This window comes from Mycoplasma bradburyae, assembly GCF_024338845.1.
Classification (GTDB): Bacteria; Bacillota_I; Bacilli_A; order Mycoplasmatales; family Mycoplasmoidaceae; genus Mycoplasmoides; species Mycoplasmoides bradburyae.
The window spans coordinates 865,070-980,412 of record NZ_CP101414.1 but is presented as its reverse complement, the minus strand read 5'-3'; the positions used below and the strand labels follow the sequence as shown (position 1 = coordinate 980,412).

The following is a 115,343-nucleotide window of genomic DNA, read 5'->3' as shown; positions in this document are numbered from 1 at the left end:
TATTCTTAATAATCTTCTTATATTTTCTTATATCTTTTCGTATAGTTTTAGTTAATAAATTTAATTACAAAACATATCAAGAAAATAATTAAGCTGTTTTATTTCGTTTTTAAAAACCTTTTAAAGGGCTGTAGCAATAGTATTATTTAATTATTTTGAGCTAGATTAGCTAAATGTTATCTTTTACTATTCAATTTTGTTTTTTAAAGTCATAGTTAATAATGTTTTAGGATTTATTTCTATAAATAGCTTTATTTTTAAGAGCTTATGTTTAAGTTTGTTTCGAGATAAGGTTATTTGTAATATTCAATAAAACTAATGATAATTTAGCATTATTTAATAATATTGTTTTAGTATTGTGACATTTCTATATTGTTCACTATATTTTAATAAATGTAATATTGTTTTAATATTGTCTATATTGAGCTTATATTTTGAGATTCTTAAATAATATTTAAATAATATTGTGCTACGTATATCAGTTTTAATATTGAATACATTATCCTGTTTTTGCTCTAATAATAGCTAATATCCGGTTTTTTATTACAATATTAAATTAATATTATAAATATATTATTATACACTAGCTTTAAGTGATCTTATTCTTTAATCAATAGTAAATCATTGGTCATTACTATTATCAGTCGCAATACATTTATATACGCCGTATATCGCTATATTTTAAGATTACCTATTAATGATTAATATTTATTACCTATAAATAACAATATTATTTTAATATTATTTAAATATTCCGTTCATATAAACCGTTTAATATTAATAAAATATCTATTTAGTATTTATTATTCGTATTCAATACTTAAATAATATTATGTTGTTTTAGGTCTTTTATAAACTATATCCATATTTAAGAATATTAATAATATTATTTAAATAATAAGCTTTAAATACTTACTAAACACTTAAAATAAAAACAATATTAAATTAATATTATTTGTTTATATTTACTTTTATATCTTGTCTATTGAGTATATTTTTATAATATTGTTTTAATATTACTTTTAATTCTATTGTTGATATTGATTATTATTCGTCTATTATCAGCTATTAATAAATAAACAATATTTTTTTAATATTATCAAAATATCATTGTTTATTGACTACCAAACAAAACTAATAAGAAAAATACAATAATATTATTTTCATATTATTTTAATAAGACTAATATGTCTTAATATTAATCTTATTGATAAAGTTATTTAATAAACTATAAAAATAGTCGGGAATATTAATAATATTAATATAATATTGTTTTAGTATATCTCTTTTTTAACCGCTATACACATAATATTGATTTATAATAGCTACTTCAATTAATACTTTTCTTTTTATTTTTTAGTATTAAAATAATATTGTTTATAAATAAAGGGTTTTATAATAATATTTTTATAATATTATTGATATATAAAGGATTATTAAAATAATATTATGAACAATATTTTAATAATATTATTGTAGTATCGATACTTATTAATAATTTAATTGGACGACAATATTTTAATAATATTACTTTAATATTAAGACTTATTGTTAATTTTTAGAGAACAATATTTTTATAATATTGTTGTAATATTAAGGATTATTGGTTAATTTATTCATAATATTCTTATAATATTGTTTGAATATTGTGAATGCTATTGATAATTACTTAACGCTTTATTGCCGTAATACTTTAATAATATTGTTACCTTCGTATTATTCTTTATCCCATTAATAGATAAGCTCTTGTGTTTATCTTATAAAAATAACAATAGCCTTTTAATATTGTTATTTATCATATATTTATTGATATATTTCTGTATTATTTTTTTTAATATAGTTTTTTATAAAAAATGTTTTACTGTTTGTAATAGTCTTTTCTAATATTTTTCTAAAAAATTACGGTTAAAATAACAATATTTTTTTAATATTAAAAAACTATTATTAATAGTAATATTGTTATAATATTAAGCCTGTTTAACTAAAAAAACTATGCTTTATGCAAGTTTAATGACATAGGGTTAGATGGATTCATTCTGGCTTAGTGTTTGATCTGTAAGAAGTGTGTTTTGGTGCTTTTAGGTAATAAAAACACCTTATAAAGTACCTAATTCACTTATTTTTTATTCAAAAACATTGATTTTAAAGGGTTTTAGGTGTGGAAAACTGCTGTTTTTAGTGTTTTTATTAAAAATTTAAAAAATGTCTGTTATAATTTTTAAGCTAACTATATTACATAGTAATATAGTTAAAAGTTATTAGATTTTACTTATATATAATACTTGAATTTTTCAAAAAAAGCTAGTATAATTACATTAAAATATTTATATTTTAATGTAGCTAAAATAAGCAGAAAAAATAGTCGATTATCCACAGACTTATCCACAATTCGCAAAGCTAATAATAAAAATTTAAAAAGTAAAATATAAGAAATGAAATTCTTTACAAACAAAAATTCTTTTTTAGAGGCAATTAAGTTTTCAAGTAACTTTGCTTCAGACAACAACCTAGATCTTGTTTTAAAAAACTTGCTTATTAAAGTTAATAGCAAGGGTTGTAAGATTTACTCAAGTAATGGTCAGGTATCTTCTATCTACAAAATTGAGGATGACATTGATGTTGAAGAGGAAGGTGAATTTATTATCAATGCCAAAAAGTTATCTACCGTTATTCAATCGATTACTTCAGATACTGTAACTTTTGCTAAGCTAGATAATCAGTTAATTATCAAGTACGCTAAAACACAAACCTCATTAAGTCTAGAAGAGGATGTATCTTATCCGGACATTGAAATAGATGATTCTAAATTTAGCGTTATCGATATTGACAGTTTCTTATTCGCTAAGAGTATCAAGAAGGTGATGCACTCAACATCTATCCAAACCAACAAGAACTCAATAAGCGCAGCTATTAACTTCCAAAAAGATCCTGAAGATATGAATATATGAATTACAGGATCTGACACAATCAAACTATCTTCTTGTTATTACGAAGTTGGTAATACGGCTGATGCCCAAGAAACTAAATTCAATTTTTCAATTAACGCATCATCTCTTTCTTACGTGGCTTCATTCTTGAAAGAAAAAGATGAACTACTGTTGAAAATAAATAGCAAGAGTGATAAGGTTGTATTAACTAATGGCAGATTCGTTTTATACTTAAGAATTCAAAACGAACCATACCCTGAATTCAAGAGAATCTTAAATTCTGGTGAAACTTGCTGTAGCTTTGTTGTGGATAAAGATCTTATTAGTAACGAACTTCATTCATTAACTGGGGTATTATCTTTATCAGATCAAGGTAAGAATAACGTTGAAGCAAATTTCGAAATCACTAAAAACGTTTTAAAGATATCAACTAAGTCTTTAGATATTGCTTCATATAATTCAGAAATCGATATTAATCAGTTTCAAGGTGAAAGCATCGATATAAACATCAACCCTTTCTTCTTGAACGACCACATCAAATCATTTGAATCTAAAGATATAGTTTTTGAACTATTCTTACAACCTGCTATATCTGCTCATATACTTAAAGTTTATGAAAAAAATAATGAACAATTTAAACTTAAGTTTATACAGGTTTTAGCCCCTTCATCAACAAATTAAAATATGACATTATACGAATTGTTAGAAGTCAGCGAAAACGCAACATTAAGTGAGATAAAATCCTCTTACAAAAGATTAGCAAAAAAATACCATCCTGATATCAACAAAGACGGGCATGATAAATTTGTTCAAATAAACAATGCATACTCTATTCTTTCAGACGCTGAACAACGTGAAAAATACGACTTGATGTTAGAAAACGAAAATTCTAAGACTTTTGAATTTTCATCTGACGGTATTACTTACGAATATTCGGGTGCTGAAATATGACACGAGAATTTCACTAAAAATATTAGCTTAACTCAGCAATGAGATTTCAATCCTTCAAACTTTTATTACGAAGAGTATCAAAAATACAATAAGTTTGACAACATTTCGATTGACGGATTAGGTGCATTTTTAGATTACGATATATCTTGTTCTTTCTTTGAACTAGATAATAGCTTTAGTATTCCTAATAATCTTGTTACGAGATTGATGAATCGCCAAGATGTTATTAAGTACAACGTTACTAAAAACGAATTGATCGATTATCTAAAACATCGCTATGACTTCAGTTCATGATTAATCTTGAAAAAATACTTCAACATTGAAGCGATCATCGAAGTAACTCAAGATGAAATTAATAACCAACGTACTGTTAATATCCCGATCAAAATTAAAGTTATTAATAGAAACCGAAGTTATGAAATTTGACATGAAGAACTTAGAAACTATGCTTTCTTAGTTCCACCTAACACTAAGACAGGTGACGTATCAGAATTCTTTGGAAAAGGTAACGTTGCACTTGGATGACAAGGTGACTTAATTGTTCACTTCAAAGTTGTGCCTAGAGTTGAAAAACGATTAAAGATTTTCTCGAGTATTTTAAACAACGAAAAAACCAGTTTATGATTCTTAGTGCCTAGTGAAAATAACAAAAATCCTAACACCAAAATCTTTAATTACAAAACCTACCAGTTCAATAGTTAAGTTTGCCATATGGTATAATATAGCATATTATGAAAGGGTCTGGATTTAGGTAAAATTCACCTTTTTTATAATTTAAAAAATGGATAACTTTACTCACAAAATATAGATTACTTTTAATGATGATTTTCAATTAAAAGTAATATTCTTTTATTTTATGTGTAATATTTATGTGTTTTAGCTAGGAGATAGCAAAAAGTGAGCGACATAAAAAAAGACGAATATAGCTCTGAGAATATTACGATCCTTGAAGGATTAGAAGCTGTTCGAAAAAGACCTGGTATGTACATTGGTTCTACAGACCAGAAAGGTCTGCATCATATGATTTGAGAAATCATTGACAATGCTGTTGATGAAATGATGGCAGGCTTTGGTACAACCGTTAAACTTACATTGAAGGATAACTACTTAGTAGAAGTAGAAGATGATGGTCGTGGTATTCCGATCGACATTCACGAAAAGACAAGAAAATCTACAGTAGAAACCGTTTTAACAATTCTGCATGCCGGTGGTAAGTTTAATAGTGATTCTTACTCAATGTCAGGTGGTCTTCATGGGGTAGGTGCTTCTGTAGTTAATGCTTTAAGCTCTTCATTCAAAGTTTGAGTAAACCGTGAAAATAAAATTCATTTTATGGAATTTAAGGATGGTGGAATTCCATTAGATTCACTTAAAGAAATTGGTTCAGATGATAAAAAACAAGGAACAAGAATTCAGTTTGTTCCTGATTTTAGCGTTATGGAACAATTCGAATTTGATGAAGTTGTAATATCTGACAGAATGCAACAATTAGCATTCTTAAATAAAGGTATTAAATTCATCTTTAATGATGAAAGATCAGATAAGAAAAATAACCAAGAATGATTATATGAAGGTGGAATCAAACAATACGTTGAGTATTTAAATGCATCTAAAGAACCAATTATTCCTCAAATCATTTATGGAGAGCAAAAAACTAAGGTTACTTTACCTAAAAGAAATTTAGAAGTAACAATGTTATTAGAAGTAGCTTTTCAATACACAAATGGTTATTTCAATTCAACATATTCGTTCTGTAACAATATTCACACAAACCAAGGCGGCACCCACGAAGAAGGGTTTAGAAACGCTCTTTATAAAATTATTAATCGTTACGCTTTAGAAAAGAAATTTATCAAGGAAACTGATGGTAAGATTTCAAAAGAAGATATTGTCGAAGGTTTAACAGCAATTATCTCGATAAAACACTCAGAGCCGCAATACCAAGGTCAAACTAAAGATCGTTTAGGAAACACTGAAGTAAGAGAATTTACTAATACAGTAGTTTCCGAATTATTAGAAAGATTCTTTTTAGAAAATCCAGAAGAAGCATCAATAATAACATCTAAAGCAGTTTCGGCAATGTTTTCAAGAAAACGTTCAGAAGCAGCCTTAGAATCAGCTCGTAAATCTCCTTTTGAATCAGCTTCTTTACCAGGTAAGTTAGCTGACTGTACAACAAAGGATATGGAAATATCTGAACTATACATAGTCGAAGGGGATTCGGCTGGTGGTTCAGCTAAATCTGGTCGTGATCGTTTTTACCAAGCAATCTTACCACTTAGAGGTAAGGTTCTAAATGTTGAAAAAGCGAACCACGAAAAGATCTTTAAAAACGAAGAAATTAGAACATTAATTACAGCAATCGGTGCTGGTGTAAATCCCGAGTTTTCTCTTGAAAAAATTCGTTATAACAAAATCATCATAATGACCGATGCAGATGTCGATGGCGCTCACATTCGTATCTTGTTGTTAACATTCTTCTTCAGACACATGTATCCTTTAATTGAAAAAGGACACGTATATATCGCGCAACCTCCGTTGTACCGTATTAGTCAAGGTAAGAATAATAAATACATTTATTCGGACGCACAATTAGATCAATGAAAGAAAGAAAACCCGAATGCTCGTTATGAATTACAACGTTATAAAGGGCTTGGGGAAATGGATGATATTCAATTGTGAGAAACAACCATGGATCCTGAAAGAAGAACTTTATTAAAAGTTTCTATTAATGACGCTGCTAACGCTGATAAAACATTCTCATTACTTATGGGTGATGAAGTTTCGCCACGTCGTGATTTCATCGAGAAGAATGCTAAATTAGTTAAGAATATTGATTTTTAGAATTACTTAGGTTTAATCAATGAATCATAACGACAAAAATAATATAAAACAACTGTTAGATAAAACAGTAGTAAAAGAAGCATCAATAACCAAAGAACTTGAAACATCATTCATGGAATATGCCATGTCTGTTATTGTTTCCAGAGCTTTACCAGATTCTCGTGACGGATTAAAACCAGTTCACCGTAGAGTTTTATATGGGGCATACACTTCAGGTTTAACTCACGATAAACCGTATAGAAAATCAGCTCAAATCGTAGGGCATGTTATGGGGAAATATCACCCTCATGGTGACAGCGCTATTTATGAAACAATGGTTCGTATGGCGCAACCATTCTCATTGCGTTATATGCTAATTGACGGGCACGGTAACTTTGGTTCGATCGATGGTGATAGCGCAGCGGCTATGAGATATACTGAAGCTAGATTATCAAAAATATCAGCTGAAATGTTACGTAACATTGATAAGGAAACAGTTGATTTTGTTGATAACTATGACGCTTCAGAACAAGAACCGACAGTTTTACCTTCATTATTTCCGAACTTATTAGCTAACGGTTCAAGTGGGATTGCTGTAGGGATGGCAACTAACATTCCGCCTCACAACTTAAGTGAATTAATTGGTGGGATTAAGTATTTATTAACGAATGAAGATGCAACTATTGAAGATCTTAAACAATTTGTTAAAGGACCAGATTTTCCAACAGCTGCTGAAATCTTAGGTGAAGCTGGAATTAATGAATACTTCAATACCGGTAGAGGTTCTGTTTCAGTTCGTGCTAAATCAGAAATAGAAGAATTATCAAATAATAAAAACAACATTATTATTACAGAAATTCCTTATATGGTTAATAAGGCAAATCTTATTAACAAGATTGCTGATTTAGTTAAAACTGAACAAATCCAAGGAATTGCAGATTTACGTGATGAATCTAACCGTGATGGTATTCGCATTGTTATTGAAACAAAACGTGATGTTATACCAGAAGTTTTATTAAATCAACTTTACAAATCTACACAATTACAAACAAACTTTTCGGTTGCAATGCTTGCTTTAGTTAATAACCAACCTAAGGTTCTTAATTTAAAAGAAGCATTACAAATTTACATTGATCATCAATTCGAAATTTTACTAAGAAAAACAAGTTACGAATTGAAAAAAGCGCAAGCTTCAGCTCATATTGTAGAAGGTTTAGTGATTGCTACTAACAATATTGACGATGTTATAGAAATTATTAAAAATGCTAAAGATAATGAAGATGCTAAGACAACTTTAATATCTAAGTATGAACTAAGTGAGTTACAAGCTAAAGCTATTCTTGATATGCGTTTAAGAAGTCTAAGTGGTCTTGAACGTGAAAACTTACAAAAAGAATTAGAGAAGTTACGAGAATTAATTAAAAATCTTGAAGAAATCTTACAAAGTAAAGAAAGAAGAATTCAGATTATTATTGAACAATTAGATGAAATTGATAACAAATTTGGTGACGAAAGAAGAACCAAGATTTGTTATGGTTTAAATTCAACTATTGACAATGAACAACTAATTCCGGTTGAAACTGTAGTTATTACTAGATCATCTAAAGGTTATCTAAAAAGAATACCGATAAGTGCTTATAAACTACAGCACCGTGGTGGTGTTGGTGTTAAAGGTATGAACACTTACGAGGACGATGACGTTGAATCATTAATCGTATGTTCAACTCACTCAGATTTATTATTCTTTACGAATTATGGTAAGGTTTATCGTATCAGAGCACATCAAGTTCCAGTAGGTTCTAGAACTTCTAAAGGAATTCCTGCGATTAACTTAATTAGCATTGAAAAAGATGAAAAACTAATGTCATTATTATCAACTAATGATTATGATAGTGGTTATTTCTTCTTCTCAACTAAAAAAGGTACAGTTAAAAGAGTTCAAGCTTCAGAATTCTCACGTATTCAAAATAACGGGAAGATTGCTATCACTTTAACTGAAAATGATAGCTTATTTAAAGTAATTAAAACTTCAGGTGATGAAGAAATTTATTTAGGTGTTTCATCAGGATTATTAGTAAGATTTAAAGAAGATACTGTTAGATCAATGGGTCGAGCTGCTCAAGGTGTGATCGGGGTTAAATTCAAAGATCCTAAAGATGAAGTTATTGGTTTATCGTCATCTAATCAAGGTAATTTATTGCTTGCAGTTTGTGAAAACGGTGTTGGTAAGATGACTGATCGCCAAGAATACCGTATGACTAACAGAGGTTCAAAAGGTGTTATTACAATAAAAGTAACTCCTAAGACTGGTAATATAATCAATACACAATTAGTAAATGGTAATGAAGAATTATTAATGATCTCATCAACAGGTAAGATTGTAAGAGTTCCATTAGCAGAAGTTTCAGAACAAGGAAGAAACACTTCAGGCGTTAAATTAATTTCATTGAATGAAAAAGAAACTCTTCAATCTGTAGCAATCTTTGATGTTGAAGAAGATGAATCGCAAACACCAACTTCTAATCCATCTCAACAAGAAGAAAACAATTCATTAGATAACACTGAATCATCAAATACTAATGAAGAAAACAACGAACAAAACGATGGTTCTAATGAAGAATAAAAAAATTACAAAATAATAATTAGGTATTAAACATTATGCTAGACAAAAATCTCTTAAAAACTAACTCAAAGGAGATTAGAGAACAGCTTAAAAGCAGATCTTTTAATTTAGATTGATACGACGAATTCTTGCGTTTAGAAAAACAATTAAGTACATTACTTAAATCAATCGAAAAGATCAACGAACAAAAGAATTTAAACGCAAAAAAAGTAGCTACTGCAGAATCAGATTCTGAAAGAAAAAAACTAATTCAAGAAGGCGCAAACCTACGTGTTGAATTAGAAAAGAATGAAGCTAAATATAATGAAGTAAAAGAACAATTTGATTATATTTACGAAAGAATACCGAATTTACCAACTGATGATGTTCCGATTGGTAAAGATGAAAATGAAAATAAGGAAGTATATAAATCAAAAAAACCAACTGTTTTTGATTTCAAACCCTTAGCTCACTATGAGATAGCTACTAAATTAGATATTATCTCACTAGATATAGCTGCTAAAATCACAGGATCTCGTTTTTCAATCTACAAAAAAGATGGCGCTAGATTAATGCGTGCAATTCAACAATTTTGTTTAGATGTTAATTCGGATAAATACGAAGAATACCTACCACCTGTAATTGTTAATAAAGATTCTTATTACGGCTCAGGACAATTCCCTAAATTTGTTGAAGACGTTTTTGAGTTAAAAGGTACTAATTATTATTTAGCATCAACAGCAGAAGTTCAATTAGTAAATCTTCACAGAAATGAAATTCTTAATGAAGCTGATTTACCTAAATATTACACTGCTTCTACTGCTTGTTTCAGATCTGAAGCTGGGAGTGCTGGTAAAGATACTAAAGGTTTGATTCGTCAACACCAATTCTATAAAACTGAATTAGTAAAAATAGTTCATCCTTCTAGCTCTAAACAAGAACATGAAGAAATGGCTCGTGATGCTGAAAAGATTTTAGAACTATTAGAATTACCTTATAGAAGAATTGTTTTATGTACTGGTGACATGGGTTTTAGCGCTGTTAAAACATATGATTTAGAGGTATGAATTCCTTCTGAAAATAAATATCGTGAAATCTCTTCTATATCTAATTGTGGTGATTTCCAAGCTCGTAGAGCTAATATTAAATTCAAAGATTCGATATCTAAAAAGAACCGTTATGTACACACGCTTAATGCTAGCGCATTAGCTCATGATCGCTTATTTGTTGCTATTGTTGAAAACTATCAACAAAAAGACGGGTCAATTAAGATTCCAAAAGCTTTATTAAAATATTTTGATAATAGAGAATATATAAAATAAAAAAAGATATAGTAAATAGATAGACATGAAAAACAAAGGGGTATTTATTGTTATTGAGGGAGTTGACGGCTCTGGTAAGAGTTCTTTTATAAAAAGAATGTCTGAAGAGTATTCTTCAATAGATTCTCAACCAATAATCTATTCACGTGAACCTGGAGGGTGTGAAGCATCTGAACCAATTCGTGAATTGATTATGAATCTATCAAATTCCGATCCATTAACAGAAGCGTTATTATTTAGTGCTTCTAGAAATGAACATATTAAAAAGAAAATTATCCCTGCACTTAACGAAAATAAGATCGTTATTTGCGATCGTTTTGTAATGTCATCTTGAATCTATCAAGGTCAAATAAAAGGTGCAGGTTATGAAAAAGTTAAAGAAATCAATAAAATTGTTGTTGATGGATTAGAACCTGATCTAACCCTAATATTTGATGTTGAACCTGAAATAGCATCTAAAAGAATATCTCAACGTAGCACAATGAATCACTTAGATACATATACGCAAGAACGAGTTCATAAAGTAAGAAATGCTTATTTAGATATTTACAAAAATAACCATAATATTAAAGTAATTAATGCTTCACTTGATTTAGATCAAGTTTATCAACAAGCTTTAAATATAATTACTTCTTTTGTTAAAAATCATGGATCTAACTAACAAATATACACCAGTTCTTTTATATGAAAATAAAGGGTGCTATTTAGAAAAATATCTACAACAATATTTGATTAATATTATTTGTTTAGAAGAAAATAAACCATGTAAAAAATGTAAATGATGTTTAAAAATCATTAATAATGGATACTATGATTTAATCAAGGTCTATCCTAAAAATAACATTATTAAAAAACAGGATGTTATAAATATCCAGAATAAATTTAGTGATACTGCTCTAGAAAATAGAGGATTAAAAATTTATATCATTAACCAAATAGAAAAAGCAAACAAAGAATCATTAAATTCTTTGCTTAAGTTTCTAGAAGAACCAAAAGACAATACCATAGGGATTTTAACTACCAGAAAGCCATACGGTATCTTAGATACAATTGTTAGTAGATGTGTTAGGTATTCAACAAAAACTTATAACGAAAAAGTTCAATTTAAAAATAACTATAAACCTAAAGAACTAAAAATTATCAAATCAATTTTTTATAGTTATGATGATATTTTAGAATATGAATCTTTTAAAGATATTTATAAATTACTTGATTTAATAAATTTATTAGATATCAAAAACAAGAATTTTGATCATATAATGAAGATCAGAAATTTGTTCGAAAAATTGGATTATTACGAAATTAGTTTGATATTAAATTATTTAATATTTACCGGTGATTTTAATAAAAAAAATAAATTAATACCAATTTTAGATAACTTAAATTTAAATCTTTCTAAGAACGCAATTTTGTTAAGCATTCTTGATTAAATAGTGATGAAAAAATACGAGACAATATATGCATTAGCGACAGCACCATATAATAGCGCGATTCAAGTTATAAGAGTTTCAGGCCCTGATACATATGAAGTTATTAATAAGATTACAAACAAAGAAATAACCAAAGAAGGTTATAAAATTCAACATGCCAAGATTATAGATAGTAATCAAATTATTGATGATGTCTTATTAATGAAGTTTGTAGCTCCTAAAAGTTTTACAGGAGAAGATTCTATTGAAATAAATTGTCATGGTGGTATTTTTGTTGTTAACAAAATAATGGGATTGTTAAATAAACATGGATTGCACCTAGCTCAAAAAGGAGAATTTTCTAAAAGAAGTTATCTTAATAAAAAGATAGATCTAAATCAGGCAACAGCAATTCATGATTTAATTTTTTCTAAAAATTCATTAAGCCATTCAGCAAGTATTAATGCTTTAAGTGGATCATTTTCTAAAGATATAAAAAGTATTCAATTAGAGATTTTTAAATTAATAGGTTTAGTAGAAATAGCTATTGATTATCCTGAGTACGAAGATGAGAAAAAAGAATTAATTGAAGAATTTAGAAATTTAGAAAATATACGGCAAAAACTAACAAGAATAGTTAATAAATCTATTAATTTAAGAAAAAATTCTGAAGGTATAAATGTAGCGATAGTAGGCGAACCAAATGCAGGAAAATCTTCATTATTAAACGCTTTTTTAAAAGAACAAAAATCAATAGTAACAAATATCCCGGGTACAACCAGGGATGTAGTTGAAGGACAAATAATCTTAAACAATCAATTGATAATAAATCTTATTGATACAGCAGGAATCAGAAAAAGTAACGATAAAATAGAACAAATAGGAATAACTAAGAGTTATGAAATGATTGATAAATCTGATTTTGTGATTTATGTTTTGGATTTAAAAGATTATGAAAAGTACAACAAAACAGATATTTATAAGTATTTAATTAAAAACAAAAAAGAATTTGTTCTTGTTGGTAATAAGGTAGATCAATTTGATCCTACCCAATACACTGGTGAAGTAAAAATAAAAATAAGTGCTAAAAATGATGAAATAAGCGATTTAACCGATTATTTACAAGAAAAATGCTTAGCAATTTTTAATGATGAAAACAAACAGGACAGTATGTTTCAACAAGAATGACAAATTAATTTACTGCAAACAGCACTTTACAATATTAATTTAATATTAGAAGATAAAAATCAGTTTCACGATATTGTGATTCAACACTTAAATGAAGCTAATAACGCATTATTAAAAGTATTATCTGAATACGAAGATTACAATTTGATTGATGAAATATTTAAAAACTTTTGTCTAGGTAAATAATCATGAAATATAAATCATACGACACACACTGTCATGTAAACTCACCAGAATTATTCGATAAATCAGATAAATTAATAAAAGATTTTGATAATGAACACATTTATATCAATGTTGTTGGTACTTGCTTAGAGGATAGTGTATTAGCTGATCAAATAGCTAAGAAATATCCTAATTGTTCTGCTTGTTTAGCTATTCATCCTAATGATGTTCAAAAACACGACATTAATGTCGTTAAAATGAAGTTCGAAGAACTGCTATCAAATCCTAACAACAAAATTGTAGCTATAGGTGAATGTGGTTTAGATTTTTATTACACAGACGAATACAAAGAGTTGCAATACGAATTCTTGGATATGCATTTAGAATTAGCTAATAAATATAAAAAACCATTAATGCTTCACATTAGAAATGCTCATCAAGAAATTGTTGATTATTTAAACGCTAAACAAGTATTAGTTCCTATCATTTTTCATTGCTTTTCTCAAGATTTAAAAACATTTAACTTAATCGAAAATTTATTGAAAAATATAAAGAAATATTACTCAATCCCAGGTATTGTTACATTCAAAAACGCAAAGGCTTTGCAAGAAGTAATCCCGTTAATTAAAAATGATGAATTATTGGTAGAAACCGATGCTCCTTATTTAACACCTCATCCTTTCAGAGGTAAAGAAAATAATTCATTGTATTTAAAATACACAATTGAAAAGATTGCAGAATTAAAAAATATGAGTTTTGAACAAGTTCAACAACTCATATTTAATAACGCTTTTAATTTATTTAAACCTAATATGCATTAGGCATTTTTCTTTTTTCAACCATATTAACCATCGGTTTAGGGCGATATCCTGATCCATTATTTTGGTTGTTGTAATAACCTCTTTGATCATTACTGTGATATTGATCATTTGAGTAATTATTATATCGCTGATTTTGCGTATTTTTATTATTTTTGTTATTTCTTGCTCCACCAGAATTATTAGTTCTTAAGTTATTATAATCAGGATTAACATTACCAGTCAGGGATTTTACCGAATTTCTTGCTTGGTTTTCTTGATTTTGATTAGGGTCATAAATCACTAAAGCATTTTGTGTTTTTTGCGATAGTTTATAAACTCTTACTTGATCAATTTCAGCTGTTTTATTAAGTTTTTTAAATTCTTCGCGTATATCATTAAGAATATCACTGGTTCTGATATTTTGAGCTTTTATTTCCAGATACTTTTTCTTAGGGTTATTTTTAACAATATATTTTTCTTCAATCTGATTAATAAAAATAATTTCAGCTCGCAAAACTGATCATATTAATAAGTTAAGATAAGGTTCTTTCAATCTTTTATTTAGTGCGATAAAAATGAAAAAGAATCATCAAGCATATTGAATTACATTAAATAATCTTTTAAGATCCTTATCATTTTCTATGTTAAGTCTTTTAGCTTTAATGTATTCCTTATTAATTTTACTTAAGTTTATGATTGAAAAAATGTAATTAATAATAATCACACTTCCAAATAAAATTGAAGCACTAATCCCGATCCAAAAAACAGGTGAGTGCAAACCGATATTAGGTGTATCGTCAGGTTTTCTTAAAAGTCAAGGGAAAGAAACGAAAATCGAAAATAATATCAAACAAATGAGATTAAAAATAAAATCAAATGCAGAATATTTTCGTTGGTACTCCCAAGTTTTTCAAGCACTAAAATCAAAACTGCAAGCAAACATATCATATATATTTTAATATTCTTATCATTAATTGAATCAATAAAACTTAAACAGAAAATATTTAAATTAAAGATTTAAAAATATAATTAATTAATAAAAAACAGGTTTTAATTTTGAGTTTTACAGTAAGAAATATATACGAAAAGTTCGAAGTTTTATTAAAATTATTAGATGGTGAAAAAAATCTAGATCGAACAATATCCAAACCAGGGTTATCACGAGCAACATTTGAATTAGTTGATCTATTTGAATCAGATCATATTAATAATGTAATTGTTTTTGGGAATCGAGAATTCAAATACTTATCTTCTTTAACGGTTGATGAAAGAAGAAAAAGGGTTACAAAAATTCTTGAACTAAAACCTCCAATGGTAATATTAACTAAATCATTCTTGGATTCTAGTTTTTTAACAGAATGTAATATTGAACAACAAATCCCCATTCTAGCTTCTGATATGTTTTCAACTGAAATCAGCATCTCAATCGGGCTTTATATATCAGAGCAACTGGCTAAATTCAAAACATACCATGGCGTATTAATTGAAGTATATGGTGAAGGTGTTTTAATAACTGGTGAATCTGGGATAGGTAAATCTGAGGTAGCTATGGAAATGATTCGCAAGAATTGTTTGTTTATAGCTGACGATGCTGTGGATATCGCTAGAATTGGTGATCATTTAATTGGTAAACCCACTGATGTTAATCGTCAATTTATTGAGGTTAGAGGTATCGGTATTCTTAATGTGACCAAAATGTATGGAATTGAAAAAATTAAACCATCAGCAAATATTTCGGTTATCATAGAATTAATTAATATAAAAAACGACCAAAACTTTAATTTTGAACGAATCGGTCAAAAAACCCATTATAAAGTTATTGAAAATATTAAAATTCCTCATTATGTTTTGCCGATTAGTTCTGGTAGAAAAATTAGCGAATTAGTCGAAAGTGCTGTAATCGATTTAAAACTTAAAAGAGATTGACAATACAATTCTGGTGATGATTTCGTAGCTAGATTTGATGAAATTATGCGAGGTAAAAAATAATTAACTAATATGTATACACCTTCTGCAAACCACACGGTTAGTGATAGTTTTGGAGTAGCATTTTCAATAGGATCTTTTGATGTAAGATACTATGGTATTTTGTATGCTACAGGGATATTAGTGGCTATAATTGCTGGAATCTTAAGACTTAAATATAAATACAAAGTTGATGATAATCCTTATTTTTATTATGTATTTATCGGGATTATTTCGATTGTATTTGGTGCTAGAATATGATCTTTTGTTATAGGTGATTCTAAGTTTGGTGTTACGCCGTTTTTTGCTATCCACCAAGGAGGGCTAGCCATTCAAGGTGGAGTTATATTTACTTTAACTACGGGTATTATCTTCTTCTTCCTTGTCTTAAGAAAACCTAAATATTACACAAAAAAATGCTATTTAGTTTATGAAAATCATAATTTGATAACCAAAACTTTTTATAAGCAAACTAGTATGTGAGTGTATGCTGATGCGATTATTCCTACAATATTGCTAGGTCAAGCAATTGGTCGATGAGGTAATTTTTTTAATCATGAAGTTTATGGACTAGGTCTAACAGCTGAAGAAGCGCTAAGTAAATGAGGTTTCTTAAAAGTGTTAATGCCTGGTGTTTTTGATCACATGTTCATTACTGAAAATGGAGTAACGCTTTTTAGAATTCCGATTTTTTTAATCGAATCTTTTTGTAACGTAATTGCCTTTGTAGTAATAGTATACTTACTTGATTTTGTTAAGAACCTTAGAACTGGTGGAAGATGTATGTTGTACTTCTTTTCTACAGGTATCGTTAGATTAATTATTGAAACCCAAAGAGATAGCAACTTTAAATTTGCAACATCAATTGTAACTTCAGCTTTATTTTTAGCTGGTGGTATCTTAGGATTCATCTTAACCCAATGAGTATTCCCTAGATTTAGAAACAAGAAAAATTATTTTTATGTTTTTAACAATATTAAGATTTTCTTGATGTCTATCAAGTTATATCAAACATCTAAAACTAAAGGTTTAACTAGAGAAGAAATAAGACATAAACTAGAACCATCTAAATCAATATATAACAAGAACTTCTCAGAGATGTTCTTCTATGGTGATGATTACGATTTAATTATTAAAAAAGACTAATTATGTTTATAAAACTAGATGGAACGCAATTATCTCTTAAATTAAAAAATAAGTTAGCTACACAAGTGGCTAACAACAAAATTAAGTTACTAATAATTGTTAGTGACCCATCAGATGCATCAAAAATCTATGTTCGCAATAAAGTTAAATACTGTGAATCATTAAACATTCAAACAGAAGTATATGATTTATCAGATATTAACGATACAGATTTTTTCATTATTAAAATGGATGAAAAAATCAAACAATACTCACCTAATGGTGTTCTAGTTCAATTACCAATTAAACAAACACTTAACACTGATAAGATTATTGATAGTATTCCAATCCATTTAGATGTTGATGCTTTTTTATATAAAAAGTTTAATGATTTACAAAAAACTAAAGTTATTCCATGCGTATTAAATGCAGTGCTTGAATTGTTTGAAGAATATAACTTAAGTTTTATTGATAAAAAAATATTATTGGTTGGTAATGGTATTACTTCAAACCAACCAATAATTGATTATTTTAATGAACACAACATTAGTTTTGATTTGGTTACTAAAGAGAATAGTCATGAGTTAGTAAGCAAAACAAAAACAGCTGATATCGTAATATCTGCTGTCGGTAAAGCTAAGCTTTTAAAAGACTATGAATTTAAAAAAGGCTTAATATTTATTGATATTGGTATTGATAAATATTTTGATCTAAAACAAAACAAGCAGATCGTTTGTGGTGATTTTGATTATGAAAAAATCAAGCGAGTGGCCTCATATGGGACTCCAGTTCCTGGTGGCATCGGACCTTTAACGATATATTCGTTAGTTAAAAATTTAATTAATTTATTTCTAATCCAACAGCTTAATAATTAGCTTTTTTATTAAAATTATATAGATTATATGTCTAAAATTAGAACAAGATACGCACCATCTCCAACAGGTTATTTCCACATTGGTGGTGCTAGAACAGCGCTATTTAATTATTTATTCGCCAAACATAACAATGGTGAATTTATCGTACGTATCGAAGATACGGATGTTGAACGTAATGTAGAAGGTGGTGCTGAGAATCAACTTTATAACTTAAAGTGATTAAATATATTTGCAGATGAATCGATTTGAAACCCAACTGAAAATGGTCCTTATCGTCAATCTGAAAAATTTGATGTTTATAAAAAATATGCTTATCAGCTTCTAGAAGAAAATAAAGCTTATCGCTGTTTTTGTACATCTGAAGAATTGCAAAAAAGCCGTGAAGCATTATTAAGTCAACAAAAGACACCGATTTATTCTAGAAAATGCCTAAATCTTACATCTGATGAGATTCAAAAAAAAATAGATGCTAATATTCCATTTACAATTAGATTAAGATTACAAGACAATAAAGAATACTCATGATCAGATTTGATTCGAGGGGATTTAATCTTTAACACTAGCTCAATGAGCGATCCTGTTATTCTTAAATCAAACGGAATATCAACATATAACTTTGCGGTTGTAATCGATGATCATGATATGAAAATATCTCATATCTTAAGAGGTGAAGAACATATATCAAATACACCTTACCAGTTAGCGATTAAAGAAGCTTTAGGGTTTAAAGATGAATTCGTATATGGTCACTTATCGATTATTGTTGATGAAACTGGTAAAAAGTTATCTAAAAGAAATTTAGGTGTTGAACAGTTTATTGAAGGTTTTAGAGAAAAAGGTTATTTATCTGAAGCTTTGGTTAATTTTATTGCTTTATTAGGATGATCGCATCCAGACAATATTGAGATCCTAAATTTACCTAGTTTGATTAAAGCGTTTACAATTAAAAACCTAAGTGCTGCTCCTTCTTTCTTTGATATTAAAAAACTAAATTGAATATCTTCTGAATACATTAAAACAATGGATGAAGTAATGTATTTAGCTTTTATCAAACCATATGTTGACCTTAATGAATATGAAGAGATTAAAAACCGCGTAACAGAAATCTCTTTAATGTTTAAAAATCAATTGAAATATGGTCGTGAAATTAATGATTTAATTAAAGAAAACTTTGTTCCATGCGTTTCATTTGATAACCTAGACAAAGATGATTTAGAATTCTTAAAATCTAATAAAAATTTCAAAGCGTTATTTTTAACATTCAAAGAAAAATACGAAGCATTAGAAACAATCAATGAAGATACAATTAAAGAAATTATTAGTTGGTTATCTAAACAAACTAAATTACAGGATGTTGAATTAGAAAAACCACTAGGTGGCAAAAATCTTTATATGCCAATTAGAATTGTTATATCTAATAAAAAACACGGACCTGAATTGAATAAAATTATAGCTTTATATGACAAGAATAAAGTTATAGAAAATCTTGATCGTGCGATCGAATATTTAAGTGATGGAAAATAAAGCTAACCGTTCATTCTTTATCAAGGATCCTATTCATAGTGAAATCATTTTTAAAAATGAAACAGCTTGAATGCACCGTTTGATAAAAACAAGCGAATTCTTAAGATTAAAAAGATTGCAACAACTAGGGTTGTCTAGCAATCTTTTCCCTGGCGCTTCTCATACAAGATATTCTCATTGTCTTGGCGTTTATGAACTTATTAGAAGAATGATGAATAATCCGACATTCAAGAAAGTAAGTGATTATGACAAACAGACATTGATGTGTGCGGGGTTATTACATGACTTAGGTCACGGACCTCATTCACATGGTTTTGAATTTTATATGAATAACTGTATTGACGATGGTCAAGAACGTTTTAACCATGAAGTGATGACTGCTAAACAAATCTTAAATAAGCACGGAGAAATCTATCATATTCTTAAGGAGAATGATATAGTTCCAGAAGATGTTGCTGGTCTAATCGATAAGAAAAATCCGATGTTAAAAAAACGACCAATGTGAATGCAACAATTGATTTCATCAGAATTAGATGCAGATCGAATTGATTATCTTAAAAGAGACTCATATTACACTGGCGCTACTTATGGAACAATCGACTCAAAACTCTTAGACCGATGAATTGTTTTTGATCCTAAATCTAAACAAGTTGGTTATGAAAAGAAAGCTATAACCACAATTGAAAGTTTGTTAATCGGACGTTATCACATGTATAAGTCTGTTTATAACAATCACAAGAGTGTTGCTTTAGAAAGAACAATTGCTTTATCACTTAAAAGAATGATTGACCTTATAAAAGAAGGTAAATTTGATTTTTTAGGTTTTGATATCATGGAGCAACTGTTTGATGCGTTGTTAATTAACAACGACATTAACAAAGTTGATCTTAATCAATATAAATATTTAACAGATGATTATTTCAACTCATTCTTGTTCCAACAATGATCAAAAACTCAAGACCATATTCTTAAGAGTTTATTAAAGAATTACTTTGTTGAAAATCGTTTTATTATTTGATCATTTGATGACCAATTAAGACGAGAAGAATTCTATAACAAGCTTAAACAAATTATTGATGATAATCAATACTTTGTAGTTAAAGAAAGTTATAAAGACAAAACTTTTTATTCAAGAACCACCAATTCTTTAGGAATTAATATTTTCGAACAAAATTCTAAAAAATTCCATCCAATTACTGATTATTCAAAAGTATTAAACATTAATTTCCCTGAAGTATTCAATCACCTAATTATTTTTGATTATGATCAAGCTAATAAAAAAACAAGAATTTTTAGGCAAATCGAAAACCAATACAACAAATTAACACAGTAAGCTTTGTATCGTGTTTATTTATTGACTTGATTAGGTTTTATATTTATAATAGTATTTATTACAAGATTTATAGTTATTTAATGAGCTTTTCTAATTTTCTTTAATAACCAATGTTAAGTTCTAAAAAGAGAAAGATCATTAAATTAGTATCGTTATCAGCTAGTTCTTTAGTAATTGCTGCAACTGGTACTATCGGTATTGTTTATAGCCAAAAAATTAGTAACAGTGATGGCAATTTAATTAAAAGACAAAACAAAGTCGCTTTAGATGGTGGTGGTCAAGCGCAAGATTTGTATAATTCAAATCGTGATAATAATTTACCAACTAAAGCTAAACCGGTTGATAATAGACCTGTGGCTCCAACACCAGAAAAACCAAAACCTAAACCAGAGCCCAAGCCTGAACCTCAACCTGAACCCCAACCACTACCTCAACCAGAAGACCCTCTATTAATCATTCCGGACGATACGCCGATTCCAGACGACCCGAATGACAATTTTGCTGCTACAACTGATATCAAATACGTTACTTACGACAAAATCGACTATAAATTAGATCCAGATACTCCTAAACAAATTAATGATCCTTCTAAAGTTATAGAACTATCAGAAGCTGATGCGAAAAAAGTATATGAATCAAGCAAAGCTCTAGTTTCAGGTGCTTTAAGCGCTCTGAGAGCTAAAGATAAAGAAGCGTTTAGAAACGCTATTAAATTTAATGATAAAGAAAAGTTTGACAAGTGATGAGATAGATTAATGCAACCGCCAGTTAACGAATGAAGACTGAGTGGTTATGATGATTTACTTACATCACTATCTGGAATATCAGATGAATTCATTCGTTCTGAAGCCAAAGCTAACAGAGTTCCGATGATTAGTGTTTGATATAACAACACAACAGTTACTTTTGGTTACCCATCTCCAGCTGATAACCCTTATATTAAATATCAATTAGATGTTAGAAAACATCGTGTTTTAGGTAGTGATACTTATTTTGGAACTGGTAGTCCTGCTGACATTTTATCTGGTAATTTCGAAGGATGATCTAAATACGATACTACTAACGAATTTATTAAAGATAATAAATACGGAATTACTCGTGATGATGGTATTAAAGTAAGACATTATATCCCTAAAAATAAGGAAAGTGATTATTACAAAAACAAGAAAGAATACAATGTTTTTGTATTAGATGTTGATAATACATCTGGTTATCAAAAATTTATTGACTTTGTTAATAAAGCAGCTACCACAACCCCTGAAATAGGTGTTGTACTTGAAAATGTTGGTAAGAGCAATACAAATAGAAATGTATATGACATTATTAAAGCCTTACCTAGCAATTTAACTTCATTAACTGTATTCTTTGAAAATGCTAATACAACTTCATTATTAGCATTAGAAGATCGTAATCTAAGAGAACTTAATATTTATACAACCGGTCAAGTTAATACTTCATTGTGAGCTATCAACCCTTTAGCAATAAGAAAAACTAACTTTATTCCATCATTATTAGATTACAATGTTGGTGGATATCCAGCTGGTTCTAAAGTTGCTTCTACACCAATAATTGAAGGTCTAAAATTTGATAGAAACGATGATCATAAGCGTGTTCAAGAAGGTTTAGATATTGCTAAAGCTAGAAGAAGTGAAAGAATTTTCCAAGGTAAGTTCCAAGGTGAAGGTGCTAAGCCTGTTGCTTGAGACTTTTCTGATGCTCCAATTATAAGAACTCTAGAAAACCTAGATGTTCATGATGCAGAGCTTCGTGAAATTAAATTATCACCATTATTACTTGATTCAGATGACAAAGGTAATACTTATGTTACTTACAATTTATCTGAATTTAATCATTCTCAATTTGATAGAGCGTTAAGATACGTATCAGCTAGCCCTGATCGTTATGTTTATTTTGGTAGAGGAACAGAATTATCTCCTCCTAAAGCATTAGTTCTAAAAGGTAATGCAACTCAACTGGAAGAAGGTAGCACAATTGATTTAACCAACTTCATTAAGTACGGAATGAATGCTAATTCATTTAAACAAGTTTATACATCATCTAACACGATAGCTAGAAAAATTAGACAAGCTTCAAGCTCTTGAAGAAGAGCTCCACAAGTAATTGTTGTATCTGAAGAAAAACTAGCTAAGTTCCAACCAAAAATCTTCCATAAGGATCCTAATTTAAATCCAATTGGAGAACCTATAAAGAAACAATAATCAAAAATAATGTTATAATAAAGTCTAATAAGATTTTATTTATAAGATTGTTAAAATCTTTTACAGATTTATAGTTATTTAATGAGATTTTTCTTTTAAAAGAGATACTTATGTTAAATTCTAAAAAGCGAAAAATCATTAAATTAGCAGCTCTTAGTGCAACTTCTTTGGTTGTAGGTGCAGGTAGCACATTAGGAATAATTTATAATTCAAGCAAAGCAGAATCAAGAACTAATTTAGTTAAAAGAAGCAACGAAATTAAATTAGATAATGACACAGCAGGTACAAGTGATTCATATAATTCGAATCGCGATTTTAATTTAGAAAAAAAGCCTAAAAAACCAGATAATAAACCTGTTGCAGATAAACCATTACCTAAAGAACCTGAACCTCAACCTCAACCTGAACCTCAACCAGAGCCTCAACCAGATCCAGAGCCAGAAGTTCCTAGTAATTTGGCCGATGATACACCAATTGAATATGTAACTTATGATCATGAAGATTATGGTCTTGATAAAGAAGCTCCTATGCAACCTAACGACCCTTCAAAAGCAGTTTTAAGTGACGAAGAAGCCAGAGTTGTATATGCAAAAAGTCGTGAATCTGTAAATAAAATTAAAAATGCACTTGAAAATGCTGTAAGAAGTGGCAATAGTGTTGAAGCTAGAGAAACCCTTCGTAAAGAAACTGGTTATGATGGCAATAAAGACTTCTTTGATGCTATTTGAGATAAATTATTCATAAGAACATATAAAAGAAATGGTCAAGATGTTCGTTATATTGATCTTTTATTAGAATCTTTAAATTCATATAATAACGATAGTTTTATAATGTCTGAAGCGAAGGCTAATAGACAAATTAAATTCTATGTTAACCTTGATGGGTCAGCTAACTTTGCTTTTGGTTATAGAAAAGAAGATGATAACCCGTATATTCGTTACTACAGAAAAGTAAATGAACATCGTGTATTGGGTAATAATGACCCTAATAAATGAGGTATTCAAAACTCTAGAGATATTCTATCGGGTCATTTTGATGGTTGAAAGATGACAGATGCTACTTCAACTTTTGTAAACAACAAAGAGTATGGCATTAACAATGATGACGGTATTGAAGTAAGACACTATACACCTGAAAATAGAGACAATGATTACTTCAAAAACAAACAAGATCTTAATGTGTTTGTTTTAGATGTAGATAACTCTAAAGGTTATGATAAGTTTATGAATTTCCTTAAAAAAGTTAAGGAAAAAGAACCCAACAAGAAAATTGGTGTTGTTCTTAAAAATGTTGGTAAGAAAAATACAACTAGAGATGTTTATGACATTATTAAATCATTACCAGATAATGTTGAAACATTAACTGTATTCCTTGAAGGTGCTGATACAACTTCATTATTAGGGCTAGAAGGCAGACACTTACGAGAATTAAATCTGTTTACAACTGGTACAGTTAATACTGATCTTTGAGGAATTAATCCTTTAGCGATTAAAAACATTAACTTTATCCCATCTACTATAGCTTATAACGTTGGTGGATTTAATCCATATGAAAAGGGTGCTACAATTGCTTCTACGCCAATCTTTAGTACCTTAAAATTTGATCGTAATGACGATTATAAACGTGTCCAAGAAGGCTTAGATATCGCTAAAAACAGAAGAAGTGAAAGAATCTTCCAAGGTAATCATCAAGGAGAAGGGGCTAAACCGGTATTTTGAGACTTTGCTGATGCTCCTATTATTAGAAATCTTAAAAACTTAAATGTTCATGATGCTGAATTGAGAAAGGTAAGATTATCTGGTCAATTAATCGATTCGGATGAGAAAGGTAATACTTATGTAACTTATAATTTAGATGAGTTTAACCATTCTCAATGAACTGCTGCAATGCAATACAAACCTGAGTATGAAAAGAAATACATTAGTTTTGGACGCGGAACTGAAATTCAACAACCACAAACATTAATTCTTAAGGGTGATGAAAGCACTCTTCAGAAAAAAGGGTTAGAAGATTTATTAACCTTTGTTAAATATGCTTCTAATAGTTATGCATTCAAAAAAGCTATTGTTACTTCTAAATTTTTAGCTCAACAAATAACAGATGCTGTTAGATCACAGCGAAATGATATCCAAGTTACTGTAGCAAAACCAGAACAATTAGAAAAATTCAAAATCAAAAAATTCGAAATAGATAAATCTTTAAACGCTATAGGTAAACCATTAAATAAAGTTGCAACTAACTAGTTATTAAAAATCAAAGATAGATATTAGGTATATAGTAAGCTGCCTTCAATTCCTTAATAAAATCGTAATGTTAAATTCCAAAAAACGTAAACTAATTAAACTAGCAGCTATTAGTTCAACTGCTGTAATAATCAGTGCTAGTAGTACTTTAGGAATAGTTTATTCAACTAGCAAAGTTGAATCTAAATCTAATCTTATTAAAAGAAGTAACGAAATTGATTTAACAAGCGATGCCACTGGAACAGATGATTCATACAATTCGAATCGTGATTTTAATTTAGAGAAAAAACCTGAAAAACCTGACAACAGACCAGTATCAGATAAACCTTTACCTAAGGATACGCCTCCTGAAGAAGAAACCAATAACAGTTTTGGTGAGTTAGCGGATGATACTCCGATTAATTTTGTAACTTATGACAAACAAGATTATGGACTTGATGAAAACACTCCCAAACAACCTAATGATCCTAATAAACAAGTAATTAGTGACGCAGAAGCTAAAATATTAGCAGATAAAGCTAGAACTACTCTAGCATCAGCTAAAAAAGCTGTACTAGATGCTATTAAAAACGGAAATTCAACTGCTGCTCGAGACGCTTTCTACACTGCTTCTGGATTTAGTGGAAACAAAGATTTTTTTGATATTCGTTGAGATAAGTTGTTTAGAGAATACACAAATAATGGTCAAAAAAGACGTTATATAGATGATCTATTAGATCAGATTAACGCTTTTAGTGATGAAGCGTCTATTGAATCTGAATCAAAAGCCAATAGAATTTGAAAAATTCAATTTAATACAGAAGGTATTAATCTTTCAGGTGGATATAGAAATGAAGATGATAACCCATCTATTCGCTATTATAAAGAAGTTAATAAATATCGAGTTCTAGGTAATCCTAATAAGTGAGCAACTGATAATTCTAGAGACATTTTATCTGGTCATTTCGATGGATGAGATATGACTATCGATACCCAAAAATACATAAACGATAAAGAATATGGAATCAATGAGAATGATGGCATCGAAGTAAGACACTATACTCCATCAAACAAAATGGACGATTATTACAAAAACAAAGATGATTTAAGTGTTTTTGTTTTAGATGTTGATAATAATGGCGGGTATGATAAGTTTATAAACTTTATTAAGAAAGTTTATGAGAAAAATCCTAATAAAAAGATTGGGGTTATTCTTAAGAATGTCGGTAAAGTTCATACCACAAGAAATGTTTATGACATTATTAAATCTTTACCTAATAATGTTGAAACCTTAACAGTTTTCTTAGATGGTGCTGATACTACTTCGTTGTTAGCATTAGAGGGTCGTCATTTAAGAGAACTTAATATTTATACAACTGGTCAGGTTAATACCGATCTTTGAGGTATTAATCCTTTAGCGATTAAAAATATTAATTTTATTCCTTCGTTATTAGCATATAATGTAGGTAACATTAATAAGTTTGAAAAAGGAACTACAATTGCTTCTACACCTATTTTTACCACTCTAAAATTCGATCGTAATGACGATTATAAACGTGTTCAAGAAGGAATTGATATCGCTAAAAACAGAAGAAGCGAAAGAATTTTCCAAGGTAATTTCCAAGGAGACGGTGCTAAACCGATTTTCTGGGATTTTGCAGATGATCCAATTATAAGAAATCTTAAAAACTTAAATGTACATGATGCTGAATTAAGATTTGTTAGATTATCTGGTGAATTCGTAGAATCGGATAACCGTGGAAATACTTATGTTGTATATAATCTAGATGAGTTTAATCATTCGCAGTGAAATGCTGCTATGCAATATAAACCAGAGTATGAAAAAAAATACATCAGCTTTGGTCGTGGAACAGAAATCAAACAACCTAAAACATTAATTCTTAAAGGTGATGAAAGTACTCTTGAGAAAAAAAGTTTAGAAGATTTAGAAGCATTTGTTAAGTATGCATCAAATAGTAAAGCTTTTACTCAAGCTTATACTACATCTAAATTTATTGCTCAAAAAATCCGTGAAGCAGTTTGATCTCAGCTAAACGATATTGATGTTAAAGTTGTTAGTAAGGAAAAACTTGAAAAGTTCCAAATTAAGAAATTTAACATTGATAAAACATTAAATCCAATAGGACAACCTTTAAAAAAATAAATATATATAATAAAAAAAATTAGTTTCTTTTAAAAAGAAAACAAAGATTTATAGTTTTAATGAGCTTTTATTTTATTAAAGAAATAAGTAATAATGTTACATTCCAAAAAAAGAAAGATCATTAAATTAATAGGGCTTAGCTCTTCTAGTTTGGTATTAGGTGCTAGCGCAACAATTGGAATAGTTTTATCTACACATAATGTTGAATCAAAATCAGATTTGCTTAAAAGAAATGGTGAAGTAAAACTGGAAAATGAATCAGAAGGAACTAGCGATTTGCATAATTCAAATCGCGATTTCAACCTGAAAAAAACGCCAAAAAAACCAGAAAAACCTGACAACAGACCTGTGTTAGAAAATCCTAAACCAGAAGAAATGGTACCGCCAGAACCTCAAGATGATCAAGGTAATGAATTAGCTGAAGATACACCGATTAAATATATTGAATTTAATGATAATGAAGATTATCAATTAGACGAAAAAACGCCAAAACAACCGAATGATCCTAGCGTAGCAACAGTATCTGAAGAAAGAGCTAGAGAAATCTTTGTTACAACAAAAAAGAAATTAAACGACACCAAAGAAGTAGTACTAAGAGCTGTTGCTAAAGGTGGGAATACTACTGCAAACAGAGATGCATTATTTAATGTTTTAGGTTATCATAACAAAGATTTGTTTGATTCTTGATGAGAACGTTTATTTGAAGATCCAGCGCCAGGAAGACAACGTGGGATTGATGATTTATTAACATCAATTAATGTTACAAGCGATTCATTTATAATGAGCGAAGCTAAAGCTAATAGACGTTGAGAACTTTTAGTAGGTGCTGGTAATACCACAATAACATTTAGTTATGAACATGAAGAAGATAACCCTGTAAAAAACTACATGAAAAAGGTTAATGGTTATCGGGTTTTGGGTAATCCTAATAAATGAGCTGTTGATAATCCTGATGAAATTTTAAGTGGTGATTTTGCTGGTTGAAACAAGAGTTTGGCAACTGATGAATATATCACTGGTAACTATGGATTCAATGCTGATGATGGTATTGAAGTAAGAAGATATACACCAAAAGATAAGAATGATGCTTACTATAAAGATAAAGAAGATCTAGATGTATTTGTTTTAGATGTTGATAAAACTTCTGGTTACAATAAATTTATTAATGTTCTTAAAAATGTTGCCGAAAGAAAACCTAACAAGGGTATTGGAGTTGTGTTAAGAAATGTTGGTAAAACTCATACAACTAGAAATGTTTATAACATTATCAAGGCTTTACCAAATACAGTGCAAACCCTTACAGTATTTTTAGAAGGCGCTAATACAACATCTCTCTTAGCATTAGAGGGTCGTCATTTAAGAGAACTAAATATTTATACGACTGGTCAAGCAATTACTAATCAGTGAGGTATTAATCCTTTAGCGATTAAAAACATTAACTTTATTCCGTCACTATTAGGTTATAATGTCGGGGGATTTAATCCTTATCCGCCTGGTGCTACAGTAGCTTCAACACCAATCTTTACGACCTTAAAATTTGATCGAAATGATGATTATGCCAGAGTTCAAGAGGGTTTAAAAATAGCTAAGGATCGTAGAAGTGAAAGAATTTTCCAAGGTGATTTCCAAGGTGATGGCGCTAAGCCAATCTTCTGGGATTTTGCTGACGCTCCAATTATTAGAAATCTTAAAAACTTAAATGTTTATGATGCTGAATTAAGATATGTAAGATTATCAGCGGATTTAATAGATACTGATCCTAAGAGTGGTAGTACTTATGTGACATATGATTTAGATGAATTTAATCATTCACAATGAAGGGCTGCTATTAGATACCGTCCAGAAAATTACAAACGCTATATTAGTTTTGGTCGTGGAACAGAAGTTCAACAACCTAAAGCATTAATTCTTAGAGGTTCAGAAAAAACTCTTGAAAAAGAAGGTTTAGAAGAACTATTAGCGTTTGTTAAATACGCATCTAATAGCAACGCATTTAAAGAGGCTTATGTTTCATCTAATTATATAGCGAGAAGAATTAAAGAAGCGGTTGAATCACAAATGAATGAAATCAGCGTTAAAGTAAAAACTGTTGAAGAATTAAGTAAATTCAAGATCAAAACATTTAAAGTTGATAACACTCTTAATGCTATTGGTGATCCTTTAAATAGTCCTACAAATAATAATTAGGAGTATAATATTATTTAATAATAGATATTAATTAAGAATTAATACAAAAGATTTATAGTTATTTAATGAGCTTTTATTTAAGAAAGCAACAAATATGTTAAATTCTAAGAAAAGAAAGATCATTAAATTAATTGCTCTAAGTGCAACTTCTTTAGTTATAGGAGCAGGTTCTACTCTAGGAGTGGTTTATTCATCGAGTAAATCGGATACTCAATCTAATTTAATAAAAAGAAGTAATGAAGTTAAATTAGATAATAATTCAACATCTACAAGCGATTCATATAATTCGAATCGCGATTTTAATTTAGTTGATAAACCTAAAAAACCTGAAATTAAAGATATTGTTGAAACACCTAAAGATCCTGAACCACAACCTGAACCTAATAAGCAACCTTCAGAATCAGAAGATGAATCTAGCGAGTTAGCTCCTGATACGGCTATTAATTATGTGACTTATGAAAAAGAAGCATACAATTTAGATAAAAATACCCCAGCTCAGCCAAATGATCCTAGCAAACAAGTCTTATCAGATGAACAAGCTAAAGCTTTGTTTACTGAAACTAAGAAAAAATTAGATGCAGCTAAAAATATAATAACGAAAGTTGCAGCTAATGGTAACGATCCAAAAGCTAGAGACGAATTTTATAAAATAATCGGATATCACAACAAAGAATTGTATGATTCTTGATGAGATAAATTGTTCAATCCACCAACTTCACCTGGTAGAGCTCGTGGTATTGATGATTTATTAATATCTATTAATACTACAAGTGATAGCTTTATTATGTCTGAAGCTAAAGCTAATAGACAATGAGAAGTTCAGCCTGGTTATGGAAACACAACCATTACTTTTGGTTACAAAAACGAGGATGATAACCCAGTAATTAATTACTATAAAAAAGTAAGTTCTTATCGAGTTTTAGGTAACCCTAATAAGTGAGCTCTTGATAATTCTGATCAAATTTTATCAGGTGAATTTGATGGTTGAACTAAAACAGATGCCACTTCAGAATATACAAATGGAAAATACGGAATAAATAATGACGATGGTATCGAAGTAAGACACTATACACCAACAAATAAGAGCGATCCTTATTATAAGGATAAAAAAGATCTTAATGTATTTGTTTTAGATGTTGATAACACTTCAGGTTATGAAAAATTCATTAACTTTATTAAGAAGGTTTATGACGATGATCATAATAAACAAATTGGAGTAGTTCTTAAAAATGTTGGTAAGAAAAATACAACAAGAAATGTTTATGATATCATTGAAGCTTTGCCGCCAAATGTTGCTACTTTAACAGTATTTTTAGAAGGTGCTAATACCACTTCATTACTAGCACTTGAAAACCGTAATTTAAGAGAACTTAACATTTACACAACAGGCACAGTTAATACTGATCTTTGAGGTATTAACCCATTAGCTCTTAAACATATTAATTTTTTACCTTCTTTAATAGCATATAATGTTGGTGGGTTCAATCCTTATCCAAAAGGAACAACAATAGCATCTACACCAATCTTTACAACTTTAAAATTCGACCGCAACGATGATTACAAGAGAGTTCAGGAAGGTTTAGATATTGCTAAAGCAAGAAGAAGTGAAAGAATTTTCCAAGGTAATTTCCAAGGTGATGGAGCTAAACCGGTATTCTGAGATTTCGCTGACGCACCAATTATTAGAAACCTTAAAAATTTAAATGTTCATGATGCTGAATTAAGATATGTAAGATTATCAGCAGATTTAATTCAATCTGATAAAAATGGTAATACTTATGTAACTTATGATTTAGATGAGTTCAATCATTCGCAATGGACAGCTGCTATGCAATATCGTCCTAGTTATGCTAAACGTTACATTAGTTTTGGGCGTGGAACAGAAATTCAACAACCTAAAAACTTAATCTTAAGAGGATCACAAAATACGCTAGAACGCGAAGGGTTACAAGACTTATTATCATTTATTAAATACACAACTAACAGTGGAGCATTTAAAAATGTTTATGTTTCATCAGGATATTTAGCTAATCAAATAAAAGCAGCGGCCGCTTCAGAAAATAACGACATTAATGTTTATGTTAAACCGCTTGATTATCTAAATAAACAAGAAAAGAAAGTATTTAATATTGATCCTACCTTAAACGCTATTGGTGAGAAAAAAGATAGTTCAACACTATCTAAAAACTAAATAAGAAATCAATGTGTTGTTTTATAATTGAAAATATTTTATATAATGGTTTGTCTTTATTAATATAATGCTAAGTTCTAAAAAAAGAAAGTTAATAAAACTGGTTACTTTAGGTTGTTCTTCGCTAGTAATAGCTAGTACAGCTACTTTGAGTATTGTTTTTACGAGTAATATCAATAATTCTACGAGCAAACTTATTGAAAGAAGCAATAAAGTCGATTTAAAAAATAATGTTGCAGATGATAATCAATATAATGCTAATAGAGACTTTAATACATCAGAAAAACCTAAGCCAGTTGATAATAGACCAGCGCCAATTGACACTACTAAAAAGAATAAAGAACCAGATAAAAAATCGGATAATCCAACACAACCAGTTCCAGACGATACACCTGAACCCGTAACCTACACTCCTACAGAGTATAATCTAGATAAAACAACTCCAGAAATACCTTATGATCCTAGTACTCCAACAGCATCAGGTGATAAGGTTGGTATGATTATTGCTGAATCAAAGAAAATAGTAAATGTTGTAAGAAGCATTATTTCTAAAGGTTTAGCAGCTAATACTAAAGAAAATAAAGAAGCTTTTAAGAAAGCTGTTGGTTATACCAATAATCCAGACTTTTTTGATTCTTATTGAAATAACTTATTTGTTGAACGTAATGAACCAGGTAGAACGAAATATGGATTTCAAGACTTGCAGATATCTTTAAGCACGGTAACTGATGCCGAAATTGAAAGAGAAGCAAAAGCAAATAGAACACTTGAAATCATGGTGCCTAATGTTTCTGTAACTTATGGTTACAAAAATATAGATGAAAACCCATATGTGTCCTTTTATAAGAAATCTAATGCTAAGAGATTATTAGGACAACCAAATAGAACATGAAATGATAGTCCTGATGATATCTTAAAAGGCGATTTTGATGGTTGAACTAAAACTGATATAACGTATCAGTTCATTGATAGTGAAGATTATAATCTTCGCAGAGGTGATGGTATTGAAGTAAGACACTACGAACCAACTAACTATAATGATCCATATTATAAGAACAAAGAACCCGTTAACTTGTTTATTTTAGATGTTGATAACGATAAAGGTTATGACAAGTTTATAGAATTCTTGAAAAAGGCGGCTAAAACAACAAAATCTGTTGGTGTCGAACTTAGAAATATAGGTAAGACAAATACTAATAGAAATGTATACAAAATAATTAAGTCATTACCTGAAAACGTAAAATTATTAAGAGTATTTATTGAAAACTTTAATACAAGTTCATTAATTGCTTTAGAAGATCGTAAACTTGATGAGTTAAACATTTATACAACTAATGTTGTTAATAGTGACTTATGAGGCATTAATCCATTAGCTCTTAAACACATCAATTTTATTCCTTCATTAAATTCATATAACGTAGGTGGATTCCAGCCATACCCTCCAGGGGCTACAGTTGCTTCAACGCCAATTTTTGCGGCTCTTAAATTCGATCGAAATGATGATTATGCTAGAGTTCAAGAAGGAATTGATATTGCGTTTAATAGAAGAAGCGAAAGAATCTTTAATGGGCAATTCCAAGGTAAAGGAGCTAAACCAGTTGTATGAGACTTTTCTGATGCGCCTATTATACGTTCTTTCAGAGGTCTAGATTTAAAAGATGCAACTTTAAAAACGGTAAGATTATCAAGAGACTTGATAACTAAAGATCATACCGGCGAACACCTTGTATACAACTTATCTGAATTCAACCATTCGCAATGAGCTAGAGCAATGTCATTTACTCCGAGTGGCGGAAATACAATTAGTTTTGGTAGAGGTCCTGATGCTAGCCAACCTGATGATTTAATTTTATTAGGTAAAGCTTCTGATATTTCTAGTGGTTGATCTGATCTTCAAGCATTCTTAAGATACGCTATTGAAGGTGGCTCGTTCTCTAAAGCTATCTATGTAACTGATGAAAGTTTAGTATCGCGTATTAGTTCTATATCAGGTGGTGTGCCTGTTCAATATGTAACTCCAGAAATTGCTAAAACTTATCAACCTAAAATCTTTAAAGTTGATAACAAACTAAACGCAGTTGGTGATCCATTAAATCCTAATGATGTTAATATGCATAATAACACAAATGATGATGAAGATGATGAATAAAAATAAAACACCAGTTAAGTAATAAAACCTTAACTGGTGTTTTTTATTATCTAGTTAATTAAACTTAATTATTTTTCAAGTTGGTTTTGTCAGAACTTGTTAAATGCATCGTTTAAAGCTTGGGTTTTGCAACTTAAAGAAGAAGGTTTTTCTTTATTTTCTTCTAAATACTGTCCTAATCAGAATAAATATCTTTCCTTAAATTCTAATCAAGCATCAGGATCATTTTCAACTAAACTCATGCGGTGTTTAATCTCATTTAGATTTTTTACCTTTGTTCAAACTTCATTAACTTTAGTTCGGTGTTTTTTTAATACATAAAAATTTTTACCATCGAATTTATAAATATTAAATTCGATAAAAAATTTGGTTTCAGGAGTATTTTTATTAAATAAATTTATTATACAAAAGCCTGTGCTTGTGCTTTTTATAACAACATCTTTATTAGCAAATTCTTGATTAATTACCTCTTGAATATCTTTTTTAATAATATCTTTTAATTCGTTGTTAGCTCTACCTTTTAAGGCTGTAGCTGGTCTTGTTAGTTCTAAGATAAAATCAAAACCAAAAGGATAACCTTCTTTTTCGCAAGCAAGTTTTTCTTTTGTTTCAGCTAAACTATGCAATCTAGTATCAATTAAATGTTTTGCTAAAGTTGCTTGAATTAGTTTAGTTAATTTATTAGCAACTTCAAAACAACTATCTATCAATTTTTTATCAGATATATATTTAAACATAATTAAAGACTATAATAAACAAACAATCCATAATTCTTATAATAATAATATTAGATTATATTAATATGTCATTACTTTTTTAAAAAGTAAGTACTATTCAAATAAAGATAAGATATCTTTAACATTCAATCAACTTAAGCTATTATCAGTTTCTTGAATTAATTTAGAAGCTAATTCTTTCTTTCGTTCCTGAATAGCTACAATTCTTTCTTCAATAGTATCAGCAGCGATTATACGATAAACCTGAACATGGTTTTTTTGACCAATTCTATGGGCACGGTCGGTTGCTTGATTTTGTAAAGCTAAATTTCATCATAAATCATAATGAATAACAATCTCAGCTCCAGTTAAGTTTAAACCGACACCACCAGCTTTAAGCGAAGCAATAAAGACTGCAGGTTCTTTCAAGTTATTAAATTCATTTACGTATTCCAAACGAACCTCTTTAGGAGTTTCACCTGTAAGAATAAAGTATTTAATTCCTTTTTCTTCAAGATCTTTTTTAAATAGATCAATAACACCTAAATACTGACTGAAAAGCAATACTTTTTTATTGCTTTTCATAGCGTTATTAATGATATCAATAGCAGCAGTAAATTTAACGTTTTCACCGTTAAATTTTGAATCTATTAATTTAGGAGAACAACAAATTTGTCTAAGTTCATTTAATAACTTAGCCAACATGATTCCAAGACCTTTTTTTGATTTATCTTTTGATTGAATAATCTTTAAAATTTCGTCTTTAACTTCTTTTTCTCTTTCTCTATAGAAAGCAACATGATCTAATGATAAAGCAACTAATAAATCGCTTTGAGTTTTAGGAGGCAAATCTTTAAGAACTTTTTCTTTAGTTCTTCTTAAAATAAATGGAGATATCTTTTTCTTTAAACGTTGAATAGCTTCTTCATTCATTTTTTCGTCACGTTCAATAGAACTAGTATAGTTGAAATTAAAATCAGATATCGAACCAAAGAAACCAGGTAAAACGAAGTCAAAGATTGACCATAATTCTGATAAGCGGTTTTCAATAACTGTACCAGTTAAGGCTACTTTATGAGCAGCTTTAAGACTTTTAATTTCTTTAGATAGAATTGATGAAGCATTTTTAATACTTTGAGCCTCATCTAGTACGATGTAAGCGTAGTCTTTTTTAGCATGAAGTAACTTATCTCTTCTAAATGCTGCGTATGTGGTAATCTCAACAACATGGCTTCTAGAAGATATTACTGCTTTACGACTATCAACATTCCCTTTGATAGCAGCTACTTTTAAATCAGGTGCAAACTTTTTAAATTCACTTGCCCAGTTAAGTAATAATGATGAAGGTGCTACTATTAAACTTTGTTTTATTTCTTGAGGATGTTCTTTGTAATATTGCGCAATAACTGAAATTGTTTGGATTGTTTTACCTAACCCCATGTCATCTGCCATGATAGCTCCAAATCCGAACTTTTGCATGGTTCTTAATCACTTATTACCTTCTTTTTGATATGGTCATAAGAGTCTATCAAACGGAGCATCAATTTTTAATTCATTTTTAAATGAATTATTAAATAATGCGTCAATTAACTCTACAATTTCATCTACTGCAATCTTTTTAAAATGATTGTTATAGTTTTTAAAAGCGTTGTAAAGATCTAATAAACGATATCGGTTAAATATTAAAGTTTTAGAATTAACTTTTTTAATTCCATAAAAATCAAATTTAGATCAGAATTCTAAGAATTCTTGATTATCAGGATCTTTTAAATAATAAAAACCATTGCTAGTTATGAATACTTCTTTAGATAATAAATGATATGAAACGATTTCTTTAATGAAATCAAAATCATAGCCAAAATCATCTAAAGTGATTTTAATTAAATCGTTATGTGTTTCGATTTTTTTAAAGTTTTTAATATTAAATTTAAGTTTTAGCTCTTTTGTATAAGCATCTAACAATTTAATATGAAATTGTTCATTACCAATAAAACTATCAGCCAGTTGTTTTAATTCTTCTAAATCTTTAACATCTAATAGATTCTTTTTTAGTTTAGAAGATAATTTTTTGTTTATTACTTTTTTAAAGAAAAAATCATAAGTATTTTCTTCATATAAATGCAATCTTTGGTTTCTAAGAGTTTCTTTATTATCGTAATAAACGATATTATTTTCATTAGAACGCTTATAATTAAAGATAAGGTTACTAATAACACATGATTTAGAATCGTCAAAACCGATTACTAAACCAGCCTTAGGTAAATAATCAATTAATTTGATAACTTTTTTAGAATCATCAATATAAATATCTTCAAACCCTAACTTACTTAAGTAAATATAGAGATCAAGAAACTCCTTTGATGTAATTGATACTTTATTTAACACTTCATGGTTAATCTGATTTTGATTTAATATCTCATTAAAAGGGTTTACGAATAAACGATTATCTTTAGATAAGTAATGACTTAAATATGGAACTCATTTTTTATCAACAAATGTTTCGATATTAAATTTATAAACATCCCCTTTATCAGTTATTAATACTATTCTGTTAGGATTCTTCTTAGAAGAAACTATAAAACTACATTCATTAAAACATGAATTAATTTCATTTATTAAATCTTCGCTTAATTCCTCTTGTTGGTATGATTGATCGTATTGATCTAAAAAATCTTTAAAATTTTTTACATCATTAAGTGCGTACAATCCAGGATTGCTTATTTTAAAATCGCTATGAAGATAAGATCCTTCTCTTAAAAATGTTTCGTCATTAACATTATTAGTATTACATAAATATACTAAGTATCAGAACATATATAAATCCTGATACTTGAATGAATTGCTATCTATACTAATTTTTAATAATTTTGCCGGTGTTTTCGCATTTTCGTAACAAACGTAAAAGCTGATTTCTTCACCATTCATTCAATTTTGTTTTAATAAGAAATAGTTTTCATTAACCAATTTAAATTTGTATTCATCAACATTTAAAAAGATCGATAACTTAGTAGTATTAAATGATTTCTTAATAGATTCAATACTAAACGAAATGGAGTCCTTAACTTTAAGCTTGGTTTCGCGTATTTTGTTGCTATTAGATAATATATCTTGTTTTTTACTTTCTTTTTGCTGTTTATCGCTAATTTTTTTTAATTTGATGTAAGCACTATAAATTGTTGCCGCTATATAACGACAATATTTTAATCGTGACTTGCAATCGCAGGTAATATCTAGAAGCTTTTCATTAACACCGTCAACAGTTACTTTTGTATTAACTTCTTTTTGTTCATCGCGAATTATAGCACTTAGTAGCAATAATCGATTTTCTTGATGATAAGTTAATTTAACTGTTTTACGGTTTACTAGATTTTTACCACGAACAAGCTCACTATCTTGAAAGTAATATTCGAGGATTTTATTTATCATTCAATCACAAAATTGAAAAAATAGTAATATTTAATATTATAAAACAAGAATTATTATAGATGGTAGATAAAACAAATATTATTATCTAGAAATAATAATGAAATTTAACCATAAGGATAACAAATGACTAAGAAAATATATTTAGCAGGTGGCTGTTTTTGAGGTGTTCAAGAGTACTTTAGAAGAACCAAAAGAATAATTAAATCAACAGTAGGTTATGCTAATTGCAAACCAGAGTTTAAAAATCCAACTTACAAAGAAGTGTGTAGCGGTCTTACTGGAGCTGTAGAAACTGTAGAAATCATCTATGATGATCAAATTATCAACTTAGAAGAAATAATTGATCTATTTTTAAAAGTTGTTGACCCAACGACTTTAAATTACCAAGCAAACGACAAAGGGACTCAGTATCGCAGTGGGTTTTATTTTGTAGATGAAGCAGACGAAACAATTATTAAATCTAAATTAGCTCAAGCTCAAGGAAGATATTCTAAACCTATAGTTACCGAAGTTTTGAAGTTGCAAAATTATTTTGTAGCAGAAGAATATCACCAAGATTATTTAGTTAAAAATCCTAGTGGTTATTGTCATATTAAGTTTGATTAGTTAACTTACATAGCAATAGATCATTTTATTGTGTTAAAATATTTAAAGGTGCAGATGTAGTTCAATGGTAGAACGAGACCTTGCCAAGGTTTAGACGCGAGTTCGATTCTCGTCATCTGCTCCATTAATAATTTAACGAAGATAATAAAATCGACCAATCATTATAATAACCTATAGTGATTTCATAATGATCCAAATTTCTAATACCTCAGATAGCGTATAATGAGGTATTAGTTTTTTTTATAACCATCAACTTGTGCTAGTAAAAACTAACTATGTTGATGGTTTTTTATTTGTTTTGGATAAATTTATTTAAATTAATTAAAATAAATGTTATATATAATAATATTTTTATAAAATATTATTATATATAAGCAATATATTGATTAATATAAAAAATTATAAGTTTTAGTGATTTAGTGATGTTTAAGATAAGTCATAAATTTAAATAATTGGCACAGTAAAAACAGTCTTAAAAATCAATTCTATAAAAGAATGTAATTAGGTTATAAAAATTTGTAATAGCAAAAATCTACATTTTATTGGTGACAGGTCATTTAATGAAATATAAGTTTTGATAATAACTATTTTGATAAGTTTTAGTTTTATCATCAAACTAATTGACAAGGATTGAAACATCAGTTAAAAACTTATTAATTTAAAATTAATCGTTATTTTTAAATAAAAATAGTTTATTAGATATATAAGTTGATTATGAATAATAGTGAAAAAGATAAAATATATTCAGCAATTCAGGATTTAGTTAAAAAACTGAATAAATGAGAACATGAGTACTATGTGTTATCTAATCCTTCTGTTTCTGACGAAGTTTATGACAACGCATACAAGACTTTAAAAGAATACGAAAGTAAGTATCCTGAATTTATATTAAGTTATTCTCCGACCCAGAGAATAGGTTCATCAATCAGCAATAAATTCACTAAAGTTAAACATGATTATCTAATGCTTTCACTAAATAACTGCTTTAATTTTGATGAGTTAATAAATTTTAATGACAACATTGCTAAGATTAGTAAAAGTGAAAAAAATTCATATGTTTTAGAACCTAAAATAGATGGTTTATCTATTTCGTTAATTTATGAAAATGGTTTATTGATAGATGCTTTAACTAGAGGTGATGGTGTGATTGGTGAAAGTGTTTTTTCGAATATTAAAACTATTAAAACGATTCCTCTAAAAATTGATACCGATATCAAAAAACTTGTTATTCGCGGTGAAGTTTATGTTTCAAATAAAGATTTTGAAGAAATAAACTCATCAAGAGATGAAGATAAGAAATTCGCTAATTCTAGAAATTATGCTTCTGGAAGTTTAAGAAATATCGATGTTACTGAAGTTGCTAAACGAAAACTTAACGCATTTTTTTATTACATTCCTAACTCTTATGAAGTTGGTTTTAAAACTCAATACGAGGTAATTGAAAAATTAAAAAAATGAGGCTTTAATGTAGCCAAAGAAATTAAATTATTTAACGACATAAAAGATGTTTATGAAAGTATTAAAGATCTTGAAAAAAATAAAAATAATTTAGATTACAGAATTGATGGAGCTGTTATAAAATACAACAACTTCGAAGATTATGAAAAAATTGGTTATACTTCGAAATTTCCTAAATGAGCAATTGCTTATAAATTTACTCCAACACAAGTTGAAACTAAATTAAAAAACATTATCTTAAATGTAGGAAGAACTGGTAAGTTAACTTTTGTTGCTGAACTTGAGCCTGTAGAGTTAGAAGGCTCAATTATTACATATGCAACCTTACATAATATTGAGTACATTAATGAGCTAGATATTAGAGTTAACGATTATGTTTATTTAATAAAAGCTGCCGAAATTATTCCGAAAGTAATTGGAGTTAATTTCGATAAAAGAAAAGATAATTGTGTCAAATTTGAATATGACTTCAAATGTCCTAGTTGTAAATCTGATTTAGCTAAAAAAGAAGAAGAAGTCGACTGATATTGTATTAATGATGAATGTAGTCAAAAACAACTTCAATACCTAATTTATTATTGTTCTAAACCAATAATGAATATTGAAGGTTTAAGTGAAAGTACATTAGAAGTTTTTTTTAACACTAAAGTTAACGATGTTATTAAAGAATGTAATGAATTGATAGCTAATCAAAATGTAAACGAAGATGTTCAGCCATTTGAATTACTTGAAAACGATAATCAAACATTTATTTCAAATATCTTGGATATTTATAAACTAGAAAAATATAAAGAAATTATTATTAAGCCTTGACTTAAAAAAGGATTTAAAAAATCAGGAATCAAACATAACTTTAGATTTCAAGAGAAATCATTCGACAAATTAATTAATAACATTAATGAGTCTAAAAATAGAGAACTTTATCGTTTGTTAGCTGCTTTAAATATTAAATTTATCGGCGTTGCTACTGCTAAATCAATTGCTAGCGCATATAATGATATAGATAAGTTAAGAAATCTAACTGTGGAAGATTATACTAGATTGGCTGATATAAGTAATATTACTGCGAATTCGATACATAGCTTTTTTTCATCTGATAAAAACTTAGAATTAATTGAAAAATTAAAAGAACTGAATATTAATACAAAAGATGAAATCAACAATGAATTAGTGGATGAATCATCAATTTATTTTGGTAAAAAAATTGTCATAACTGGTTCATTTAGCATTTCTAGAAATGAAATAATTAAAAAATTATCTCTAAAATATAAAATTAAATTTGTAAATAATGTCTCTAAAAATGTTGATTATCTGTTAGCTGGCAATAAGCCTACTGCTAAAAAAATTAACGAAGCTAAAGAATTAAATATACCAATAATACAAGAAGAGATTTGGAACTAAAAAACCGTGAAATTATACGATACCCTAACTAGAACAAATATAAATATTGAAGATGAAGAAATTAATATCTATGTTTGCGGACCAACTGTTTATGATCACATTCACATGGGTAATTTAAGACCAATAGTTACCTTTGATGTATTAAGAAGATTATTAGAACATTCAAACAAGAAAGTTAATTTTGTTCATAATATTACAGATATAGATGACAAGATTGTTGCTCAAGCAACTAAACTTTGCTTAGCTGAAAATGATGTCGCTAAACAATATACAATAGCTTATCTAGATATACTTAATGAACTAGATATCAAAATGCCTAAAATTGTTAAAGTAACTGAACAAATGGATGGCATTATTGATTATGTTAAACGTATTTATGAAACCGGATACGCTTACAAAATAGAGAATGATGTATATCTAAATACATCTAAGATTAATAATTACGGAATTTTATCTAAACGTAAATTAGATGAACAGATTGCTGGTCACAGAATTAAAAGTGATGAAAATAAATTAAGTCCTAATGACTTTGTGTTGTGAAAGAAAACAACTACAGGTATTGTATGAAAATCAGAATTTGGCGATGGTCGCCCTGGTTGACACACTGAATGTTCTTACATAATTGATAAAGAATTCCAACAAAAAGGATTTATTATTCATGGTGGTGGTATTGATTTGTTATTTCCTCACCACGAAAATGAAAACGCGCAAAACATTGCGTTATATAATCGTAATTTAGCTAATTGTTGAGTGCATGTAGGACACCTTTTAATTGAAAATGAAAAGATGTCTAAATCACTTAATAACTTTATCTATGTTAAGCATTTAATTGAATCGTTTAATTATCGTGCAATACGATGAGTTTTTTATAATTCATCATACACTCTTCCGCTTAATTTTGATGGCAATGTAATTAAATCTGCTCAAAAAGACATTGAGAAAATAGTTAATTGTATTAATCGTTTCAGAACATATTTAATTGCTAATAACCAAAACATTCCAAGTACTTCATTAACTTGTGATAGTTTTAAAGAATCGCTATTAGATAACCTTAATTTTGCTAACGCGACAAAAACTATTTGAGAGCATGTTAAGACGATAAATGAAGCTATAGCTCACAAAAAGATTGAAGAAAATATCTGAGCTTATCAAAAATTAATGTGATGTTTAGAAATCTACGGAATAGTTCCAGAAATGCTTCATAATGATCATATTAATGAACAAATTCGTAACTGAGCTGAATTGTTAGCTAATAAGGATTATGAAAATGCTGACATCATAAGAAACAAATTGATGAATAAAAAAGTTTTATAAAATGAAAGATCAATTTAAGCCCCAAAATAAAAATAATTCCAAAAAAGAAAGATTATGCTTATTCGGTTTCAATGCCGTTTATGAAGGTTTAATTAACAACTTAAAAATCAAAAAAGTATTTTTACACAAACAAGAAAACGAAATTATCAAGTTATTGAAACAAAGGAATATTGAATACGAGTTGCATTCTTTAAAATGATTTGATAATCAATATAGAGATTCATTAAATCATCAGGGTTTTGTTGCTGAAATTGATGCTAATTCTTTAACGATATCATTTAATGAATTTTGCGAACGCATTAAAGAACAACAAGAAGGAATTATTGTTGTTTTAGATCAAATACAAGACCCAGGTAACTTTGGTGGAATATTGCGAACATGTTTAGCAGCTAATGTATCTGGCGTGATTTTTAAAAAAGATAATCAAGCCAGAATTAATAACACTGTAATAAAAACATCGCTTGGTGCTTGTTTTTATCTTAATTTAATTGAAGTTGCAAACCTTTCATATGCCATAAAAGACCTTCAAGAAAAATATGGATATTGATCTTATGTTTCGAATTTAAGCAGTGAGGCTGCTGACTATAACCAAGAATATGCTAAAAAATCTATATTAATTGTAGGTAATGAACAAAAAGGTGTGTCTAACCAACTAATTAAGAATTCGGATTACCAAATTAAGATTCCAATGTATACAGACAAGATTCAATCCTTGAATGTGTCTGTGGCTACAGGTATAATGCTATTTAATATGAAACAAAAATTGCAATAATTTTGTTTAACATCTCAGTTATTCTTTGTATTAAAATAACATTCAAAATAAATAGAAATTTATATAAATACAATAATTCAAGCTTTCGATTATCACTAAATTGATTAAATCATTAGCGCCATTAAATAAAATCTTATGTCAGATACAAATAAAAAAGAAAAAACAAATAATAAACAATCTTTATTGAATAAGAAAACAAATATTAATATTATTGTTATCTTTTTTGTTTTAGCTGCTGTTTTTATTTTTTTAGGGGCTTTAGGATTTAGTATTGTTGGTAGATCATTAAGACAGGTTTCTAATAACAACGAAATAGAACTAACATCAACTGGTGTTGGGTTACTAGCAATGGGAATAATTGGTGTAATCTTTGGTTTAGTTTTCTTAATAAGTGGAATCTGTATGTGTATAATGAACTATTTAGTAAAAGTTAATTTACTTAAAGAGTTACAGTTAGAAATCATAAGAGAAACAAAGAAAGTCGAAGAACAAAAATTACTTACTTCGTCTGAAAGTGATGAACATAATGAATTAAAACAAGAAGAAATTAAGAAAAAAGAAGTTGATTCTGAAATAAATGAAACTCAGCCACAAGTTAAAGAAGAAATTATTCCGCCAAAAATCAATTATCAACCTAATATCAAATTAATACCAAACCAAGTTAATGTACCGGCTAATAATATAAATCGTCAGATTTTTAATCAAAATATTGTTGCTAACAATAATTTAGTAGTTAATTCGAATTTTAATCCGCAATTAAACATTAATAATAATCAACAATTAAGACTACCTAACAGATTTCAACAAAAACCAGTACATGGATTCGTTAATAACCAGCAAAATCTGATGGTTCGAAATCAAAACCCATTAATGAATATAAATCCAATGAATCAGCCTAATATGTCATTGAATAATAAGAGTAAATTCCCTGTTCAAATTAATTCTAACCAAGTTAATTTAAGAAGCCCTCAAGTTCAGAATGCTCAAAATAATTTTCAAAATAAAAATAGAAATATTCAGACTCTTTATAAAAATTAAATTATAATTTCAATATCATTCGTTAAACAATTTGCTAGAAAATTTGTAGATAATAACAAAATTTAGCTAAATTAAAGTAATATATATAGGTAGGTTATCTCGTTATGAAAAAATTATCAAAAGGAAAAATAGCTGTAATTACGACTACAGCTTTAGCAGTAGCAACAACTGCTATTATTACACCAGTTGTTTTTGCTAGTAAAAACAATGGAACCGACTCTAAACAAAGTTCACAAAACGCAACTAAAGAAAATAAGAACGATTCTAATTCTTCTATAAATGGATCGGACTCTTCTAGTGATAGTTCAGTTAAGAATAATGATCTATCATTCTTACCATTCTTAGATGAAGAAAATGCAAAAGATTCTAAAAACGTTATTATTGTAGGTGATGAAACTTCTGTTCCATCTTCAAATGGAAGAACAAGTGCAGATGAATCTGCTCCAATTAATGGAAACCAACCTATTAACCCTGTAGGTTCAATTAATACTTCAATGCCCAACATAAAAGATAAAGAGGTTAGCGGTAATATCGATAAAACGAATCTAGCTGCTATAATAGGATCAACTGTTGGCGCAGTATTAGGAGCTTCTGTTGCTGGTATTTCAGTTCTTGCTTATAACTGAAAGAATTCATCTAATAGAGCAACAGTTCCAACTGCTATAGATTTACAAACTAGACCTAACGAAGTTGAATTATCATCAATTCCGTTAGATTCTCCTTCATCAAACAAGTCATTATTAGCTCAAGGAAGACAACTTAAAGATTTAGTAATTGATTTCAAAAAAGAAAATACGCAACGTAATTATTTATTACCTTCTGATTGATTCGCTTCAATGAACAATGGGTTTAATACTGGTATTATAAACCCTGATTTTGGTGATTTCGTTAAATTTTTAAATGAAAACCCAGAACAAAAAGATAATAAATTAGCTTTCTTTAATTACTTAGATAAGAATGATAATGCAGTTAAGCATTTTCAATCTAACCTAAAATCTACTAATGAATTAATAGAAGAAGCATTTAGCTTTTTAGATGATGAAAGTGTTAATTCAACTGATAGTTCGCCAAGAAATTCTGTTAAATTACCTAATCTAAGTGCTGTGCCTAATGAAGAAAATAACGTTGGAATTAGAGCTGCTAAAGATGTTAGAAAATCAACAGATGATCCATTAACTGCTTTAGGTGCTTCGTACGAACAATACCTTTCTCAAAAAATTGATAATCCTAACAAACCAGTTGTTTTAACAAGTTCTAATGATCTTGAAGATTCGGCTAACAAATTAGTTGAAAGTTACGCAAAATATTCGGCTAAATCTAAAAACGGTACATTGGATAGCACTTCTTCTGATGAGTTAATTAATAACTACTATAAATTTGTAAGTACTGCTAAAGATAAAAGGGCTGATAACAATGATGTTGCTTTACCTAAATTATCAGCAAATTTAGACTTAGATAAAGTTTATGATGAATTAAAAGGTAATACATTAATTAGTGGTGCTAATAAAATCGATAAGATAAGCGATAAAATTGGAAAAGCATTAATTTGAGAAGATCCAGTATTAAGTACGCCAAATAAAGGTTCATTTGAAAACCTAAACATTTTAAATAAATTTGTTAATGGAGATGATGAAATTGAACCTGCTCCTTACGCTAAAGTTCCAAGAGATAGACAAGGTAGACCAGTTATATCAAAACCGTTCAATCAAGTTGCTGGAACCTTCGTAAAGAACAATCCTGAAGCATTAGAAAGAGGATATATATACATTACAACAACTAGAGGTAATAACCAGACCTTTAAGCGAGAAGCTCGTTCATTCTTTATTCCTGAAGTTTTATTAGATAAAAAGAATAAAGCTTACTTTGAAAATTCATTAAAACTTATTTGAAATGATCCTACAGCTAAAGATAATCCGTATATCTTTATTCAAAAATTTGATCAAATCAAAAAAGAAAATCCTAATAGACACATAATTCCTCATTACAATATAAAGAACGAAGGTGATTTAACTTACGCTACTTTATCATTCGAAAATACTTTTGAAGATAGAGAAATTCGTGATCAACTAAAACGCAGTTTATCTGCTAATGATGTAGATAAAGTTATATATAGTTCAATTAGATTTGATTCTAATGGTGTGAATTCTAGAGTTTTAAATACTCAAAAAACTACAGTTCAATCTGCTTCAAGATCACTTTCAAAAATAAGTTCTGATTCTGAAAGAAGAAACCAAGAATTAAGTTCTCCTATTATTGTAAATGCGATGAATGAAAATAGTAAAATTGATTCAAAAAGAGGAAGAACAATTGTTGAAGATTTTTCTAAATTAAATAGTAAGACTATTAAAACCAAAAAACCATTAAAAATTAAAGGTTTATTTTCTTCTAATAGTTCATCTAATAAAAATACAATTAAAGTAGGAATTCTAAATTCAATTAGAAAACGAGTTTCAAACTTCTTTAGCTCAACTGCGGACTTCTTCAGAACTAAATTCGCATTCTTGCGTAGATAATAACTAGTTATTAATGAAAAGAAGAACCTATTGTTCTTGGTTCTTCTTTTTCTATTTATTTAAATAAATGAATTAATAAATTTTATTTTATATAATCATTTATCAAGAAAAAATAATAATTAGTTTTAAAATAAGATTAAGATTAATTTTTGTTAAAGAAAGATATCGATTATGTCAAAAAAAGTACCTCTTAAAAAAACGATTCTTTTATCATCATTAGGTGTTGTTACAGCTGCTACTGCTGTAGCGATTCCGGTTTCATTAACGGCTGCTAATTTAAATCGCGTTATTCAACCTATTCAAAATCAGTCAGCTGATTCTTCTAAACCAACCAATCCTAACAATAGACCGTCTCGCGGCAATACGCAATACGGACCAATAAATGGCGGAAGATATACTGATTCTTCTAAATATGCAACTGGTTCAGAAGGTTATGATGACACAGGTGCATACGAAGGCGATGACGGAATAAGTAATCAAAACTTCCATCCAGAAGAAGGTATGGATTCAAATGGAGCTATCAACTCTCCAGGGGTTTCTGTTCCAGGACTAGTTCCACATGAAGGAATAACTACTGATAATAATGGAAACTTATCAGAAAACTTAAATGTAGGTGCTGCTGCAGGAGGAGTGATTGGTGGAATTGCTGCAGTTGGTGCTATTGGAGCTGGTATTGGTTTATTATTAAACACTTATAAATCTTCTAAAGATGTTACTCCTAAACCAACTTCTACAGTTAAAAAGAGTACAGTGTTAAGAGACTTTAATTTAACTAAATCTAATATTGATGATTTAGCTGATGCATCTCTTGAAAAGTTTGACTTAATCGAAATTAAAGATAAAGACGGAAAGAGAGGAGCTTTTTGAGCGCCTAAATCTTGATTTGATAACGATAGAAAAAATTCTGGCATTGTAGGTGGGGATTATGTTAGTAATCCAGAATTCCGTTCGTTCTTAAAATACATTAACCAAAACCCTAATGAAATGGGTAACCCAAGTGCTATTATTAACTATTTAGCTAAACAAAACTCTGGTGAGATTAGTTTCGATGATGTTTCTGTAAGTTCGAATAGTAATGTTACATCACCAAGCGCATTCAAGAGATCTAACTCAACAAGTTCTAGTTCAACTGATTCATGAGAAAGTTATGATTTAGATAAATTATTTAACGAATCTGATTCAACAGTTGCTAAACCAAGCCAGAGCGACAAAGATTCTGCTAAGAGATTCTTATCTAGATCTAATTCAACAGCTAGCACAAGCTCTACATCAAGTTCTTCAAGTGAATACTCAATTTTCTCTAAAGGCGGAATTGCTAGATCTTATTCAATTAGCGATATTGAAGAAGAATTAACTAAAACTAGCAACATAAAACCTTCAAGAGGTCAAACTAGCAACTTAAGCTTCTTGACAGTATTATCTGATGGTTTCCGTGGTAAACGTTTAGAAAAACGCATTGTTCCTAGAGATAATTTAGGAAGACCATTAATTTCTCAACCAGTTGATGTAGTTGCTAAAAAATTAACAAGAGAGGGTAAGAATGTATTTGAACAAGGATTCTACTTAGCTCAAGTTACTTATAATGGTGTAAATAATGAAAGAAAAGTATCACCAGTATTCTTGCCAGTTGAATCATTAAGTGAAGCTAACAAATATGAAACTGCTGCTTCATTAAAATCACTATTCTCATCTAGAAGTAACTCAACTGACCCATCAGTTTATGCAGCTGCTTTATTAACCGAAAATCTTTATCAATCAGGTTCATCTGTATACGCAATTCCTAAAGTTGATCTTTATGGTAGTGTTAGCGATTACCAATCAGTTTATGACAGTTCTAAAAACTCAATTATTTTAGTTACTGATGATAATAAAGAAAAACAAGAAACTGATTACTCAATTTACGCAAGAATTGATAAAACAAGAAAACCAGCTGTTGCTTCAGATGCTACTATTAATGAAGTTAATGAAATGAAGAAGAGACAACAAGCTCTAAAAGAATTAGCTGAAGTTCCTCCTCCGTTACCCGAAAGAAATTACGACACAATTAAATCAACTTCATCAACTGAAAAAGGTTACAGTGTTAATCTTAATGATACTCAAGCTTCAAGATTTGGTTCATCTATCTTAAGTAGATTAAATAGATGAGGATCACAAATTAAGAGTGTATTCACTAAAAAACCTAAAGATGATAGTATTCAATTCCCTTGATACAGATCACACTTTGGAATGTGAGATGAAACTGAATTGAATAAAGTGCCTGCAAATAATAATGTACTTCGTCCTACTAAAATTAAAAATCGTTTAACTTCTTGAAGTTCATCAATTAGAAGTAAATTCTCAGGTTTCTTTACAAAAATTTAAAAACTAAATTTTAATTGATATGAAAAAATCTAAATTGTTCAAAAAACAATTAGCAATAGGGTTATTTATATTACCTTCATTCATTTTATCGTCTTGTAATAATGTAATAAGACCTATTGTAAGACAGTCATCTGAACTAGAAAAAACTGCTCCAAGTTTTGCTAGCTCTTCTGAAGAATATAAAGGTGAAAAAGTTAACAAGGAAAGCTATTATTCTCTTTTATCTTCAAATGATTTAGTTGAAAATTATCAGTCATATACAGATCCAAAAACTAAGAGTTTATACGATAATGTATTTGCAAAAAACTTTTATGAACCATCAGCTCTTAAAGAAGGGTTTGTAGGATTTGATCAAAATGTCTATGCTAAAAAAGAACAAGCACAAGATTCTTTATATCGAGAAGATAATGTTTTGTTTTATGACGGATCTTTGTTTAGTTCTCAAGCTGATTTAACTGCTTATATTGAAACTAAAAAGGATTTATTATCTGAAGAAGCAGGTAAAATTGTTGTTCTACGAAATAGCGATAATACTAATTCAGAACCAATTAATGTTGACGAATTAAGAAAAAATAGTCAAACAGAACGTTTAAAACTATTTAATTACATTACTAAGAATTCTAAACTGCAGGTTGAAATTAATAAAGGTGATACAACAACTACTATCAATGTAGATCCTTCATTAAATTTAAGTGATACAGTTCAACAAATCAAAAGCAATGTTCCTGCAAAAGATATTCCAGTTCATTACCAAAGAATAAGTGCTAATAACAATGCATCACAATATTTTGTAGATACTTCTGAAGATGATAACTATGATTTTTATGGTCCGTTATTATTCCAAGGTAATGCTGATATTAACACGATAACAAATCCAGCTAATTGAACAAAGACTAGTACTTTACCAATTGGTTTATATCGTTCTATTTCATCTGATATAGTTACATCAGGATTTGACTTCTTATTAGGCGAAATTAGCATTGGTGATGAAAAGGAAATTAAAGTATTAAATAGAAACCTTGAAACTAAAGATTTTATTTTTTATTTCCCTTATAGCGAACAAGAATTAAGAACAGCACAGTATTCTAATAATTTAAAACTTAATTTAGCTTGAGCAGATTTCATTTATCAACTAAAAATTCAACAACCTGAAGTTTATAAAGGTTTATTAGATACTGTAGCTAAATTTAATAAAGCTAAGCGTTTTAGTTCATTCTATAAAATCCCCATCTTATATTCTTACCTATTAGATAGTTTAATTGCTAATAAAGCAAAAGAACAAATTATTTTCTTATTAAAAGATTTCTTTATTAAGTTATCAGATAAAATTGATAGCACATTACAACTAATTAATAGTTATGCTAAACCAAGCGGTTTCGATATTCTTGCTAATAAAGATTTAAACGGAAACTCATTCTCATTTAAAGTTTATTTTGGTATTGGCAACAACGACTTTGATGTATCAGCTAGTCTTGAAAATCTATTGCCAAACTTATATGATCAATTTTCGAATTTAACTATCTTTATGACAATGCTAATGTTGTCTAACATAGTTGCTGCAACACCAGGTGCGATTTTAAATGAACAAGGTTTAATAGATACAATCAAAGGGATAAATCTATTTGGTGATAAACAAATTCAAGAAATTGAAACTAAAATTAAAAACAGTTGACCAACTCTTTCAGCTATTTGATGATTATTATCAGCTCAAAACCTAACTCAAGCATTATTCGTAGCTGGATTTAGTCCAAGTTCATTAATGCAAAATAATCTTGATGAAAATACATTAAGAATTATTAATGGTTTCCAAGATGCTTTTAGCTTAAAATGAATTCGTAACCAATTTTTACAAACTAGTGCTATTGAAACTATTAAAAACGAAATTCCATTAGTTTTAAGAGATGTTCCAACCCAAAGACCAAAAGTAAGAGAACTATTTGCTGATATCCCTAAGAATGTTTTAGAATACTTACAAGGTATTAATGTTGATTTTGGAACAGTTATTTACATTCGTAATTTATACAGAAAAATAAAAGAAGTTCAAAAAACTGATCTTAAAAAAGCTGAAGAATATTTATCTCAAGTAAGTACTTTTGTAAAATCTTTATCAAGTGATCACTATGTTGATTTGTATCTAACTTACATGCAACAGTTTCCTTCTGTAATTAATAACAAACCAGAAGCTAGATCTGCAAGTTTATCACTAAGATCATCAACTAGATTAGTAGAAGATGACTCAGAACAACCCTCAACTAGTAATACTAATGAAAACGCTAATAAAGTTGTTATTAATAATTCAGAAACATTTTCAACTTCTAAGAAAGCAGGATCTCCTGCAATTCTTCAAAATCCAAAAGAAGTTAATGTTAATGAATTAAGTGCTCTTGAAAAATTACAAAAAGATCAGAAAAAATTACAAACAGTTTTTGTAATTAGTTCAGTACTTGAAGGTTTTGCAACAATTTTAAGTTCTGCTGTAACAGTTAATACTTTAATAAATAGTCCAAGTGTATTAAACCGTACTAAGGATTTAGTTATTGCTGGATTACAAACAGCTGCTTCAACTATTTCTGTTTCTTTATCTTTAGCTGGTGAATTTACTTCATTTATTAAAAAAGGTACTGCAATAGTTGGTGCTTTATCTCCTGTTTTCTATGGATTAACAGTGGCTATGCACATTGCTGTTTTATTGGTAAATGTTTTCTTTCCAACAGAAGAAGAATACTACTACGTGTTCCAAATTGGTCAAGTTCAATATGTATGGACTGGTGGTTATAAGAAAACTTGATTATTAGGTTTAAAAACTTTAAAAGAAAGAACTATTAAAGATATTAAGTTAATTAAGCCGATTCAAATCACAAGACCGCAAAACGCATCGTTCTTATACTACAATCAAAAACAATATTCACCAACTGATATTGATAAGATAAAAGATCTGCAAATTACTGAATGGTTAGAAAATAAAAACCTATATGCTATGGATAAAGCTTATATAAATAATGTTAATAAGATTTATTCATTACACAAACCTACAAGAGGTTCAAGTGTTGCTGGTGTTTATGCTTCAAGTAATTTAATTGATCTTTACCAAAACTTATTAGCGACATTACTATCTAATTCATTAATTACTATTCCTCACACTGTATCAACTTCTTTAAATGGTAGCTATATTTCAAATAAAAACAATTTATCAGCAGTTGTTGTAAGAGATGAATTAAACAAAGCTCAAAATTGAACACTAGTTCAAGTTCCAAGTAATGAAGCTGGTGGTTATTTATATCAACCTAGTAAGAACATTAAAATCACTGAAATCGTTAGCTATGATCCTGAAACTAAAATTGGTGTAGCTAAAGGAATTGGTAAATTTGGTTTAAATTCAACAGAATTTATTTTCTATAACAACAATGATGCTTCAGCAAGTCACGATACATTAAAAGCTAAATTTAACGAATTGCTAAAAGCTAGAAAAACTGTTTATTTAGATTCTGTAGGTTCTAGAACAAAATTAATTTATCGTTCAGAATTGTTCAGTGTATTTGATCAAAAACTTAAAAAAACTATCTTCTTCTTATCATTAAGAGATGCTCATAACTACATCGACCAATGAATGTAAGATAAAAAGTATATGCTATATACTTTAAATATTTCGTTAAATATTTTATAATCTTAGATTATCAAGACTATGGCGGATCGACCTATGAATAACAAAGCTAAATTAGCTAAGCTAGCTAAATTAAAAAAGAGTCTATCAATCAGAATGAAAAAGCAATTACTATATGGTGCTGTTGCTTTTGCTTCTGCTGGTTTAATTTCAGGTATTATCGGAGCTTCAATAAGCGCAACAATTGATTCTGATAACAAACTAACTTCGATAATTCAATCTAATTCGAACCTAGTTACTTCTACGAATGAAGGTTTTAATGACAAGATCGATCCAAGAAAACCTAATCCTGATTTAAATAAATTTATTGGGGATTTGTCTGCTAGTTATGCTGATCGTGAAAAAGGGATTGTTGATCTGACAAGTAACCAAATTAAGCCGTTTGATCAAAATAAATTAAGTGATGCTTATATTGGCGCTAACGGTGAATTATTAACTAACGAGCAAGCTGCTGCTAGTTTATTACCAGAATATAAACTAATCAAAAAATACGCTTATGGTAGCGGTGATAAATTATATGATTCTTTAGATGAATTAAAGAATAATTTCTGGAACAATATTAGCGAAAATTCAATAGCTTATTATGTTTTTAAGGATAAAAACGGTCAAAATCATTACTTCAATCCATTAAATAAAAACGATATTAATAAGTTTAAAGAGTTCGTAATTAACCAAGCAATTAATGGTGATGATAAGTTCTCATTAGATTACTACATTCCATATAGCAATGATAAAAATAACTCAACTTACGTTTCGTTAAGTAAATCATCTGCTGTTTTCAGCGATCAAGGTAATTTTACATTAAGTTCTGATGCTAATTTAGGTAGAGCTTTCGACCAAAAAATTAATCAATTGTTTAATCAAAAAACAAATGATATCTTTAGTCAGTCTTCATTTTTACCAACAATTAGCTTACCAAAAGCAGCAATCGGCGTTCAACAACGTTCAGGTATTTATTTAGATTACCCAACTGCTCCTAATTATGGGTTTGATAAATACTTCGGAATTGGGTTTAAAGATCAAAATCAGGATTGAAACAATGTAAGTATTTCTGATAAATTAGTAGTTAATCAAGGTTTTAGTGTTAATGATCTGATCGCTAACTTACAAAAAATATCTTCACCTGATTTTGTTAGTAAAAACTTTGATTCAGTTGAATTAAATTCTAGATATCAAAGAAATAATCAAGGTTCAATCATCCCTTCAACTTCCTCATTAGATAGTTCAGTAAGTAATTATGGTTTAGGACTTAACCAAGAGCAAGATAATTTAAAACCTTTAATTGCTAATTATGAATCAATAGGGCGTAATAAATCTGATACTGAAGTTGCTAAACTATTAGATAAAGAATTTTTAAAAACTCACGCATATATTAAAAACCGTTCATTTGTTACTAAAGATGGTGTTGAATTATTTGGTAAAAATATCGGATTAATCTATAAGGGTAACTTATACGGTTATACCGTTCATGGTGATCCATATATTGCCAAGGATAACTATAACGGAAGTCATACAAATAAAGTATTTATTTACCACGACACATTTAGTAATAATTCTTGATGATTAAATGCTGGTAATTTTAATAAAGACGGCTTTATTCAAAACTCGCCTTACTACTTTGGATTTGGTAATTTAGAAAATGCTAACAAAGTTTATGGAACATATCCAGAAAGTGTTGGTATTAGTAACGATACCCTTCATGTAGGTGCTGATATTTTTGATCTAACTACTAATAGAAGAAATGCTGCTGGTCTTGTTGCTGATATTAAAAATCCGGGTAGAAGATGAGATTCTTGAGCTTCTAAATTAACATTCTTACCAGGTTATTGAGAATCTTATAGAATTTCAGCTGAAAACAGAAAACTTTACTTAAATGTTGATGTTGATTGAAAATTAGATAATCAAGCTATTACTAACAAAGAAGAATTCATTAGAAAAATATCTGAAAAATTTGGTTTAAACTATTCTGGTAATAATAATTTTGCTATTAACCCTAATTCAGAATTCTATAAATCTTATTTAAGTCAATCTTATATTAATGGAGCTTCTACTTATGCTATCCTATCAGGCTTGAGTAATTTCAGTTCATTAAACAAAATATTAGATGAAAACTTCTTAAATGTTGCTAAATCTCAAGTTAATAAGTTTGCTCAATTCTATGACAAAACTGTAGCTACATTCAGTTTAGGTAACGGTCGTGATAACCGCTTTGTTGATTATGTAAATACGTTTAATGATTTATTGCAAGCTAATTCGAATTTAAGTTACAATTCAATCAATTTATCAAGCGCTTACAACACTAACTTCTTAACTCAACATGTATTTGATGCTAAAGACATCAAACCAGTTCTTACATATGGAACTAACAAGCAACCTTTATTTGAAATTGATTTAAGTTCTGATAAAAAGAATTTATTAATTGAAAGTCTAGGATCTAACCAAAACAACTTTAAACAAGCGTTATTATCTACATTAACTCGCTTACCTTTAGATCAGTTACACAATTCTTTAACTAATTTATCGAATCACTACAAAGTTGATGGTATTGATTTATCTGCTTATAGTTATGATCTAAAATATCAAAAATACTTGGAACTTAATTCGAATAACAACCAAGTTGAATTAAAAGCGGAATATCAAACTAATAACAAAATTAATCTACCTATCTTACCTAAAGGTATTGATCAAGATCAATTCGCAACTTTGGTAACTGATAACAATACTTGATTCCCAATCACTTATATGTGGAAATTTTACCAAGAAGCGCTTAGTAGATTATCTAACGATTCGATAACTAAGAGTGGTGATCAAATTGTTACTGATCCAAACAACCTTCTAGTTTTACAAGGTGGCATTAATACATTTACTGAATTAAGATATGGTAAGTATTACGATATAACTGGAACTGATATCAATCTATCGATTGATAGTTCTTCTGACAAACACAGTTTATTCTTTGATTCAATTCAAAGCCGAGAATTAACAAAATACTTTATTGGTCAGTTTTCAAATAAAGCAAATGTTGATAATAACTACGAAATCGTTTTGTATTACAACAATGCTACTAACCAAAAACTAGGTTTAGTTAGAGGAAATTACAAGAACCTTTCAAGACTTGAAAAAGAAGCTAAAAATAGAGCATTAATCGAACTTAAACCTAAAGTTGATGAAAACTACAAATTCTACATCGACAAAAATACAACAACTAAAATTAAAAATACTGTATTTACTTTATACCCACTTAAATTACAAGACGGAAGAACATTATACTTTGACTCACTAGACCATTTAAAGGCTTATAGAGGTTAATAAAAAAATAAAAAGAACGTTATCATTATTAATTTGATAACGTTTTTTTTGTGCTTTATTTTAAATAAATTTATAATAAATCACGTTAGTTTAGGTTTAGTTGACTATTATAATAAAATTGTGTAATTAGGTATTTTATAAAAAGTGAAATCAAAAAAAGTTAATAAAGAAAATGAAGAAATAGCTATTGAAGAACAAGAAGTTCAAAGTAGCGAAGTAGAACAAGAAGAAGTAAGTTCTGATTTTGAAAAAGATAAAATAAGAAGAAGAATTGGCATTCTACCGATCATCTTATCAATTACAGGGATAATAGCTGTATGGATTGGTGCGTGATTAATTTCTTACGTGATTGGTTCGATTACTCAAAGAGTTCTTGACCTAACAGAAGTTAATGGTGCTGAGATGTCTAATTTCGGTGAGATTTTCAAAAATGAGCTTACCAAAATTTCGTATGTAATGCTGGCTTTTGGCAGCATCCTGATAATTGCTGGAATCGCCTTATTAGTTGTATCTATTATCCTAGTTATTAAAGACTTCAAAAATAGAAACAAAAAACTTGAGTTATTCTTTATCAAATATCAAGAAATGTTAGAAGAATCAGAACAATTCAACTTAAGACTAGATAACTTAAATAGAACTAATCAGGAAAATCTCAATAAAATTAATTTATTAAATCAAGAAATAGCAAACTTAAGAAAAAATAACAATAACTCACTAGCTATTATTCAACAACAAAAAACAATAGAAAAAGTTGCTCCTAAACCTCAACAAGTACCTCAACCTCAACAACCTAAACCATTAATCAATAACAACCCTCAAATTAATAAAACGCAACAAAATCAGCAAGTTCTTAAAAAAACAGTTGTAACAACTACCCAAACTTTAATAAAAAATATTGAACCTAAACGCGTTCAAATTACAGCAGGACCTACTCATCCAGCCACTAAACGCAGTTTAATAAATCAACCATCATCACCAACAAAGAGATAAAACAAAAAAGTTAAATAAAATCTGATTCTTAAATAAATCAGATTTTATTTTTATTTATAAGCAATAACTCTACTTTAAACATTTTGTTATCCTTATTAGACTAACAATTATGAATAATTCTATATTTACAAATAAATGCTTAATTTTGTTTGTCAGTATATTAAAATTTATATATGGATAGTTGCTTTAAGATAATAATTATTAAAACCAAAATCTTTTAGAATAGCCCTTTTAGTTGTAATAATTATTATATTCGGTTAGAATTTATAAGATATAAATAACTAACAAGCCTATATTGAAATGTTGGGTGAGATCCAACATTTCACTAAAATGTGAAGATTGATCACGATGAGCTTATTAGTAGATATCTAAATGTCTGTTAAAAAACTATCAATTAATTTAGATAAGATTAAAAGATTATTTAAGATACCAGACAACAATACATTTTATGAATTAAAATCTGATGTTGTCTCGATAAAACAAAATGTAAAAATGGTTTTGTTTTATCGATCGCTAATCTTTTTAGTATTATTTGCGTTCAGTGTTGGATTTATAATGGCTCCTGACCGATTGTTCTTGGTAAATTACATGCCAATTAGATCAACTATGGATGCAACTAAGCCGATAATGACCACGCTTGATCCTAATCGTTATCCGATTACGGCTTTATTTCAATTCCAAAATCCGACATATCAAAGTATTAACTTCTTTATCCTATTAAGGCTTATAGGGTTATATTTAGTTTTTATTACATCACTTTGATGAAACTACCAAAACGTAAGTTCAATTAATCACAGAATCAAACTTTATTCAATTTGATTCTCAATATATTTATCATTCAGTATTATTAGTGGTGCATTACTTTTAGGATGAATTAACAACAAAGCAAGCTTATCATCTGTATTAGGAGTATGTTCATTAAATATATTATTGGTAATTCTGAACTATGTATATTGAATAGTTGGATACATTTTAAATAAAAAGATTCAACCAATCAGCACTAAGAATCTTTACTTCATTCTTATTTCTTATAGTGCTAAATTGCTAAGTTGAATTATTTTATTTATTTTCTTGGATCAACTTATTAAAGGTAGTAAAGATGCTAATATCATCTTTAATGACAACAAAGTTATTAATTTCATTAACTCATTAACATCAGGATTGTTCCCTGAAAGAGTTTTATTGTTATTCGTTTTAATAACTTTATCAATCGCATTATTTATTACTTCTAACTTATATACATTACTTAACCTAAGATTAATTTTTGTTAAATTAATTAATGACGATTTAAAAAATAAGGCTTATGGAACAATGGGCTTTTGTTTCGTAATCCTTACAACATTAGTGTTTGGTATTATCAAAATATTAGCATTAGGTAAATATCCAAATACCGATGTTATTGATACACCAAAAATTGATTTATCAACTGATTGATTCTGAGTAGTTGGTGTATTGTTATTCTTAGTTTATTGAGGTGTTTACTTCTTTGTTATTAGAAGAAACAAAACTCCTGTTGTTAATAATATTTACCATTCAGGTTCTTTATTATTATTTTGAGCAGTTTTTTTATCATCTGATTTCGATAGAACTAACTTCAATACAGCTAATGCATACACAGGATTATTAATAATTACTTTAATTACCTTATTAGTTATCTTGACTTACTTAATAAGTTCTAATAAGCAATCAGCTGGTATCATCATCGGTTTAAGTTTAGTATCAATCTTTATTGTGGCTAGTGTATTTTTAATTACATTCAATAACACATTAACTAACAATCAAAACTTTACTTTAAACTCATTAAATTCAGATCTAACAATCAACCAAATCTTATATGCGTTACTTATAGTTGTTTTAAGTATTAACTTTATATATGTAATAGCAAGTATTTACTTCATATACTTCTTTGTTAATAAGAGTAATATCTTTAATAACAAACCAAAAATAAAATCAGAAAATACTAAAGAATCAAAAATCGACCAACAAACAACAGATCAAGATAGTTCAACAAAAACAGTGCCACAGCAACAAGAAGAACTAAATCAAGAAATAAATAATTACTCAGGAGTTAATTCATAATGAAAAACAAAAATAAAAAAACAGATCAAATTCAAGAAGATCTTGTACAAACAAATTATCCTTCATTAGTTCAACACAAGGATTTTGTAGAATTCTCGCAATTATTTAACACATCATTATTGCAAACTAATACATCTGAAAATTCAGTTCAAGCTAAAACCTTTATTGAAAAAATTAAAGATGCAATTACAAATCGTTGAGAAATTGTTTTTGATGATCTAATTATTTCTTGAACACGCAATGCTCGTTTTTCTTGAAGTAAATTAGTTCCAATTGTTACTACAGCTGAATCTTCTCAATCAGATGCAGTGAATCTAAGATCAACTTTAGAAAATGATGAAGAATTAAGAATTCTTGTGGAAAGATTTAATTTATTGTTAAATAATCAGTTATTCGATGAAAACAAGATTGTAGAAGTTGTTGATGGAATTATTATTTACCGTTCTCCAGAAACCAACCAATTAAAGGTTGTTTTCTCTCAAGGAATCATTAACGCTTAGTTCATTATGGACATTAAAAAACTCGAACGGAAACAAGCTAGTTTAAAAAATATTCATACCTTAGTTGAATCTAAACGTGACGTTACTCTAATTAAGATTTTTAAATTATCTAAGCGATTTGAACATTTTTATAAAAGAGCTATCGATTCCAAAACATTACTAGACATCTTGCATAAAAAATACAACCTAAAAAACCCTTTTTATGAAGATAGTTCTTTATTAGCTAAGAACAAGTTCATTAACTTAACTTTAGATAAAGTTGAAGACATGTTCTTTGTAAGCAAAAAACGTTTGTGAATTTATGTAACTGAAACACAAAACGCAGCTGCTGATAACTACTCAAGATATGATAGAGCAATCCTAAAACAAGAAGATGTTCATAATGATCAATTTATTACAATTGGTGAACATGCTAAAAGTTTTTGTGAAAAAAATAAATTAGAAGTAGTTCAACACTATAAAGAAAATGATTTTAAAGAATTAAGTAAAACGATACCAGAAATCATTCGTCTAAAAATTGAATCAGGTGATATTATCGATATTAATTTCGTAATTAATTCAAATAAGATTAAAAATAAATTCTTGAAGATCTTACCGATTAAGGAATTCGAACTTGATACTTCTTATTATGAAAAAGCTGAAACATTATTAGTAGAAGATATCGATAAGTACAAATTGTATAACAATTTACAAGAATTCATCGTTAATGAAATTAATTCTTATCTAAGAAATGTTGTTACTTCTTTATTAGTGGAATCATCATTAATTATTGCTAAAAACAATCTTGTAAAATACAACAAAACAATTAGTGATCTTGATGAAACATTGATTAATCTAAGGCGTGAAATCTTGAAGCAAAAACGTGAGATTGAAATTCAAGAATTACAAATGCTTACAAGAAGTAACGAATCAATGGTTAAAATGGATTCGTCAAACGATGGGGATATGGAATAGATATGGCAAAACAAAATTTTAAAACAGCTCCATCTGAAATTGAATTCATTCGATTTAACAATAAATTCTTAACTTATAAACAAGGATATTTCTTGCTTAATGTTAATCAGATAGATGAATGAGAACTGATTCAAGATAATTCTCTAATCAGTATGGAAAATGTCTTTTTCAAAATTTATGACCCAATTGAAGAAGATGAAGATTATTACATTATTAGAAGTTCATTTATTAAGATTGAAAATAATAAGGTAACTATCTATAGTGATGAAAAATTCACCCCTTTCAAACTTGATTACAAATTTAAAGTTAAAAAATATGATGATAAAATAAATGAATTTAATAAAAAATTATCATATTATGAATCTAAAATTAATTTAGGTTTAAGCTTCCAAGAATTGATTGATTATAATGCGGTAAGGAAAGAAAAAAACTACTATTCCTTAATTCGTAACTTTAACCTAGTAGAGAAAAAGGTTGAAAAAAATGAAAAATAAAACCAATTTAAAAAGATTGATTTATTTAAAATTCGGATTATTAGTTCCTACTCTATTCGTTTCAACGCTTGGGGGTGTAGTTAGCAACAACACTAAACCCATCGATTTTAATCTAATCAAACACGATATTACATTAGATCCTAATGTTCCTACTATTCCCAATCCTGATGATGTTGTAGAAAAACAACCTGGTTCAGAAAATGCTGACAACCCACAAGAACAACCGAGAATGCCAGCTAATCTTGAAGAACTTAAGAAAAGTATTGATCAAAAGATATCTGGAAAAATCGGTGAGTTTATTGACGGATTAGCTAAAGCGATTGAAGATAGAATCAACGCTGTTAAGAATAATACATCGTTTAGTTTCCAAGAAAAGTTTAATAGAAATCTTTATTACTCATTAGTTCAAGCTTTTTTCCAAAGTAATAAAGAAATGATTAAAAGTGATCCTTCTAAGTATGGTCTAGATATCGTTTTTCCGTATGTTTTATCAAATGATGCAACATTTCATAAAGGAACAATCGTATTCAACAATAAAACATATGATAACAAAATCTGAGGATCAGTAGCTAATAAAACAGACTATAAAAAACAAATTACGGGTGAAGGCAACTCAATAACCCCTGATTCAGACGCTTCTAAAGCGACAGTAAATAACACAACTTCTCAAGAAGAAGGGGATATGACTTTAAAAACATATTTTGATGCTTTATCTAAAGAAACTTCTAAGATCTTCTTTAATGATGATGACTTACCAGAAGTTGATAAAGACTATGAAGTAACTGGTAAAGTAGTTGATTCTAAAGGTGGTGTTTTCTCAGATGCTCCAAAGAACTTTAAAAGTTGAGATGAATACATTATCAGTAAAATCAGACCTAGATTTATTGATTTTGACTTAGAACAAAATAAGGATCCAGCTCAGCAAGAAGAAATGAATCAACAACAACCTCCTGCTGTTGAAAACATTCTACCTCCTTCAGTTCCAGTAGATGGTGAACCTGTTCCAACTAATCCTAAAGAATTGATTGAAAACATCCCTAGATACACACCTAAAGTAAGAGGATTGTATTCAACTTTATCTGCTAGCGCTTTTTTAAATAGATTTAATTCGTTTAATCGTAATAATAAATCAAGCAACTTCTTCTATTTTGAAAACCCAATTAATACTAGATTTAAATACGAAGTAACCGGATTATCAATGGATAATAGATCGTTATCTGCAACTGTTAAAATCCAAGATGCAGTAAAACCTGAAGTAACTGCTACATATACTAAAAAACTAGACACAATAAATTTATCTGGTGATTTGCAGAAGATTAATGAAAACAAAGAATTAGCATATCCAGTAATTCAGGAAACATTCCTTAGATTTTATAAATCAGTAGGTCTAGATGCAAAATTAAATTACGGTGATGCAACTAAACTATATGTTGAACCTCAAACAATTTTTCAAATGGTTTATCTAGCAATGAAATCAATTGAGAAAAGAGAGTTTAAAAACGACTTTAACATCATCTTAAGTAGAAGCATAGGTTTTAGTGCAGAACAAGCAACAAGCTATTTCCTTAACTTTTTAAGAAATCAAGTTGTTAATAGACAATTCTTATACTGACAACAGATAAGTGAGATGTATAAACGAATCTTTGTTGCTTTTATTAGAGACTTTAACAAAGAAGAATTAAAACCTAAATTATTAGAATTACTAAAAGAAAACAAAGTAACGCCTGATAAATTTAACCAATCATTCGCAGAAGCTAGAAGAAGATTATTAAAATTAGATTCTTTAGCTAAACAAACATTAGGTTCGCCGATTAATCATTTCAACAATTTAGTTACTGAAATTATTCAATTAAACAATATCTTAAAACCTTTTAACTTAGTTTATGATAAGATTTCAGATCAAAATAAAAATAATGCTGATGGCGAAAAAGATTTAACAGCTGCTCTTAAATCATTCTCTAGAGATATTGATAACATTCTAATAGATTCAAAAGCACGAACTAATCCATTCTTAATTATTCTTGTTATCTTCTTAGCATTAATATCTATTTCTTTATACGGGTTTTATTTCATGCAACTAGCATTTAATAAAACAAGACAAATCAATAAATTAAATAAACCTTTAATCATTACTGTTTTAACAATTGCATCAATTGCTTTAGTTTCAACCTTACTGATTGCATTAAAAATAATTGGAGTATTTTAATTAATATAAATGTTATGAATCCTAAAATAATTGCTGCTTTAGATTATGTTATTCAAGTTGAAGGTCAATTTGAATACCAACAAAACCAAGTATTTACTATTAAAAACAAACCAGATTTTAGAGCAATGGTAATTAGTGCTACTAAAAACACTGCTTTCTTAATCGTTGATGTAAGTAATGCTAACTTTGAAATTGGTGATGAAATCATCCCAACAACCCACGATACCAATGTAAGAACTACAAAACAATACTTTGGTAATATTATTGATATTGACGGAAACATTTTATACCCTAAAAAGTATAAGCCTGAGTTTGCTGCTAACTCTTTATCATCTAATGCGTTTTCTACTTCTAGAAACCTTTTAGAAGTTAATCGTTTAAATGAACAACTATACACAGGGATTATGGCGATTGACCTATTAATTCCTATTGGTAAAGGTCAAAGAGAATTAATTATTGGTGACAGGGGTACTGGTAAAACTCACATGGCACTTAATGCCATTATCAACCAAACAATTCGTAAGACTAATGTTAAATGTATTTATGTTTCAATTGGTCAAAAACGCCAAAACGTTGCTGATGTTTATGAGACACTTAAAAAACATGGCGCTTTAGAAAATACGATTATTATCGATGCTCCTGCTACGAATTCTTATCACCAATATTTAGCTCCTTATGTAGCTATGGCGCACGCTGAAAACATTTCACACTTCCAAGATGTCTTAGTAATATTTGACGATTTATCTAAACACGCCAACATTTATCGTGAAATGTCATTATTAGTTAACCGTCCAGTAGGTAAAGAAGCTTTCCCTGGGGATATCTTCTTTAGCCATGCTTCAGTTCTTGAAAGAGCAGGTAAATTTGCTGACCGTAAATCAATTACTTGTTTACCAATTGTTAAAACAGTTAACAACGATATTACTTCATTAATTGCTTCTAACTTAATTTCAATTACTGACGGACAGATCGTAACTAATACTGATTTATTTGCTAACGGGATCTTACCAGCGATCAACATTGATTTATCAGTATCTCGTACGGGTAGTGCAGTACAATCTAGAGTTATTGCTAAAGTCGCTTCACAAATCAACAAGAAATACCGTGCTTATAAACGTCAAAGTAAATTATGAACTCTTAAGTATGATTTAAACGAAGAAACAGCTGATTTAATTAGTAAAGGTAAAGCGATTGAACAACTGTTTATTCAAAAAGGGTTCTCTCCATATACTGAACGTTTCATGTTATTAATTACCAAGTTAATCATCTGAGGAACACTTAGAAAAGTTGGTAACAAAGAACAAGAAGCATTATCATTTATTAATGCTTTAATTGATACTGATCCAATTGCTAAATGAATTTATGAACATCTAGAATCAGGACAAGACTTCAACGAAGAATTAATGCGTAATTTCTTTGAGTATTCATTATCACAATACTTCAAGTACAGAGAATACGATTTCGAAATGCAAGTAGATAAGAAGTTTATTGATTTCAAACCAGAAGAATTACAAGCGATTGTAGATAACATGAAAGGTGTTTTATAATGATTGGACATATTACTAAAATTTGAAATAACGTTGTTGAAGCAACATTCAAAAAAGAAGAATTACCTAAAGTAGATTACGTATTAACTTTACACAACAATACTTGCGTGTTATTGGTAAAAAGAATTATTGATGATACTAGTGTAAGAGCTATTGTTATTTATCAAAAACAAAATATTAAAGTAGGTGATGAAGTAGTTAATACTAATGATACCTTAAAAGTTCCTGTAGGTCAAAACGCTAAAAATAATATCTATGATATTTCAGGTGTTCCTTTATTAAGTGAGAGAGCTAAGAATATTAAATATATTCAAATGAACTCAACCATTAAGAAGGAAAAGAAGATTTATTCTAAACATGAGATTTTAGAAACAGGAATTAAAGCAATTGATTTCTTCATGCCGATCTTAAAAGGACACAACTTAGGAATTCTAGGTGGTGCTGGGGTTGGTAAAACTGTATTGATGAAAGAGATCATCTTTAACTCATCTAAATCAAATAAAACTAAAAAGAACTCATCTATCTTTATTGGTTCAGGTGAACGTAGTCGTGAAGGGGTTGAATTATACCAAGAATTAGAACAATCTAACTTGATGAAAGATTCTATGATGTTTATCTCTAAAATGGATGAATCACCAGGTGCTAGAATGTCGATCGTTCCTTATGGAATTACGGCTGCTGAATACTTAAGAGATGTTGAAAAAGAAGATGTTTTATTATTCATCGATAATATCTTCAGATTTATTCAAGCTGGTAACGAAGTGGCTCCAGCTTTAAATAAGAAACCAATTACTGGAGGTTACCAAGCAACATTAGATACAGAAGTATCAAATGTTGAAGACCGTTTATATGCGACAGAAGATGGATCAATTACTTCATTCCAAACATTATTCTTACCAATGGACGATTTAGCTGACCCTTCTGCTGTATCAATCTTTAGTAACCTTGACGGTTCATTAGTATTATCACGTGAACAAACATCAAAAAATATCTTCCCAGCTTTTGACCCGTTAGCTTCTTCATCTTCATCAGTATCTCCAGACATCATTGGTCAAAGACACTATGATGCGATCATTGAAGTTAAAAGTATCTTGCAAAAATACCACGATCTAGAAGACGTTATTCTTATCTTAGGTATTGATGAACTTGATAAGGATAATAAGATCATCGTTAAGAAAGCATTACAATTACAAAATTTCTTTACCCAAAACTTCTTCGTAGCTGAAGCATTTACTAAAGCTAAAGGTGTTTATGTTCCATTACAAGATACTCTAGAATCAGTTATCAGAATTATTGAAGGTAAATACTTAAATCAATCACCTGAAATTTTCTCATTCATCGGTTCTAATTTAGATATTCCAACTGATGAAGAATTAAATCTAAATAAAGTTGATCTTTAAAATAATTAAAGATCAAACAAAGGATTAATAACAATGAAAAAATGAACTAAATATCTTGCTTTGTTTTTAGGATCTTCGATTATTGTTAGTTCGTGTAAAACTGAAAAAAGTGATGATTCTACATCAAATAAATCTGGCGAATCTAGTGATGGTTCTAATAAACCAAATAAACCAAGTACATCATCTGGATCATCATCTGGTTCAACTGATAGTCAACCAGCAAATCCAAACGATCCTAACCTTTATTCGTTAGCTGCTAATATCGATAATATTGATACTTTTATTCAACCAAAAAATCAATGAACTAACAAGGTTGAAAACAATCAAAGAGAAGTAGCTGATCAGTATGAAAACTACAGCGCAGCTAACAATTTTGTTAACTATTATCTATATAATAATAGATTAACTCAAAAGCCAAGCTTTTGATTAAAAGACCGAGCAGATAGAGCGCATGTTAGTCCTTTTAGTTTAACTAAAGATCAACTTAAAGCAATCAATGCGAAAGCTAAATCAATCAATCAACCACTTTATCAAGATGCTTATGCTTATGGTTTTAATTTACCAGGAATAAACAAACAAACCAAAGCATTAGATAATAGCATTGATGTAGTGAATGATACTAACTCAACGGTTAGTATTCCTTATTACAGTAATAGCGGTAAAAGATTTGCTAGCAAAAATACTGGTAAAGGTTGATTGATAGCTAATGATAAATACCAACAATTATCTAAGATTACTTATTCAATTAGAATAAGTAATATCATAAGTGAAACTGAAGTAAAACAAGATAATTCTAGTCACGTTTCACCTAACCCAGCAACCAATACAGGGAATTGAAGTGGTACTGCGTGGTTATTAGATTATGATTTACCAACTCAAACAGGTAAATACCCAACCACATGATATTTAGCTAGCAACTTCCACGTATTACAACACTTACAATTAGCTAATGATAACCAAGCTTTAATTCGTAATAACAAAGCTAAAACTTCTAAGATCGAACTGTTCCAGTTGGATCAAACTAGATTACAAAAAGGACAAGAAATTAAACCTGAAAAATCTCAAGGAATATATTTCAAGGATCCTTATTTAAAGGTAACGGAAGTAGATCCTAACAATGTTAAAACAGTAGTTTTAGGTAATGATGCTATTAAACAAAAAACTAGTACATTTACCAATGATACAAATTATAAAGCTGCGCAAACATTATTAGATTTCGGTGTAATTCGTGTTACTTTTAAAAGCGAAGAAGAAGCAAGATCAGTAACTAATGGATATGCTGAATGAAGTGATGCCGATAAATTCAAACCTGCTAAATATTCTTATTTAGAAGATGAAAAATATAAATCATTACCAGCTAATGACTTATACGCATTCGGATTACCGCCATCAAAAGGTGATGGAATCTTAGATAGAAGAGTTTATGGAAATATTGAAAATTTAAGAACTCCTTGAATTAACAAATCTTCTAGAACAGATGGTGTTAAAGAAGGTGGTGGCGATTTATCTTGAACAGTAACACAAAGATCATTTGTAAACAAACCAGGGGTTACAGATATATTCTTAACTCTTCCAAGAATCGGTGGAAACAATAATTTCTATAGAGTAAACGAACAAAACTTTACTCATAACGGTTTAGGATATTTAGTTGATCATTATGCAGTACCTCCTGGTGGAAGTGGTTCGCCATTAGTTAATTCTAAAAATGAAATTGTTGGATTAATTTTTGCAGCAGATGACGTAATCAATACAGGAACTGCTCTAGCAATCCATTCAGGTGGATATGATTATCAAGGATATTATGGTAGTTACAATTTACCTAAATATGATTTGATTTATGGAACAGGTGATGATAGTCAAACTAAATCATATCACCAAGGATTAAAACTAATAAACCAAGGTCAAAACGTTAACACTTGATTATTTCATTAATGATATTTAATTCAATTAATAAAGCTATTGATATATAATTTTATATAAGATAGCTTGGCTTTATTAATTCTCTAAATACAAAACTATATTATTAAAAATGCCAAAAGCTAAATTAAAAAAGATTAAATACTTATTTACTTTATTATCTGCAAGCTCGATTATCGTAGCTAGTTGTAAGAATGAAAATTCAGATAATTCAAGTAAAAAATCAGAAGATAAAAAATCAGAAAATAAAGACAACATGAACCCTAACGAAGGTAATATCGATGGGGGCGGAGATTTTGTTGGTAACAACGATCCAGTATCTGTACCAAATACTGAAATAGTAGGTAATTTGTTTGACGGTGATGGGCCTGATGCTAAAAGAAAGATTGTAGATAGATATCAAAACTACGATGCTTACGTTAATGTTAATAACGTAAACTCTGCTCGTGGTAATAATAAAACTGAAGAAAGATCAACTCCGGATGCAGGTGTAACAAATCCGTTTGATATTCCAGAAGCAAAACTAAAAGCATATGACGAAAAAGCTAAGAAGTTAGGTTTACCTACATACCGTGATGCTTTTGGTTATAATTTCTTTTTACCTGATATTGATGAAAATGGTGAAATAGTTCAAGGTAAATTAGTTAAAAGAAAAGATCAATGAGGACCTAATTTAATTCCTTCATATAATACTGGTCTTTTAGATGGTGTTAATTTTAAAAATTTAGATGATAAAGAAGGATTTTTAGGATTACCTAGAACTATTCTTAATGATAAGTATCGAAAGTTCTCTAGAACAGTTTATTCTTTCCAGTTTTCAAATGACTATCCAGACAGAAATAGAAGCGAAGAGATTAATAGTTACTCTGATGAAAAGAAAATAGAACTTAAACTTCAGTCTCACTTTGGAACAACTTGAATTTTTGACTATAAATTAGAGGATGATCCTAAAAAATACCCTACAACTTGATACTTTGCTAGTAACCTACATGTTCTAGAAAATTTATTGTTACCAGATATTGCAGGAACCACTAATGATTTCAGAGGGTTCGAAAACAGACAATACGAAGCAAGAACTAACTTTGCTAACCTAACATTTGTTAACTCTTGAAATCAAGATGCTACTCCAACAGGTTCAAGATTTGCTACCGCTCAATTTAATGCCATAACTACAATTACAGATAGACAAGGTCCAGGTTTTGAATCTAATAAAGAGATTACCGATGATGAAAAATTCAATAAGATAAGCACTCCATATGTTAGAGTTGCTCTTGATCCTAAAAATATCAAACCAATATTCTTAGGTAATGATTTCTTAAAAGAAAGTTCTACTCCTAAATTTGACGGTGCATATAAAGATGCACAAACAATGATTGATTTTGGTGTAGTTGAAATCAAATTTAATAGCGAACAAATCGCTAAATGAGTAACAGGCAATTACGCTAATTGAGAAGAAAAAGATAAATACAAATTCGCTACTACATCATTGTTAAATGATGAAACATATAAAAACCTAAAGAAAAACGACATTTACGCAATAGGTTATCCAAACTCATACGACGATTACAAAATCAGATATGCAGGAGCTGATGGTATGAATATTTTAGCTGGTAAGGAAAATGTTTCATATTGAATTAACAAGTCAGGAAATTATTACAATAACGCTAGACCTATTGGTGAATTAGCTAAATATAAAGATGTTGGTGGTGACTTAAGTTGATCTAATACTAGAACATTTGCTAACAAACCAGGTGTAACAGATCTATTATTAAGTTATTCTTCATTCGGTGGACAACCTAATGTTTATTCTAGAATGCCATATGTAAACACTGGTTTAGGTTATATGTTAGATAACTTTATTCCTGCTGGTGGTTCTTCAGGTACTAGAGTAATTGATGGTGAAGGTAATATTAGAGGTATCTTATATGGTGTTGCTAAATCATCTACTTCTGGATATGTAACAGCTCTAAGAAGTGAAGGTATGGATTACCAAGGCTTATATGGTGGTTACAATTTACCTCAATATGATGTAATTTTTGGTGGTGGTAAGGATCAAAAAGATTCTTACTTAGATCAAATGAAGAAGAGAAACCCTAATGTTAAAACATACTTATTCCCTAATGGAATAACAAATGCCCAAATCCCTGCTGAATATCAATTCGCTAATACTCCAGCAGTCGCAACTCCAGCTAGTGCTCCTGCTGCTGGTAACCAAGAATAATAACTTAAAAATAAGTTATAATTAAGCATAAACAAAAAATATGAGTCACAGGTTGCTCATATTTTTTTATTCGCATTTATAATTAAAAAGATAATCCTATAACAAAATGGCTTCATTAATTGATAAGGCTTACGAAGTAGCCCAAAAAAACTTTGCTAAAAAAGGTTTTAGCTTTAACGACTTATGAAAATTAGTAGTTAAACAAGAAAACTTAAATAAAAAAGATGCTCAAGACTTGATGGGAGCATTCTATACTGATTTAATTCAAGACACCAGATTCGTATATATGGGTGATCAAAAATGATTAATTAAATCAATGATGCTTCATGATGAATGAGTTAAATTATCAGAAACCCTTCATAACCAACAAGAGTACTTAGAAGAAGGTTATGAACACATCAAGGTTGAAGTAGAAGTAGATGAATCATCACCTGAAATTAGTAACGAAGGTGAAGAATCATCATTAATCGATGACAACATTATTGTAGATTCAACAGAGGAAGATAACTAATTATGTCTAAATTAACTAATGCTAAAGCAATGATCCAAAAAGCCGCTAAAGAAGGTTATGCCATTGCTCATATTAATACAAACAACTTAGAATGAACTAGAGCAATTTTAATTGCTGCTCAAGAAGCTAATTCACCTGTAATTATTGCTACAAGTGAAGGTGCTGTTAAATACATTGGCGGATACAAAAATGTATATAACATGGTAAATGATGCAGTTGATTCTTTAAATATTACTGTACCAGTTGCGCTTCATTTAGACCACGGTTCATACGATGGTGTGTTTAAAGCTTTAGAAGCTGGATTTACTTCAGTTATGTTTGATGGTTCTCACTTACCATTTGAAGAAAACTATGAAAAATCAATTAAAGTTATAGAAGCTGCTAAAAAATACAATGCATCTGTAGAACTTGAAGTTGGAACTATTGGCGGTGAAGAAGATGGTGTTGTAGGTAATGGTGAGTTAGCTAACCCAGAAGAATGTAAGAAGATGCAAGATTTAGGTTGTGATATGCTAGCTGCTGGTATTGGTAACATCCACGGTATTTACCCATCTTCTTGAAAGAGCTTAAACTTTGAAGTATTACAATCTCTTAAACAAGCAAGTGGTGCTTCATTAGTTCTTCATGGTGGTAGTGGTATTCCTGATGAACAAGTTAAAAAAGCAATTAGTTTAGGTGTTGCTAAAGTTAATGTTAATACTGAATGTCAACTAGCTTTTGCTGCCGCTACTAGAAAATACATCTTAGAAGAAAAAGATTTAGATGAAGCTAAAAAAGGTTATGACCCAAGAAAATTATTAAAACCTGGGTTTGAAGCGATCAAAGCTAAGTGTATTGAAAAAATTAACCTATTTGGTTCTAACAATAAAGCATAAATATGCTAAAAGCAGGTATAATTGGCTTACCTAATGTTGGGAAATCAACATTATTTAATGCTATCACTAATTCGCAAATTGAAGCAGCTAACTACCCATTCGCAACAATTGAACCTAATGTTGGTATAGTTGAGTTAATCGATGAACGATTAACTAAACTAGCAGAACAAATAGAACCTAACAAACTTGTTTATGCAACAATCATGTTTGTTGATATCGCAGGTTTAGTTAAAGGTGCTTCTAAAGGGGAAGGATTAGGTAACAAATTTTTAAGCAATATCCGTGAAGTAGATTGCTTAATCCATGTAGTTAGATGTTTTGATGACAACAGCATTACGCATGTACATAATGCTGTTGACCCTATTAATGACATTGATACGATTAATCTAGAATTAATGATAGCTGATCTCGAGGTTGTTACTAACCGTATCAATAAAATTAAAAAGAAAGCTGAAAGCGGCGATAAATCAGTTATCACTGAATATGAATTACTTAACTCAATTAAACAAAGACTTGAGAACAACCAGATGTTAGATCTATCTAGTTATTCTCAAGAAGAATTAAGTATAATTAAGAACTTTAATTTATTAACAGCTAAACCTAGAATCTATGTTGGAAATATCTCAGAAAACGATATTACCGACGAACAAAACAATAAACACGTTAAAGCACTAGCTGAGTTTTGTAAGCAAAACTCAGAAGAGTACTTAACCGTATCTGCTAAGCTTGAAGAAGAATTATCTTTACTTGAAGAAGCTGATAAAAAAGAAATGATGACTTCATTTCAAATGAAGCAATCAGGACTTAATAAGATTGCTTTCAAAGCTTATGAGATCTTAGGTTTATGTACCTACTTTACTTATGGTAAAGTTGAAGTGCGCGCTTGAACTTTTAAGAAGAACAGTCTAGCACCACAATGTGCTGGAATTATCCATTCTGATTTCGAACGTGGGTTTATTAAGGCTGAGGTAATTCATTGAACTGATCTAATTGAATACGGATCAGAATTAAAAGCTAAAGAAGCTGGTAAACTCCGTCTTGAAGGGAAACAATATGTTGTTCAAGATGGTGATGTAATTAATTTTAAGTTTAATGTTTAAATTAAATTTAGTTCTTTATAATTGAAGTCCATAAATAATATAAAGGGAATTATTTAAGATGGCTAAGAAAAATGCGATGACCACATTAAATGGCTGGATTGAGGCTATTTGTGGTCCGATGTTTGCTGGAAAAACTGATGAATTAATCCGTAAAATTAAGCGTTATAAATACGCCGATGTTAAATCCTTAGTTTTTTCTCCGACTATTGATACTAGATCATATGACCATATTATTAACTCAAGAGATGGTCGGGAAATTGAATGTATAAAGATTAATAAGCCGTTTGAAATCTATGATTATGTATTAATGCATAAACCCCAACTAATCGGGATTGATGAAGCACAATTTTTTGATGATTCATTAGTTGAGGTAATTCAAACATTAGCCGATAATCAAATTAATGTTATTGTAGCTGGACTTGACCGAGATTTTAGAGGTGAACCGTTCGAACCAATTCCTACGATTTTAGGAATTGCTGAATCAATTATTCGTTTAACAGCAATCTGTTCTGAATGTGGCGCTGAAGCTAGTAGAACACAAAGACTAATAAATAACGATCCAGCAGATTATCATTGCGAAACAATCTTAATTGGCGATAAGGAATCATACGCACCAAGATGTAGACATCATCATAAAGTGCCTAATCGTCCGATTAATGACAGAACTAAAGATTTTAAACGCCAAATAAAAAATAATTTTGGTAAAATATTAGAGCAATCTTCAAAAGATTAAGATTGTGAAATTCTAATTTAGTGCAGAAGAACTTTATCTATTAAAGTTCGTTAGACTGCATAAAGAACATTTAAATAATTATTATAGAAAGGTGTTGCTTGTGGCTAAAAAAGAAATCACAAGAATTGCCAAACTAGAACTTATTGGTGGTCAGGCTAAGCCTGGTCCAGCTTTAGCTTCAGTTGGTATTAATATGGGTGAATTCACCAAACAATTCAACGATAAAACTAAAGACAGAATGGGCGATGTAGTTCCTGTTATTATTACTGCTTTTAATGACAAGAGCTTTACTTTCGAACTTAAGACTACTCCTGTAACAATCTTACTTAAAAAAGCGGCTAAGATTGAAAAAGGTGCTAAAAACGCTAAAACTGAAAAGATAGCTAAAATTTCTAAAGAAGATGCATTAAAGATTGCTGAATACAAGATGCCAGATCTTAATGCTTACGATCAAGAATCTGCTTTAAGAATGATCGCTGGAACAGCTAAACAAATGGGAATGGAAATTGAAGGTGTTGATCCTACCCCTAATAAAGCTAAGAAAGGAGCTAAATAATGTCTAAAAAATTGACTAAAAAAACTAAAGCTGCATTAGCTTCTTTTGATTCTAAACAAATCTATGATTTAGATAAAGCAATTGATATTGCTAAAAAAACTTCAATTACTAAATTTGAAAGTTCAATTGATATTGCTATTAAATTAAACTTAGATACTACTAAGGCTGATCAACAATTAAGAGGTGCTATCTCTTTACCTCATAATGTTTCTAAACCATTAAGAATTTTAGCAATTACTGATCAACAAGCTGAAGCTAAACAAGCTGGCGCTGATTTCGTTGGTGAAATTGATAAAATTAACGAAATTAAAGCTGGTTGAATGGATTTTGACGTGATTATTACTAACCCTAAATTCATGATTGAATTAGGTAAATTAGGTAAGATCTTAGGTCCAAGAGGTTTAATGCCTAACCCTAAAACTGGTACAGTTACTCAAGATATAGCTACTGCTATTACTGAATATCGTAAAGGTAAAAAAGAATACCGTACAGACTCATTTGGTAACATCCACATGACAATCGGTAAACAATCAACTGAAACTCAAAAGATTGTAGAAAACGCTAATACCTTAATCGAATTAATCAAATCAAGAAGACCAAGTGCTGTTAAAGGTGTCTACATCCAAAACATCTCGATATCTTCAACAATGGGTCCAGGAGTTAAAGTTAAAATTAATTAGGTTAAACCTAATTAATTTTTTTATACATATGAAACTTGTTGTAGGTTTAGGAAACCCCGGTTCTGAATACGCTCATACGCGTCATAATATCGGGTTTAAAGTGATCGATAAACTTCTGGATGTTTTACATCTAGATTTAGAAAAAACGCAATTTAATGGTACTTATGTAAAGCATGATGATTTCATTATCGCTAAACCATTAACTTATATGAATCTGTCAGGTAATTTTGTAAAAGAAATTATGAATTTTTACAAAATTAACGTAGAAGATATTTTAGTTATTCATGACGAAATTGCGTTTGATTTAGGGGTTGTTAAATTAAAACAAAATGGTTCATCTAACGGACAAAATGGAGTGAATAGTATTATTACTCAATTAGGAACTCAAGATTTCAAAAGAGTTCGTGTTGGGATTAAGAATCAATACTTAAAATCAATCTCAAGTTTTGTTTTATCTAAATTTTCACACAAAGAATCAGATACGCTTAAAGCAGCTATTGCGTCTGCTAGTGTTATTGCTTATGACTTTATCAAGTCAGACAAAAGCTTTAGCCAATTAATGAATGAGTACAACAGATAAAAAGCAATATTTAATTGGCGTTTCTGGTGGACCTGATTCAATGTATTTATTGAATCAATACAAAGAACAAATCAAGGTTGTTTGTCACGTAAATTATAATAAACGCCAATCAGCATTAAGAGATCAAGAAATTGTTCAAAATTATTGTATGAACAATAATCTAATCTTAGAGCTTTTATCTGTAGATAAGAACTATAATTACCAAAGGAATTTCCAAACTCAAGCAAGAATCTTGCGTTATGATTTTTTTCTAGAAGTAGCAAAAAAATATAATCTAGAAAAATGTCTTATCGCTCATCAAAAAGATGATTTTTTAGAATCTGCTTTAATGCAATATGATAAGAATAAAAACTTATTATTTTATGGACTTCATAAGGAATCTAATTACAAAGATCTAAGAATTATAAGACCAATTCTAGATTTTTGAAAAGATGATATTCAGAATTATCTTAATGAAAACAAAATCCCTTATGGAATAGATGAAACTAACTTATTACCAATTTATCAGAGAAATAAAGTTCGAATTAATTTATCTAAATTAACTAATAATAAAAAACAAGAACAATTAGATTTTTTTAATAAACTTAATAAACAAAATAAATACAGATTTGATGAAGTCAATAATTTTATTGTTAATTGAGATCATAATTACAAACAACTTATTGAATCAACAAATTATTACGAGATAATTTATTATTGATTATCAAAAAATGATATAAAATACACCAAAGCTAAAGCTGATGGTATTCTTGAATTTTTACAAAAAAAGAATAATAAAAAATATCGATTAAAAATAAATACTTATCTCATTAAGAAAAATGGAATTGTTGAAATCATTAAAGCATAGCAATTATCAATAAATAAAAAAACGAAAAGACATAAATTAGATACAAACACAACAAATATGTTGTGTTTTTTATTTTTAATAGTAACAAAAATGTAATTTAATTTTGAATCATTTTTAATAAAAAAATTAAAAATATACGGTAAAAATGAATATTTTTAATATTTAAAGATCATTTAAAATTAGGTGCAAGATTATTTGAAAATTTATTGTTTAGTTATTTAAAAATGATTAGATTTTTTTGAAATTTAGAAAGAAAATATTTCTATAGAAAAATAATTTAACAGACAAAATCATTTTTATAGGGCTATTAAATTAAATTATAGATAATAGCTTCTTATTTAAATATTTTTAATAATAATTTTTAGCGATTTTCATTTTAAATTTGAATCTAATTAATAGTTGGATACTTATACTATTTAAATAAAGATTAACGATATTTAACCAATTTAATTAGTTAAATGGCAACTATTTTAATAAATTATTAGTACTTTTTATAAAGTTATTTTTAGTTAAAATTACCGCATATTTTTCAAATTTTAGCTTGAAATAAATAGAATAGTTAACTAATTTATAAGATATATCCTTTTTTATATGAATATAAGTTTTAGGATTTTGAGAAATTCTTTAATTCCAATTTTATGGGACCAACAATTAATGATATAGATATTTAGATAAACCTTAATTAGAATCTAATAAGAAAACCGCAAAATGGATAATCATATATTTTCTATTACCTTTAATAATTCAATAAACAACGGTTTCAGTCAAACTCTATGTATTTTTATTGTTAGTTGATGTGCTAGAATACATAGAGTGATAAATACCTTTTACGCGCAGATAAAACCTATATACTTTTGGTTAGTCATTTTTTTAGGAAAAATCAATACTTTATCAAGGTTTTTATAAAGCAATGTTTTCTTATAAATTCCTTTATTTTAAAGGAATATAACGGTTTTATAGGTTATAACCTTAATTTTATAATCTTGTCTGGTCAAGTTGATGTATCTTTATACATAACAAGAGACTAGGATTATGACAGTTATTTTCTAATCGTTATGACAAAATAAAAGTAGGAGTTATGAAAAAAATAAAGTTTCAAGTAGTTCCATTTAGTACAAAGTTAAGATGATTATTCATTGGGAAACGACCACTAGAACGAAAATCTAGACCAAAAATACTTGAGTACATCTATTTTGCATTAAATAACATAGTAGCTCTCGTATGCATCGTTGCAATGATGTATTGATTAATAAATCTTTCAAAAAACAATAATAACCAATTATTATTAGGTGTTTTTATAAAAGGTTTGCAAGAAAGTTTTTGAGCTAAAGTGTTAATAACTATAATAGCAGTTATTGAACTTATCAATCTTGTATTATCGATTCATACTTACTATATACTATCTAAAACCGAATTTTATAAATGAATTCCTGTTTTAGGAACTATAATGGCAATTTTATTTTTATCACCCTTTGCGATCATATTATTCTTAATAGCTTATAAGAAAAATGATCTAGCGTTCGAATAGTTGTAAATTAATTAATAAGGTAATATTTATGAAGAAAAAAGTGCTTAAATCTTTAATTGGTGTTTTCTGGGGAGGGTTATTAATCTCAGCAACAGCATTATCTTCTTGTTTTAACGGTAAAAATGATAATTCTGGCAGCAAAAAACCTGAAGATGGATCAAATCCTATTGATAAAACAAATCCTGTAAATGATAATGTTCTATCTTTTAAAGATCAACAAATAACTATTAACCCTGTAACTGATCAAGAAGTAGCCGATGTTTTAGCGACAAGCAGCACTCCTAATGAAAAAGTTATTAAGCTATTCAGAGATCAAGCTCAAGTTGAAATGTGGAAAGCTGCTTTAAAAGAGTTCAAAAAATCTAAATCATATGAGCAGGGGTATCGAGTTAGATTTATTGATAAAGGTGTATTCGAAGCTTTAGAATCAATGAAATCTATTACAGTTGATGATCCGCAAATAGCCGACATTTACTATGCTCCTGCTGATCAAATTACCAGTTTAGCAGACGCTGCTCAAGCAATTAACCTGAATGAGTTCAAAGTATACAACATGAACATATTTGATCACCTTAAAAAATCATTTGATCTACCTAGTGAAAAGGTTAAGGAAATGATTAACTTTGGTATTTATTTAGGTAGAAATGGTAATAATCCAGCAGCTGAAGCATTAGCATTACAACACAACAGCGAAGGTATTTTTATTGTTTCACCTAAAACTGAAAACGAAGCATTAACTATTCTTAAGAATAATGATACTAATTCATTAACTGAATTAGTTAATGCTGGTAAAGCGTTGTGACACACTCAAAACTTTTGATTTGGTTTAGGTGTTGTTGGTGGTGTTACACAAGCTGAAACTGAGAAAAGAATTAATGAAGCGACAGATGAAGCTGTTAAAAAACAACTTCAAAACCAAGCGTTGATTGAAAAACTAGTTTATTGAGGTAACAACGCTGCTTCATCTGGTTGATTAACTACAGATCCTAACCACGCTTTATTTTCTAAAGCAACAGATTACAACTCTGGATTACTTTATAAGTTATATGAAGCAGTTTATAAACTAACTGATGAACAATATAAACAAACTCCATGAGGTAAAGCTGGTATTCAAAAGAACACCTTAGAAACAGCATTTAATAGTGATGGTGGAACTTATCTAAATACTATTTATCAACTATTCAAAGAAAAGAAATTAGATTTTGGTATGGTTGGTACTTGAGAATTACGTAATGCTATTACTAATGGTGGCGTTAAATCTATATTCACAGTACCTAATGTTGTAGATGGTGTTAAATATTTACAATCTCCTGGTTCTTGATCTTGAGGTATCGTTAGAAATAAAATGAATACTTCAGCTAGTGAAGATAGAAAATTAGCAATTATCAACATGTTGTTATCTATCTATTCACCTAATGCTTCTTATCAATATTTCTTATCTGATTCTAAGGTTCCTATCTTTGAATCTGTTCAAAAGAAGATTAAAGTAGCAATTGATCAAAATAGCAAAATAAACAACAAAGAACTAACTGAGTTAGCTACTAATTTAACGTATACAAATTCTGATGAATTGTTAGCTAAATACAATGAACTAGGTAAAAAGATTTTAGAACTAAAAGCTTGAGTAGGTAAAGATTGAGAAGCGACATCTGAAGCTGATAGCAATAAAATGCCTTTAGATGATTCTTATTTAAATAAGAAATCTCTTTGAGAAGATAAGATTAAAGATAGCAAATTACCTGAATCATTAGTTAATAGATATAAAGAACTAATAATGGATGCTGCTCCACTTAAGAACGCTTTAGCTGCTATCTTTGGTTCTAATAATGTTAAAGCTATTGAAAACGAACAAGCAGCTTGAAAACTTAAAAATGATTTCTTAAAAGACAACGCAGTATCTGAAAACAAACCAAGTGAAACATTTGTTAATTCATTACCTGAAGATTTACGAACTGTATTCAAAGGATTATTTGATGGTAACGCGATTCACTTCAGAAAACTTGAAAATGCAATTCTAGGTTATGATGGTGATGGTAAAGATGCTTCTATATTAACTAATAACCAATTAGCTACTGATCTTTTAACTGCTCCTACTGGAGAAAAACTAGATGCTGCTAAAGCAGAAGTTACTAAGCAAATAAATGCAGCAGTTGATAAAGCTACTAAATTGTTGAATGCGATTGCTAAAACAATGCCAAACGCTGAAACAATTAAAAAAGCTGTTACTTTAATGTACTATGAATTCTTAAATAATGCATTGCTTTACAAGCTAGTTGATCTAAGTTTATTGCAATCTAAGATGCCTAAAAAAGATGGTATGGCTTCTGATTACACTTTAAGTGATGTGGCTAAAAAAGTTGAAGCTTCTTCTAATGTTTCAATCGTATCTAAAATATTAGATGTAATTACTAGTGATAAATCATATGCTGAAAATGGAACTGGTATCTTTGAAACATTACCTAAACGCCCTGGTGTTTCTAACCCACAATTTGGCACAGTTTGAGGTTCATGAAATGAAAAAACATTTGGTAACCTTGAATTCTTTAAATCTAAAAAAGATAGCGTAACTAATGAAGAAGCATTTAAAAAAGTTGTTCGCGATCAATTAAGCGCTTCTATGACTACTGCTTTAGCAACTATTAAAGATGCGCAATCATTCACAATCAACTTCGGTCCAAGCAAACAATAATACCTTACTCATTAGCTATAATTAATAAAATAAACAAAACTAATGAAGTATCAAAAATATAGGGCGAATATAAGTAAAAAAGCATTTTATAGTTATGTAACTATATTAAGTTTATTAACCTTTTTTCTTATCATATGGATTAGTATTCCATTTAGTTTGGGATTCAAAGAATCTTATATTGATACATTGGTAAATGAATCTAATCAAGAAAACAGACAAGAAGCTAAAGAGATGATTATCAGCTCTGGCAAGATCGCTGTTTTCTTGTCGTATATAGGTAACGAAATAACTCTGTTATTCTTTTTGCTTTACATTACACTAGCCAGACACAAGGTTAAAGTAAGTTATTTATTCTATTTTACTTGGATAGTTATCTATACTGTTTTAATAGCTATGCCGTTTTATACAGGCATACAACGGCATAATGATATTGCGATTGGCATTGGAGCAGTAATCTCAGTATTATCAGCTAGTATGGTTGTTGCTTTGGTTATTAACTTATTTTATTATCACGCACTACGCAGAACATTCAAATATGAACAATACAAATTACATGTTGGGAGAGCAGTCTAGGTTATGGAAAAACTAAAACTGTATAACTGGTATGGTGAAAGTTTTGAAGCTAAACTACCAGAGACAACAAATAACCTAAAGGATTATAAGAAACAAGTCGAGAATGTTTTCTTAAGAATGAAGGATGAGATCAAAACTAGATACAATATTGATAAAGATCTTTTTCTTCGAGCTAAAACAAAGATAACTGACAACTTACAAAGAGAATTAAATAGTCACAAAATAGCTTATAAAAATAAGCTAAAAGTTTTTAAAGATTCAATAAGAAAACTTTCTTATGTTGATTCTTTAAATGATCTTCTTAATTACGAACTTAAGAAGTTAAAACTTAAGAAGAAACAAAACAAAAAGTATGTTGATGATTTTATTAATTCTCTTAAGAATTCTATAGATAGCTTAGAAGATAAATTAAGAAATATTGAAATTCTTAAGAAAAAAACCAATCACAGTGAAACTGAGATTGCTAAAGTTTATTGTTTGTTTTCAACTATCCTTACATACACAAATAATGTTAATGATAAAGAATTCGATCTTAAAAAGATCGATTCTTACTTATCAAGTTATGAAAAAGATCTGCTTAACAAATTACCAGATCCTAGTAAGTATTTAAAAGATCTTTATATCAAGATAGAAACAAGAAGATTACGTTTATACAACACCCGTGAAGAATTAAAAAGAAAATACGATCAAACATATTTATTAAATAAACAACTATACGAACAAGAAAAACAAAATATTATCTTAAGTGCAAACCAAAGATTAATTAAGATAGAAAACGAATACAACAAGAAGTATGAGCAAGCAACTAACGAAGCAAACGAGTTTAAAAAACAAGCTTTGTTAAAAGTTGAAGATCATAAGAAACAAATACTAGAAGTTGAGAACTCTAATAAGTTAAAAATCCAAAAGATTTTTGATAAATCTAGTTTAGCTAGAAAACAAATTAAAGATAAGAAAAAAGAACTTTATGAACAACAAAAACTAAGTTTGCAAATCAAGAACTATAAAGACTTTTATAAATTCTTGCAAGCAAATGAAACTTTTGTTAAAGATCAAGTGAATATCAATTGATCTGAATTAGAAAACTTAAACAAACAAAAAGCCTTAAACGACCTAGAAGAAATTACTAATAAGTATATTAGTAATGCTACAAATAGTTTTATTAAGATAGCTTATGATAACTTCTTTTCAGCAAAAAATAAGTTATCAATTAACAAAGAAGCTAAAGCGTTATATAAATCTAAATATAATGAATTAATTGCTAATACATATAAAGAATATAGTTATGAAAGTGATTACAAAAACGCAGTATCATCAGCTCACAAAAACTATGCAGTAGATCATTCAATAACAAGAAACAAATTCCTTGAAGAAAAGATAATAGCTAAACATGAACTAGATCAGATTTATGCTAAATCTGATCAAGATAAAGAAAAACAATTGATATCTGAAAAGTTAGCTTTAATCAAAAAACAATATAAAGATTCTTTAAATGAATTAAAAGATAAGTTAGCATCTAAAGAGATTTCTAAACAAGCTTATAAGAACCGTTTAGTAGAAATCAAGATAGTTAAAAAAGAAGCAATTTACGAACTTAAACTAAGTTCGAAAATCTTAAGAAACAAAGAAACCTTAAAAACATTATTTATAAGAGAGTTTGCTGAACAAAAGATTAATAAAAAGATTTTTGAAAGCAAAGTTAATGAAGCTCAAAAAGCAATCCCGATAGAAACTTCAATTAATGTTAAACGATTTAGTTGATTACTAGGTTTTCTAATTCCTGGTGCTTGTGAATTAATATTCTTTAAGCAATACATCAAAGGAATCTTAATGCTTTTATTTACAATCGTAAATTATGCATTATTCTTGCCTTTCATTTTAGGTCAGTATACTGAGAAAATGAAAGGTATCTTTGGAGTTATAGATCTAGGTGCTAGTGATCATGGAGATGCTAGATACTACTTGTTTGGTGGTGTGTTATCAATTATCTTAATGAGTGCTATGCTGATATATTTCTTGATATCAGCCATTAGTGCTAATAGAGTGGCTAAAGCGTTATATTATGGATGTCGACCAAGTCAATGAAGCCATTCTAAGAGATGATTATCAACCTCAGGATTCCCTTGAATGATCTCAATCTTTGGTTGAGTATTAATGTTGTTTGTTGTCGTATCACCTGTTGTTACTTCTGTGTTGTTATCATTTACTAACATTGGATTTAATCATATTCCACCTAATAGATCAGTAGATTGGGTAGGATTAGAACAATGAGGTCGATGATGAACATTACGAGAATCTAATTTATTAGGTTCTGTTGGTAATGTTTTATTCTGGACTGTGATCTGAACTTTTGCTTCTACTTTAATTCCAATAGCTCTTGGGATATTAGTAGCAATACTTACTAATAACCCAAGAATCAAGGGAAGAAAGATCTTTAGAATAATCTTTATCTTACCTTGAGCAATTCCAGCTTTTGTTACTGTAGGTTTTATTAAAACAATGTTTGCAGCAGGCGAAACCGGTTATATCAATACAATCTTGTTTTACTTGTTCCACATTCAACCAAAATCTTGGTTGAATGATATATCTTGAACAAGAGCATTGTTAATTATAGTACAAACCTGAATTGGATATGCTTGGATCTTTATGTTGGTTACTAGTAATTTACAATCAATACCTAAAGATATTTATGAAGCTGGATCTGTTGATGGAGCAAAATCAAGACATTTATTTTGGTATCTAACCTTACCACAGTTATTATTATCAATCTCGCCATTACTAATCGCTTTATTCGTAGGATCATTTAATAACTTTACAACAATCTTCTTATTTAACAATGGTGGTCCTGCTTATGCTAAACCTACTCCGTTTGGTGAAGGTGCTACGGATATTATTGTTTCTTGAGTATTTAAGTTATCTAACCCGCAAGGAGTACAATTCCCTGGTAACCAAGCATTCGGTGCTGCTTTAGCTACATTAGCTTCAATGTTTAGTATTGGTATTGCTTTAAGAGGATTTATTAAATCAATGAGTCGAAAAGATTAATTATGAACAAAACTAAGATTTATCAAAAGACATTCGACTGTATAAAAATCGATCCGAACCAGTTAACTAAAAAGCGTTTAACATTTAATGAACTAGATGCTAAACCGCCTACTAAATCAGAATTAGTATGATTATGTTTTAACTACTTATTATTAGTATTCTGATCATTAATCATCCTATTCCCAGTAATTAGTTTGTTAATCGCTTCATTTAATGTTAACAACCCACGGGTTGCTACAGTTACCCCATTTAAATTTGGGTTTGACAATTTATTCTATTTATTTAAATATCGTAATGTAGATCAATTAACAGCAGAAGCTGTTAGTGCTCTAAGAGAAAAGAATTCATCTACTTTTAATTTATTTGGAACAGAATACATTCTAGACCCACAAACCAGATCATACTTTGGGGATTGATATAAAAACACTTTATATATAGCTGGGTTTACTGCTTTAATATCAACTGTAGCTGTTGCGCTTAATGCTTATGCTTATTCAAGATTTAAATTCGCAGGATCAAAACATTCATTAACAATCATAATGTTGATTCAGATGATCCCAGCAACATCATCTTTAATTGTTCTATACATTATTGTTCAATTAGGGACTGATATCAAAGTATCACCAATCATAATGTTGGTACTAATCTATTCAGGTGGAGCGATTGCTGGTAATACCTTTATGGTTAAGAGTTATCTAGATACGATTTCATCTGAATTAGATGATTCAGCTAAAATCGATGGTTGTAACAACTGAGGATTATTCTTCAAGATCTTATTACCAGTAATCAGACCTGCCTTAATTATGGTTGCTTTGTGATCTTTCTTAATTCCATTTACTGATATCTTGTTACCTAGTTTGGTACTACCAAACCAACAAGATAAAACATTAGCAAGTGGATTACAACTATTCTTAAGTAACCAACAAGATTTACAAGCTGGTGCTTATACTATGGGTACATTATTAGCTTCTCTACCAGCATTTGTTCTATTTATGTATCTACAAAGATACATAATAGGTGGTTTAAGTGATGGAGCTGTTAAAGGATAATAATTAAAATTATGCAAGATAAAAATATCAATAATGAACTATTAGAAGATGATCTAGATCAAGGCTTTGATAGCATTGATCTAGATAAACTAATTAATGAATTAGGTTCTGAAACCAAAGCAGTTAATGGTGCTCATATTAAATTAGTTAATGTTTCAAAGAAATATGAAGGGAATGAGAAATATACTTTAAAAGATATTAATCTAGAAATTAAACCAGGAACGTTTTGTATCTTTCTAGGACCTAGTGGTTGTGGTAAGACAACTCTATTAAGAATGATTGCAGGGCTTAATTCAATTACCAAGGGCGATTTGTTATTTAACAATAAAAGGTATAATAACTTGTTACCAAATGAAAGAAACATAGCTATGGTGTTTCAATCATATGCTTTGTACCCGCATATGAATGTTTATAACAACATTTCATTTGGTTTAAAGATTGCTAAAGAACGTAAGGATGTTATTGACCGAAGAGTTAAAGACGTAGCTAAAATTTTAAGGATATCAGATTATTTATATCGTAAGCCTAAAGATCTTTCAGGTGGTCAAAGACAAAGGGTAGCAATCGGTAGAGCGATTGCTCGTAAACCATTAGTATTCTTAATGGACGAACCATTATCTAACTTAGATGCTAAACTCCGTGAAAGCATGCGACGTGAAATTGTAAACATTCATAGAATGTTACAAACCACAAGTATTTATGTAACCCACGACCAATTAGAAGCCATGACTATGGGTAACCAGATTGTTGTATTTAATGATGGTTCAATTCAACAATCTGGTACAGGTCGTGAGTTGTATTTCAAACCAGCCAATATTTTCGTAGCCAAATTCATAGGATCTCCAACTATGAATACTTTTGAAGCAACTTATAAAGATAATAAGATTATCTCAACCAACAACAAAGTTGAATTAGAAGTAGAAGAACCTATCAAAGAAAAACTTTCACAAAACCAAGAACTAGTTATTGGTTTTAGAAGTGAAGACATCAAGATCTCTAAAGAAGAACTACCTAATAGTGTCAAAGGAACAATTATGAATATCGAACTAATTGGTAAAGACCAATTAGTAGCCGTAGTTATTGGTGATACAACCTTTGAATTAATTATTAATGCTCCTAATGATGTTGAGTATGAACTATACAGTGAAGTATATGTTTCATTTGTTCTTAATAGAATCCATATCTTTGATAAACAATCAGAACAAAGGATAAATTAGTTATGAAACATAATTATATTCATAACCAGACCTGTATCTCAAGACCTAAACATTTTGGTCAGTATTTAAAAAGAAAGGTTTTATCAATATTATCAATAATATTGATTGTTATCTGTGCAGCACTGTTTATCTATTACATAGCAATCTTCCCTGGTTTTGTTGATAAAGATAAACAGTTTGTATTAGAACATTTATCAATTAACAAAGACAGTGCTATAGGTAGTTTAAAAGATGGGAGATTCTTATATCAAGGAACACAGGTATATGAATCTAATAGTCAATGTCCTGCAAGTAGAACGGCAATCATTAAATTTCTTCTAGAAAAATCACCCCAACATAATTCGATTGCTTTCGGGTCTTTCTTAAAGTTTGATAATACAGAGAAGTATTATATTTCCCAACTTAAAGAGATAGCTAGTAAAGTATATAGTGATAATCCTGAAAGTATTCAAATGTATTTAGTTGATTATTCTAATCAATTCGATCGTTATGAAATTAATATTTCAAAACTACTTAATGCATATATCAATGCAGTTCTAGTTTCAGTACCTAACTCAGCACCTTTAGAAAATATCTTTAACATTCTTAGTTCGTGTATCTTAGTGTTGTATTTAATAGCCACTATTCTTCAAGCTATCGTATTAAGATGATTATTTAAAGGAACTAGAAATGGAGATAAAATCTATAAATATATTGTTGGATTATGTGTAACTGCTTTGATTGCAACATTCTTTTTAATATCATTAAAACCAATTCAAACCCAAGTGGTAGATGGTAATATAACCAAAACAGTAGTTACAGAAGTATCTGGTGTTGAGATTACCAATGAAGTTACAATTCCCAACACGATCAAAAACCCAGAGGTAATTAATTACTGAGGTATGTGATTAAGTTTAGCATTAGCTTTAGTTATAGTTATCTTATGTATCCAAGCTAAGAAAAAATATGGTTATTTAACTAATTCTACAGTTCTTAATCAAGAGATGAAAGATACAACTGAACTATCTAATAAGATTGAAACAATTTTAAATAGTTCAGTTGATCATACTAATAATTCACCTATTAAGAAAGAGATAGAAGGGTTAATTAAAACTTAGATTGTTGTGAATAGATAGTTAGTTTATATAAATAAATAAGAAATTACAAACCTCCAAACACATAAGTTTTGGAGGTTCTTTTGTTATTAGAATAAGTAGTTGTTATTTTGTTATAAACGATAATTTGTTATAAACGATAATTTATTTTAAATAAAATTTAGATAAATAAAACTTATCCTAAACTAATAATTCATTAAAATAATATTCATTATATTGCGATATTCAATGCAATATTTTTTTTATAAAAAACATCAATTTACCGTTTTTTTTCAAAATTTATCTTTGTTAAAAAATGATTTTTTAGTTAATAGTAACTTGACTATTAAATAATAACGGTAAAAGATAATCCCTAAGAGAAGTCAATTCTTTATTTTCTCTAAAAATTATAGAAATAATATCAAATATGGGAACTATTTGTTTGTTAAATAAATCTAATTCCATTTTTTTAGGGATATAAATATCTTTATTCTTTAGGAAATCTTTTTGTAAATGTTTTAAACTTGTTCCTTGGAAAAATTTTTCTCGTATTTCAGATTTAATAGAAAACAATAATAAATATAGATAATCTGACATATTTAAATTCCCAGAAATACATCAAGTGTCTGTAGAATATGACGCTTTACCAACATAGAATTTAACATCACCAATTCCGCCTGTGTTTAAGAAACAGTTTCTACCATCAGTTAATGCTTCATTTCAATTTAAAATAGATTCTCCACTTGTAAAAAATGGATATAATCCATTATTAAGCGCTCTAGCTTCACCTACTTTTACCTTTGATTTAGGAGCTTCGAGTAAAATGTCTTTTAATTTTCCATTAGGTTTTTTAGAAAAGAAATTGTGCATATAAATATCATATGCCATCTTTTCTAAATTATCGTTTATCTACTTTTTTATAAACAAATAAAAGTTATTTTTAGATCTTGCTTATACAAACATTTCTCAGATTATTTTTTATTTATTAATTTATGCTGACCCCAAAAAAACATAAAACTTTTTGGAGGCAAGTTTTTATGTCTAAATACAATTATGTATCAAAAAAGAAAGCAGTTAAATCATATCTAAATTGTGAAGATGGATATAATACAATCGCTAAGAAATACGGCATAAAACACCAATTTCTATCGCAAATCAAGTAAAGGATTTTAAAGAATATGAATTGGAATCATTAAGAAAAAAAGCAAAAACGCAGGAAATATAAGAAATATTCATTTGATGAAAACTCCGTATAATAGAACTATATTTAAAGAAGGATTCCACCTATAGAGAAATAGCAGAAAACTTAATGTTTCGAATTCATCCTATGTTAAATATTTAGTAATGCACTATCAAAAATTAGGTCCATTAGGTTTGTTGCCTTCTAAACGTGGTAGAAAAGTAGTTTTAAAAAATACGAAGAACAATAACAAAAAATAAAGCTTTTATACGGAAAAATAGCCAAATAATAAGATAAGTCTTCTTTTTACAAAGAAGCAATGAAGGAGTTCTAAAGAAAAGTTTGATTATTAAATTTAGAAGTCGATTTTTAAAAGAATTAAAAAAAACTGAGAAAAATAGACGAAGCGAAAATGAAAGAAGGATGCGCGCAGTCATCGGTTTTAAAAAAGAACACAAATTAAACGACCTTCTGTTAATTGCTAATATTTTCAAAACCACATTTTATTATTGAAAATCTCGTTTAGATAGACTTAATCCTGATAAGGAAATTGAAAATAAAATTATTCAAATAAGAGCAAAAATAAGGATTAAGGCTATCGTAGAATACATGCTGAATTAAAACATGGTGGTTTATTAATAAATAAAAAGAAAGTTCAAAGATTAGTTAAAAATTAAGTTTACAAGTAACAACTTACAGCAAGAAAACTCGCAAATATAACTCTTATAAAGGCAATGTTGGAAAAATTGCGCCTAATAAATGCGCCTAATAAAATTAAGAGATGTTTTTTAACGAATATTCTTAACCAAAAAATCGTTACAGACACTACAGAATTCAAATATTACATCATAAACGGAAATGGTGTTAGGGTAGCAGAAAAACCTTATTTAGATCTATTTATAGATTTATGTAATGGTGAAGTTATAAGTTATTATATTAGCGAACAACCAACATTACAAAACATAATTAGTGCGTTAGAAAAGTTATGAAAACTACTTCAGATTGTTGTTACAGAAGAAAATTTCATTCAAATCAAGATTCAGTTTATCAGACGAAAATTTATCAAAAAATACTTAAGTATGCAAATATATTCCAAAGTATGTCTAGAAAAGGAAAATTTTTAGATAATGTAGATGTTGAAAACTTTTTCTCAATAATTAAACAAGAAATTTTCTACGACAAAACTTATTTAAGTTATGAACAATTGAAATCAGAGATTGAAAAATTTATTAAATATTAAAATGAAATCAGAATAAAACAAAGATTAGGGTTTAAGACTCTGATTCAATATCGATTGAACTTGATTAAAGAACAAAATAATGCAACCCATAGCAGGTTGCATTAAAAGTTCTAAAAATTGGAATCGTAAACAATATATCATTGGAATTTTGAAATTTTCTCAGAATGTTTATTAGAACATTCCATAAAAGTTTCATATCCAATTCAATATAAACGGAATTAAATTTATTATCGAAATAGATAATAACTATTTAATAAAATAGATTAATAAAAGGGAAATAAAAACATTAAAAATTACGAAAGATATAGGTATATATTTTGCAAATAGATAAACTAAGAACTAAAAATTTTAAATGTTACAAAAATTGGTTCGAAATCAATTTTAATAAAGACATGAACATATTGGTTGGGAATAATGGGGCAGGAAAAACAACCATTTTAGAAGCAATTAATCTAGTTTTAACAGGTTATTATAAAGGTAAAAACATCAAAAATAATATATCTCAATACTTATTTAATAATGATGTTGTAAAAGAATATATTAATGAAGTTTCTGATGAAAAATCGCCAGATCTACCTGAAATTATAATAGAAGCTTATTTGAGTGATGATATACCTGAATTTTTAGGTGATAATAACTCATTAAAATTAAAAAATAAACCTGGTGTAAAACTATCTATTCATTTTGATGAAGCTTATGGTAAAGAATATTCCTTGTTAGATAAGAAAAATTTAATTTCGTTACCATTAGAATATTATACTGTTACTTGAGAATCTTTTTCTAGACAAACTATTACAAGTAGAAGCATACCCTTAAAAGCTTCATATATCAATGCTAATGCAAGTCGTAATGGCTCTAATTTGTATGTAGATAGCGTAGTTAAAAATATGTTATCTGATAGCGATATTGTAAATATATCGCAAGTATATAGACGAGTTAATGATCGATTTTTACAAGAATCTAATATTCATGAAATTAATAATAGGATAAGAGAAGGCACCGGAAACAACTATTCTATAACGGTTAATTACGGTAACAACGATTCGTGATGAAACAATATTGCAACGCAGTTAGATGATGTAATATACGACAATATAGGTCAAGGAAATCAGTGTATGATGAAAACTGATTTGGCTATAAAAAATATAGATGATAAAAAAAGAGTATTATTGTTTGAAGAACCAGAATGTCATCTGTCAAATTCATATCTAAATAGAATCATTTATAATATTGAGCAAGCTAGGGACTCGAAGCAAGTTTTTATTACTACGCATAGTAGTTTTGTAGCAAATAAGTTAGGTTTATCTTCAATAATTATGGTAAATCAAAATTTGTGAACAAGCTTTTCCAGTCTAAAAAAAGATACTTTTGATTTTTTTAAAAAGATATCAGGATACGATACCTTGAGAATGATTCTTTCAAAAAAAGTTGTTTTAGTTGAAGGTGATTCAGATGAATTAGTTTTGCAACGAGCTTATTTAGATAGAACTAACAGACTACCAATACATGACAATATAGATATTATTTCGGTAGGAACTTCGTTTTTAAGATTTCTTGAAATAGCTGAAAAACTAAATATTAATACTATCGTTGTAAAAGATAACGATGGAAAAGTGTCAACTTTAAAAAATAGTTTTAAAGAATATTTAGATGAAAATCAAAAGGAGTTTATAAATATATGTTACGACATTGAAGAACATGATTACAACGGAAAAATTGAGAACTATAACAATAATACATTAGAACCATGTATAATAAGAGCTAATTCGCTTCATAGTTTAAATAAAATTTTAGATAAAAATTTTGAAAATGAAGACGATCTTTGTTTATATATGAAAAATAATAAAACATCTGTAGCATTAGCCATCTTTAACAATCCTGAAAAAATAAATTATCCCCAATATATTAATGATGCAATAGACTTGCTTTGTAAAAAAGATGATTAGATATGTCTAGTAGATTGTATATTGCTGCTGCAGGTGCTGGAAAAACTCATAAAATAATAGAAGAGGTTATTAATACTAATGAAAAGGTATTGATTACAACTTATACAATAAATAATACTAATCAAATAAGAGATAGAATTAAAAAAAAGTTAGGTTACATACCTTCGAATATTATTATATGCACTTGGATGAGTTTTTTGCTAAACGAATGAATCTATCCATATCAAGGCATTAAATTAGAATGTAAGATAAAAGGGATTATTCTTGATAATAAGGATAATAATAGATTTTTAAGTAGAAACGACATTAAATATTATGTAAAAAATGGTAAGCTGCATAATGAAAAAATCTCTGATTTTGCTTGTTTATTGAATGAGTTAAATGGAGAAGAAGTAATAAATCGTATTAAGAAAATTTATAGCAAAATATACGTAGATGAAGTTCAAGATTTAGTTGGATACGACCATGAAGTTCTAAAAAAACTTATTGATAGTAATGTAGATGTAGTAATGCTAGGGGATCCGAGGCAATGTGCATTTGCAACACATAACACGCGCAAGCATATTAAATATAAGAACGGAAAGATAAAAGAATTCATCAATAATAATTGCAAGGGTAATATTATAGTAGATGAAACTACATTAAATAACACTCATAGATGTAATGATCAAATAACACAATTAGCAAATTTATTGTATCCCGAAATGAAGGCTGTAGAATCGAAACGCAAGTGCGATAAAGACGATGAAGGAGTCTTTCAAATTGACGAAAAAGATGTATCTTTATATCTACAGAAATATAATGCGGTACAACTTCGATTTAGCGCAAAAGTTAAGGTTGCGGATAAATATCCTGTATATAACTTTGGTGAGTCGAAAGGGTTAGAGTTTGAGAGTGTATTAATATATACAACCAATGATTTTGATGAATGGATTAATGATGTCAACTATAAGTTAAAAGAACAAACTAGAGCAAAATTTTATATTGCAATAACTAGAGCAAAACATAGAGTGGTAATAGTGAATAAAGGGAAAATTAAAAATGATAATATCAAATTTTTTCCTTTCGATAAAATCTAACCTACACAAAAAATATAAACATAGGAATATTAAGTAGAAGGTGAAGGTACCCTCCCCGAATAACAAACTTTTCGGAGGTATTTTTTTATGTTAAATTCAGCTACAGATTCAAGAAAAAAGTAGTGGAAACATGTTTAAAACAAAATTTGAAATATTATCGAGTATAAAAGCGGTTTAATTTAAAATCGATATTGTTAATAAATATCTGAGTAAATATCTGTAAAAGATTAGGCGTTGATTACCTAAGAAATAACAAGAAATACACTACCCGTTCATTCTATAGAAACTGTATACAGTTTCAACAAGGAATATCACCTATCAAGAGCTATCCTTTGAGTATAGAATTCATAGTTCATCAACCTTTTATCAATGAGTTAATCATTTTAATAGGCGCAAACCGCAAAGATTACTTGAAGGTAGTCGGGATAGAAAATGCACTTTGAAAAAATCTGAAAACAAGAAAAGAAAAATAAATTATGATGAATTAAATGAGAAAGATCTTTCAGATTTGTCTGACAAAAAATAATTGAATTCTATAAGAGAAAACTTTACTTAGCTAGATTGGAAATAGACTATTTAAAAGTCTTAAGGAGATTGAGAAAGGATGCTATGCAAAAAGAAAATGAAAAAGGTACTTAGCATCGTAAATGTCTAAAAAAGACACAAATTAAAACGCCTTCTCTAGATTTCTAACCTAACAAAATCTACTTATTTTTATTGAAAAGATAATGAAAATAAATCTAATAAAGATGAAGAAATAGAACAAAAATTCTAAAAATACTCGCTAATCATAAGGTTTATGGTTATAAAATAAAAGGATATGTGCAGAATTAAGAAACGACGGCGAATTAATAAAAAAAGAGGGTTAAGCGAATAGTTCAAAGCTTGGATTACAAGTAACAACTTTTAGTAGAAAAAGTCGTAAATATTATTCACATAAAGGTAATGTTGGAAAAATTGCGCCTAACAGAATTAATAGACGTTTTTCAACAAACATTCTTGATCAAAAATAGCTATAGACACAACAGAATTCAAGTATTATGAAACAGATTTGAAAGGTAATAAGATCATTCAAAAACTATATTCAGATCCATTTATCGATATGTGTAATGGTGAAATTATCAGTTATTCAATTAGTAAACAACCTTCTTCACAGAACATAATGAATGTATTGAACAAGGTGATTAAGGTTACTTCAGAGGTTGTTCTTATCGTAGAACCTTTCATTCAGATCTAAGTTGGGCGTATTAGATGAAGAGATATTCCGAGAAACTAAAAAAGCTAAAATTTTTCAAAGCATATCTAGAAAAGATAATTGTTTAGATAATGCTTTTATAGAGAATTTTTTTTGCTATTCTCAAGCAAGAAATTTATTACGATAGAACCTACAATAGTTATTCAGAACTAAAACGAACTATAGATAAATATATTAAATATTACAATGAAGATAGAATAAAACACAGACTCGGATTTAAGAATCCTGTTTAGTATATAAATAATTTAATTACTAAACAAAAAATAGCAGCGCTTGATGTGCTGCATTAGGTCTGTGTTTTTGGGGTACCTTCAGAGAAATTAAATGTATAAAATTTTTTATGAATTCTTCTTTATTAAAGATAATAGTTGTCATTCGATATCAGAAGTTCAACACGAATATAAAATAAAAAATGGAGACATATCTTATTTTAGAGGAAGAATGTTTTGTCCTGAATGTAAGATAGCAGGACTATCATTCACACATAAAACATCAAGAAAAAGAGAATATTTATCAAAACTACCCTCATCAAATCATGAAGAAGGATGCTCGTATTCATACATATATGAAAAAACGGATCAAATTAAAGATTTTTTAAAAGGGTATAGTGAAAAGAAAATAAGTGACAAACTAGAAGCAAGATTGAATACATTGTTGAATATACGTATAGATAATGAAAAATTAAATGAAACTTATGTAACTGGTTTGAATCATGAACATTCTTTTATAGATATATTTAATAAGGAAAAAAGAAAATATATAAGAATACCTACAAAAAGCATTAATAGACCTCTAAAACCTGAAGATAACGAAAAAGAATTTATATTTTATGGAACTGTTAAATTAGATGTTGAAAAAGTAATTCCAAAAAATAATAAAACATCAAAAGATATAAAATCAAATAATAATGTATTTTATAACCTAATACTAAAAACACAAAAAGCAAATAATGAATGAAAATATAAAACAAAGGTTTGAAGATTTATAAATAAAGACGATATAGACATAAATGCTAAATATGATATTGCAATACTTGGAAAATATACAACGAATTATAACGGTACAATAAAACCAATATACCAAAACTTTGTAAAATATCGAAAATTAGAAACAGATTAAAGTAATCTAGATAATAAATAAAAACAACAATTTAAGTGTTGTTTTTATTTTGTGTTTAGTTAAATTAATTTCGTAATTAAATAAAAAATAAATAAACCGTCGTGTTTAATTTTTCTGTTTATGTCTTGTATGTTTATAACTTGTTCCGACCAATCTTAGTTTATTCTTCTTCTTGTTGTTGTTTATGTAAAGATTAATAAATCATAATATTTGATTTTTAATAATACTGTTTACCTTCCAAAAGATTTAATTTTTGGTTCATTGTAATTTGATATTTTTAAATAAAAAATAATTGATAAATTTCTTCTTTTTGCCAAATATTTACATATAAAATAATATAAAGCAATATACATAGGTAAGGATCAAATGATTAATAAAGAACAAATATTGAATGAGTATTATTCAAAATTAGATGAAATATCTAAACACTCATTAAATGATGATCAAAAACAATTAATTAAAGATATTTTAAAAGCTTTAATAAATCAAGAAAATTGTGATGAAGAAAAGTTTGTTAACGCTTATCAATTATTAATAAAGAGAGTAAAAACAGGTTTTGTTTTTGATATAGCACCAAATGCTAATAACACCACTTATACTTACTTATCTAAAAACGAAGATAAGTCAGTTAAAGGTAAAATGTCTGATAAAAATACTTTAATAATTGGCGAAAATTATGATGCGCTGAAATCTCTGATTTTCATCGAAAATCAGAGAGAGAGAGAGAGAGAGAGAGAGAGAGAGAGCAATAATTACTTATATGATGTAATTTATATTGATCCTCCTTATAATACAGAGCACGCTGCTAAAGAGGGTAACGGTGTAGCTGATGATAAAGAAAATAAAGAAAACAAAAAGTTCATTTATAGAGATAAGTTTAGTCGCAATGGTTGATTAAATATGATGCAAGAGCGATTAGTTCTAGCACGTAAACTTCTTAAAGAAGATGGTGTTATTTTTGTATCAATTGACGATAATGAACAAGCATACTTAAAAGTGTTGATGGATGATGTTTTTGGTGAAGAGAATTTTGTTGCGAACATAACTTGAATCAAAAAAGTAGGTCCTGGAAGTAACACATCAACTATCCATAAAATAGTTAGTAACTGTGAATACATCCTTGTTTATTCGAAAAATTTAACTATATCTAATTTCAATTATAAGAAGCATGATCAAGAAAAATTGAAAAAATTAGGATATACGAATAAGGACAAATATTTTGAAGAAAGAGGTGCATATAAATTAACTGACTTATTCAGACCATCATCTTCAGGAAGTTTTAAATACCAAGAAAGCCTAGATTACCCAATAAAAGCTCCTGATGGTTCGGATTTCTATTTACATGTAAACCTTATTAAACCTAAAAGCGGTTGTTATACATGAAGTAAGGATACCTTTGATAAAGGTAATGAATTAGGTTTTATCGAAATAAAGAAAAATAATTCTGGATACTGACAAGCATATAGAAAACAATATCAATATGTAAAATTTTCTCCTAAAGATGAAAAAATAATCTATGAAGTAGCTGGTCAAGATTATGAAAACTATATTGATGAAAAAATATTTTCACAAAAAGGTGGGAGCGAAATGATTGAAATCTTTTCTGACAAAAACATATTTGCGTTTCCTAAACCAGTAGATTTAATCAAATATTTATTAAATATATGCGCAAATAAAAATGCAAGAGTTTTAGATTTCTTTGCTGGCAGTGGAACAACTGCTCATGCAGTTATGCAATTAAATTGCGAAGATGGTGGAAACAGAACCTTCACATTAGTAACTAATAATGAAAATAATATTGGTTATGGAATTACCTATGAAAGACTTTACAGAATAACTCAAGGTAAGGGTACTAACAATGAAACATTTAAATGGTTAGATGAAAATAAACCATATGATATCGGTTTTGATCTTTATGATGTTCAACAAATAGATTTAAGTATTTCAAGTAAGAATAATATTAAGGAATTCGAATCTAATGTTGTTAAAATGCTTAAGAATTTCGGGTTAGAAAAACCAGAAGAAATCGAATTAATAAAACTTAGAGCGCTTAAATCTTTATCTAATAACTAGAATAAATTTAAACATTCAACTTATTAAAAAATTGCTTTATAGATTTCAAAGTACATATTAAAGCTTTTGTTATCGATAACATTAAAGATTAGGCATCAAAATTTCTTCTTTTTGTGAAAAATTTACATATAAAATAATATAAAGCAATACACATAGGTAAGGATCAAATGATTAATAAAGAACAAATATTGAATGAGTATTATTCAAAATTAGATGAAATATCTAAACACTCATTAAATGATGATCAAAAACAATTAATTAAAGATATTTTAAAAGCTTTAATAAATCAAGAAAATTGTGATGAAGAAAAGTTTGTTAACGCTTATCAATTATTAATAAAGAGAGTAAAAACAGGTTTTGTTTTTGATATAGCACCAAATGCTAATAACACCACTTATACTTACTTATCTAAAAACGAAGATAAGTCAGTTAAAGGTAAAATGTCTGATAAAAATACTTTAATAATTGGCGAAAATTATGATGCGCTGAAATCTCTGATTTTCATCGAAAATCAGAGAGAGAGAGAGAGAGAGCAATAATTACTTATATGATGTAATTTATATTGATCCTCCCTATAATACAGAACACGCTGCTAAAGATGGTAATGGTATAGCTGATGATAAAGAAAATAAAGAAAACAAAAAGTTCATTTATAGAGATAAGTTTAGTCGCAACGGTTGACTAAATATGATGCAAGAACGACTAGTTTTAGCTAGAAAACTTTTGAAAGAAGATGGTGTTATATTTGTGTCTATAGATGATAACGAACAGGCTTATTTAAAAGTTTTAATGGATGATATTTTCGGTGAAGAAAATTTCGTTGCTACTATTATATTTAATAAAACCTCTCAAGGAAGAACATTAGGAACGGGTTTTAAAAGAACACATGAATTTATTCACTGTTATTCTAAATCTATAAAAAACTTTGAATTAAATCTAGAAAAATACGGCAATATTGATAAATATAAATTAGAAGACGAATTTAGCAAATACACAATAACTAATAAGTTGAATTCAATTAATTCTTATTTAGAAGATAACAAAAAAAGAGGTTACACCATATATTGAAACGAAAAAACTCAAGATGCAAAAGTCTTATACGAGTATGATTTCAATACTTTAGAATATTCCGAATCATACAACCAAGATTTAATTAATAAAGGTTATATTCCGATTAGACCAGGTCTAAGAAAAAACAATAAAACGGTGTGAAACTGATCTGAAGAAACTTTCTTATCAAAATACAAAACTGAAATAGTTTTTAAAAAGGATTCGGAAGGAAAAGTTTTTCCTTTTATAAAAAACAGAATCAAAGATAAGACGAACCCCTTTACAATACAGGTTTTTGATTCAAGAAAAACAGGAATCGGAATATTAACTGATGTACTAGATCATAACGAATTTGAATTTGCTAAGCCTATGGATTTAATTAAATGAATAGTTGACAGACATCCAAATAAAAATGCAAGAGTTTTAGATTTTTTTGCAGGGAGCGGAACAACTGCGCATGCAGTTATGCAATTAAATCGTGAAGATGATGGAAACAGAACTTTCACATTAGTAACCAATAATGAAAATGATATAGGCTATGAAATTACCTACGAAAGAATATATAGAATATCTCAAGGTAAAGGTACTAACGGAAATACATTTAAATGATTAAGTGAAAATAAACCTTACAACATAGGATTCAGTCTTTACGATGTAAAACAAATGGATTTAAGTATTTCAAACAAGAATAATATTAAGGAATTCGAATCTAATGTTGTCAAAATGCTAATGGATTTTGAGATAGAAAAACCGGAAGAAATTGAACTAATAAAACTAAGGGCACTAAAAACTATTTCAAGTAAATAGAATGCTAAAAAAACGCTATATTTGCAGTTTATTTGTAATTTAACAGATGCATTATTCTTATCTTTTAAATCAGTTTAAAGTTTTATTTAAGTAACCAACAAAATGCCTCTTAGAAAGAAAAGTTTATATTGTATTTTTTGTTATATTTAGAATAAATATTAATATGAAAATTCTTCTTTTTACGAAAATTTAACATATAAGATAATATAAGAAGTTCTACAAATTATGCCCAAAATGATTAATAAAGAAGTAATGTTAAATGAATATTACTCAAAGTTAGATGAGATATCAGAAACCTCATTAAATAATGACCAAAAAGAATTAATTAAAGATATTCTAAAAGCTTTGATTGATCAAGAAAATTGTGATGAAGAAAAGTTTGTTAATGCTTATCAATTATTAATAAAAAGAGTTAAAACAGGCTTTGTTTTTGACATAGCACCAAATGCTAATAACACTACTTACACATACTTATCTAAAAATAAAGATAAGTCAGTTGAAGGTAAAATGTCTGAAAAGAATACTTTAATAATTGGTGAAAATTACGATGCACTGAAATCTTTGATTTTTATTGAAAATCAGAGAGAGAGAGAGAGAGAGAGAGAGCAATAATTACTTATATGATGTAATCTATATTGATCCCCCTTATAATACAGAATCAGCAGCTAGCGACGGTAACGGAGTAGCTGATGACAAAGAAAACAAGAAAAATAATAAGTTCATTTATAGAGATAAGTTTAGTCGTAATGGTTGACTTAACATGATGTAAGAGCGATTAGTTTTAGCTTGCAAACTTTTAAAAGAAGATGGCGTTATTTTTGTATCTATAGATGACAAAGAACAAGCCTATTTAAAAGTTTTAATGGATGAAATTTTTGGTGAAGAGAATTTTATAGCGTCAATAAAATGAAAAAAAACCAAAAAACCTTCAGGGAATACAAATATAAATAAATATCTAATAGATATTCAACATGAATACATTCATTGTTTTGCAAAAAACAAAGCTAATATTAATTTTAATTATCATGTTTATTCTGATGAAGAGTCTAAAGAAAAAGATTATATATTGAAAGATGAATGATTCGAGGAAAGAGGACATTATAAACTTAGTCCCTTATGACGTACTAATTCTGGATCATCTTTTAAATATCAAAAAACTTTAGATTATCCAGTAGATGCTCCTGATGGAAGTGTTGTAACTATTTGAAGAAATGAAAATAAATCTGATGACGAAAAAATGTGTTACACATGAAGTAAAAAAGTTTTCGATGTAGGGCAAAAATTAGGTTTTATAGAATATGTAAAAGAAAAAAACGGAAAATGATCAGTTTATAGAAAAATATACGAAAAAGTTAAATTCGATACTAAGAATTTGGTTATAAAAGAAGCCCAAAATGGAGTTGCTTACACAGATTATTACGATGATAAAACTACAGATTCATCTGCAGGCACATTAAGATCAATGAATTTAAGTTTTAGCTTTTCTAAACCATACGAATTAATCAAACATTTATTAAATATTGTTAAAAACAAAGATTCTAGAGTATTAGACTTTTTTGCTGGTAGTGGAACAACAGCGCATGCTGTTATGGACTTAAATCTAGAAGATGGTGGGAATAGATCATTTACATTAGTTACTAACAATGAAAACAATATTGGTTATGGAATAACTTATGAAAGACTTTATAGAGTATCACAAGGTAAAGGAACTAATGGAGAATCATTTGATTGATTAAAGAAAAACGATCCATATAATATCGGGTTTAATATTTACGACGTAAAACAGATGGATCTTAGTATCTCAGGCAATAAAGATATCAAAGAGTTCGAGATGAATGTTGTAAATATGCTTAATGATTTTGGGTTAGAAAAACCAGAAGAAATCGAATTAATAAAACTTAGAGCGCTTAAATCTTTATCTAATAACTAGAATAAATTTAAACATTCAACTTATTAAAAAAATTGCTTTATAAATTTCAAAGTACATATTAAAGCTTTTGTTATCGATAACATTAAAGATTAGGCATCAAAATTTCTTCTTTTTGTGAAAAATTTACATATAAAATAATATAAAGCAATACACATAGGTAAGGATCAAATGATTAATAAAGAACAAATATTGAATGAGTATTATTCAAAATTAGATGAGATATCAACAAGTTCATTGAATAACGATCAAAAACAATTAATTAAAGATATTTTAAAAGCTTTAATAAATCAAGAAAATTGTGATGAAGAAAAGTTTGTTAATGCTTATCAATTATTAATAAAGAGAGTAAAAACAGGTTTTGTTTTTGATATAGCGCCAAATGCTAATAACACTACTTATACATACTTATCCAAAAACGAAGATAAGTCAGTTAAAGGTAAAATGTCTGATAAAAATACTTTAATAATTGGTGAAAATTATGATGCGTTGAAATCTCTGATTTTCATCGAAAATCAGAGAGAGAGAGAGAGAGAGCAATAATTACTTATATGATGTAATCTATATTGATCCTCCTTATAATACAGAACACGCTGCTAAAGAGGGTAACGGTGTAGCTGATGATAAAGAAAATAAACAAAATAAAAAGTTCATTTATAGAGATAAGTTTAGTCGCAACGGTTGACTAAATATGATGCAAGAACGACTAGTTTTAGCTAGAAAACTTTTGAAAGAAGATGGTGTTATTTTCGTATCAATTGATGATAAAGAACAAGCATACTTAAAAGTGTTGATGGATGAAGTGTTTGGTGAAGAGAATTTTGTAGTATCAATGCCATTTATTTCTAATAGTAAAGGTAGACAAGCTAATGTAGATTTTGCTAAAACTCATGAATATATTTTGGTTTATAAAATGCCATTCTTTACTTTTAATAGTTTAAACTCTGAATACATTAATTCGTTAATGCCGAATGTTTATAATAAAAGAAAAAATAATCCTAAAGAAGATGAAAATGGAGAATATTTATTACTAAATTCATTGGAAAATTCTAATTGGAAATTTAATAATAAAACTAGACCAAAATTACATTACCCAATATATATAAACTTTGATAAAAAATATTATCTTACGCTGGTTAAAACAGACAAAACTATCCACACCTTATGACCAAAAACAAATGATGATGGTTTATCTAAAGTATGAAGATGATCTAAAGCAAAAGTTGAAAAAGATATTGATGACTTAGAAGTTGTTGTAAAAAATAATGAATATTATATCTTTTCTAAGAAAAGACAACTTGATTTTATAGCTAGATCTTTGATTATGGGACCGAAATTAAATAATAAATCGGGTAATGATCTTTTGGGAAATATTGTAAAACTTCCTCAAAACTCGGAATTTACAGCAAAACCTTTAGATTTATTAATATTTTTATTGAAACTACATTCGAATCAAAATGCTAGAATTCTTGATTTTTTTAGTGGTAGCGGAACAACCGCTCATGCAGTTATGCAATTAAATTGCGAAGATGGGGGAAACAGAACTTTTACATTAGTAACTAATAATGAAAATAATATTGGTTATGGAATTACCTATGAAAGACTCTACAGAATAACTCAAGGTAAGGGTACTAACAGTGAAACATTTAAATGATTAGATAAAAATGAACCTTATAACATTGGGTTTAATTTTTACGATGTTCAACAAATGAATTTAAGCATTTCAAGTAAGAATAATATTAAAGAATTTGAATCTAATATCGTAAAAATGCTTAAGGATTTTGGATTAGAAAAACCGGAAGAAATCGAATTAATAAAACTTAGAGCTCTTAAAACTATAGATAAGGAACAACATGAATAAACAATTTATATTAAGTAAAGTTCAAGAAAAAGCTGTTAATCAATTAGTTGATTATTGAGTTAATAAAGAAGATAAAATAAAGAAAGTTTATTTTAAAGCTCCAACCGGAAGCGGAAAAACTTTCATGATTGCTAATGTGATTGATAGAATAATCAATAAAAATGAAATTAAGAATAAAAGAGAATTATTCTTTATTATTGCTACTCCATCTAGTGCTGATTTACCTAAGCAATTAGAAACTAAATTAAATGATTACAAAATCTATTTAAGTAATACTGATTTAGAAATAGATTTTCAAGATTCACCAAGTTCATCTAAAACTAAAACTGAAAAAGATTTCATATTACTCCCTAAACATAAAAGAGTGATGATTTTTGGTAAATCAAGTTTTGGGGATGGAAAATTATTTACTGAAAGAGGAATAATTGATTCATTATTCGATGACATTAAGAATAATGATAACTTAGACTTAATTTACATAAGAGATGAAGCGCATATTGGTGTTGAGAAAAAGAATTCTAAAGATGTAGAAGACTTTGAATCAAAAATAGCTAAAATTGCATCATTTAGCATTTTTATGACTGCAACTCCAAAAAAAGAAAGTGAAGTTGTAGAAATAACTGAAGAAGAATTGTTTGCCGATGAAACAAAACTTTTAAAATGAGATCAACATTTTAATGAAGGAATTCCTGAAGATGATGAAATTGATGATGAAAGAATTCTAAGAATTGCTTGTGAAAAATTTAAAGAAATTAAATCTCAATACGGATCTAATGACAATCCAGGGTTACTAGGGACTAATCCTGCCATGTTGATTCAAATCAAAAATAAGAGCTCTAAAGAAGAAGAATCAACTATACAAAAATTGCTGCAAAAATATATCAGTGTTGTTGAAGAATTCGGTTTTAGTTGAGTTAAATATTTTTCAGAAGATAAATCAACAAACGATTCAAATATAAGAGAAGTTGTAACTTTAAAAAACCTTTCTAAGAATAATTCTGGTGTAGATGTTATCTTTATTAAAATTGGACCAGCTACAGGTTGAGACATTCCTAGAGCCACTATGCTAGTTCAACTTAGAGAGATATTTTCAGATTCTTTAAATATCCAAACTATAGGTAGAATAAAAAGAAATCCAAATCCTAGATATAAATTTGAAAAAGATAATATAGCTTTTAAATATTGAATTTATTCAAATTTTAAGAATCATGGAATTGTTAACCAACAAAGATGAACTCTTAAAAAACCTTACAAACAAAAACTATTTCCTGTTGGTAAAATTGATACTTCAAATCTAGAAAAAACATTTAATAAAGCGGAATATATAGATAAAATTACTAAAATCTTATCTAATAAAGATAACTTTTTATCAAGACAAAATGAGTTGATAAATTACTATAAAAATCATAATTACTTAATAAGAGAAGAAAAACAATACGCGATAGACAATAAGGATAAGACCAGCACTAGAATAATAAGTAAAATCTATGATAAACTAGATTTAAAATTATTTATAAACGAAGCTGTAGAACAAAATAAAGCATACTTTATTTTGGATCAGAAGAACTATATAGATCTATCATATGATGAAATTCAAAAAACAACTGATGAAATAGATGAAGGTTTATACAAATACATTGTCATAAAAGATTATTTATCAGATATAAAATCACATTATGCTTCTTGCAACAAAATACAAGAATTCGATAAAAAAGTGATTTTATCTTATGAAAGCATTCCTAATGAAATGTTTGTAAATACCGATAAGCCTAAAACTGCTGTAATAGATGAAATTAAAGAATTGTTTGTTTATGAACAAAATCAGGACAAACAAAATAATCTTTATTTAGATTCATCTAATGAGAAAGAATTCATTAAGATTCTTAAAGGTTTAACTAGTAATCAAAATTTAGATTACATTTGATCGGTAAACCCTGTTTTCAAAGGATTAAATTTTCAATTTATAGATTGTTCTAAGAAAGACAAACCTGCAGAAATTAAAGATAGTTTTCCTGACTTCTTTTTTGTAATAAAAGATCGTCATTTCTTATTTATGGAAATAAAAGATGATAAAGATACAGGTGAATTATCTAAACCTGAAATGTTATTGAATTATTATCAAAAATATGTTGAAACCTTTAAAGATAATTTAATTGCTAAAAAAGATAACAAAACATTAACTATGGTAATTTATAGACCTAGTAAAGACAGTTCTGGAAATGGATCAATGGAAGGGTTTAGTACCATTGAATCCGTTAATGAAAAATTGAATGATGAGAATGTAGGATTCAAACGCCTAAAAGCTTTATATGATGAAATAAAGAAATTTTAGATAAATTGAAACAAGTTTAATATTTTATTAATGTTTTCTTAATTTTAAAACTTTGATAAATCAACTAGGAGTTACTTTTTATTGACTAACTAATTTTAATTGTTATTGAATTAAGTTTCTTATCCAATTTATATTTTTGCCTTACTAAAAATACTTAATACATTTTTAATTTCTAATTTTGACCTTAAAATTATTACAATCTAGTGTTTTGTTTTATAGTTTAAGTTTTTTCTATCAGCATTAATAAACATCCTAGTTAAGGATCTTACTAAACAATACATCTATGAATTAGCATATAAGGATTTTGTGTAAGAAAATAATTTAACAATTGATTTTAATACCTTCCTTATGCCAACAGTTGAAAATGAAGAAATTAAAATAAGAATAACAATAATCGATATATTTAGCAATATAGGTAATATTAACCTTTAAGATATCCAAATCATTTTAAATCCTTGCAATAAAACGTTAAAGCATATTTAGAATCATAATACATTAGTTATCAACAATAGATATAAGCAAGATAAAAACAAATACCTCTTGATGAGCTAAGAATTTAGCTTACTGGTTTATCTATCTATTTATAATAAGGTTTAACAACCAATTATTATGAAAGCTCCAGATAACCTTAAACAATACCATGAAGATAAATATCAAGAATATTTATCTAACCAAAGAAGAACAATGGGTAATTGAAATGATCCTAAATATAAAAAAGATCATGAACATTTAGGTTATTGTCATCAACATTATCTAGTAGATGACAATAACAAACAAATAGCTAATTACCAACATAAAAAATATTGTTATCTATACAACCAAATAGATAATCCAACTCAGGGGCAAGATAAGAAGTATAGAAAAGCTAATAAGTTAACTAATTTTAAAAACACAGGGGTAATATACCAAGTGCTAGTATATAACTTCTGTGATGGTAATAACGATGGAATAGGTGATTTTATAGGGCTTAAGAATAAACTAGATTATATTGATCAACTAGGTGTTGATCAAATATGATTAAGCCCCATTCATTCTTCTAGTAGCTATCATGGATATGATGTAATCAACTATTGTGATGTAGCTGAACAACTTGGAGGAATGAATGCTTTTATAGAGTTCTTAGATCAAGCCCATCAAAGAGGTATAAAAGTATATTTAGACATGGTATTTAACCATACTTCATATGAACATCCATGGTTTCAAAAAGCATTAGCTGGCGATCAATATTATCGTAGTTTTTATCGTTTTGTTGATACTAAGATAGATGATGATATTAAACAAGATGATCTATTTATAAGAGATAAATATCCAGTTGGTAACAAAGTACCAACTGGAGAACATTATTTAGCCAGATTCTGGCAAGGAATGCCAGATTTAAATTTAGATAATTCTAATGTAATAAATGAACTAATTGAGATTCAAAAGTTTTGAACCGCAATAGGTGTAGATGGTTTTAGGTATGATGCGATAGGTGAATACTTTTCAAGTGAGATTGAAACTAAAAATAATTTTGATGAAATAAAAATTTTTAGTTTGCTTAGAAAAGCAAGCAAAGATATTACAAAAGATAACAAAACTTTTATGTTTGGTGAATGGATCTTTACTGATCCATTAAAAGCGCTTAAGTATTGTAATAAGGAGTCATTAAACACGATCTATGATGGATACAAGCACTGAACCAATACTCCTGATATAAGAACTACTTATGATGAACTATTAAATCTAGTTAATCATTATCATAAAAAGAATGCTAACTGAATTCCATTGCTAAATAACCATGACACCAGAAGATGGTTAGATGTTTATCGTGAAGAAGTATTAAATTATCATGATGAAAGAATCCATGAACCCTTAACCCAAGATCAATTAGATGCATTAAAACTTGCTATTTTCAATATGCTAGCTACACCATCATTCCCTATTATCTATGCAGGGGATGAATTAGGCTATTATGGTTGTCGTAATTATGGAGATCCAGGATTACGAGAACCTATTAAATGAAAAGATTCTAAACAAAACTGTTTCTTTGTTGATGATAAAACTAATAGCAACAAAAACCATGTGTTATTAACCCAATCTAATTCATTAGATTGCGCTGAAGAATTAATTAACAAAGATAATTCAATATATAAACTAATTCAATTTATGTGCGGGTTAAGAAAACTTAACCCACTAATAAGCAAAACTGATCCTAAGACAATAATCGATCCAGAACTAGTAGTTGATTCTAAAGATTATTCAAGCATTATAGTTCGTAAGGATTATCAGAATCCTAACAAACTATATATGTTTGCTTACTGTAATTATCGATATAAGAATTTAGAGTTATTAAAAATATCAAGAGACTTTTATTTTAAGCCATTATTCTTATACAAAGCTAAGAATAATAGTTGAAATATAGAAATACAACAAAATGGTTTTGTTGTATTTGAGTTGTTGAAAAAATAAAATACTAAGCTTTGCTATTATTTAAAATAATTGTTAAACTACTTATATCTTTTATAAAATTATAAAGATATGCAGATAACTAAATCCGACAAGAAAACCCAACAAATAGTTGAATATCTATTTGATCTAATTGATTCAGGTAAAGTTCCTGTTAACAAGATTTTGCCTAGTGAGCATCAACTAATGAACAAATTTAATTGTTCTAGAAATATTGTTGTAGCTGCTTACCAAAAATTAAGTGCGTTAGGAGCAGTATATTCAATTCGTAAAAGGGGTAGATTTGTTGCTGAGAACTTTCATAATTTAATCAAGCCATTAAGATTATTATGAAATGTTGAAAAGGTTGAAGGTGAAGAGGTTTTAGTTAACAAACCAGATACTGAATTAAAACTACCTGAGTGGGCGATGAAAAAACATATTATTTTCATCGATGGATTTAGACAATTCAACAAACGTTACTATATTAATGATAAACTAATGGGCGAAAGTGAAATCTTTGTTTCACTTAAAAATGTTAGTGAGCATGAAACTATTAATCCAAGCGTTCCAATGATTGATATCTTAAATGAACGCAGAGCTTTAACTAATGTAGTTTATGAATTAGAATTTGATGATGTAACTAAATTCGGTTGCAAACCAGCATTAGCCGTAAAATTCTTTGGTTATGATAATGATTCAATCTGTGTTGCTGGTAAATACTATATAGATCCCAAACACTTTAAGTTTAATCATCAAGAATTTTCATTATTTTAATAAGAAAATAATAACCTATACACTAAAACGAAATAAGTATTTTATTAGTACTTATTTCGTTTTTATACATAGTTGATACATCAACTTTGTTAGCTAATTTGACGCGTCAAGAATTGTATTTTTTGCTAGTTCTAACTTTTTATAATTAACTTATTATGGATCGTCAAACTAGTAATATCAACGATTATCAAGAGTTTGATAATCGTTACGCCAACACTCAAGTACAATTAGGTTTAATTTATGAAGATAATAAGATTAATGTTAGTTTATGACAGCCACTAGCTAACAAAGTAGAATTAATAATTTTTGATCATAATGAGGATAAGGATCCTTGCAAGACTTTTTTAATGTCTAAAAAAGATCATGTCTGATCAATAGAAATCGATCAGAGTTATGGTCAAAAATTTTATCAGTTCAGAATTACCCACCAAGACAATACAATTAAGTATTGTCTAGACCCTTATGCTTATAGTATAGGTAAATTTAATTGAGAACAAAAAGAAGATAAGGTAGCTAAAGCTGCTTTTGTTGATATTCATTCACCAAAAGCAGGAAACAAACCTCGTGATTTAATTAGTTCATTAAATAACTCAACAGATCCTTTGATCTATGAACTACATATTAGGGATTTTAGTAGTTTGTTAGATCAAAGTCAATTCAAATCACGGCTAGGTACTTTTAAGACAGCTATAAATAAAGGTATATTTCCATACCTTGAAGATCTTGGTATCACACATTTACAACTACTTCCAATCCATGCAACATATACAGTAAATGATTATGATACCAAGATCTACCTAAAAGGACAAGCTACTAAATGGTCTACTAATTATAACTGGGGCTATGACCCACATAATTACTTTAGTATTAATGGTATCTATATTGATAATCTAGACGATCCTTATCAAAGAATCAACGAATTTAAAGAATTCGTTGATCAAGCTCATAAACATAACATTGGCATCATATTAGATGTTGTATATAACCATATGATGACTAATAGTATTTTTAATAATATCTTAGATGGATATTATTATAGAAACGATGCTAAGACATTTCCAGTCAGTTATCCGCCATTAGCAGATAACCGATTAATGGTAAGAAAATTAATAATTGATTCGTTAGTATATTTTGTTAAGGAATTTAATGTAGATGGGTTTAGGTTTGATCTTTCTTGTTTTCTTACCAAGCAAACCCTTGATGAAATTCGTGAAGAATTAAGAAAGATCAAACCTAATATAGTATTACACGGTGAAGCCTGACAGTTTAGTGATCTAGATTACAAGGATAGTTACATTAAAGGAATAACTACCAACAATATAAAATTTGCTTATTTTAATGATAGTATCCGTGATGCTATCAAAGGAAGTGATCACAGTAATGATCCAGGTTTAATTATTAAGAATAATAAAACCTTATTTGATAAATACCTTGCATCAATAGTAGGAGGAATCAAAGATTATATCTTTGATTCACAATACAATTCTAGTCATACTGATTATGATCAGTATGCTAACGATATAGGGATTAATCTTGCTTATAGTCATTGTCATGATGGGATGACATTATGAGATAAGATAAATGTTTCAAGTAAAGGATTATCGTTTGATGAAAGAATCCAAAGATACCGCCAAGGATTAATGTTGTCAATCCTAACAGTATCTAGACAACTAATCCTTGGCGGAAGTGAGTTATTACAATCCAAACCTAATGATATTAGTGGAATGGATGATGATCGCGCTCAAGTATCTTATTATGATGATTACTTTAACGAACAACCTGATAAGAATAGTTATCATTCTAATTCTTACAAAACCAGTGATTATGTTAATGGAATCAAATGAGATCATTTAAATGATCCTAAAGTATTTAGTGATGTTTATTTATTTACTAAGCAACTAAATAAATTTAGAAACAACACTAAATACTTTAGGTATGCAACTAACCAAGAAGTGATCCAAAACCTTAAGTTTGATCTAATTGATCCAGACCAAGGGATTATTATCTTTAAGGTTTTTGATCAAGATAAAAATATTGTGGTAATTCATAATTTTGGCGAACAAAATTATGAATACAAATTCAACCCAGAAGACGTAATCTTAAGTTCAAGAACTAAGATTACTAAAGGTGTTATTAATGCTCATTCAACATTTGTTTTAGGTGAATATAATGAAAACAATTAAATTAGAAGATAAGATTATTTATCAAATATTTCCAAGATCTTTTTATGATAGCAACAATGACGGCGATGGCGACATTGTTGGAATAACTAAGAAACTTAGTTATCTAAAAGATCTTGGAATCAATGCGATCTGATTATGTCCTACGTATGAGACTAAGTTTGTTGATGCTGGGTATGATGTTTTGGATTATAAGAGTGTATGAAAACAATTTGGGACATTGGATGAGTTTAAAGAGATGACTCAAAAGGCTAATACCTTAGGTATTGATATCATAATGGATATCGTCTTAAACCATGTATCAAATGAACATCATTGGTTTAAGAAAGCCTGTGAGTCACGTGATAATGTTGAATACAATTACTTTATCTGGAAAGATAAACTAACCGAGCAAGAAAAGAAAGCTAATAGCATCTTTGGTGGTTCTGCTTGGGAATATGTTAGTAGTGTTGATGCTTATTATTTTCATTTATTTGCCAAAGAACAAGTTGATTTAAATTGACAACACCCAGCAACCATTAAAGCAATGGCAGAAGTCATCGACTTCTGGTATGCAATTGGCGTTAAAGGTTTTAGACTAGATGCTATCAAGCACGTAATAAAAAACTTTAACGAAGTTGATCATAATGAATACTTTGCTTGATGTGATGGATCAATTCAAGCCTTAAAAGCATTCGAAGAATTAGCTTTTAAGGACAAACCTGATGCTTATACTTTAGGTGAGGCTAGTGGAATAACAGCTGATGAATTACTTAAATATGGTGATGGTGATGATCAAGTAGCTAGTAATTATTTCAACTTTAGTTGATGATGAATTGGTTGATCTAAAAAAACAGGTAGAAATGGTTTTGATCCTAATTGGGATCTAAAAGAATTTGTTAAGCAACAAAAACCATTTCAAGAAAATGAAAAAATTCGTCCAGGGATGTTTACGAATTTTTTATCTAACCACGACACTTCAAGAAGCATTTCGCGATGGGGAGATGAAGGATTATTTAGAGAAGTAGCTGCTAAAACCCAAGCATTATTATTAATGAGCATTAAAGGGGTGCCTTGCATTTATTATGGTGAAGAAATCGGATTGCTTAACACCCACTTTAATGCTCGTAATGAATTTGTTGATGTCGATATTCACAATGGGTTTAAGCAGCTAGTAGATCTTAATAAAACCTATAGTGAATCCGAAATGATTCTATATTGCAACATCAACTCCCGTGATGCTGGTAGATCATTAATGCAATGAGACGATTCGATCAATGCAGGGTTTAATTCAGGGTTCAAACCCTGAATTAACCTAGGTCGTAACAAAGAAACCATTAATGTTAATAAAGCTTTACATGATAAACATAGTATCTATCACTTCTATAAAGAACTTATTAGATTAAGAAAAGAAGATCTGTACGATCTTCTTGTTAATGGAAAATCATCAATCGAGATTGATGATAATAATCTAATAACTGTTACTAGACAATATAATAATGAAACTATAGTAGCGCTTATTAACTTTACGAATAAAGAGATAACAATACCTAAGATAGAAGGGCAACAGTTATTATCAACGTATGTTGATAATAAGAAGCCAACAACATTCTTAAGACCGTTTGAATCAGTATTAATTAAACAATAGACTAAGATTATGGAATACTTAAAATACGATACGAAAAATAATACCGTTTCCCAAGTTAAATTTAACAAGCAAGTAGTAGCTAAAACTGAAAGTATTTTCAGTTTGGGAAACGGTTATTTAGGCATCAGAAGTGCTGATGAAGAATACACATCATATAACAAAGAAGACTTCTTTGTTAATGGGATCTTTAACAAAGATCATGAAAACGAAGTGCCAGAACTAGCTAACCTTGCTGATTGTTTAACGATGCCAATATATATTAATGGTGAGTTATACGAAGTTAATGAAGATGACAAGTATTTAAAAACCCTTCATATTAAAGAGGGGTTGTTATCACGAGAAGTAACATCTTCTCGCAAAGATATTAAACTTAATTTTAAATACGAAAGATTTGTTTCCCAAGATGATCTTAATGTTTATTGTCAAAGATTAGAACTAAAAGTGCTAAAAGCAAATAATCCAATAAACATTAAGATCAAAGCAGGTATCAATGCTCAAGTAACTAACAGCGGAACACAACACTTTGCCGAAGGTCTTAAAAGAAGACTTAATGAAACTTCATTAAGAATGGAACAAAAGACGTTGTTATCCCAACGTCTTGTTGTTCATAATATGGTTACCAAACTTTATATCAACAACAAGCAAATCCCTGGAGGCAATGATGACTATGTTGTTGATATGCAAAGAAGACAGATCTTCTTTAAGATTAATAATGATCTTAAAGAAGGTGATACATTAGTTATAGAAAAACTAATGTCAGTTCATACTAGTGTTGATGGTATTAATGATCTATTAGATGATCAACAAGTATATAATGATGCTGATAAGAAGTTTAATCAACTTGTTAATTCAACATATGATGAATTAAAAGATAGATCGATAAAAGCGATGCAACACAAAGTGTGGAATCGCTTTTATGTAGACATTCAAGGGGATGAGTTGGCTAACTATGATATGTTAGCGCTTAATTTTGGGATCTTTCATTTAAATAATTTTGTACCAAACAATAGCACTAATAAAAATATTGGCGCTAAAGGATTAAGTGGGGAAGGTTATCAAGGACATACTTACTGAGATACTGAATTCTTTATTAATCCGAATTATTTATATAACGATATAGATGTGGTAAGAAACCTTTTAACTTATCGTTATAAAGGTATAGAAGGTGCTAGAAATAAAGCTAGAGAACAAAAAGAAAGAATTCAAGAATCTAATCTAGAAGGAGCGCAATTTCCATGGGAAATGGCGTGACCAACTGATGGGGAAGTATGTCCTTATTGAGGGCAAGCTGATGTTGTTACTGGTGAACAAGTACCAATTGCTTCTAGAAGACAAGAAATCCACGTGTCGGCTGATGTTGCTTACGCAGTACATCAATACTATGTGTTTAGTAATGATCAAGAGTTTATGAACCAAATGGGTTATGAGATGATTATTGATACTGCTTGGTTTTATACCAACCGTGCTGAGCGTCAAGAAGATGGTTCTTATGGAATTCTAGATGTTATGGGACCTAATGAGTATAAGGGTAATATTGATAATAATGCTTATATCAATATGATGGCTAAATACAATATTGATTTAGCTATTAAATATATCAATTATTTAGAAACTAACAATCAATCCTTATTAGATGAGATCTATAATAAGATTCCTTATAAGATTGATAAGAATAAGATGATTGATGTATCAAATAATCTTAAACAACAAAAACCTAATAAGGATTTAATTATTAGTGAGAATGATAGTTTCTTATCACTTAAACTAAATAATGTTAGACCGTTCCAAATGTTAGGGGATGCTGGTAAGAAGTTGTTTAGTACGGCTGATGGTAGAGTTTTATTATCAGGTCAATTAGTTAAGCAAGCAGATGTGGTGTTGTTGTTAAATATCTTACCCCACCTGTATTCTAAAGAAGTAAGAAAAGCTAACTTTGATTATTATGAAGCGATAACAACACATGATTCTTCTTTGTCAGCTGCAACCTATGCAATTGAAGCGGCAAGACTGAAAAAAATCGATATGGCTTATAAGATGTTTAGATATGGAATAAACGTTGACTTAGGACCAGCAATGCATACATCTAACGCAGGAATTCATGCTGGATCGCTAGCGGCTATTTATCAGATGATTGTGTTTGGTTTTGGCGGATTAGATTGACATAACGATGAATTGCATTTAGATCCAATTTTACCGAAGAATTGAGAAAAATTAACTTATCGTTTCCAATATAAAGGTTCGTCTTTTGAAGTAGAAATTAACCAACAAGAATTTAGCATAAAAACTATTAATAATTCTAAAGAACAAGAACTAGTTATTTTAGGTAATAAAGAAATAGTTAACCAACAAACTAAGAAGTTTTCAATTAAACATGATTAAGGCATTT

82 protein-coding genes and 1 tRNA gene (1 of these 83 cut by a window edge) are annotated in these 115,343 nt (G+C 28.6%); 79 read left to right on the top strand and 4 right to left on the bottom strand.

Annotated features, from left to right (window positions below; translation table 4 throughout):
• Positions 1–2,432: 2,432 nt before the first annotated feature.
• The 9 genes from NMG68_RS03875 to NMG68_RS03835 all read left to right on the top strand — a co-directional run bounded on the left by NMG68_RS03875 (position 2,433) and on the right by NMG68_RS03835 (position 14,208).
• Positions 2,433–3,608 carry a DNA polymerase III subunit beta gene (locus tag NMG68_RS03875; protein ID WP_255034658.1) on the top strand — a complete coding sequence of 392 codons (1,176 nt, stop codon included), beginning with the start codon at positions 2,433–2,435 and terminating at the stop codon, positions 3,606–3,608.
• 3 nt (positions 3,609–3,611) lie between these two features.
• On the top strand, positions 3,612–4,580 hold the full coding sequence (locus NMG68_RS03870; RefSeq protein WP_255034657.1) for a J domain-containing protein: 969 nt from the start codon (positions 3,612–3,614) through the stop codon (positions 4,578–4,580).
• A gap of 195 nt (positions 4,581–4,775) precedes the next feature.
• Positions 4,776–6,722, top strand: coding sequence for a DNA topoisomerase (ATP-hydrolyzing) subunit B (gene gyrB, locus NMG68_RS03865; protein ID WP_255034656.1), 1,947 nt, complete (start codon positions 4,776–4,778; stop codon positions 6,720–6,722).
• 19 nt (positions 6,723–6,741) lie between these two features.
• On the top strand, positions 6,742–9,324 hold the full coding sequence (gyrA, locus tag NMG68_RS03860; RefSeq protein ID WP_255034655.1) for a DNA topoisomerase (ATP-hydrolyzing) subunit A: 2,583 nt from the start codon (positions 6,742–6,744) through the stop codon (positions 9,322–9,324).
• Positions 9,325–9,359: 35 nt separating this feature from the next.
• Complete coding sequence (gene serS / locus NMG68_RS03855; protein WP_255034654.1) at positions 9,360–10,625, top strand: serine--tRNA ligase; 1,266 nt, start codon at positions 9,360–9,362, stop codon at positions 10,623–10,625.
• Positions 10,626–10,650: 25 nt separating this feature from the next.
• Positions 10,651–11,286, top strand: coding sequence for a dTMP kinase (gene tmk / locus NMG68_RS03850; protein ID WP_255034653.1), 636 nt, complete (start codon positions 10,651–10,653; stop codon positions 11,284–11,286).
• Positions 11,273–12,055, top strand: coding sequence for a DNA polymerase III subunit delta' (locus tag NMG68_RS03845; RefSeq protein ID WP_255034652.1), 783 nt, complete (start codon positions 11,273–11,275; stop codon positions 12,053–12,055). The genes tmk and NMG68_RS03845 overlap by 14 nt, the downstream gene beginning before the upstream one ends.
• Positions 12,056–12,061: 6 nt before the next feature.
• A complete protein-coding gene (gene mnmE / locus NMG68_RS03840; protein WP_255034651.1) occupies positions 12,062–13,408 on the top strand; it encodes a tRNA uridine-5-carboxymethylaminomethyl(34) synthesis GTPase MnmE in 1,347 nt (448 codons plus the stop codon).
• Between the two features lie 2 nt (positions 13,409–13,410).
• Positions 13,411–14,208, top strand: a complete 798-nt coding sequence (locus NMG68_RS03835; RefSeq protein WP_255034650.1) for a TatD family hydrolase — start codon at positions 13,411–13,413, stop codon at positions 14,206–14,208.
• Here the strand turns inward: NMG68_RS03835 and NMG68_RS03830 are convergent.
• Positions 14,195–15,130: a hypothetical protein gene (locus NMG68_RS03830; protein WP_255034649.1), complete on the bottom strand. Its 936-nt coding sequence runs from the start codon at positions 15,128–15,130 to the stop codon at positions 14,195–14,197. The genes NMG68_RS03835 and NMG68_RS03830 overlap by 14 nt on opposite strands.
• Positions 15,131–15,243: 113 nt before the next feature.
• Here NMG68_RS03830 and hprK point away from each other — a divergent pair, with 113 nt between their 5' ends.
• From hprK to NMG68_RS03775, 11 genes are all read left to right on the top strand, one after another.
• The gene (gene hprK / locus NMG68_RS03825; protein WP_255034648.1) at positions 15,244–16,176 is read left to right on the top strand and encodes an HPr(Ser) kinase/phosphatase; all 933 of its coding nucleotides are present in this window, start codon (positions 15,244–15,246) and stop codon (positions 16,174–16,176) included.
• A 9-nt stretch (positions 16,177–16,185) separates the two neighbouring features.
• Complete coding sequence (lgt, locus tag NMG68_RS03820) at positions 16,186–17,298, top strand: prolipoprotein diacylglyceryl transferase (RefSeq protein ID WP_255034647.1); 1,113 nt, start codon at positions 16,186–16,188, stop codon at positions 17,296–17,298.
• Positions 17,299–17,300: 2 nt separating this feature from the next.
• Complete coding sequence (locus NMG68_RS03815) at positions 17,301–18,152, top strand: bifunctional 5,10-methylenetetrahydrofolate dehydrogenase/5,10-methenyltetrahydrofolate cyclohydrolase (RefSeq protein WP_255034646.1); 852 nt, start codon at positions 17,301–17,303, stop codon at positions 18,150–18,152.
• A gap of 27 nt (positions 18,153–18,179) precedes the next feature.
• Positions 18,180–19,676: a glutamate--tRNA ligase gene (gltX, locus tag NMG68_RS03810; RefSeq protein WP_255034645.1), complete on the top strand. Its 1,497-nt coding sequence runs from the start codon at positions 18,180–18,182 to the stop codon at positions 19,674–19,676.
• A complete protein-coding gene (locus NMG68_RS03805) occupies positions 19,666–21,009 on the top strand; it encodes an HD domain-containing protein (protein ID WP_255034644.1) in 1,344 nt (447 codons plus the stop codon). Before gltX ends, NMG68_RS03805 begins: the two co-directional genes overlap by 11 nt.
• 110 nt (positions 21,010–21,119) lie before the next feature.
• On the top strand, positions 21,120–23,228 hold the full coding sequence (locus NMG68_RS03800) for a putative immunoglobulin-blocking virulence protein (protein WP_255034643.1): 2,109 nt from the start codon (positions 21,120–21,122) through the stop codon (positions 23,226–23,228).
• A gap of 110 nt (positions 23,229–23,338) precedes the next feature.
• Complete coding sequence (locus NMG68_RS03890; RefSeq protein WP_272416734.1) at positions 23,339–25,471, top strand: putative immunoglobulin-blocking virulence protein; 2,133 nt, start codon at positions 23,339–23,341, stop codon at positions 25,469–25,471.
• Positions 25,472–25,538: 67 nt separating this feature from the next.
• The gene (locus NMG68_RS03790) at positions 25,539–27,614 is read left to right on the top strand and encodes a putative immunoglobulin-blocking virulence protein (RefSeq protein ID WP_255034642.1); all 2,076 of its coding nucleotides are present in this window, start codon (positions 25,539–25,541) and stop codon (positions 27,612–27,614) included.
• 93 nt (positions 27,615–27,707) lie between these two features.
• Positions 27,708–29,801, top strand: coding sequence for a putative immunoglobulin-blocking virulence protein (locus NMG68_RS03785; RefSeq protein ID WP_255034641.1), 2,094 nt, complete (start codon positions 27,708–27,710; stop codon positions 29,799–29,801).
• Between the two features lie 94 nt (positions 29,802–29,895).
• Positions 29,896–31,992, top strand: coding sequence for a putative immunoglobulin-blocking virulence protein (locus NMG68_RS03780; protein WP_255034640.1), 2,097 nt, complete (start codon positions 29,896–29,898; stop codon positions 31,990–31,992).
• Between the two features lie 67 nt (positions 31,993–32,059).
• Complete coding sequence (locus tag NMG68_RS03775) at positions 32,060–34,141, top strand: putative immunoglobulin-blocking virulence protein (RefSeq protein WP_255034639.1); 2,082 nt, start codon at positions 32,060–32,062, stop codon at positions 34,139–34,141.
• Between the two features lie 68 nt (positions 34,142–34,209).
• Here the strand turns inward: NMG68_RS03775 and NMG68_RS03770 are convergent, their stop codons facing one another.
• Positions 34,210–34,878, bottom strand: coding sequence for a hypothetical protein (locus NMG68_RS03770; RefSeq protein ID WP_255034637.1), 669 nt, complete (start codon positions 34,876–34,878; stop codon positions 34,210–34,212).
• A 93-nt stretch (positions 34,879–34,971) separates the two neighbouring features.
• Positions 34,972–38,283 (bottom strand): DEAD/DEAH box helicase, encoded by a 3,312-nt coding sequence (locus tag NMG68_RS03765; protein ID WP_255034636.1) that lies wholly within the window; start codon positions 38,281–38,283, stop codon positions 34,972–34,974.
• Positions 38,284–38,406: 123 nt separating this feature from the next.
• On the opposite strand from NMG68_RS03765, the gene msrA reads away from it, so the two are divergent.
• The 35 genes from msrA (at position 38,407) to NMG68_RS03590 (ending at position 88,104) form a co-directional block, all read left to right on the top strand.
• Positions 38,407–38,889, top strand: a complete 483-nt coding sequence (msrA, locus tag NMG68_RS03760) for a peptide-methionine (S)-S-oxide reductase MsrA (protein WP_255034635.1) — start codon at positions 38,407–38,409, stop codon at positions 38,887–38,889.
• A gap of 50 nt (positions 38,890–38,939) precedes the next feature.
• Positions 38,940–39,013: transfer RNA gene (locus NMG68_RS03755), tRNA-Gly, on the top strand.
• 590 nt (positions 39,014–39,603) lie between these two features.
• Positions 39,604–41,748: an NAD-dependent DNA ligase LigA gene (ligA, locus tag NMG68_RS03750; protein ID WP_255034634.1), complete on the top strand. Its 2,145-nt coding sequence runs from the start codon at positions 39,604–39,606 to the stop codon at positions 41,746–41,748.
• Positions 41,749–41,754: 6 nt separating this feature from the next.
• The gene (gene cysS, locus NMG68_RS03745) at positions 41,755–43,062 is read left to right on the top strand and encodes a cysteine--tRNA ligase (protein WP_255034633.1); all 1,308 of its coding nucleotides are present in this window, start codon (positions 41,755–41,757) and stop codon (positions 43,060–43,062) included.
• A gap of 1 nt (position 43,063) precedes the next feature.
• A complete protein-coding gene (gene rlmB / locus NMG68_RS03740) occupies positions 43,064–43,834 on the top strand; it encodes a 23S rRNA (guanosine(2251)-2'-O)-methyltransferase RlmB (RefSeq protein WP_255034632.1) in 771 nt (256 codons plus the stop codon).
• A gap of 135 nt (positions 43,835–43,969) precedes the next feature.
• Positions 43,970–44,872: a DUF308 domain-containing protein gene (locus NMG68_RS03735; protein ID WP_255034631.1), complete on the top strand. Its 903-nt coding sequence runs from the start codon at positions 43,970–43,972 to the stop codon at positions 44,870–44,872.
• Positions 44,873–44,976: 104 nt separating this feature from the next.
• Positions 44,977–47,385 carry a hypothetical protein gene (locus NMG68_RS03730; protein WP_255034630.1) on the top strand — a complete coding sequence of 803 codons (2,409 nt, stop codon included), beginning with the start codon at positions 44,977–44,979 and terminating at the stop codon, positions 47,383–47,385.
• Positions 47,386–47,556: 171 nt separating this feature from the next.
• Positions 47,557–49,746 (top strand): hypothetical protein, encoded by a 2,190-nt coding sequence (locus NMG68_RS03725; protein ID WP_255034629.1) that lies wholly within the window; start codon positions 47,557–47,559, stop codon positions 49,744–49,746.
• Positions 49,747–49,765: 19 nt separating this feature from the next.
• On the top strand, positions 49,766–53,359 hold the full coding sequence (locus tag NMG68_RS03720) for a hypothetical protein (RefSeq protein ID WP_255034628.1): 3,594 nt from the start codon (positions 49,766–49,768) through the stop codon (positions 53,357–53,359).
• Between the two features lie 69 nt (positions 53,360–53,428).
• Positions 53,429–56,716, top strand: a complete 3,288-nt coding sequence (locus NMG68_RS03715; RefSeq protein ID WP_255034627.1) for a hypothetical protein — start codon at positions 53,429–53,431, stop codon at positions 56,714–56,716.
• A 144-nt stretch (positions 56,717–56,860) separates the two neighbouring features.
• Entirely contained in the window at positions 56,861–57,706 is an 846-nt protein-coding gene (locus NMG68_RS03710; protein WP_255034626.1) for a hypothetical protein, read from the top strand.
• Between the two features lie 372 nt (positions 57,707–58,078).
• Positions 58,079–59,785 carry an MSC_0624 family F1-like ATPase-associated membrane protein gene (locus tag NMG68_RS03705; RefSeq protein ID WP_255034625.1) on the top strand — a complete coding sequence of 569 codons (1,707 nt, stop codon included), beginning with the start codon at positions 58,079–58,081 and terminating at the stop codon, positions 59,783–59,785.
• Positions 59,785–60,285: a DUF2714 domain-containing protein gene (locus NMG68_RS03700; protein WP_255034624.1), complete on the top strand. Its 501-nt coding sequence runs from the start codon at positions 59,785–59,787 to the stop codon at positions 60,283–60,285. Before NMG68_RS03705 ends, NMG68_RS03700 begins: the two co-directional genes overlap by 1 nt.
• 6 nt (positions 60,286–60,291) lie before the next feature.
• Positions 60,292–61,239 (top strand): MSC_0622 family F1-like ATPase gamma subunit, encoded by a 948-nt coding sequence (locus NMG68_RS03695; protein WP_255034623.1) that lies wholly within the window; start codon positions 60,292–60,294, stop codon positions 61,237–61,239.
• A gap of 2 nt (positions 61,240–61,241) precedes the next feature.
• On the top strand, positions 61,242–61,733 hold the full coding sequence (locus tag NMG68_RS03690) for an MSC_0621 family F1-like ATPase epsilon subunit (RefSeq protein WP_255034622.1): 492 nt from the start codon (positions 61,242–61,244) through the stop codon (positions 61,731–61,733).
• On the top strand, positions 61,723–63,939 hold the full coding sequence (locus tag NMG68_RS03685) for an MSC_0620 family F1-like ATPase-associated subunit (protein WP_255034621.1): 2,217 nt from the start codon (positions 61,723–61,725) through the stop codon (positions 63,937–63,939). Before NMG68_RS03690 ends, NMG68_RS03685 begins: the two co-directional genes overlap by 11 nt.
• A gap of 14 nt (positions 63,940–63,953) precedes the next feature.
• Complete coding sequence (locus tag NMG68_RS03680; protein ID WP_255034620.1) at positions 63,954–65,486, top strand: MSC_0619 family F1-like ATPase alpha subunit; 1,533 nt, start codon at positions 63,954–63,956, stop codon at positions 65,484–65,486.
• The gene (locus tag NMG68_RS03675) at positions 65,486–66,886 is read left to right on the top strand and encodes an MSC_0618 family F1-like ATPase beta subunit (protein WP_255034619.1); all 1,401 of its coding nucleotides are present in this window, start codon (positions 65,486–65,488) and stop codon (positions 66,884–66,886) included. Before NMG68_RS03680 ends, NMG68_RS03675 begins: the two co-directional genes overlap by 1 nt.
• Positions 66,887–66,919: 33 nt before the next feature.
• Positions 66,920–68,818, top strand: coding sequence for an Ig-specific serine endopeptidase MIP (mip, locus tag NMG68_RS03670; protein WP_255034618.1), 1,899 nt, complete (start codon positions 66,920–66,922; stop codon positions 68,816–68,818).
• Positions 68,819–68,915: 97 nt separating this feature from the next.
• Entirely contained in the window at positions 68,916–71,024 is a 2,109-nt protein-coding gene (gene mip / locus NMG68_RS03665; RefSeq protein ID WP_255034617.1) for an Ig-specific serine endopeptidase MIP, read from the top strand.
• A gap of 106 nt (positions 71,025–71,130) precedes the next feature.
• Entirely contained in the window at positions 71,131–71,535 is a 405-nt protein-coding gene (gene rpoE / locus NMG68_RS03660; protein WP_255034616.1) for a DNA-directed RNA polymerase subunit delta, read from the top strand.
• A 2-nt stretch (positions 71,536–71,537) separates the two neighbouring features.
• Positions 71,538–72,410: a class II fructose-1,6-bisphosphate aldolase gene (gene fba, locus NMG68_RS03655; RefSeq protein WP_255034615.1), complete on the top strand. Its 873-nt coding sequence runs from the start codon at positions 71,538–71,540 to the stop codon at positions 72,408–72,410.
• A gap of 2 nt (positions 72,411–72,412) precedes the next feature.
• Positions 72,413–73,510: a redox-regulated ATPase YchF gene (gene ychF / locus NMG68_RS03650; RefSeq protein WP_255034614.1), complete on the top strand. Its 1,098-nt coding sequence runs from the start codon at positions 72,413–72,415 to the stop codon at positions 73,508–73,510.
• Between the two features lie 58 nt (positions 73,511–73,568).
• The gene (locus NMG68_RS03645) at positions 73,569–74,243 is read left to right on the top strand and encodes a thymidine kinase (RefSeq protein WP_255034613.1); all 675 of its coding nucleotides are present in this window, start codon (positions 73,569–73,571) and stop codon (positions 74,241–74,243) included.
• A gap of 100 nt (positions 74,244–74,343) precedes the next feature.
• Positions 74,344–74,799 carry a 50S ribosomal protein L11 gene (gene rplK, locus NMG68_RS03640; RefSeq protein ID WP_255034612.1) on the top strand — a complete coding sequence of 152 codons (456 nt, stop codon included), beginning with the start codon at positions 74,344–74,346 and terminating at the stop codon, positions 74,797–74,799.
• Positions 74,799–75,479, top strand: coding sequence for a 50S ribosomal protein L1 (gene rplA, locus NMG68_RS03635; protein ID WP_255034611.1), 681 nt, complete (start codon positions 74,799–74,801; stop codon positions 75,477–75,479). Before rplK ends, rplA begins: the two co-directional genes overlap by 1 nt.
• Before the next feature lie 28 nt (positions 75,480–75,507).
• Entirely contained in the window at positions 75,508–76,059 is a 552-nt protein-coding gene (gene pth, locus NMG68_RS03630) for an aminoacyl-tRNA hydrolase (protein WP_255034609.1), read from the top strand.
• Positions 76,043–76,906, top strand: a complete 864-nt coding sequence (gene tilS / locus NMG68_RS03625; RefSeq protein WP_255034608.1) for a tRNA lysidine(34) synthetase TilS — start codon at positions 76,043–76,045, stop codon at positions 76,904–76,906. The genes pth and tilS overlap by 17 nt, the downstream gene beginning before the upstream one ends.
• A 1,078-nt stretch (positions 76,907–77,984) precedes the next feature.
• Complete coding sequence (locus NMG68_RS03620) at positions 77,985–78,434, top strand: hypothetical protein (RefSeq protein ID WP_255034607.1); 450 nt, start codon at positions 77,985–77,987, stop codon at positions 78,432–78,434.
• 28 nt (positions 78,435–78,462) lie between these two features.
• Positions 78,463–81,123 carry a hypothetical protein gene (locus NMG68_RS03615; RefSeq protein WP_255034606.1) on the top strand — a complete coding sequence of 887 codons (2,661 nt, stop codon included), beginning with the start codon at positions 78,463–78,465 and terminating at the stop codon, positions 81,121–81,123.
• Positions 81,124–81,279: 156 nt separating this feature from the next.
• Positions 81,280–81,696: a hypothetical protein gene (locus NMG68_RS03610; protein WP_255034605.1), complete on the top strand. Its 417-nt coding sequence runs from the start codon at positions 81,280–81,282 to the stop codon at positions 81,694–81,696.
• Positions 81,697–81,699: 3 nt separating this feature from the next.
• Positions 81,700–84,741 carry an ABC transporter permease subunit gene (locus NMG68_RS03605; protein WP_255034604.1) on the top strand — a complete coding sequence of 1,014 codons (3,042 nt, stop codon included), beginning with the start codon at positions 81,700–81,702 and terminating at the stop codon, positions 84,739–84,741.
• Between the two features lie 2 nt (positions 84,742–84,743).
• Positions 84,744–85,790, top strand: a complete 1,047-nt coding sequence (locus NMG68_RS03600) for a sugar ABC transporter permease (RefSeq protein WP_255034603.1) — start codon at positions 84,744–84,746, stop codon at positions 85,788–85,790.
• Between the two features lie 11 nt (positions 85,791–85,801).
• Complete coding sequence (locus NMG68_RS03595; protein ID WP_255034602.1) at positions 85,802–87,007, top strand: ABC transporter ATP-binding protein; 1,206 nt, start codon at positions 85,802–85,804, stop codon at positions 87,005–87,007.
• Between the two features lie 2 nt (positions 87,008–87,009).
• Entirely contained in the window at positions 87,010–88,104 is a 1,095-nt protein-coding gene (locus NMG68_RS03590; protein ID WP_255034601.1) for a hypothetical protein, read from the top strand.
• A 300-nt stretch (positions 88,105–88,404) separates the two neighbouring features.
• On the opposite strand, the gene NMG68_RS03585 is transcribed toward NMG68_RS03590, so the two are convergent.
• The gene (locus NMG68_RS03585) at positions 88,405–88,950 is read right to left on the bottom strand and encodes a restriction endonuclease subunit S (RefSeq protein WP_255034600.1); all 546 of its coding nucleotides are present in this window, start codon (positions 88,948–88,950) and stop codon (positions 88,405–88,407) included.
• Positions 88,951–89,117: 167 nt separating this feature from the next.
• Here NMG68_RS03585 and NMG68_RS03580 point away from each other — a divergent pair, with 167 nt between their 5' ends.
• The 24 genes from NMG68_RS03580 to pgmB form a co-directional block, all read left to right on the top strand.
• Positions 89,118–89,243 carry a hypothetical protein gene (locus NMG68_RS03580; RefSeq protein WP_255034599.1) on the top strand — a complete coding sequence of 42 codons (126 nt, stop codon included), beginning with the start codon at positions 89,118–89,120 and terminating at the stop codon, positions 89,241–89,243.
• 359 nt (positions 89,244–89,602) lie between these two features.
• The gene (locus NMG68_RS03575; protein WP_255034598.1) at positions 89,603–89,881 is read left to right on the top strand and encodes a hypothetical protein; all 279 of its coding nucleotides are present in this window, start codon (positions 89,603–89,605) and stop codon (positions 89,879–89,881) included.
• Positions 89,866–89,937 carry a hypothetical protein gene (locus NMG68_RS03940; protein WP_392391128.1) on the top strand — a complete coding sequence of 24 codons (72 nt, stop codon included), beginning with the start codon at positions 89,866–89,868 and terminating at the stop codon, positions 89,935–89,937. Before NMG68_RS03575 ends, NMG68_RS03940 begins: the two co-directional genes overlap by 16 nt.
• A gap of 57 nt (positions 89,938–89,994) precedes the next feature.
• Positions 89,995–90,384 carry a hypothetical protein gene (locus NMG68_RS03570; RefSeq protein WP_255034597.1) on the top strand — a complete coding sequence of 130 codons (390 nt, stop codon included), beginning with the start codon at positions 89,995–89,997 and terminating at the stop codon, positions 90,382–90,384.
• On the top strand, positions 90,360–90,500 hold the full coding sequence (locus NMG68_RS03565) for an IS3 family transposase (protein WP_255034596.1): 141 nt from the start codon (positions 90,360–90,362) through the stop codon (positions 90,498–90,500). The genes NMG68_RS03570 and NMG68_RS03565 overlap by 25 nt, the downstream gene beginning before the upstream one ends.
• Before the next feature lie 317 nt (positions 90,501–90,817).
• Positions 90,818–92,446 (top strand): ATP-dependent nuclease, encoded by a 1,629-nt coding sequence (locus tag NMG68_RS03560; RefSeq protein WP_255034595.1) that lies wholly within the window; start codon positions 90,818–90,820, stop codon positions 92,444–92,446.
• Positions 92,447–92,448: 2 nt separating this feature from the next.
• A complete protein-coding gene (locus NMG68_RS03555) occupies positions 92,449–93,525 on the top strand; it encodes a UvrD-helicase domain-containing protein (RefSeq protein WP_255034594.1) in 1,077 nt (358 codons plus the stop codon).
• A gap of 1,341 nt (positions 93,526–94,866) precedes the next feature.
• Positions 94,867–95,013: an IS3 family transposase gene (locus NMG68_RS03935; protein ID WP_392391127.1), complete on the top strand. Its 147-nt coding sequence runs from the start codon at positions 94,867–94,869 to the stop codon at positions 95,011–95,013.
• 91 nt (positions 95,014–95,104) lie between these two features.
• Positions 95,105–95,899 (top strand): hypothetical protein, encoded by a 795-nt coding sequence (locus NMG68_RS03550; RefSeq protein WP_255034593.1) that lies wholly within the window; start codon positions 95,105–95,107, stop codon positions 95,897–95,899.
• Positions 95,900–96,265: 366 nt separating this feature from the next.
• On the top strand, positions 96,266–97,972 hold the full coding sequence (locus tag NMG68_RS03545) for a site-specific DNA-methyltransferase (RefSeq protein WP_255034592.1): 1,707 nt from the start codon (positions 96,266–96,268) through the stop codon (positions 97,970–97,972).
• A 167-nt stretch (positions 97,973–98,139) separates the two neighbouring features.
• On the top strand, positions 98,140–98,511 hold the full coding sequence (locus NMG68_RS03540; protein WP_255034591.1) for a type III restriction endonuclease subunit M: 372 nt from the start codon (positions 98,140–98,142) through the stop codon (positions 98,509–98,511).
• Entirely contained in the window at positions 98,453–99,829 is a 1,377-nt protein-coding gene (locus tag NMG68_RS03535) for a site-specific DNA-methyltransferase (RefSeq protein WP_255034590.1), read from the top strand. The genes NMG68_RS03540 and NMG68_RS03535 overlap by 59 nt, the downstream gene beginning before the upstream one ends.
• A gap of 225 nt (positions 99,830–100,054) precedes the next feature.
• Positions 100,055–100,441 carry a type III restriction endonuclease subunit M gene (locus tag NMG68_RS03530; RefSeq protein WP_255034589.1) on the top strand — a complete coding sequence of 129 codons (387 nt, stop codon included), beginning with the start codon at positions 100,055–100,057 and terminating at the stop codon, positions 100,439–100,441.
• Positions 100,401–100,598 carry a hypothetical protein gene (locus tag NMG68_RS03525; RefSeq protein WP_255034588.1) on the top strand — a complete coding sequence of 66 codons (198 nt, stop codon included), beginning with the start codon at positions 100,401–100,403 and terminating at the stop codon, positions 100,596–100,598. Before NMG68_RS03530 ends, NMG68_RS03525 begins: the two co-directional genes overlap by 41 nt.
• Before the next feature lie 6 nt (positions 100,599–100,604).
• A complete protein-coding gene (locus NMG68_RS03520) occupies positions 100,605–101,759 on the top strand; it encodes a site-specific DNA-methyltransferase (RefSeq protein WP_316242950.1) in 1,155 nt (384 codons plus the stop codon).
• Between the two features lie 168 nt (positions 101,760–101,927).
• Positions 101,928–102,299 carry a type III restriction endonuclease subunit M gene (locus NMG68_RS03515; protein WP_255034587.1) on the top strand — a complete coding sequence of 124 codons (372 nt, stop codon included), beginning with the start codon at positions 101,928–101,930 and terminating at the stop codon, positions 102,297–102,299.
• Complete coding sequence (locus NMG68_RS03510) at positions 102,238–103,617, top strand: site-specific DNA-methyltransferase (RefSeq protein WP_255034586.1); 1,380 nt, start codon at positions 102,238–102,240, stop codon at positions 103,615–103,617. The genes NMG68_RS03515 and NMG68_RS03510 overlap by 62 nt, the downstream gene beginning before the upstream one ends.
• Entirely contained in the window at positions 103,610–105,949 is a 2,340-nt protein-coding gene (locus NMG68_RS03505; RefSeq protein ID WP_255034585.1) for a DEAD/DEAH box helicase family protein, read from the top strand. Before NMG68_RS03510 ends, NMG68_RS03505 begins: the two co-directional genes overlap by 8 nt.
• 609 nt (positions 105,950–106,558) lie before the next feature.
• Complete coding sequence (locus NMG68_RS03500) at positions 106,559–108,397, top strand: alpha-amylase family glycosyl hydrolase (protein ID WP_255034584.1); 1,839 nt, start codon at positions 106,559–106,561, stop codon at positions 108,395–108,397.
• 69 nt (positions 108,398–108,466) lie between these two features.
• Entirely contained in the window at positions 108,467–109,150 is a 684-nt protein-coding gene (locus NMG68_RS03495) for a winged helix-turn-helix domain-containing protein (protein ID WP_255034583.1), read from the top strand.
• Positions 109,151–109,305: 155 nt separating this feature from the next.
• A complete protein-coding gene (locus tag NMG68_RS03490) occupies positions 109,306–111,333 on the top strand; it encodes an alpha-amylase family glycosyl hydrolase (protein WP_255034582.1) in 2,028 nt (675 codons plus the stop codon).
• Positions 111,320–112,957, top strand: a complete 1,638-nt coding sequence (locus NMG68_RS03485) for an alpha-amylase family glycosyl hydrolase (protein WP_255034581.1) — start codon at positions 111,320–111,322, stop codon at positions 112,955–112,957. The genes NMG68_RS03490 and NMG68_RS03485 overlap by 14 nt, the downstream gene beginning before the upstream one ends.
• A gap of 9 nt (positions 112,958–112,966) precedes the next feature.
• Complete coding sequence (locus NMG68_RS03480; RefSeq protein ID WP_255034580.1) at positions 112,967–115,336, top strand: glycosyl hydrolase family 65 protein; 2,370 nt, start codon at positions 112,967–112,969, stop codon at positions 115,334–115,336.
• On the top strand, positions 115,329–115,343 hold the 5' end (the start) of the coding sequence (gene pgmB / locus NMG68_RS03475; RefSeq protein ID WP_255034579.1) for a beta-phosphoglucomutase. 651 nt of this gene lie beyond the right edge of the window; 15 of the gene's 666 nt are visible here — the first part of the coding sequence; it begins with the start codon at positions 115,329–115,331; its stop codon lies beyond the right edge, outside the window. The genes NMG68_RS03480 and pgmB overlap by 8 nt, the downstream gene beginning before the upstream one ends.